Genomic DNA, 114,288 nt, shown 5'->3' on the forward strand with positions numbered 1-114,288 from the left:
CCCGCAGGCGAGCACCGACGAACCTCGCGAGGTGGCCGCGGCGTCGAGTTGAGCGGACCGGGAAAAGAGTAGATAGGGAGAGCACTGCGATGACCGAGGCGACGAGTACGGCAGCGATGGCTTCCGCGCCCGCCTCGGTCTCGCATGCGCCCGCCGCCCCGGTGCCGCCGATCGGGTTGCGCGAGAAACACAAACGTCGTACCAGGGCGGCGATTCGGGCGGCGGCGATGGAACTCTTCGACGCCAACGGCTACGCCCAGACGACGGTCGCGCAGATCGCCGAGGCGGCCGACGTCTCGCACACCACCTTCTTCCGTTACTTCCAATCCAAGGAGCAGGTGGTCATCAGCGATGACCTCGACGACGAGTGGTAGGCGGTCCTCGAGGCAATCCCGCCGGGACTCGGCCGATTCGATCTGCTCCGCGCGATGGTGCGGGGACTGGTCGAGTTGGTGTTGGCCGACGACTGGGCGTCGGACCCGGCTCGCATGAAGCTCATCCAGTCCGAGCCCGCGCTGCTGCTGGTCAATCAGATCGAATCCGACCGCGCGATCTCGGAGGCAGCAGATTTCATCGCCGACTATCTCGGCGTGGAGCGCGACAATCCACGGTTACGCGTCTTCATCGCGGCGGTCGGCGGCATGATGTTCCACATCGCCAACGGCACCGAGGACGTGCGCGACGGCAGATTCCTCGAGACGCTTCTCGAGGCGATCGACCTGCTGGAGCAGGGCCTACCGCTGTGAGCTCGCGCGCTACGCAGACGTGCCGAGTGCGCTGGTCGCTGCGTCGAGCGTGCGTGCCGCTTCGTCGGGATTGATGCGTGCCAGGCACTGCGCAGCGATGATCGCGGCGACGGTGAGTCGTGTGTGATGGTCGACGATGCTCGACGACGCGTCGGGCATGTGTGCCGCGATGCCGCGTCGGACCGCGTCGGACAACATCGCCCGATAGTTCTCGATGACGCTGTGTACCGCATCGTCGGCGCCGATCGGTGTCGCCGACGCGGTGAGTATGAGGCATCCCGACGGCGTCGCAGCGTCGGCCGCCGACGCTGCCGTGATGGCGTCGCGCAGGTCCGAGAGGTACGAGCCGATGGCGTCGGGGTGCACGTCGTCGCGGTTCAGCTCGGTCAGCAGCGGTGTGACGATGGTGGTCAGGTAGTCGTCGACCGCGGCGTCGAACAGTCCGCGCATGCTGCCGAACGCGTGATAGATGCTGGAGCGGCCGACACCTGACGCGCACTCGACGTCGGCAACCGAGACGTCGCTGAAACCCTTCTGCCAGAACAGATCTCGGGCAGAAGCGATGAGTTCGGTCGAATCGAACGTTGCGGTGCGTCCCACGGCTGCCTCCTCACACTGATTTTGCAACGGTCATTCTACTATGCCTATAGTGCAATGAACAGTCCAGAATATGCGCTGAACCAGAATGTGCCTTGACTGCGCACCCACACCGAGGAGAGTGGAGACATGACCGCAACCAGTACCCAGATCCAGTTGGTGTCCCGTCCGGTCGGATGGCCGAAGCAGTCCGATTTCCGCACCGTGACAGTCGTTCTCGACGATCTCGAGCCGGGAGAGGTGCGCGTGGCCAACGAGTTCATGTCCGTGGACCCGTACATGCGCGGGCGGATGATCGACACTCGCAGCTACGTTCCGCCTTTCAGGCTCGACGAGACGATGACCGGGGGCGCTGTGGGGCGCGTCGTCGAATCTCGCTCCGATGACGTGCCGGTCGGCGCGTTGGTGCTGCATCAGTACGGTTGGCGCGACGTGGCACAAGGTCCGGCGAAGGCGTTCACCGTGCTACCGGAGCCGCCGTCAGATGCCAACGGCGACAAGGCGTTCGACTCGTCGCTCTATCTCGGCGTGCTCGGCATGACGGGTCTGACCGCATACGTCGGCTTGACCGAGATCGCGAAGATGAAGCCAGGCGACATCGTGTTCATCTCCGGCGCCGCGGGTGCCGTGGGGACCGCCGCGGGTCAGATCGCACGATTGCTCGGCGCAAAGGCGGTGATCGGCTCGGCGGGTAGCGACGAGAAGGTCGAGTTGCTCACCGGCCGTTACGGATTCGACGCCGCGGTCAACTACAAGGACGGCCCGATCCGCAAGCAGTTGCGCGCAGCCGCTCCCGACGGCATCGACGTCTACTTCGACAACGTCGGCGGCGACCACCTCGAGGCAGCCCTCGACGCATTTAACGACGGCGGGCGCGCGGCGCTCTGCGGCGCGATCGTCAGCTACAACTCGACCGAGCGGGTTCCCGGCCCGGACAACATGTCCAACATCATCACCCGCGCACTGACGCTGACCGGTTTCACCGTCGGACATCACTTCGACAAGGCGCCGGAGTTCACCGCCAAGATGTCGGAGTGGCTCGCGGCCGGCGATGTGGTCTTCGACGAGACCGTCGTCGACGGCATCGACCACGCGATCGACGCCTTCCTCGACATGATGCGCGGCGCGAACGTCGGAAAGATGGTCGTGCGCCTGTAGGTGACGGTCAGTGGGGTGGCGGTCAGAGTGTCCGCAGCCGCCGCGCGGCCTCGGCGATGACGTCGTCGCGTTTGGAGAATGCGAAGCGCACCATGTGTTTCCACGGCTCCTTGTCGTCGGCGAAGACGCTGACCGGCACCGCGGCGACACCGATCCGCTCGGGTAGTGTGCGGCAGAATTCGACGCCGTCGTCGTATCCGAGTGGGCGCGGGTCGGCGCAGACGAAATAGGTTGCCTCGCTGCGATGTACGTCGAACCCGGAGTCGACGAGCGCCGAGGTGAGCAGATCGCGCTTGGCCTCGAGTTCTGCCGCGGACTTGCGCACCCATTCCATCTCGTTGTCGAGGGCGACAGCAACCGCCGGCTGAAACGGCCCCGACCCGACGTAGGTCATGAACTGCTTGGCCGCGCGTGCCGCCGCGACCAGTTCGGACGGGCCGCTGATCCAGCCGACCTTCCAGCCGGTGCAGTTGAATGTCTTTGCGGCGCTGGAGATTCGCAGGGTTCGTTCGCGCATTCCGGGTAGCGTCGCCAGCGGGGTGTGCGTGCGACCGTTGAACAGAAGGTGCTCGTACACCTCGTCGGTGACGGCCACGACGTCGTGCTCGATGCACAGGCGCGCGATCTCGGCGAGGTCATCGTCGGAAAGCACCGTCCCGGTGGGGTTGTGCGGTGAATTGACCAGCACGACAGAGGTTTTCGGTCCGAATGCGTCGGCAAGTCGTTCGCGGTCGAGCCGGAATCCGTCGCCGTCGGCGATGAGCGGGACGACGCGTCGAACCCCGCCTGCCATCGCAACCGTTGCGGCATAGGAGTCGTAGTACGGCTCGATCATCACCACTTCGCGCCCCGGTTCGACCAGCCCGACGATCGCGCCCGCGATGGCCTCGGTGGCGCCGACGGTGATGAGCACCTCGGAGTCGGCGTCGTAGTCGAGACCGTAGTGCTCACGCTGGTGCCGCGCGACGGCGTGGCGCAGCGCCGGGACACCGATGCCCGGCGGGTACTGGTTGTGTCCGGTCGAGATCGCGTCCTTCGCGGCGGCCAACATCGATGCGGGCCCGTCGGTGTCGGGGAAACCCTGGCCGAGGTTCACTGCATCGTGAGCCACGGCCAGCGCCGACATCTCGGCGAAGATCGTGCTGGAGAACGGACGAAGGCGCTCGACGGTCATGGGGTCAGGGCTAACCGTGGATCAGTCCACGGACTCCTCGCCGATGGCCGGGCCGAGCAGGTCGTCGGCGTCGGTGATGCGGTACGCGTAGCCCTGCTCGGCGAGGAAACGCTGCCGGTGGGCGGCGTAATCGGCGTCGAGGGTGTCGCGCGACACCACCGAATAGAAGTGCGCCTGGCCGCCATCCTTCTTGGGGCGCAACAGACGACCGAGTCGCTGTGCCTCCTCCTGACGAGACCCGAACGTGCCCGACACCTGCACCGCGACCGACGCCTCCGGCAGGTCGATCGAGAAGTTCGCGACCTTCGAGACGACGAGCGTCTGCAGCTCTCCCGAGCGGAAGCGGTCGAACAGCGCCTCGCGCTCCTTGTTCTTCGTCGAACCCTGGATCACCGGGGCGTCGAGTTCACGCCCGAGTTCTTCGAGCTGGTCGATGTACGCGCCGATGACCAGCGTCGGCGACCCCGCGTGCTTGGCCAGGATCGACTTCACGACGTTGACCTTGGTGTGCGCCGTCGAGCAGAGCTTGTACTTCTCCTCGTTCTCGGCGACCGCGTACTGCAGGCGCTCCTCGTCGGTGAGCGTCACGCGCACCTCGACGCAGTCGGCAGGCGCGATCCAGCCCTGCGCCTCGATGTCCTTCCACGGAGCGTCGTAGCGCTTGGGTCCGATGAGGCTGAATACGTCGCCCTCGCGGCCGTCCTCTCGCACGAGCGTCGCGGTCAGACCGAGTCGACGCCGCGACTGCAGGTCGGCGGTCATGCGGAACACGGGCGCGGGCAGCAGATGCACCTCGTCGTAGACGATGAGGCCCCAGTCGCGGGAGTCGAACAGATCGAGATTCTTGTACTCGCCCTTCAACTTTCGCGTCATCACCTGATACGTCGCGATGGTGACGGGACGAATCTCCTTGCGCTCACCCGAATACTCGCCGATCTCCTCCTCGGTGAGCGACGTACGCGCGATGAGCTCACGCTTCCACTGCCGTCCCGCAACGGTATTCGTCACCAGGATGAGCGTCGTCGCCTGCGCTTTGGCCATCGCCGCGGCACCGACCATCGTCTTGCCCGCACCACAGGGCAGCACGACGACACCCGAGCCGCCCGCCCAGAACGAGTCGGCAGCCATCTCCTGATAGTCGCGCAGATGCCACTCGTCCTGCTCCAACTCGATCGGATGCGCCTCGCCGTCGACATAGCCCGCGAGATCCTCTGCGGGCCAGCCCACCTTCAGCAGCACCTGCTTGAGCCGACCACGCTCCGACGGATGCACCACGACGGTGTCGTCGTCGATCCGCGCACCGAGCATGGGCGCGACCTTCTTGTTGCGCAGGATCTCCTCGAGGACCGCACGGTCGAAGCTGACGAGCGTCAAACCGTGAACGGGACTCTTCACGAGTTGTAGTCGCCCGAACCGGCCCATCGTGTCGACGATGTCCATGAGCAGCGGCTGCGGGACGGCATACCGCGAAAACGAGACGAGAGCGTCGACGACCTGCTCGGCGTCATGCCCGGCCGCACGCGCGTTCCACAGCGCCAACGGCGTCACCCGGTAGGTGTGCACATGCTCAGGCGCGCGCTCGAGCTCGGCGAACGGGGCGATCGCTCCACGCGCCGCCGCCGCATCGGGGTGATCCACCTCGAGCAGCAGCGTCTTGTCGGATTGCACGATCAGGGGTCCATCAGTCACCCGCGCCATTGTATAAGGGTTCATCTGTGCGGCTCGTGGCTGCGTCGTGTGCCACCGGCCGACGCGTGTCCCTTATGCCCGTTAAGTGACACTGTTCTGCGTGACTGTCGCGGCGTAGAGTAAGCGGAGCAAACCTCCGGATATCTTCGGGGTACTACGACGCAAGTGGGGATCTCACTCTTCATGTCAACTTCCGAGAAGCCATCGTCTGGGTCGCCAGCTTCCGAAAAGCCGACTCTGGCCGCCGAGCCCGACCCGCGCCGGTGGAAGGCCCTGGTCTTCATCTGCATCGCGCAGTTGATGGTCGTGCTCGACGGCACGGTGGTCCAGATCGCCCTGCCCGACGCCAAGGTCGACCTCGGCATCAGCACGGCCAATCAGCAGTGGGTCATCACCGCGTATGCGCTGGCATTCGGCGGACTGCTGCTCTTCGGTGGTCGCATCGCCGACCTGTGGGGGCGTCGTCGAGCACTGATGGTCGGGTTGGTCGGATTCGCACTCGCCTCCGCGCTCGGCGGCGCCGCACTGAACCAGGGCATGCTCTTCGGTGCCCGCGCGCTGCAGGGCGCGTTCGGTGCGCTCCTGGCGCCCGCGGCGTTGTCACTGTTGACCGTGATGTTCACAGCGCCCAAAGAACGGGCAAAGGCGTTCGGCATCTTCGGCGCGATCGCCGGCGGTGGAGCAGCGGTGGGACTGCTGCTCGGCGGCCTGTTGACCCAGGTCCTCGACTGGCGCTGGACCATGTACATCAACGTGGTGTTCGCGGCGATCGCACTGTTCGGGGCGATCGTCGAGATCAAGGAGCCACCCCGCGCCACCGACCACACGCCGGGCCTCGACATCCTCGGCGTGATTCTCGGCGGCAGCGGACTCGCGCTCGTCGTGTACGGCTTCAGCCGCGCCGCCGAAGAGGGCTGGGGCGACACCGGCACCGTCATCTGCCTGATCGCGGCGGTGGTGTTGCTGGTGGCGTTCGTCGCGTGGCAGGCGCGCAGCCCGCACCCGCTGCTGCCGTTGCGCGTCGTCGCCAACCGTGCACGCGGTGGGGCATACCTCAGCGTCGCGCTCGCGGTGGTCGCGATGTTCGGTTCGTTCCTCTTCTTGACGCTGTATATGCAAGTGGTGCACCACTATTCGCCGCTGAGCGCGGGCGTGGCGTTCCTCCCGATGGTGGGCGGCATGCTCGTCGGGTCGACGCAGATCGCAGCCCGGCTCATCACGCGGGTACCGCCGAGATACCTGCTCGTGCCGGGTGCATTGCTTGCCGCGTGCGGGATGTTGCTGCTGAGTCAGATCTCGGCAGAGTCGACGCGGTACTGGACCGTGATCTTCCCGGCGCTGTTCCTGCTGGGCATGGGTATGGGCACGGTGTTCATGACGTCGATCAACCTGGCCACCTACGGCGTCGAACCGCGGGATGCCGGCGTGGCGTCGGCCATGGTCAACACCTCGCAGCAGGTCGGCGGCGCCATCGGTACCGCGCTGCTGAACACGATCGCCGCGACGGCGGCGGCGTCGTACGTGACCAGCCACATGGCGTCGGTTCGCGGACCCGCCGACGCGCAATCGCTGCAGGCGGAGGCGATGGTGCACGGGCAGAGCATCGGCTTCTACGTCGCGGCCGCGATCCTGGTTGGCGTGGCGCTGGTCGCCGGTCTGCTCATCGACGTCAAACGGCCGATAGGTGAGGCACACGGCGCCGAGACAGAGACGGCGCTGGCCTAGCTGTCCAGCAATTCGACGCTGGTGACGCGGTGCAGGGTGAAGTGCTGCTCGTCGTCTGAGCCCTCTTCGGTGCCGACGAGTTGCCCGGCACCGAGCAGCCGGGGTGTGACGACGTGTCTGCTGGCGGAGCCGTGGGCGTCGACGTAGCCGACGAGTAGACGTCGGTTCGCACGAAGCGCCAATTGGATGAGCGCAGTAGTCGATTCGCCACCGCCGACGGCGCGTACCGGTGCGGCGTCGGATTTTCCGGGAGTCGCCGGGGTTGCCCGCGTCGCCCTGTCGTGTGAGCGCATGCGGCTCACCACCGATTGCAGCTGTTCCGGGGTCGGCGTCGAGCGTCGGGGTGTCGGGCGTCGACGCCCCCGACCAGACGACACGCGACTACCGCGCTCGCGCAAGTCGACGAGCGAGCCGGATGAATCCTCGCCCGCGGGAGCAAATCCCGCGTCCCGGAGTCGGTCGATGACCGTGCGAACCTCCGACGGCGAGATGGCAACCGTCGGTGCGAGTGCGCGCAGTGCGAGGTGTTCGGCTGCGTCGCTTCGCAATACGGCGGCGAGCATCGTCGGGTCCTCGCATCGGATGAACGACGACGCGATGCCGACGCGGAGCTGCCCGTGCTTACGTGCCACGTCCTCGATCAGATAGGTCAGCGACTGCGGAACCGGCGTCGACGAATGGGCGGTGAACATCGTGAGCAGTTCGCTGCTGGTCTTGCCGGCGTCGAGAGCTCGCCGGACGCTCGCCTCCGAGACGCGATACACCGATGCGGCGCCGCCGGATTCGAGATCGGCGACCAACTCGACCTGGTCGCTGAGCTCCGGGGTCATCGGGCCGGGAACGGTGAGCGTGAGGTCGGCCTGGGTCAGGAAGTGGTCGACGGGTTCTGGCAGCGCCTTACGCATCGCGGCGAGCACCTGCGAGTCGACGGCCTCGGGGTCGGTGTCCGACAACGCGACTCGACCGATCGAGGTCAGTGACTGATGCGCGATCATTCCGAGACTCTGTGCCTCGGCAAGCGTTTCGCCGACGACGCGCGGGGAGAGTCGACGTATCCGATGCGGATGTCGCCAGGCGAGTGATGCGGTGACCGTATCGACGGAAAACGGTGTGGCACCGTCGAGTTCGGTGAGTAGGTCGAGGATGAGATGACGCTGCACGGGCGCGGTCGCGTCGTAGAGCTCCGACGAGAGCGCTGGATACGCGTTGCCCTCGCGGTCGGGCTCGCCGACCTGCCACGCGCGTCGCGGCATCGACAGCCACGCGTCGAGCAGTGTGGCCCACTGCCTTTCGGGTGCCGAGTGCAGCCAGGTATCGGCCGACGACGTCGGTGCGAACGCCTGCTCACCCCGATCTCCCGCCGGTGGCGGATCGGGAAACCCGACGTCGATGAGGCGTGCGTGGCCCAGGAGTTCGACGAGGAACGAGACGCGTTTCTGGTCCAGGCCGGTTACCTTTGCGAGCCTGCGCAATTCGCGGACACCGAGTGCACCCGAGCGCAGCACCGCGGCGGGTGCCCGTCCCAGCACGTCGAGCAGCGCCGTGGTGTGGCGGATGAGTTCGAGCGCCTCACCACCTGCGGCGGCGTCGACGGCTTTGGCGCCGAACCGCAGTGACGCGTGTTCGTCGGCGAGGCCTGGGGGCGCGAGAGTGTCTGTGTGCAGCGGAGGTTCGCCGCGGATGAGCGCTGCGACCATCGGCGGTAGTTCGACGGTCTGGTCGTCGATACGTGCGAGGAGGCCGAGCGCGATGAGCCGAGCGACCGGACTGTCCGGATCTGCACCGGGCGCCGCGTCCCGACTTCGTCCGAGCGCGGGGCCTCGCGACAGTGTCGTCAGCAGATCACGCTGGCGCTCGTCGATGCCGTCGATCAGTTTCTGCACGTCGTCGGGCGTCAGGTGGGCGAGAGGGCCGGTGAGGTGCAGCGCTTTCCACGGCAGGGCCGAGGCGAGGTGTGCGCCCGCGGTGAGTGAATCGGCGACGCCCCAGAACACCGCGCGACGTCGCAGATCCTCGATGCGTCGGGTGATCTCGGCGGACTCGGCACGGTCCGACAGCGCCTTCACGAGTGTCTCGGCGTCGACGTCGGCGGGTACCCGCGCGACGCCCGGACCGGTGGAGAGCGCGATGAACTGCTCGATCACCGCCAGCGTCAGCAGATCGAGTTCCTCACCCACGAGCGCGATCGACGCCGCGGCGAGCGCACGCTGAGCGAGCACCGAGGTGCCCTGCGGCGGCGGGGAGGCGAGGTCGGGGCGAAGCGACAGCAGATCGCGCAGGTCGTCGTCGGTGCGCGCGGCCAGATCGTCGGCCAGGCCGATCCGCTGGTCGTCCGTGCTCATTCGATCAAGTCTAGTGGTCGAACCAAAACAGCAGGCGAGTCGTCGGACAGCGGGTGGCATGGCACAATATGCCCGTGGCTGAGAAGGAAAAGAAGAACCATTACGTCGACAACGGCTGGCCTCGTCATGACGACGGCAGCGTCCCCGACCACGCGGTCTCGGAGTTCGCGGCGGAGATCCCCGGCGCACTCTCGCCGTTTGGCGACGTCGAGTTCCCGCTGCCTGCCGACAAGGTCAACTACGTCCAACCGAAGACCGTCGTCAATCGCTGACGACGTGACGTCGACCTGATGCCTCCCCGGCACGCGAGCGGCCAAGACGAGACGTCGAACACCTCTCGTCTTTCGCACCTCGACTCGACGGGTGCTGCGCGGATGGTCGACGTCGGCGACAAGACCACGACGCGACGACGCGCTGTCGCCGCAGGTACCTTTCACACGACCACAGAGGTCATCGACCTACTGCGCGATTCCGCGCTACCCAAGGGCGACGTTTTGGCCACCGCCCGCATCGCAGGGATCATGGCGGCCAAACGCACAGACGCACTCATTCCGCTGTGCCACCAGTTGGCGCTGTCGGCGGTCGACGTCGACTTCACCGTCGCCGACGATCACATCGACATCGTGGCCACCGTCGAGACAGCCGGGAAGACCGGCGTCGAGATGGAAGCGCTCACGGCGGTCGCAATCGCAGGACTGACGCTGCACGACATGACCAAGGCCGTCGATCGACGCGCCAGCACGGGGGAGATCCGACTTCTCGAGAAATCGGGCGGCCGGTCGGGAAACCTGGACTCGCGCACGAGCGACAGACGAGAAAAATGACTGACGGAAAGCCCGTGGCCCGCGTCGTCGTGGCGTCGACACGCGCTAGCCGCGGCCTCTACGTCGACCGCAGCGGCCCGATCATCGCGGAGTGGCTCACCGCCCGCGGATTCGTCGTCGACGAGGTCGACGTCGTCGCAGATGGCGCGCCGGTCGGCGACGCGATCCGCGCCGGGATCTACGCCTCCGACGCGCTCGTGATCACCACGGGCGGAACGGGTCTCACCCCCACCGACCGCACCCCGGAGGAGACGCGAGCACTGCTCGACGTCGAGATCCCCGGACTTGCCGACGCGATTCGCAGCTCGGGACTTCCGACGGTGCCCACGGCAATCCTCTCGCGCGGTGTCGCAGGCGTGGCGGGCCGCACGCTCGTCATCAACCTGCCGGGGTCGACCGGCGGAGTCCGCGACGGTCTCGAGGTACTCGACGGCGTCCTCGACCACGCGCTCGACCAGCTGCGCGGTGGCGATCACCCGCGGAGCGACGGATGACCGTGCGAGTCGTTAAGGCCGCTCTCGCCGCCGACCCCATCGACCTTCCATCTCACGAACAACTCGTCACCGACGCCGCTGCAGGCTCGGCCGGCGCGGTCGTCGGGTTCGCGGGCGCGGTGCGCAATCACGACGGAGATCACGCGTCGGCGGTGACGAAGCTGTCGTACTCGTCGCATCCGAGCGCACCCGAGGTGCTCGCCGATGTGGTCGCCGAGGTGTCGGCGTCGGTCACGGGAGTTCGCGCGGTGGCCGTGTCGCATCGCGTGGGTGACCTCGACGTCGGCGACGTGGCTTTCGTCGTCGCCGTGGCGGCCGACCATCGGGCACCCGCATTCGAGCTGTGCGCGCGCCTCGTCGACGAGGTCAAGGCCCGCCTGCCCGTGTGGAAGCACCAGGTGTTCGCCGACGGCTCCGACGAATGGGTCGGCTCGGCCTAGAGATTGGAAGTCGGCTCCGCCTAGAGATTGGAAAAGGACCCCGCACGGCCGTTATGGCGTCGTGCGGGGCCCTTCGTCTCGGGGTCCGGCGGTCAGTGCCGCCGGGACTCGGGCGAGATCGCTCAGGGGAGCGGGATCAGGCCCTTGTTCTGGTTGTAGATCTTCAGCTGGTCCGGGGTGAGCTGGTAGCCGCTGTCCTTGGCTGCCTTCCAGAGGTTCTTGACCTCGGGGCTGACGTTGGCGGCGTCGAGCGCGCCGTCGACCTGGCCCTTCACGTCATCGGTGCTCTTGGCCTCGGGAGTCTTCTCCAGCGGGGTCTGCGGCTGCGCCTCGGGCTTCACCTCAGGCTTGGGGGCCTGCAGCGGCTTGGGCGAGTCGGTGGGAGCGGTGCGCGGGGTCGAGCCCGACAGTCCGGTGCCACACACCGGCCATGCGCCCTTGCCCTGCGATGCCAGCACGCGCTCTGCAACGGCGATCTGCTGCTCCTTGGAGGCCTGATCGGCGCTCGGCGCGTATGCGGTGCCACCGTGGCCCGCCCAGGTGCTCGGGCTGAACTGCAGTCCGCCCTGGTAGCCGTTTCCGGTGTTGATGGCCCAGTTGCCGCCGGACTCGCACTGTGCGACCTGGTCCCACTCGGAGTCGGAGGCTGCGTGCGCTGAACCGGTGCCGAGCAGAGCGGCTCCGCCGCCGAGCACTGCGCCGGTGAGGGCGACCTTCGCGAAGGTCTTGGTGGTCGTGTTGGTCGTCGACTTGCGATGACGTCCGGCCATGAGTTTTCTTTCCTCTCTCCACGCGCCTACGAAGTCAGCTGTCGGGTTCGAACGAGAGGTTGCTCGGTCCGTGGTCGCCGTGGCGGCCGGTGGACTTAACCCCAAGGGCATCCGGGTCTGGATGTCCGTATCTCCGTCGGAGATGTTGGGTCCCCCGTCCTCGTTCCTGAGTTTGTTGTTCGTCATTCGATCGGGGGAACGAGGCTTGGCGCGCCCGGTCGAATGTTGTGTTCTTTTGGCTGTCCTGTGATCTCCCTGGAGGAGACTGTTCGTACAGTACGACGGATGCGCCGCTGAATCACCCTCGTCCGCAAGTTGTTTTTTGGGCTGCGCGTGGGACTTTGGACCCAATTTCGTCGTCATCGCTGCTCAACCCGACGATGGTCGGTTCGTGTCCATCCCGTTATCGGCTCGTTATGTGACTAAGGTCACAAGGCGTCGAACTCCTCAGCCGCCGGCAAATGGCGGTAGAACGTCGATCGTCTCGCAGTCGCCGAGAGGTGTCGTGCGGTCGCAGACGGCGATCGCGTCCCGCAGATATGAGCACCGGGCGAGCACGCGCGTGAGGTCGGGGTGGTCGACAACCAGGGCGCGTTCGAGGTCGCCGAGCGTAGCGTCGGCCGGCACGTCGATCTCGGTCAGATCGGTGCCCGCGGCGGCACGTGCGGCCGCGAAGAACCGAACGGTCAGCGTCATCGAGTCGCTCACCCTCCGATGGCCGACATCGGGCGGTCGGGTTGACGAAAGTCCGTGGTGTTCACCGCATGTCCCGCAGCCTTGTGCCACATGTCACCCCGCCAGCGTCGCGCGATCTCGGCGTCGAGGGCGGTTGAGCTGAGCCCACCGCGCAGCGCGGGCATCAACGACGTCTCGGCGTCGGCGAACAAGCAGTTGCGCAGGGCGCCGTCGGCGGTCAGTCGGGTGCGGTCGCAGTCGCCGCAGAATGGCCGCGTCACCGACGCGATCACCCCGACGCGGGCAGTCTGTCCCGTCGTATCGGTGTGACCCCGCACGAGCCACGTGGCCGCCGGTGCCCCGCCGCGCGGGCGGGGATCGGGGTCGAGATCGAAGGTCCGACGCAGCGTCGTGAGGATCTCGTCCGCCGTGACCATCGCGCCGCGGTCCCACCGGTGATCGGCGTCGAGCGGCATCTGTTCGATGATGCGCAGCTGGTAGCCCTCGTCGAGGCAGAACCGCAGCAGTGCCGGTAGACCCGCGAGGTCGTCACGGTTCGGCACGACCGCGTTGACCTTGACCGGCTGGAGTCCCGCGTCGCGGGCTGCGGCGAGCCCGTCGAGTACGTCCGAGAGCCGGTCACGGCGAGTGATCTGCGCGAAGCGGGCGGGGTCGATCGTGTCGAGCGAGACGTTGATGCGGTGCAGGCCGGCGTCGGCGAGTGCCTGTGCGCGGTGTCGCAGCCCCAGACCGTTGGTGGTCAGAGCGAGTTCAGGCGCTGCGGGCATGTTCGACGCCGCGGCGATCAATTCCTCGAGGTCGCGGCGCAGCAGCGGTTCGCCGCCGGTGAAGCGGATGCGTCGGATACCGAGGTCGCGCACGGCGACGGTGAGCACCCGCACGAACTCGTCGGTGGTCAACAGATCCTCGGACGGCAGCCAGTCCAGACCTTCGGCAGGCATGCAGTAGGTACAGCGCAGATTGCAGCGGTCGGTCACCGATACCCGCAGATCAGAGGCAACGCGACCGAACGTGTCGATCAATGGCCCCGACGACGGCGCGTCGTCGTCGCGTACGGAGCGCGGGGTGATCGGAAGTCCGAGGTCGATGATGCTCATGTCGGCCCGGTCGTCGTCGGTTGCAGTCGCGGGCGTGCTTCGAGCGCACGGAACGTGCTGGCGTGAAAGACGAGCGGTTCGACGTCCGGATCGCAGTCGAGCGCGTCTATCTGCAGCAACACGACGGTGTGATCGCCCGCGGGTACTTCGCTGTGAATGTGGCAGGACAGTTGCGCCGCGGAGTCGGGCAAAAACAGCGCGCCGTCGTCTGTGGCCTGCGGGGTGGTGCCGTCGAATCGATGTTCAGCTGGGCCCGCGAGTTGTCGACACAGCGCCGACTGCGTGTGCGAGAAGACGCTCACGCCGAGCGCGGGCGCCTCGCGCAGCCGCGGCCACGTCGTCGAGGTGTTCTGTACGCAGACCGAGACCAGTGGTGGGTCGAGTGAGACTGTCGTGAACGCCGACGCCGCCATGCCGAGCGGGGCGTCGGCGGTGCCGAGGCAACATACCGCGACAACTCCGGTGGGAAAGCAACTGTATGCGCGCTTGAGTGCGCCGGGCTCGGACACCGGCGACAGAGCACCGAACGCACTGCGGCTCGCGTCGCCCTGACTCGTCATTTCACGCGCCGCCCGGAGCGGAGCGCGTAGACGATGCCGAGGAGGAAACCGATCGGGGTGCACATCGCCAGCAGGTAGACCCACGTGGGAGCGGTACCGCCATCATCGACGGCAGGCATCACGAACAGCGCGATCAGCGCGACAATTCCGACGCCGAACACGATCCCCGCGAGGACGAGAAGAGCCGTGGACGATTTCTTCTGCATACCTCAACGGTAGAACACATTCGAGAGTCGCTGCTCCGGACCGAATGTGAGGTGACTGTGCAGCAGGCCATTGGCTAGAATGATAGGTAACCAGGCGCCCTGCTCATCTGATTGTCGTGGGTTGGGCGTCTTTTGCTGTGACAGGGCAACTGTTGTGAACGAGAAGCCAGGTGTTACGGCAAGACCCGCTGCGGTAGATGACCGCGGTGGTGAGACCGAGCGAAGATGAGGGTGAGCACAGTGCCGACCGGCAAGGTGAAGTGGTACGACGCGGAGAAGGGCTTCGGCTTTCTTGCTCAGGAGAGCGGGGAGGACGTCTATGTCCGCTCGTCCGCGCTGCCCGAAGGCGTCGAGGCTCTCAAGCCCGGCCAGCGCGTCGAATTCGGCATGGCTGCCGGTCGTCGTGGGCCGCAGGCACTGACCGTGACCGTGCTCGAACCCGCCCCGAGCGTCGCGAAGAACACCCGCGAGGCCGCGCGCAAGGAGCAGCAGGCCAAGCGGCACAGCCCCGACGAGTTGCACGGCATGGTCGCCGACCTCATCACCCTGCTCGAGGGCAAGGTGCAGCCCGACCTGCGCAAGGGGCGCTACCCCGATCGCAAGACGGCGCAGCGCATTTCTGAGGTCGTGCGGGCCGTCGCCCGCGAACTCGACGCCTGACCCGACCCGCTATCCGGTTGCCGACGGTTCCTCGACACGCTCGCTTGGCGCGCTCGGGTTCTGCTGCGACGGCTGCTTGACGCGAAATCCGTCCGGTGTGGTGTTCAGTGCGAGCACCCCGCGCGCAACCTGGAACTGGCCGTCGACGACGACCGCCGACAGCGGCTGCACCTCGATGTTGACGAGCACCCGATCTGGCCGTGACGGCAATTCGAGGGTGAAGGCCGATCCGCTCGTCTTGTACTCGGGCGTCGGGTCGGGGTTGATGATCACTCCGTTGCGGTCGGCGTAGAGCAGGTAGAGCAGCCACGGGTGGTCGGAAATGTTCTCCGACACCGACAGCATGGCGCTCTGCCCGATGGGCAACGGAGCGTGTTGGCCGCGCAGCGCCTGGTCCTGGTCGGCGGTGCAGTTCTGCATCAGTACGTCGCACCATTCAGTCGGCTTAACGGTGATGAGTTGGTCGTCGATTGCGACGTGCAGATATCCGCGTTCGTCGTGATGCTTGCCGACGACCAGAGCGCTCACGATGCCGCCGACCACGCCCGTGAACACCACCGCCACGATCGCGATGATCGCGACTGCCTTCTTCTCACCGCTGTTGAATTGCACGGTTCAATGATGGCCTGTGCTGTGACCGCTCGGGTGGACAGGTCCGTGTGGCGGTCTGCTCGGCTGCGGGCGGGTGGGCGCTTCCGAGGGTCTCGGGTGGGCTGTTTCGGGTCGCTCACCAGCGCGGAAAGCCCGCTCGGTCGGGTGGGTGAACCGTGTGGTGTCGGCGGCGGCGAACGAGACGGTTGGTGCCGCCTGGTCGGGACGATGGCCTCCGAAGCCGGGAACCAGCGTCGACCCGCGAGTGGTCATCACGGTCTGCGCCAATCCGAGGCCGAGGAGTACGGCGACGACGGTGAACCCGATCCACAGCTTCGGCGGAAGCAACACGCCCAGCGCGGCGCCGAATACCCAGCACAGCTGCAAGACGGTCTCCGAACGACCGAAGGCGGACGCCCGCGACCGTTCGGGAAGGTCGTCCTGGATCGAAGAATCGAGACACACCTTGCCGATCGCGCTGGTCCCGGATGCGACGAAGCCCGCGACCACCGCGAGCAGCACGTTGCCGAAGATCGCGGCGAGCACTGCGACGACGAAGCAGGCGGCGGTCGCCCACACGATCACCTTCGGTGGATTCTTCAGCTCCAGCCGAGTCCCGACCCCGTTGCCGATCGCGTTGCCGACCCCGGCTGCCGCGCCGACCGCGCCGAGCAGGGCGAGTTGCATCCACCCGCTGTGCGAGCCCTGCGACTTGGCGTAGAACGCGATGTAGAGCGTCATGAAGCCGGTGAGGATGCGGATCGTCCCGTTGCCCCAGAGGCCGGCGACGACGGTCCGGCCAAGCGGCTGGCGCATGGTCTTGGCGATCTCGCGTGCTCCGCGTCTGGCGCGAGAGGTGCGCCCCGAACCCGACCCGGCCTCGGGTTGATGCGGCTCGTGGTAGGTCAGGGTGGTCGGCACCTCGCCCTCGGTGACCTCGACCCACGACGGAATGCGCAGGCACAGGTAGGCGCCGACCACCGAGATGATCGCCAGCCACACCATCGCACCCGGGATGTGGATCGGAAGCGCTCTGGCCAGCACCACCTCGAACAGCGCGGCGACCGCACCACCGATGATCGTCCCGCCGATCAGCCCGAACGTCGTGAGTCGGGAGTTGACGCGCGGAAGGTCGATGCTCGGTGGCACCACACGTGGCGTCACCGCCGACTTCAGCACCCCGAACGATTTGGAGAGCACCAGCAAACCCAGTGCGCACGGGTAGAGCACCCATGGGTCGTACTGCAGTTGCTGCGTGGCGGGGTTCCAGGCGACGTTGCTGATGATGAGCAGCGCGAGCACGGTACGCAGGCCGAACGTCGTGGCCATCGCGATGCGTCGACCGTGTTGGAGCCGGTCGAGCATGGGCCCGATCACCGGGGCGATCAGCGCGAAGGGGGCGATCGTCAGTGCCAGATACAGCGCGACGTTCGTCTTCGACTCGCCGGTCGCGGCCGCGAAGAACAGCGTGTTGGCCAGTGCGACGGCCATCGCGGCGTCGACCGCGAAGTTGGCGATGACCGGCAGGGTCAGCGCCGTCAGCCCCGACTTGTCGGCGCCGTCGGCCGTCGCGGCCTGATAGATCTTGTCGACGCCGCGCCCGGTCAGTTCGCGTCCGCGCATCGCGGCCACGCGCATGACCGTGATCTTCTTCGGACCTTTGGCCGACGCGTCGGCCGCGGAGTCGTCGGGCATCGCGCGCGTGGCGCCGACGGTCGGCGATTCGTCGAGGGGAGGCAGGTGCGGATTGTGCGTACGGGGCGGCAGGTAGGCGTCGCCGACGGATGCGTGGGCACGACCGCGTTGCCGGCCGTCGCCCGCGGGATAGTTCGCGCTGCCCGGGTGGGCGGCTGGGCGTCGTCGGCTGTACTCGTCGATGCGCGAGGTCTCGCTCTCGGGTACTGGCGTCGTCGGGGGGTCGTCGTTCGATCGGCCCCCGGCGGCCCGCCTCCATCGGATCACCTGATCAATTGTTCCTCATCGGTGTGACTGTGTGGCGCAACCGTCGATCGTGTGGGGCGCCACAGCGCGTCGAGGTGGGCGGTTGGCCTGGCGCGGCGTCGATATTGCACACTGGAACAGTGATCGCAGTGACCGGAAACCAGCTCCTGCTCGACGCCGTCGAGTCGGCTCGCTCAGCGCTCGAAGCCGACGGGGAGCATCCGGGCGACCACCGCGCCGCCATCGCGGAGGGGGAGTGGGCCGTCGCCCACTACTTCGACTCCGACATCCCCGGCTACCAGGGGTGGCAGTGGTGTGTCGTCGTCGCGGGCTCCCCGAACAGCGACGAGGTGACGATCAGCGAGACCGCGCTCCTACCCGCCGACGGTGCGCTGCTCGCGCCCGACTGGCTGCCGTGGTCGCAGCGCGTCGAGTCGGGCGATCTGCATCCCGGCGATGTGCTCGCCGCCGAGGACGACGACCCGCGGCTGGTGCCCAACCAGATCGACACCGGCGACGAGTTCCTAGCCGATGACGACGACGTCGCGCAGGTGGCGGGCGAACTCGGACTCGGTCGACGACGCGTACTCAGCCGCGAGGGACGTGACGACGCCGCGCAACGCTGGTACGACGGCGACTTCGGTCCCGAGTCGGAAATGGCTCAGGCCGCGCCGTTCTCGTGCGGGACCTGCGGCTTCTACATTCCACTCTCCGGCGCGCTGCGGGCTGCGTTCGGCGCGTGCGCCAACGAACTCGCCGCAGACGGCCGCGTGGTGTCGGCCGAGTACGGCTGCGGCGCGCACTCCGACGTCGAGCCGCATCGGGGCGAGGGATCGCCCGCGTACGAGGCATTCGACGACGGCGTGCTCGAGATCGTCTGAGAACGGCGCGGCCCTGACGACCGACCGGCGCGACTACGACGACCCGTTCGGGACGGAGCGCCTGCGCGCAGCCACTCTTGACGCCTGGCGCTCGTCGCCGACCCGGCTGATCGAGGACAGCAACGCCGAGGACGACCTGGTCACCGTCGGCTACCGCGACCGACTGTTCACCGAGCTCGCGGTCAACGCCGCAGACGCGGCAGCCGTCTCGAATTCGCCTGCGCGCATAGCCGTCTGGCTCGACGACCGCGAACTGCACGTCGCCAACACGGGTGCTCCGCTGAGTGCAGATGGCGTGCGTTCGCTTGTGGCGCTGCGGGCGTCGGCGAAATCCGACGACACCGCCGCAGGTGTGATCGGCCGCTACGGTGTCGGTTTCACGGCCACCGCCACCGTCGCCGACCATGTCGAGATCCGCTCGACGACAGGCTCCATCCGCTACGACCGTGCCGATACCGTTGCCGCGGTGCGGGATTCGGGTATTTCGCTGCGCGACGACGCGTCGGTTCCGTTGCTGCGCCTGGCGTGGGCCGTCGACACTGCGCCCGCTGCCGGCTTCGACACCGACGTCGTGCTGGGGTTGACACCGGACGTCGACGCCGAAGCGTTGCTTTCCGACATTGCGGCGCAGGCGCCCGATCTGCTGCTCTCCCTCGAAGCTGTCGAGTCGATCACGCTGCCGGACAGAAGTTTTCGGATAGAGCGGACGGAGTTCGACGCTGCAGAGGAAGACGGCGCGCAGCTTGGCCCAGACAGTAGTGCTCGACGGCTGAGTGTGTTCGTCGACGCCGACGGTGCCGAGCGGTTGTACTCCTCCTGGCTGGAGGTGACACATACGCGCGACGGCGTTGTGAACCGTTGGCTCGCACCGCAGTCCGACGCAGCTGTGGCCGCTCGTCCGGTGCGGGGAGTGCTGTACGCGCCGACGGCCACCGACATCGAGCTCGGGCTACCCGCCAGGATCATCACATCGCTGCCACCGACCCCGGACCGACGTCGACTGCTTCCCGGCGTCGACATCGCCTCTGCCGCAGCTGGTTACGCGGAGCTGTTGCGCGTCGTCGAACCCTCCGATCGGCTCGCTCTACTACCCGCGTCGCATCGGATCGCGGGACTCGACGACGCGCGGCTCACCGAGGCCGTCGTCGACGAGGTGCGCGACGCGCCTTGGCTGCCCGCGGCCGAAGGTCCCGACCTCGTGCCGTCTCGTGCGACGCTTCTCGGCGGATTGACCGACGAATTAGCCGACGTACTCGGTGATCTGTTCGCCGACCTCGTGCACCCCGACCTCTCGACGTCCACCTCGCTTGTCGCGCTCGAACGCCTGGGGGTCACGCCGATCGGGCTTGCGGCCCTTGCCGACCGGCTCGTCGGGGTCGACCGGCCAGCCTCCTGGTGGCAGCGGCTCTACGCCGCGCTCGCGCCGCTCGTTCCGACGGCGCGCGAGGTCGAGGAGCTGGCTGCGCTGCCGGTCCCGCGTGCGGACGGTCGCATGAACATCGGCGCGCGTGGGCTCTCCGTTGTCGCGACGTCGCGGCCACTGCGGTGGATTCGCACCGTCGATCCGGACGCCGACCATCCGCTCCTCGAACGTCTTGGCGTGCAACGGCTCTCGGTGGCGGAGGCGCTTGCCGACGACGGGCTGCGCGCACTCGTCGAGGATGAGGAGGCGGTCGACGACGAGGACGCAATCGACGACGAGGACTCGACACTTCTCGATGAGATCGTCGAACTGCTCGTCGCGGACCCCGCCGCGGACGCACCGGAGTGGTTGTCGCGCATGACGTTACCCGCCGACGGCGAGTGGCGCAGCGCCGACGAACTTCTGCTGCCGAACGCCCCGCTGCTCTCCGTGCTCGTCGACGACCATCCGTTCGGCATCGTCGACGACGAGCTGGTGGCGCGTGTCGGCGTCGACGTGCTGCGCAGGATCGGCGTCGGGTGGGGTTTCACGACCGTCTCCGACGAGTTCCCGACCGCGCCGGATCACGACCTCCCCGACGAGGAGTTCTGGTGGGACGGCCTCGCCGATCTTCCCGAAACCCTCACCGCGGTGCGCGATCTCGATCTCGTCGACGACGAGCGCTGGCCCGAGGCCCTGACGCTCCTCGCTCGCGACGAGTCGCTCGAATCGGTGCTGGCCGACCGCCAGGGCTACACGGCGTGGTGGTTGCGTCATCACGCGGAGATCGACGGGCACGCGCTCGGCTGGTACCGCGCACCGTCGGAGTCGGCGCTGGCAGGAGTCCGCGACGTCCTCGACCATCCGTACGCCGACTCGCTCGCCGCGGCGCTCGGCGGCAGCGACGTCGAATCGGTCGCCGATGCCGACACCCTGCTGCACAATCTCGCCGATCCGGCGCGCGAAGTATCGGCCGGCGCGGCGTCGACGACCTACGCCGCGATCGTGCGTGCGTGCCGACACGGGATCGTCGAACCGATGGATCTCGCTGTGCCCGAACGTGTTCGCGCGGTGTCGGGCAGAGCGGTCACCGACGCGATGGTGATCGATCGCCCGTGGCACGTGCAGGTCGTCGACGCCGACGCGATGGTGGTGTTCGCGAGCGCTAACGCAGACGACGCCGCTCTGCTCGCCGACATTCTCGACGTTCCGACCTCGTCGGAGGTCCTCAGCGCCGTCGTCGCTTCGGAGGGAGAGCCGTCGACCGCTGCAGACACCGACGCGGTGCTCTTCACCGCGCTCAGCGGGCGCGCAGTGGACGGCGAAGTCAGAGTCCACGACGACCTGGTTGTCACCGTGGCCCGCGACGGTGAGAGCGTCGACGTGTCCCTCGACTGGTGGGTCGACGACCGGGGCATCACTCACCTTCGACGCCGCACGCGGCGCTAACCTCGGTCGACGTCGATCCCGCGCATGAGTATGGACGCGAGCTGCCGGTAGGCCTGCGCGTCGTCGAGGCCGGTGTGTGCTTCGACGTCTCGTCGTTGGATGCGACTCATCATCGTCGCCGCGAGGTCGCCCGCGAAAGCGGCGTCGACGTCACGGAATTCGCCCGCGGCCACGCCTGCGGCGATCAGTTCGCGCACGCGTGCGGCGGCTGCTGCGGTGTTCTGCTCGTAGAGCTCGCGCGTCGGTGCGAAGGCGTGCAGGTCTGCCATGAACTGCGCGGACGCCGGCGAGAGCGCGTCGCCCACCGCGATCAGATACTCGACGACGGCGTCGCGCGACGTCGCGGCGTCGGCAACTCGCGACTCGACCTGTTCGGTCGCCGTGCGGAAGAAATGGGTGACCGTCTTGGTGACGAGCTGTTCCTTGCTGCCGGCCAGGGTGTAGAGCGTCGAGCGTGAACAGTGCAGGCGCGCTGCGAGGTCGGCGATCTGGAGGTGTGCGAAGCCGTCGGCGAGCATCAGCGCGAGCAGGCCGTCGAACAACTCGGTTCGACGCCGCGTCGCGAGCTCGGCTCGGGTCATCGGTCACCTCCTGGGCTGTGGCGGGAGCATTGCATTCTCGCTCGAATAGTACTAGGAAGAGTACCTGAGTACTATTAGCTGTAGGCACTGTTCGCAGTCCAGATCACGCACCATCGGAGGATTCATGCCCGTCGACCGTCTCCTGCCCACCGACGAGGCCCGTGATCTGATCGCGCTGACCAGGGACTTCGCCGACAAGAAGTTCCTACCCATCGTCGACGAGTACGAGAAGGCCGAGCGGTATCCAGACGGCCTGTTCGCCGAGATGGGCGAGGCAGGACTCCTCGGTCTGCCCTATCCCGAGGAGTGGGGAGGCGGCGGCCAACCCTACGAGGTGTACCTGCAGGTGCTCGAAGAACTCGGCGCGCGCTGGGCGTCGGTTGCCGTCGCGACCAGCGTGCACGGCCTCGCCTGCCACCCGTTGTTCACCTTCGGCACCGACGAGCAGAAGCAGCAGTGGCTCCCGGATCTGTTGGAGGGCAAGCTGATCGGCGCGTACAGCCTGTCGGAGCCGCAAGCCGGATCCGACGCCGCTGCACTCACCTGCAAAGCCGCGTCCGCCGAGGGCGGATACTCCGTCACCGGCGCCAAGGCGTGGATCACCCACGGCGGCATCGCTGATGTCTACAACCTGTTCGCGCGGACGGGCGAAGGCTCCAAGGGCATATCGTGCTTCCTCGTTCCCCGCGACACCGCAGGCCTCTCGTTCGGAAAACCCGAAGAGAAGATGGGCCTTGCCGCGGTGCCCACCACCTCGGCGCACTACGACGACGCCTTCATCGAGGAGGGACGTCGACTCGGCGCCGAGGGCCAGGGACTCCAGATCGCTTTCTCTGCACTGGATTCCGGCCGACTCGGCATCGCGGCCGTCGCCACCGGCCTCGCACAGGCTGCACTCGACGCCGCCGTCGACTACGCACACGAACGAACCACGTTCGGCCGCAAGATCATCGACCATCAGGGCATCGGCTTCCTACTCGCCGACATGGCCGCCGCCGTCGACTCCGCCCGCGCAACCTACCTCGACGCCGCGCGTCGTCGCGATGCGGGACAACAGTATTCGCGCGCCGCTGCCACCGCCAAGCTGATCGCCACCGACGCCGCCATGAAGGTCACCACCGACGCCGTCCAGGTGCTCGGCGGCTACGGCTACACCCGCGACTTCCGCGTCGAGCGGTTCATGCGCGAAGCCAAGATCACCCAGATCTTCGAGGGCACCAACCAGATCCAGCGCCTCGTCATCAGCCGCGCCCTCGCCGCCACGCAGCCCACTGCGTGAGGCGTCCGGCCCACCTCTAAATGTGTGTCCTACGTAAAGATGTGTGCGCTGCAGCACCCACTTCCTTCAACACGACACACATTCACCGCTGATCGACGGGCATCGTCGGTAGTGTGGCGAGAATGATCGTGCAGATCACCGACGTCGACCAGCACATCACCACGTGGGTGGTCGACCACCGAACCGCGCCACTGACGGGCCTCGCGCACGTCGTCACGGTGTTCGGCAACACGATCACCCTCTGGATCGTCGCGACACTCGTCGTGATCGCACTCGCCGCCCGCAAGCACGTGACCGAGGCCGTCTACGTCGGGTTGGGTTCACTCCTCGGAGCGTCGTTGATGGTGATCCTCAAACATCTCGTCAGGCGTGAGAGGCCCCCGCGCGACGACCGGCTCCTCCACATCGAGAGCTACTCGTTTCCCTCGGGCCACTCGATGATGACGATGGTCGTCTACGGACTCATCGCCATCGCGGCGTACCGGGTGATTCCGTGGGTGCGCGCGCATCCCTGGACGCTGGTGCTCGCGCCGGTGATATCGATCCTCGTCGGCCTGACCCGCATCTACCTCGGCGTCCACTGGACCACCGATGTCCTCGCCGGCTGGCTGTTCGGCGCAGTGTGGGTAGGGCTGTGCACCTGGGTGCTCTCGCTCTGGCTGTCCTCGCGCGGCCGATCCGACCGCCCCGTGGCCAAGCCATCGGACTCCGCCTAGTCGGTCTCGACAAGCTCGACCAGCGAGGAGGGGCGGCCGGCCCCACCGCTGGTCGAGCCCTCTCCGCTGGTCGAGCTTGTCGAGACCACCCCACCGCCGGTCGAGACCACCCAACCGCCGCTCGAGCCCTCCCCGCCGGTCGAGCCCCAACCGCTGGTCGAGCTTGTCGAGACCACCCCCTACAGCGCGGCCAGGTACCCGCCGAGCCGATCTCCGACGACCAGCGCCGGCAGCGCGAACCGCAGCTGTGCCGTCGCGTACTCGTCGATCGTCAGCGCGGGCGCGAAATGCCAGTGCTTGAGCGCCCACCCGTGCGCGAGCATCATCAGATCGAACACCGCGAGGTCGACGTCGACGTCCGCCTTCATCGACCCGTTCTCGATTGCTGCGGTGATCGCGTCGCGCATCGGCGCCGACGTCTCCACCTCGAGCTGCTTGATCTGGTCCCGACCCTCGGCGTCGAGCGTCCGGCTCTCCCGATACGTCAGCACGACGGCGTCCCGATTCTCGTCGACGATCCGCGCATACTGCCGGAAACCGGCGATGAGTTGTTCGACGGGGTCGTCGCCCGCGAGGTCCATCGCTGGTTGCAACTGATCGCGGAACTTCTCCAGGATGTCGACGATCGCGGCGAGGAGGATGTCCTCTTTCGACCCGAAGTACTTGTAGAACAATCCGACGCTGACCTGCGCCTCGTCGGCGAGCGCCTGCATCGACATCTGGTGAAACCCGGTGCGCTCCATGACGGCGACGGCGGCGTCGAGCAACTGTCGTCGACGTGACGAGACCCGGACCGCGCGCACCGCATCTTCGACGGCCAGATCCGACGTCGAGCGTGCGGTTGCGGATTTCGCCACGAGTACCTCCTGCATCGAACGGTGAATCACCGTTCATCACTGTAGCTGCTCAGATCCCCAGATCTTTGGCGACGATGGTCTTCATGATCTCCGACGTCCCGCCGTAGATGGTCTGGATGCGCGCGTCGACGAATGCTCGTGCCACCGGATACTCCCGCATGTAGCCGTAGCCGCCATGCAGTTGCAGGCACCGGTCGGCGGTCCGGACCTGTAGTTCGGTTGCCCACCACTTCAGCCGCGCCGCCCGTGCAGCGCTCAGTTCTCCCCGGACGTGTTCTGCGATGCAGTCGTCGAGGAACGTCCGTGCGATGTCGAGTTCGGTTGCGAGCTCGGCCAAGACGAACTGGGTGTTCTGGAACGACGCGATCGGCGAACCGAACGCCGTGCGCTCCTTCACGTACTCCAGGGTGCGGGCGAAAACACCCTCGGCGGCAGCGATGGCGCCCACGGACAGCGAGAGCCGTTCCTGCGGAAGGTTTCTCACCAGTTGGTAGAAGCCCTCGCCCTCCTCTCCCAGTCGATTCGCGACCGGCACCCGCATATCGTGAAAGGAGAGCTCGCTGGTGTCCTGTGCGTGCAGCCCGATCTTGTCGAGATTGCGGCCACGCTCGAAACCCGTTATGGCAGCGTCGACGACGAGCAGGGTGAGTCCCTTGTGCTTGTCCGCACTCGTCCTCGTCGCGACGACGAACAGGTCGCCGTTGCGGCCGTTGGAGATGAACGTCTTCGATCCGTTGACCACGTAGTGATCGCCGTCGCGCACCGCCGACGTGGTGATGCCGGAGAGGTCGCTGCCCGCCCCCGGCTCCGTCATCGCGATGCCGAGCACTGTCTCCCCGCTGACGACGCCTGGTAGCCAGCGCGCCTTCTGCTCGTCGGTGGTCAGCTCGGTGAGGTAGGGGAGTACGACGTCATTCTGCAGTGAGAACGCGATCGCTTCGGCGGCCGCGCCGGTACGCGCGATCTCGTCGATCAGGATTGCGTTGTACCGGAAGTCGTCGACGCCTGGCCCGCCGAATTGCTCGTCGACCTCGAATCCGATCAGCCCGTTCTTGCCCGCCTCGGTGAACAGGCTGCGGTCCCATTGGCCTGCGACTTCCCAGCTCTCGTGCGAGGGAGTGATCTGCTCGGCGACGAATCGTGCTGCGGTGTCGCGGAATTGCTTGTGCTCGATGTCGTAGGTGAGTGCGCTCATGAGGAGTCTCCGTTCAGCGGAAGGCGTTCTGGCCGGTGAAGGCCTGGCCGAGGACGAGTTGGTGCATCTCGGGGGTGCCCTCATACGTGAGCACCGATTCGAGGTTCACCATGTGACGGATCACCGGATACTCCAGAGAGATGCCGTTGCCGCCCAATATGGTTCGCGCGGTGCGGCAGATCTCGATGGCCTCGCGGGTGTTGTTGAGTTTGCCGAAGCTGACCTGGTCGGGACGCAGCCCGACCGAATCCTTCAGACGTCCGAGGTGATACGCCAGCAACTGGCCCTTCTGTAGTTCGACGGCCATGTCGGCGAGCTTCGCCTGTGTCAGTTGGAATCCGGCGATCGGCTTGCCGAATTGTGTTCGCTGCGTGGCATACTCGAGCGCTGCCGCCCACGCCGTGCGGGCCGCACCGATTGATCCCCAGATGATTCCGTACCTGGCCTCGGTGAGGCTCGAGAGCGGGCCCTTGATTCCCTTTCCCTTGTGCAGGTCGTCGTTTCCGGGCATCAACGCATCCGCCGGTAGCCGCACGTTGTCCATGACGATCTCACCGGTGGTCGACGCCCGCAGCGACGCCTTGTGCTTGATCTCCGGCGTCGAAACACCCGGTGTGTCGGTGGGCACGATGAAGCCACGCACACCCACGCCGCCGTCGGGGAGGTCGGTCTGCGCCCAGACGACGGCCACGTCGGCGATGGGGGCGTTGGTGATCCACATCTTGCGGCCGTCGAGTATCCAGTCGTCACCGTCACGCCTGGCGCGTGTCTTCATCGACGCGGGGTCTGATCCGGCGTCGGGCTCGGTGAGGCCGAAACACCCTACGGTGGTGCCCTCGGCCATCGACGGCAGCCATTGCGTCTTCTGTTCTTCGTTGCCATTGTTGTAGATCGAGAACATCGCGAGCGAACCCTGCACCGAGACCATCGACCGGATACCCGAGTCGCAGGCCTCGAGTTCGAGGCTTGCCAGCCCGTAATGTACCGACGACGCTCCGCCGCAGCCGTATCCGTCGAGATGCATGCCGAGAACGCCGAGCTGACCGAACTGCTTGAACAGCTCGCGCGCGATCGGGATTCCGCCCTCCTCGAACCAGTCGGCGATGTACGGGGTCACGGCCTCGGCGAGAAATCCGCGGACCGAATCGCGTACGGCCAGTTCGTCGTCGGAGTATCCGAGATCGAGGTTGAGGGGGTCGAGTGCGGAAAACTTCGTGCTGGCGGTGGTGCTCATCGGGCGGCTCCGTTGGTGGTCGACGTTGTGAGGGTTGCGGGGGCATCGAATTCGCCTGCCGTCATCTCGGCGGCAGCGGATGTTGTTGCCCGGTAATGGAGTTTCTTGCCGGTCGCGGAAACAGGTAGCGACTCGACGATGCGATAGGCGCGTGGACGTTTGAACTGCGAGAGCATCGGATGCTCACGGCAGAAGTCGTCGAGTTCTTCCGGGGACGGGTGGGCACCCTCGACAGGCACGATGTAGGCGACGACGACTTGACCCCACCGATCGTCGGGAACCCCGACGACGAGCGAATCCGCGACTGCGGGATGGCCGTTGAGTGCCTCCTCAACCTGTACCGGGTGCACGTTCTCGCCGCCGGAGATGAGCATGTCGTCCTTACGTCCGACGATCGTGACGAACTCGTCGACGTCCCAGGTGGCGAGATCGCCGATGTGCAGCCAGCTACCGTTGTACTTCGCCTTCTCCTGCTGAGGCGAATCAAAGTACGCTGCAGCACATTTCGGTGAGCGGATGATCACTTCACCGACCTCGTCGCCGTCTCGTGCGACGACGTCGTCCGGGTCGGCCAGCCGTCCGTCGTCGCGGACGTGGACCACACGCACGTCGTCGTCGAGGCAGGCACGCCCCGCGGTTCCGGCGTGCGCCGGCAGGTCCGTGGGCCGCAGGAAGGTGTTCCAGAAGCCTTCGGTGCTGCCGTATCCGTTGAAGATCCTGGGGGTGAGTACCCGCTGATAGAGCAGTGCTGCGTCGCGTTCGAGGGGAGCGCCCATGGTGACGATGCCGTTCAGGCTGGATAGGTCGCGCGGACGACGTTGCTGCTCGGCAGCGAGCATCGCGAGGTTGGTCGGCGCACCGATGAGGAATGTCAGTCCGTAGCGCTCGACCCAGTCGAGTGTCGTCGCCGCGTCGAACACACGCATCGGTACCAGTGACGATCCGAGGTAGAACGTGGGATTGGGTCCGGCGCAATAGAGTCCGCCGCGGTGGAACCACGGAGTCATGTTCAGCGTGCGATCCTCCGGCGAGAGCGGGAAGTGCATGATCACGTCGTGCGCCGAGAAGATCTCGATCGCGCTGTTCATCGGCACCGCTTTGGGCATGCCGGTGGTGCCGGAGGTGTAGAGCCGGGTGGTCTCGTCGAACACGCCGCGGGTTGTCCGCGGTGCAGGAGCGTCGGCCGGCAGGTCGGTGAATCGGATCGACCGCGGGCCGTCGACGAGAGTGCCTGTGCCCACGCCGATCAGGACCTCTGGGGTGTGCTCCGCGCGCTCGATTGCCGTCGACACCATGTCGGTGAGCTCGGTGTCGTAGATGTAGACCGACGGCCTGCTCACGTCGAGGATGACCGCCGTCTCGCCTGCGGCCAACCGGAAGTTCATCGGTGATCCGACGGCGCCTACTGCCTGGGTGGCGAGGTAGAGCTGCGCGAACTCGGGACCGTTGAACAACTGATATCCGACGACGTCGCCGTCGCCGACACCGTGGGCCGCGAGGCCTGCGGCCAACGAGTCCACGGCGGCGCCGAGCTCTGCGTACGTCCACTCGGTATCGGTGGTCGGGTCGATCATCGCGGTGGTGTGTGCGTATCGGGAAACGTTGCGGCGGAAGCCGTTCAGATACGTGAACTCGTGCTCGAAGAACGAGCGATACTGTGCTGCGTCGTAGACGTACGGTGTTGCGGCGTCGTGACTGTCGAGGGTGCTCATGATGATCTCCAGTGACCTCGGGGTTGGCCCTAGCCGGCCATCGTGAGTCCGCCGCTGACGCTGATCACCTGGCCGGTGATGAACGACGCCGCGGGGGAGGCGAAGAACAGGACGGGCGCTGCGACCTCGTCGGGACGGGCGAGTCGTCGGAACGGAATCGCTTTGACGAGGGCCTCTTTGAGCTTGTCGGGCTGAGCCTGGAACAGCGGGGTGTCGGTGGGGCCGGGGCACACGGCGTTCACGGTGATCTGGTGACGCGCCATTTCGCGTGCGAGCGACTTGCTCAAGGCGATCACGCCGCCCTTGGCGCCCGCGTAGATGGATTCGCCTGCGCTGCCGACTCGTCCGGCGTCGGAGGCAAGGTTGATCACCCGGCCGCCCTGCCAGCCTTCGGTTTTCGACGCCTCGACCATTCCCGGCAGGAAGGCGCTCGCCATGTGGACCGGTCCGAGGTAGTTGATAGCGACGACCTTTTCCGCGAATTCGGTGCTCGCATTGAGGAATTGGTCGGTGCGGTCCCATCCTGCGGCGTTGACGAGGATGTCGGCGACCCCGACTTCGGCATTGACGGCGTCGCGCAGCGAGTCAACGGTGGCCCGATCGGCGACGTCGACGGACATCGGCACGATGGCTGCATTCTGCTCAGCGGTGCGCTTGGCGGCGTCGAGGTCGAGATCGGCCGCGACGACCGTGGTGCCCTGCTCGGCGAATGCGAGCGTGATGGCCTTACCGATACCCGATCCTGCGCCGGTGACGACGGCGATGCTGTTGGTGCTCATGGGTTTTGCTCCTATGGTCTGTGGTTGCTGCGGTCAGGCGCCGACGTACTTGTTGAAGTCGGGTGCGCGCTTCTCGGCGAAAGCCGTTGCGCCCTCGAGTCCCTCGGGGGAGTGGGTGAAGAGGTCCAGTGCACTCATCGCGAGATTGGAGAGTCCGGCCTGATGGTCGGAGTCCGCGTTGAAGCTCTGCTTGAGGAAGCGCAGCGTCGTCGGCGACTTCTCGGCGATCTCGGCAGCGACCTTCTTGGCCTCGTCGAGCAGATCTGCCGCCGGGACAACCCAGTTCACCAGGCCCCATCGCTCAGCGGTGGCGGCGTCGTATTGGCGGCACAGGTACCAGATCTCGCGCGCCCGCTTCTCGCCGACGACCCGTGCCAGGTAGGCCGAGCCGAATCCGGCGTCGAATGAGCCGACCTTGGGGCCCGACTGGCCGAAGCGTGCGGTGTCTGCGGCGATGGTCAGGTCGCACAGCACATGCAGCACGTGTCCGCCGCCGATCGCGAGTCCGTTGACCGCCGCGATGACGGGCTTGGGGATGTCGCGGATCACTTTGTGCAGGTTCCCGATCTCGAACATGCCCGACTCCGACGGCCCGTAGTCGCCGGTCTCGGCGCGCTGCTTGACATCGCCACCGGTGCAGAAGGCCTTCTCTCCGGCGCCGGTCAGGATCACGGCCTGCACGTTGCGGTCGGCCCAGGCGCGTCGGAAGGCGTTGATCATCTCCTCGACGGTCTTGGCGCGAAATGCGTTGTAGCGCTGCGGGCGGTTCATCGTGATGACCGCCGTCGGGCCCTCCACGACGTACTCGATGTCTTCGTAGTCGGTGGTGCCGTAGCTCATGTCGCTGCTCCTTCGCGAAGGTGGTCGCCGAGACGGAGTGACTCGGACTTCATAGTGAATGAACGTACATTCACTCTCTTGGACGTGTCAAGGGTCACAGAGGAGTGGATTGTCGTTCGCGCAGGTCTGCGCCCGTCGACTGGGCGCTTCCTTCCGTCGACTGGGCGCTTCCTCCCGTCGACTGGGCGCTACGTCACGTCGACTGGGTGCTACCTAGTACGCGCCGCCGCTGAGCGGTGCGGCTCGATCGCACGGCACCGGGCGGGGGTGTGCGGGGTCGAGTGCGTTCAGGACGAAGTATGCGGTACGGCGCGAGCCCGCGATGCCCGCGTGTTCGGTGTAATCGACCGGGCAGCCGTCCTGGACGACGATGTTGCGCACGTTGGAGCCACCCGGCGGCAGGCCGAGCGTGTACGGGACGACGGCCTCGTCGTAGCGGGTTGCGATGTTGGTGTAGCTGATCTCGGGGTAGTAGTAGCCGCCCGCCGCGATCTTGCGCATCACGTCCGAGCTGGGGTCGAGCTCGGCGCATCCCTGGCAGAGCGGGGTCTGTGCCGCGGAGATGCCGAGCTTGCGGACCGTCGGCAGGATCTGGTCGGCTCCGGCCACCGTTGAACCACGCCACGCCGGGGCGATTGATACGTGCTTGTCGATCTTGCCCCGTCCGCCAAGGTATTTCGCGTAGTACGCGGGCACGACGGTGCCCTGCGAATGTCCGACGACGTCGACCTTCGATGCGCCCGTTGCCGCGAGGACCTTGTCGACGAAACGTCCGAATTGTGCTGCGCTGTCTTCGATCAGTCCCATTCCGCCGACGGTGGGACCGGGCCACGGCAGCTCATCGAGCGCCCCGTAGGTGAGCGCGAAGACGCAGTAGCCCTCGTTCTTCAGCAGCGGAACGTATGTGCCCCAATTGGTTTGCTGCGATCCGCCCGTTCCGTGTGCGAGCACCACGGGGTAGGGATGTTTCGACGTCGGGCGGCAGGAGAAGTCGTTGGAGCCCGGGAGCGATCCGCCATGCTTGGCCAACTCCGGCGCGATTCCCGAGAAGAAGTTGAACGTCACCGGCAGAGGAGCCGCCGACGCGGTGCCCGCAGTCGTCGTCCCGGCGAGCAAGGCGAGTGCTGCCGCGACCGTAACCAGTAGTGAGAATCCCCGAATCCGCATGAACACTGAACCTAGCAAGTGCTTGGTGAGCGTGGGTGCGTTGCGTCGAAACCGTGTTCTCGATGCCCCGCCGTCGGCTCGGCGGTCGGGCTCAGTCGAGACCGCGTTGCGCGGTCCGGTCGCCGCGTCGAGACGCGGCGCGCTGGAGGAGGAAGACTCCCGTGCCCGCTACGCCGACGGCGAGACCGACAAGACACACAGCCAGCGTGCGGCCGCCGCCCCATCCGGTGGCCCACACGACGATGGTCGCCACCAGCCACGCGATCATGCCGACGACGATCACCGGCTCGGGCGTCCGCAGCGCTTGCGGCAATTGGGGGATCTCGGGTTCATCGGCCACGGAGGACAGGGTAACTTCCCCCTTGTGACAAGCGATCCCTCGAGTGATCCGACACAGCCATCGAACTCCGACGCCCAGTCGGCGGAACCGAGCGCCCAGTCGGCGGAACCGAGCGCACAGTCGGCGGAACCGAGCGCCCAGTCGGCGGAACCGAGCGCCCAGTCGGCGGAACCGAGCGCCCAGTCGGCGCAACCGGCGGTACCGACGCGGCGGTTCGGGGCCGTCGACCGCTTCTTCAAGGTCAGTGAACGCGGTTCGACGCTGAGCCGAGAGATGCGCGGCGGGTTGGTGACGTTCTTCACGATGGCTTACATCGTGGTGCTCAACCCGATCATCATCGGCGGCATACCGGGCGAGTCCAAGAACGCAGACGTCCTCGGCAACGTGCTGCCCATCGCGCAGGTCGCGGCTGTCACGGCGCTCGTCGCGGGTGTCATGTCGATCATCTTCGGCTTGGTCGCCAACTATCCGTTCGCCATCGCCACCGGTCTGGGCATCAACAGCCTGCTGGCGGTGACCATCGTTCCCGAGGTCACCTGGCCCGAGGCGATGGGGCTGGTTGTAGTCGACGGCATCATCATCGTCATCCTGGCGATCACCGGATTCCGCACCGCGGTGTTCAATGCTGTTCCCGCAGAGCTGAAAGCAGCGATCGCAGCGGGTATCGGCTGCTTCGTGGCGTTCATCGGATTTGTCGACGCCGGGTTCGTCCGACGTATCCCCGACGCCGCGGGCACCACCACGCCCGTCCAGCTCGGCTTCGGCAACTCGATCACCACGGTCCCGACGCTCATCTTCGTGATCGGCGTCCTGCTCATGGGTGCGTTGATGGTGATGAAGGTGCCGGGTGGTCTGCTCCTGGGCATCATCATCACGACGATCATCTCGATCATCCTGGAGTCGACGCTGCATCTCGGCTCGGGCGCCGAGAAACAGGGCGGCTGGTCGCTGTCGGTGCCCAAGATCCCCGACTCGGCAGGCGGACTGCCCGATCTGAGTCTCGTCGGCAACGTCGACCTCTTCGGCGCCTTCACACGTATCGGTGTGCTCGCGGCCTGTGTGTTCGTCTTTGCGCTGGTGCTGTCGAACTTCTTCGACGCGATGGGCACGATGACCGGCCTCGGCCGCGAAGCCGGACTCGCCGACGACAAGGGCAATCTGCCCGGCGTCGGTAAGGCGCTGGTCGTCGAGGGCACGGGTGCGATCGTGGGCGGTGTGGCGTCGTCGTCGTCGAACACGGTTTTCGTCGAGTCGGCGTCGGGCATCGCCGAAGGTGCCCGAACGGGTCTGGCCAACATCGTGACCGGTGGACTGTTCATCGTGGCGATGTTCCTGACGCCGCTGTACGAGGTCATCCCGTCCGAGGCTGTCGCGCCGGCACTGGTCATCGTCGGTGCGCTGATGATGGGTCAGGTGACCCGTATCGACTTCACGAAGTTCGAGTACGCACTCCCGGTGTTCCTGACGATCGTCACCATGCCGTTCACCTACTCGATCGCCAACGGCATCGGCGTCGGATTCATCAGTTGGGTGGTGATGGCCGCAGCGGCGGGCAAGGCGCGTAAGGTGCACCCGTTGATGTGGGCGATCGCGATCGTCTTCGCCCTCTACTTCGCGCGCGAACCCATCTCCAACCTGATCAGTTGACCAGAAAAACGGGCAATTCGGGCCGATGTCGTCCGTTCGAGTTGTGAAAACGGTCGGTCAGTACTGCAAATGCTGTGCGGCAAACTAATGTAAAGCCCGTGAGTACACCGACCGACGACGGTTTATCGGGTGCCCTGGCGCTAGCGATTGTGCGCTTGGCGCGGCGACTGCGCCTACGTAGGCAGAACCAACTCGTATCTTTGACCCAGTTGTCGGCCTTGTCGACGCTACACATCGAGGGCGCGATGACGCCGGGCGCGCTGGCGGCCGCCGAGCGGGTCAAGCCGCCGTCGATGACGCGCGTCCTGGCATCGCTGTCCGATCTCGGCATGATCGAGCGCGCGCCGCACCCCACCGACGGGCGTCAGGCGATCGTGACGCTCGCACCCGCAGGCGAGGAGGTGATCGTCGCCGAGCACGCCGCCCGACGCGCCTGGCTGTCAGACCAGATCGACGCCTTGACCGACGACGAGCGCGCCACCCTGCGCAGCGCCCTGCCGGTCCTCGCCAAACTCATCAGCGAAACCGACGAGCCAAACTGAGCGTGCCGCCCCGACCCTCCCGGGTCGAGCGGCCCCCTCGCTGATCGAGCCGGCCCTTCGCTGATCGAGCGCCCCGCCCGCTGATCGAGCTTGTCGAGATCACCCGCTGATCGAGCCGAACCCTCGCTGATCGAGCGCCCCACCCGCTGATCGAGCCGACCCTTCGCTGATCGAGCGCCCCGGCCGCTGATCGAGCTTGTCGAGATCACCCGCCCGTCGAGATTAGAAGAACGTCCCCGAGAACGGTGCGCGGTCGGCGGCGAACGCCTGGGTGAGCGCGAGCAGCGTGTCGTCGGAGTCTGTCCACAGGCGTCCCGCGCTCGCGAACAGCGACGGCTGCACCCCGCCGAGGAACAAGCTCGACAGCACGGAAATATCCATGCGCACAGTCGGTTTCGACGTCGACGGCGCCACGATCGCGCCACCGTTGCGCACCGATACGTCGAAGACCCCCGCCCGCTCCCGGTAGCCGTCGGTGACCTCGAGCACAATGTCGAGGTCGGCGGAGTAGGTGCGCGTGCTGAGCGCGGCGGGAACGTCGAGAATCGACACCCACATCTCGTCGGAGCGTCCGGTGGTCGGCGCGGACCGTAGGTCGGTGAGTTTCGCGCGCAGCGGGTCGTCGACCGGGATCGACGCCGTCAGCGACGGCACCAGGTCGAGTCCGAGTAGTACCCGCCAGAGCTCGGTGTGCGCGTCGTCGGTGATCGCGAAGAGTTCTTCCACCTCGCCGCGGACCTGGCCTGCAGAGCTCTTGTGGATGCGATAGCTCGCGTAGCCGTCGGGGTGCAGCAGGTAGTGCAGGCCGCTGGCGGCCGGGGGACGTTCCGACGGACGGTCGGCGAGTATCGGAGCCCACCACTGCGGGGTCCGCGCGAGCGCGCCCGGGCGTGTGCGCGCCCAGCGCTCGTGGATGTCGGGGATCGTCGCGGCGACCTGCTGCGGGTTCGCGAAGTAGACCTCGGGGTGGTCGGGGGCCTCTGCCCGCAACGTCGGACGGCCTGGGGTCACCTCGACGGTCTCGGAGAAGCATGCGGGGCCGAACCCGAACCGCTCGTAAATGGTCCCCTCCGACGCCGTGAGGATCGCGAACGCGAAACCCTCGCGCTCCCACTGGGTGAACAACTCGGTGATCATCCGACGCAGAATGCCTCGTCGACGATGCGTCGACGCGACCGACACCCAGGAAAGACCGGCCGCAGGAACCTGTGTCCCGCCGGGAACCGTCATCTGCATCCGATAGAACATCGACACCCCGACAAGCGGGCGGTCGTCGTGCCAGGAGTCCCGAACGAGTACGACGTCGTCGTCGGAGACCTTCCCGCGGAGATCCGCGCGCTCGTCGTCGGAAATAGGGTTTCGCATCGCGAACGCGCGCGCATCCGTGGTGATGATCTCGTCCCAGTCGGCGTCCGTGGCCCGTCCCAGGTCGAGTGTGCTGCTGCGATTGTCCGGTGATCTCACTCCTCAACCGTGTCACATGGGTGGGCAGGAGAAGCAATTCGGACTGCTTACGGCAGACTGGACCGCGTGTCCGAGCCTGTTTCAGCCCAACCTCTGGCAGTCGACGTCATCGACATCGACGACCCCGACGACCTGCGCGTCGACGACTTCCGCGACCTCAACTCCGTCGACCGCCGCCCCGACCTGCCGACGCTGCCGGGCGGTCGACCGGGCAAGGGGCTCGTGATCGCTGAGGGCGTTCTGGTGGCTCAACGCATGATCGCGTCGCGGTTCACCCCGCACGCCTTCCTGGGCGTCGACAAGCGACTCACCGAGCTGTCCGACGACCTGCGGAACCCCAGCCTGTCCGGGGTGCCGTTCTACCGCGCGAGCGCCGAGGTGATGGCCGAGATCGTCGGATTCCATCTCAACAGGGGAGTCCTGGGCGTCGCGCGCAGACCAGCCGCGTTGGAGGTCGACGACGTGCTCGCGACCGCCACGACCATCGCCGTGCTCGAGGGTGTCAACGACCACGAGAACATCGGCAGCATCTTCCGCAACGCAGCGGGCCTCGGCGTCGACGCGGTCCTGTTCGGTGCGGGCTGCGCCGATCCGCTGTATCGACGCTGCGTACGCGTGTCGATGGGCCACGCGCTTCTCGTGCCGCATGCGCGGTTCGACGACTGGCGCGGCGCCCTCGACCTCCTCGCCGATCACGGCTTCACGACGGTCGCGCTCACCCCACGCGAGTCAGCGGTCCCGCTCGCCGACGCGGTCTCGGCCGACAAGGTGGCCGTACTCGTCGGAGCAGAAGGTCCCGGCCTCAGCGAGACCGCCATCCGCGGCTCCCACGTCGCGGCACGCATTCCGATGAGCAGGGGCACGGATTCGCTCAACGTCGCGACCGCTGCGGCAATCGCCTTTTACGAGCGCGTCCGATCAGGGACGATAGACCGGTGAGCCTCGCCGAGTTCGACACCGCCCACGCGTCGACGGCCGGCCCCTATCGCCGCGAACCGACGCCATGGGCGAGCGGACTCTTCGTCGCGACGACGTGCGCGATCTACTGCTCGCTGCTGCTCGTCGGCCTCTACACGCTCGTCGCCGACATCACGCCGTGGTCGGTGGCGGCTCGCTGGATCGGGGTTGCTGTTGCGATGCTCGTCGCGGGAGGACTCGGCTGGACCCTGTGGCCACTGCGCGACCGACCCGTCTGGCGGTGGATCGTGTGGGGCTCGCTGATCGGATTTCTCGCAGGCGTCGGCTCATCGATCGCCCTGGCGCTACTGAATCCCTGATCCACCCGGCGAAGACCTAGCCGACGAACCAGCTCGAGCTGCCTACTTGTCGGCGCCGAAGCCGAAGTACCGCGCGACGCGGCGCGTCCAGCCCGCCGACTCGTCGACGTATTCGCCGTTGGTGGGGAGTTCTGCTTCGACGCTCCCCGGCTCGCCGTAACTCCCCGGCTCGTCGAAATTCGCTGCCTCGCCGGCGTTCACCGACGGAACCGGCGCCGTGACCGCGTCCTCGACGGCCGCGGCTGCTGGTGCATCACGCAGCTCGGACTCGACCACCGGCCGACTCTCCTCTGACCGACCCGCCCCGGACTCGACCACTTCGGCTTCCACCACCTCGGTGTCGACGATCCGGGCGTCCGCGGCGTCAGCGTCGACCACGGGCTCGCCCGGCCCATCGGCCACCGGCGGCGCTGCGATCGGGATGCCGACGGCTGGTGTGTTCCCGGGAACCGGGGCAGGCGGAGCGTCGACGGGATGCTGCGCTGCGGCCTCGGCCTGCAGGGCCTGCTCGCGCGCGCTCGCCGCGGCCGCGGTTGCAGCAGCAGTTGCGGCGGCGGCCGTGGCGCTGGCCTCTCGGTAGCGCTCGTCGTCGGCCTCGGTCGGCTCGTAGTCTGCGGGCCTGATGGCGAAGCCGGTGACGGGAATCGTCAGCGGTTCAAGATCGCTCGGCGCGAGGGGCCGGGTGAACCGGAAACCCAACCACTCCCGATTGCCCTGCTCGGCGAGTTGCTGCGGATGGAACGGCAACGCCAGCGGATCGGGTGCCACGCCGGGGGCGTACCGCAGCGGATGCTCGCCTCCCCAGAAAGGCTTCTCGAAGGGGTACGGCAGGCCGTCGTCCTCAATGATGCTGACGGGGTCGGCGGCAAACGAACGTCGAAGTGTTCCGTCTTCCCACCGGGCGAAAACGCCTGTCGCAGAGTCGGGTTCGGTGTAGAGCAGGACTGCGGCGGCGCTCTCGGGGATCGACGCCGCGGTGCGGATGGTCTCGACGGTGCGCGTCAGCGTCGACGGCTTAGACGTCGCGAAGAGCGAACACGACACCACGGTCAGCGGGCCGTAGAAACCCGCGTACACCTGCGAACTGTCCGAGTCCATCGCCGCGGCGAGGTTGGTGTCGACGGACGGGACGAGAACGCTGTCGCCATAGATGGCCGATGCCAACTTCTTGGCCGCGTCGACGTCGTTGGTGACGCCGGATCGGAGTACGTCGACGGGAGTGTCGGTGTCGATGAACCACAGTGTGACTGCGCGCGCGGACATGGAGGCCGGTGCTCAGCTGTTCCCGTTGCTGCGCACACCGAGCAGCACGTCTTCCCAGGCGGGCACGGCAGGCTTGCGCGACTTACGACGACGATGCTCCGTCGGCTTGTCGTCGGTGCTCGACGTCGAGGTGTCGGAGCTCGTCGACGCGTCCTGAGTGCCGCGCTCGGAGTCCGTAAGCGGAGCTTCGTCGACGACGGTCGGCTCCTGTGCGGCGTCGTCATCGATGCCGAAGTCGAGGGTGTACGTGTCGTGTTCGACCCGCACCTCGACGTGCCGCGAACGCTGGGCCCCGATCAACGCGTTGGCGTCGAAGGTGACTTCCTCGTGGTCGTCGTCGGCGGGGGTGATCGTCGGCGTACTCACCGGGATGAGGCGACGTCGCGGTTCGATCGTCTCGGGGTGGATGAGCTCCTCGGCGAGATCGTCGAGCGGAACCGCGGTCCCGCCGTGCGAGCCGGGAGAAAAGCGCCAGTGCGCATGATGCTCGGTATGTCCGACCTGCCAGTTGACCTGAACGACCCACTGTCCGTCGTCGCCCTTCCAGGCGTCCCAGGTCGCTTCGTTGGGGTTCTGGCCATACGCGGCGAGTCCCTCGGTGACCGTGTCGCCGAGCGTTTCGGTCGACGGTCCGTCGTGGCGAACGGGGTGGGCGAGTGCGCCGAGTTCGGTCGCGCGCTGACGTTCGAGCAGCACCGGGTGGGCGAAGCGCTCGATCTTGTCCTTCGGCACTCCGGCGACGGCCGCGACCTCCTCGACACTCGCGCCCGCACGGATGCGGGACTGGATTTCTCGGGGGCGCAGCGACGATTCCATTTCAATCTCGATCTGTCCGAGGCGGGAGAGGTCACCGCGGGCGGCCGCGCGGAGCCGCTCGTCGGCGTCGAGCTTGAAACGCTCACCGGAGTCGGTGTCCTGGCAGATGACATGCGAGCCGTCGACGTCGACGCCGACGACCCGAAGTTCACGCATCATCTGCTCCTCCTCTGGTGGCCATGAGTGCGGGCATTGTCGTCAGGTTAGACCACAGATCCGCGTGAGACGGTCGGGACACGCGGCAAATCCGCAGGTCGAACCCAAACATGCGGCCCTGCAAGCGCCAGACGCGGCCCGAACTGGTAGACGCGGTCGGTGTACCAACCGCGTCTGCCGACTCGAGCCGCGTCTGTGCGGAAAACGTCAGAGCTTGCCGACGACGTAGTCGATCGCGGCGGTCAGGGTGCTGACATCGTCGGGCTCGATCGCCGGGAACATGCCGATGCGGAGCTGGTTACGGCCGAGCTTGCGGTACGGCTCGGTGTCGACGATCCCATTGGCGCGCAGCACCTTTGCGACCTGCGCGGCGTCGACGTCGTCGGTGAAGTCGATCGTTCCGACGACCTGACTGCGCAGCGCGGGGTCGGCGACGAACGGCGTCGCGAACTCGCTGGCCTCGGCCCATGAGTACAGGCGCGAACTCGAGTCGGCCGTACGCGCGACGCACCAGTCGAGTCCGCCGTTGCCCAGCATCCACTGGATCTGGTTGTCGAAGAGCAACAGCGTCGCGAGTGCGGGCGTGTTGTACGTCTGGTTCTTCGCGCTGTTGTCGACGGCCGTCGGCAGCGACAGGAACTCCGGGCACCAGCGATCGGTGTGGGCGATCTGGTCGACGCGCTCGAGGGCAGCGGGACTCATCACCGCGATCCACAGGCCGCCGTCGGAGGCGAAGCACTTCTGTGGTGCGAAGTAGTAGACGTCGGTGTCGGCGATGTCGACCGGCAGGCCGCCTGCGCCCGACGTTGCGTCGATGGCGATCAACGCGTCGTCGGAACCCGCGGGACGGACGACGGGCACAGCAACACCGGTCGACGTCTCGTTGTGGGCCCACCCGATGAGGTCGACGCCGCCGAAGTCGTCGACGGTCAGTGCCGCCGGATCAGGTGCGGTTCCCGGATCGGTGGAGATCACGGCGGGGGAGTCGAGGAACGGCGCCTTCTTGGCGACCGTCGCGAACTTGGAGCTGAACTCGCCGTAGGTCAGGTGCAGCGAACGCTGCTTGATCAGGCCGAACGCGGCCGCATCCCAGAATGCAGTGGTGCCGCCGTTGGAGAGCACCACCTCGTAGCCCTCGGGCAGCGAGAACAGGTCGGCGAGACCCGCGCGGATCGAGCCGACGACGTTCTTCACCGGCGCCTGGCGGTGGGAGGTACCCATCACCGATGCTCCGATGTCGACCAGGGACTGTAGTTGCTCGGGGCGCACCTTCGACGGTCCGCAGCCGAACCGGCCGTCGGAGGGCAGCAGCTCTGCGGGGATGGTGATGGATTCGATGGCGACGTCGCTCATGCCCGCAATTCTAGGGATGTGGCGCCGACCACTGCGTTCCGCCCCTCCCTGCGTGCTTACAACCCCGGTGCTTACAACCCCGGTTTGACGACGTCGCCCCACCCCTCGACGTCCTCGGGTCGACGCGGCGCGGGTCCGGTGTAGAGCGCCGCGGGGCGGACCAGCTTGCCGAGCTGCTTCTGCTCGAGAATGTGCGCGCACCAGCCGGCGGTGCGCCCGCAGGTGAACATCGCCGGCATCATGTGGGGTGGTACCTCGGCGAAGTCGAGGATGACTGCCGCCCAGAATTCGACGTTGGTCTCGATGGCCCGATCCGGACGTCGCTCGCGCAGTTCTGTCAGCGCGGCCTGCTCGAGTGCGGCGGCCACCTCGTAGCGCGGGACGTCGAGTTCCGATGCGGTGCGGCGCAATACGCGTGCTCGCGGGTCCTCGGCACGGTACACGCGGTGCCCGAAGCCCATCAGCTTCTCTTTGCGGTCGAGGATTCCCCTGACCAAACCTCTTGCGTCACCGGTCTTTTCGACCTCTTCGATCATCGGCAACACCCGCGCCGGTGCGCCGCCGTGTAGCGGTCCCGACATCGCTCCGATGGCTCCCGAGAGCGACGCCGCGACGTCGGCTCCGGTGGACGCGATCACCCGCGCAGTGAAGGTCGACGCGTTGAGTCCATGCTCGGCTGCACTCACCCAGTAGGCGTCGATCGCCGCGATGTGTTTCGGGTCGGGTTCGCCCTTCCACCGCGTCATGAATCGGGCGGTGACTGTCGGGCATTCGTCGATAATCCGTTGCGGCACTGCGGGTTGGTGGATGCCGCGTGCCGATTGCGCGACGTACGAGAGCGCCATCACCGACGCGCGCGCGAGGTTGGCGCGTGCGGTGGCGTCGTCGATGTCGAGCAGTGGCTGGTAGCCCCAGATGGGGGCCAGCATGGCCAGCGCGGCCTGTACGTCGACGCGGACATCGCCGGTGTGGATGGGCAGCGGGAATGGTTCGGCGGGCGGTAGTCCGTCGCCGAACCGGCCGTCGACGAGTAGGGCCCACACATCGGCGAAGGTGACGGCGTTCTCGACCAGATCCTCGATGTCGACACCGCGATAGCGCAGGTTACCGCCGTTCTTGTCCGGTTCGGCGATCTCGGTCGTGAAGGCGACGACGCCCTCGAGTCCCGGTACGAAGTCGTCGGGAATGCTGTTCGCCACAGGGGCCACCTCTCTCCACGCAACACCGTGGGAAGTGCGCGGCGCGGGGCTGCGGCGCCACCCCAGCACTCTAGGTCACTCCAGCAGGTGCGGCACAGCGGGACGCCCCTCCCAATGGGCGGTGACGGGTCGGGTCGGGGAGTACCGTCGGCGTCGTGGACAACGACCCCATCGACCTGCCCGGTATGCGCGTCGGTTACGGCGGCGGCATCCCACCCAACGTCGGCGACGGCGATCGAGCGGCTGGGGCGGACGGGGTGCGGGACAATCTCGATCCGAGCTGGCTCGACGGTGAGCCGCCGTGGCTCGAACTGTTCACGGTGTGGTTGCGCGAAGCCGTTGCCGCGCGCATCCCCGAACCCAATGCGATGGTGCTCGGAACAGTCGACGTGAACGGACTTCCGGCCACACGGACCGTGCTGTGCAAGGGAGTCGACGCCGGGGGCGTCGTGTTCTTCACCGGGTACGAGTCGGACAAGGGACACGACCTCGCCGCCAACCCTTTTGCCGCCGTGACCTTTCCATGGATCGCATTGGAACGACAGGTTCACTTTCGCGGGCCTGTGACCAAGGTCAGCGACGCCGAGACGCAGGCGTATTGGAACAACCGCCCGCGCGGCTCTCAATTGTCGGGTTACGCGTCGGAACAGTCACGCGAGATCGGTAGCCGTGCCGAGCTCGAAGCCAAGGCCGCGTCGGTCGCCGAGCAGTTCGGCGGATTCGACGACGGCGATCCCGTACCTACGCCGTCGAATTGGGGTGGGTACCGAATCGAACCGGTCTTCGTCGAGTTCTGGCAGGGCCGAGCCAACCGACTGCACAACCGGGTGCGGTTGACCATGATCGACGGCTGCTGGCGGGCGGCTCGGTTGCAGCCGTAGAGCTTTCGCCGACGTCACAGGGGCGGGAGCCAAGCGGGCGGTACGACGAGACCCATCTGCCGGTCCACAGGGGACCGTGTTTTCGTGACCAAGTTCTTCGCATGCGTTAAGCTTCGCGGCAGCATGTTCGGGGAGTGATTGCGACAGTTGGGGAGGGCTGGTTGAGCGAGAGCGATCTCGAGCAGTGGTTTGCCGACCTCCCGCCGTGGCCTACCTCGGGTACGACTCCGATGCACGAACTCGCGCGCGAGTCGTCGAGTGTGTTGGTGGCCTCGAAAGTCGCCGGTTCGGATACCGCTTCGTCGGGCGAGGAATCCGGGTCAGCCTCTCCCTCGCAGGAGCTCGACGCCTTCCTCACTTCCCAGGCCGAACGCTTGCGCGAGGACACTCGCCAGAAGCGAGAGAACGCGGCAGGTCCGCGCACCTGGCACAAGAGGCGAGGAACACTCGTCGGCGCGGGAGCGGGGATCCTCGTAATCGCGGCGATCGCAACTGTTCTCGGTGTCGCTCTATCGGGGTCCGACGAACGCGAGTCGACCACTGCGCGGCCGTCGGCAGTCGGTCCGACAGAGAGCACCGCCGCGTCTATCACATGCCCTGCGAGCGTGAATGGTGCCGTGACCACGGGAGCTGGTGCGGGAGACCAGAGTTCGGGCCCCAACGTGATCAAGGCGTTCAACTATGCGTATTACGTCGACAAAAACGCTCAGAAAGCCAAAGCTGTGACGACGCCGAACGCGGTCGCTGCTGTCGATGTCATGCAGAAGTTCATCGACCAACGCGGCGTCGGCACCAGTCACTGCCTCTCGATCACTGATCGCGGGAACAACTCCTATGGTGTGACGCTCACCGAGACTCCGCCGAATGGCGGGGCGCCGATCGTCTACCAGCAGACCATCAGTACTGTGCAGGCCGGTGGCAAGTACTGGATCACTTCGATCAAGTCTGAAAACTGATTTTCAACGCCACTATCGGGGTTCTCGGCCTCAGGTCGAGAAGTAATGAGGGGGACAACGCGACGATGACACGATCAGCCAAGAACCGGACTCGCGAAGCAGCATTGGACGTACGCCGACCTTCGATGAAGACGGCGGTCACCTCTGCGGTTCTCGTCGCCTCCATCGCGACTGCGTTGGGTGCCGGTTCGGCGGCAGCTGTGGAACAGGGCGGAACGAACCCCAACGATTCCGCGCCGCAGCAGGGTGGCACCGCGCCGACCGATACCGCTCCCCAACAGGGCGGTACGGCTCCGACGCCGGCGCCCGAACCATCCGCGCCGATCAACGTCCCCGGTGCTGGTTCGATCCCGGCCCCGCCCCAAGAAGCTCCTTACCAGCCGTACACCGCTGCCCCGCAGTATGAGGAGTCGGGCTACACCGACCCCGGCTACAGCACGTACTACAGCCCCGTACCCGACGCGCCGCTCCAGGCGCCGAAGCCCGTTGCGCCGGTGCGTCCGATTGCGCCGCCGCCCAACAAGATTCGCGTCGGAAACTTCGTGACCGACATCCCCGACGGCATGTCGGACAAGGATGTCAACTCCATCAACGCGTGGTCGGCCTACGGTGAGGCCAAGATCGCCCAGAACCTGATCTCCCTCGGCGTGCCGAAGGACAAAGCGTCGCGTCAGGCCGCGGCCACGATCATCGGCGTGGCCATCGGTGGTACCGCAGGTGCTGCCGCCGGTGTCATTCCCGGAGCGCTTGTCGGCGTGCTCCCGGGCGCAGCGGTCGGTGCGGGCGTCGGTGCCGGTGTCGGCGCCGTTGCCCTGACCCCGGTTTCGGTGCCCGGCGTGGGAACACTCTCGGGGGGCGCCGTCGGCGCTCTCATCGGCCTCCCGATCGGCATGGCAGGCGGAGCGGCAGCAGGCGCTGTCGGCGGAGCCGCCCTCGGCGCGACGATCGGCGGCACCATCGGTGGCATCGCCGCGTACACGCTCGGCGCAGGCGATCCGGGCGCGCACCCGCAGGAGCCCTGGAAGCTCGACGAGAACGGAAATCCCAAGCAGCCCAAGCACGCCAAGCCTGAGCCGGTCGATCCCAGCATCAACCAGTTCGAGCTCTCGGTTCCCGCGGAGTCTGCCGCCAAGCAGGGCCTGCCCGGCGTCGACTACGTGGTCAACTACCGCGGCGATGTCAACGTGAAGGTTGGCAACCAGACCACGAAGTGGTCGGCTGAGCAAGCACAGGCGCCGTACAAGGCTCTCGGGCCGCTCGGCGCTGCGCTCGAGAAGCACTTCCGCGAGCTGACCAAGCAGATGACGGGCAGTCTCGACGCCCAGGTTCCCGGCTCCGAGGTCAACTGGCCCCAGGAGGCTGTGGGTCGCCACGCACTGCCCGACGATGCAGCGGCAACGGAAGGCGTTGCGGCACAGTCGACTCCGGTGGCAGCGACCGTCGACGCCCCGGCGGACGCGACCAAGACAGACGCATCTCAGTCCGAAGAAGCAGCACCCGCCGTCGCCAAGGTGGGTCGGCACGCAGCAGGCCGCTGATCGACATGTCCGACACCAGCGTGCAGGGAGCAACTCAACAGGCGGCCGCGATGCCAGACGCGGTCGTCGTGGTGGGCTCTGCCGGTGGGGTCGGAACGTCGGTGATCTCAGCACTTCTCGCTGAATATCGAGCGGCGACGACGCTCGGCGCCGCGTCGTGGTGGGTTGACGCATCGGGCAACGACTGCGATATCGAGTTGCGGCTACAGGGACGTGGCGACCCGTCGTTGCTGCGAAGCGAACTCGGTACCGGCCTCCACCTCGCCGCCGAAGGAGCATCGGTGGTCGACACGGTCGAGGAAGTCTGGGGCAACGGCGCCGTGCCGGTCGTCGACGCCGGTGCGCGTCTACTCACATCACTTGCCGATCTCACCGGCGACGTATTGGTCGACAAGGTCACGCCGGTGATCGTGCTCGGTGTACGGCCTGATCTCCTCAACCGGGCGCGCCCGTTCTTGTCCGAGTGGCACAAGGCGGGCGTACTCGAACGGTCCGTCGTCGTGATCAACAACCCCGTTCCGCTGCCGAATCAGGCGTCGCTCCGGACACTGCTGATCGACACCGTCGGCGCGAACGTGGCTGCCGTCGTCGGATTCGACTACGAGCCGGTGCTCGGCAGCGGGCTGGCAATGGGCCGTGTTGCGCAGGAGAAGTTCCTCCCGGCGACATGGGTGTCGTTGCAGGCCCTCGCGCGGGCGACGCAGGGCCCGGTCGCCCAGTAGGTAATACGCCAACGGGATTCACTCGCTGGTAGTACGTGTCGCTAAACTGCTTCGGTGCCCCGTCTGCTCGCCGATACGACGCCTCTGCGCAATATTTACTTCCGGCGTCTCTGGGTGGCGAACATCGTCACCGTCATCGGTGCTCAACTGACGATCGTCGCGGTACCGGCCCAGATCTACACCATCACAGGCAGTTCCGCGTATGTGGGACTCACCGGACTCTTCGGTTTGGTGCCGCTCGTCATCTTCGGTCTGTGGGGCGGGGCGCTCGCAGACGTGCTGGATCGTCGAATCTTGTTGATCTGCACCACGATCGGGCTGATCGCGTGCAGTGCGGCATTCTGGGCACAGTCGGCCTTCGGTGTCGGAAATGTCTGGATTATCCTGTCGCTGTTCGCAATTCAGCAGGCATTCTTCGCGGTCAACCAGCCCACGCGTACGGCGGTTCTGCCGAGGCTGCTTCCCGACGAGGAACTCCCTGCCGCGCTGTCGTTGAATATGACGGTCATGCAGGCCGGCGCGATAGCGGGTCCACTCGTCGGTGGCGCGTTGATCCCGATACTCGGGTATCCGCTCCTCTATCTCCTCGACACCATCTTCCTCGTACCGACGCTCGCAGCGGTCGTGATGTTGCCCGCGCTCCGACCGCTCAGTGGCGACGCGCCCAAGGTTCCAGGGCTGCGCTCGGTCATCGACGGTCTGCGCTATCTCGGGGCGCACAAGATCCTGATGGTGTCGTTCGTGGTCGACCTCATTGCCATGATCTTCGGCATGCCGCGGGCGCTGTTTCCGCAGATGGCCCACGAGAATTTCGGTGGGCCGATCGACGGCGGCTGGGCGTTTGCGCTGTTGTTCGCATCAATCCCTGCCGGTGCCGTCATCGGTGGTGTCTTCTCCGGATGGGTGAGCCGCGTCCAACGGCAAGGTCTGGCTGTCATTGTGTGCGTCATCATTTGGGGCGTCGCGATCGCCGGTGCGGGTATCGCGGTGGGATTTGCACATGGTCGCGCAATGCCGTGGCTCCCGGTTGCCCTGGTGCTGCTGATGGTCGGTGGTGCCGCCGACATGGCGTCGGCGGCATTCCGTCAGTCGATCCTGTTGGCCGCGGCCAACGACGACGTGCGCGGTCGACTGCAGGGCGTGTTCATCGTCGTCGTCGCCGGTGGTCCGCGAATCGCCGACGTCGTACATGGGGCGGTGGCGGTGTCGATCGGCGTCGCACTCACCACGACCGGTGGTGGTGTGCTCGTCGTGATCGGCACCGTCCTTGCCGCGCTTGTGGTTCCGGCATTCGTGCGATACCGCATCGGGCGCACCATCACCGAGCGGGCCGAAGGGCAGGGCTGAGCGTCGAGATCGTCGACGATGCCCTGACCAGCGGATCAGAGATTTCGATGCCAAGATGGAGCGCATGACTGTCACCGTCGGGGAATCGCGCAGCGGCTTTCGTGTCCCGCTCATCGACATCACGCCGTATATCGCGGGCGGTAGCGCCGCCGACAAAGCCGTCGTCGCCGCGCAGATCGACGACGCCGCCAGTTCGGTGGGCTTCATGCAGATTGTGGGGCACGAGATTCCATCGGCCGTGATCGACGAGTTCACCGCGGTGCTCGACGATTTCTTCGCACTACCCCTCGACCAGAAGAAGGCGTATCGCACCCCGCCGGAGATCAATCGCGGGTACGCGCCGCCGAAGTCCGAATCACTCTCGTTGTCGCTCGGCGTCGAATCAGCGAATCGCATGAACGACTTCTTCGAGGCATACAACGTCGGCGTCGAAGCCAAGGAGTACCCGGATCTCGAGCTCCCCGACGACCAGTACGCCGACAACACCTGGCCGCAGGTCGACCACTTCGAGGCCGCGGTGTCGACATACTTTGCCGAGGCTCGACGGGTCGCGCACACCCTGACCAAGATCTTCGCCGACGCCCTGGACCTCCCGCCCGACTTCTTCGACGGCTACACCGACCACTCACTCGACGTGCTGCGCATGAACAACTACGCGCTGCCGCCCGGCGAGGTTGAGCTCGACGGCGAGCTGACGGGCATGGGGGAGCACACCGACTACGGCATCGTCACCGTGCTCTGGGCCGACCAGGTGCGCGGTCTGCAGGTGCTCGACGGCAACGGACAGTGGCACGACGTCGCTCCCGAGGACGGGGCATTACTGATCAACCTCGGTGATCTGATGGCCCGCTGGACCAATGAGCGCTGGATGTCGACGCTGCATCGGGTCAAGCCGCCGATCGTCGACGGGAGTATCGAACGCCGACGCTCCGCCGCCTACTTTCACGACGGCAACATCGACGCGACGATCTCCACACTTCCGTCGTGCGTCGGCGCCGGAAGCCGGTACTCGCCGATCACGGTGGGCGAGCACATCGGTGCGAAACTCGCCGGATCACGTGCAGGACAAGCAAATCCGTACGCCAAACGTGAAGCTGCCCGAGTCCAGCGTGCGATGCAGCGGGGACTCGGGCAGCAGTAGATCGCTCACGGCCGGTGTCCGGTGGTCAAGGGCCGCGGTCGGACTCGTCAGGGAACGATCACCCAGCCGCCGAACCCGTAGCCCTGAAGAACTCGTACCGGAGTGTTCAGTGCGTACGCACCGATCATCACCTGGACGGCGCCCGAGCCCGTACGCAGTTCGAGCGACTGGGTCTCGCCCGGTTTGCGCCCGAACGTAGCGCGCAAAAACTTCTCCTGCGGAATCAATGAAGCACCGTTGCTGAGCATGATGAGCGAGCTGCACCGCGGATTCCGTGCCCACCCGGCACCGTTGCCGGTGAAGCCGAACGAGGTCAGTGTCGCCTTGAGCACGCCGCGCTTGGGAGAGGTCAACGTGACATGGACAGAGCCACGACAGTAGTCATGGTCGCCGAAGAAGCCGAAATTGTCGCCGGTGCTCGTGTAGTGGGGCAACGGTCGGGGCGCCGGCGCCGCTTCCGCCACACCTCCGCCGATCCCGATGCCCAGAGCTGCCGACGCTGCGACAGCGACCCCGGCGACGAGCCGACGACTCTTACTGCGGAACTTTGACCCGAAAACGGGCATGTACGCACCTGATCCTTGGGTTTGGGCGTCGTGGACGCATGGGTGATCGTTCATTTGCGCAAACAAATTAGCACGACGTTCCGTGGCTTGGGTCACAGGTTTCGGGGCGGCAGAACTGTAACGAACCGCGCGGCGTCGAGCGCATCGCTGATATAACGGCAGTGAGGGCACGTGTGTCGGGGAGGGTCGGTGGAACGTCGCCGGAGCCGAGGACCTGGGCGTCATGCGGAACCTTTGGGGCGGAAAAGGACGATACGGCAGATGCCACCGCGTCCGAACGTCGAGACGTGCAAAGACCGTGCAGGAGAGCACAATGACCACATCCTCGCAAACCCCTTCGACGATGCGCGCAGCCGTCGTCCATGACTTCACCAAGCCCCTGACAGTCGATTCGATCGACGTTCCGACCCCCACTGGAAACGAGGCGCTGGTGCGCGTCGACTACACCGGTGTCTGTCACACCGATCTCCATGCGGCACATGGTGATTGGCCCGTGAAGCCAGAGCCGCCCTTTGTGCCGGGCCACGAGGGAGTCGGGACAGTCGTTGCCGTGGGCGACGACGTCACCCGTATCAAGGTGGGCGACGTCGTCGGAAATGCGTGGCTGTGGAGTGCCTGCGGTGAATGCGAATGGTGCGAAACCGGTTGGGAGACACTGTGTCCCAACCAGAAGAACGGTGGGTACTCGGTCGACGGTTCGTTCGGCCGCTACATGCTCGTCGACTCACGCTACTGTCCCATCATTCCGTCAGGTGCCGATCTCGCCGCCGTCGGCCCGATCCTGTGCGCGGGCGTCACCGTCTACAAGGGTCTGAAGTGCACCGACACCAAACCCGGTGAGTGGGTGCTGATTTCCGGTATCGGCGGACTCGGGCACATCGCGGTGCAGTACGCGATCGCGATGGGTCGTCGGGTGGCGGCGTTCGATGTCGACGACGAGAAGCTCGAACTCGCCCGCCATCACGGCGCCGAGATCACGGTCAATGCCGCGACGTCCGCCGACCCGGGCGCCGAACTGCAGGAAGCCACGGGTGGTGGCGTTCACGGCGCACTCGTCACCGCGGTCAACAAGCACGCGTTTCCACAGGCGATCAGCGCGCTGCGTCGCGGTGGGACCGTCGTCCTGGTCGGTCTTCCGCCCGATCAGTTCCCGCTCGACATCTTCAGCACGGTGCTGCTCGGGTTGACTGTGCGCGGCTCGATCGTCGGAACCCGCAAGGACATGAGCGAGGCTCTCGATTTCTACGCGCGGGGCAAGATCACGCCCACCTACTCGGTACGCAGCCTGACCGATATCAACGCAGTGTTCGACGAGATGGAGCACGGCAAGATCGAAGGCCGCGTCGTGATGGATATGGCCAAGGACGCCGGCTGAGCGGCGTTGCTTGGAACGGCTCCGGCCACCGCGCAACGTGTTCGACGCGTTGCGGGCGCACCCGTATCGAGAGTGTGTGTCGTATCGGAAGATGTGGGTGCTGCAGCACACAGATCCTTCGATTCGACACACATCTAGCCCGGCCGGGATGCTGGGCGATGTATACGGGTGGCAGGGTCTGGCTCGAGCCGGGGTGCGTACACAATCGTGACGTGAGCGGGGCGCCGAGGAGATTATTGTCTTGGCGTCGCGCTGACGACCGAGTTGTGTACGCGCGCTAGGGGTGTGGCGACTCAGTGGGCGTCGGGCAAGGTGCCGCACGGGCCCGACGAGCGGTCCCGGGTACGACAGCGAAACCGCGGCCCCGCTGGTCGAGCGGGCGCGAGCGCAGCGAGCACCCGAGTCGAGACCACTGCGCCCGGGGAGTGATCTCGACAGGCTCGATCAGCGGGACGGGGCTCGATCAGCGGGACGGGGCTCGATTTGCGGGACGGGGCGCGATCAGCGGGACAGCGCGGCCCCGAGGGCGTATCGCCAAATGTGTGCCGTATTGAAAGATGTGGGTGCTGCAGCACACAGATCCTTCGATTCGACACACATCTAGCCCGGCCGGGATGCTGCCGTGCATACGGGTCGCAAGGTCTGGCTCGAGCCGGGGTGCGTACACAATCGTGACGTCAGCGGGGCGCCGAGGAGATTATTGTCTTGGCGTCGCGCTGACGACCGAGTTGTGTACGCGCGCTGCGGGTGATCTCGACAGGCTCGATCAGCGGGACGGGGCTCGATCAGCGGGATGAGGCTCGATCAGCGGGATGGGGCTCGATCAGCGGGGCGCCCCGCTGGTCGAGCGGGCGCGAGCGCAGCGAGCACCCGAGTCGAGACCACTGCGCGTCGCAACGGTTAGTCGGCGGGGGTGACCCTGCCCGGATAGGTTGAGGTGCGCGCCGCGTGGACGGGGCAGTAGTGCATCGACTTGCCGCGTTCGGATTCTGGCGGCAGGTTGCGCGACGGCGTCTCGACGAGCGGTGCGTCGGCGGGAACCCGCCCGTTCACGCGGTCCCACGCATCGCGTGCACGGGGATGCCGCCACGGTCGCCGGGGCAGCAACCGATGGAACACGAGGTTGTAGGTCTTGCCGAGGAGACGGAACAGCTTCTCGTCCCGGTCGGTCCAGGGCAGTGCCATCATTTCGCGGATCGGTTCGTCGTAGAACCCCGTGGTGAGCCAGATGAAGTTGCGGGCGACCACCGGAGCGATGACGCGACGCCAGAGCGCGGTCGGGATGAACGAGAGATAGGGAGGCGGGGGAAGCGTCGAGATGTCGAGAACTGTGCGCACCGACTCGTGGTCGCGAAGTACATTGCGGCACATGTGGTCCCAGTATTCGAGGAAGTCCTCGTAGGTCTCGGGTACCGGCCGCATACTCACGCCGTACATGGCGTACCAGTTCTTCGATTCTTCGAAGAGCTGTCGCTTCTGGTCTTCGGTCAACCACGGGCCGAACCTCTCGCAGAGGCGCACGTTGCCGTACCAAAACGTGGCGTGCGCCCAGTAGAAGACGTCGGGGTCGAGGGCGTGGTACCGCGAACCGTCGGGCATGGTGCCCTTGATCTCGCGGTGGTAATCGCGCACTTCTTTGCCGGTCTCGAAGCCCCAGTACTCGTCGAAGACGACTCCGCCGATCGGATACAGCGACCGCATGAGGCGTTGCCAGCGTTCGCCGAAGAAGTCGGAGTGATCCCAGACGGCCTGCCCGAGCTTGGGGTGCATGTTCTGAATCGACCCGGCCCAGAGGCTCTGGATCATTCCGGTCCAGGTTCCCCACACCTGCCACGTCAGGGAGTCGGGGCCAAGCGGCGGGTACTCGACATGCGGGTACTCGGCACGACGCGGGGTGTCGGTCGTCGCAGCCTCACGTTCGACGGCGTCGGGTGTTTCGGGTGACGAGCTCGACGAGTTGACTGTGACTTGCGTCATGAGACGAAACCCTAGGTGCGTCTCACGGTGCTGTCAACGCTGCCCGACCTGATCAGCCGGGCTGAAAGCGGACGAGCGTGCCGGCGACGAGTTGCGCCGCGGCCGAGACCGACGTCGCCGACAGGACACCCACGACCGGGTATCCGCCGGTCACGGGGTGATCGGCGAGGAAGATGACGGGCTCGCCGGCAGGCGGAACCTGAACCGCTCCGTGGGCAACGCCCTCGGAGGGCATCTCGGGAAGGTCGGTGCGGTGTGTCAGGGTCGGCGCGGTGTCGCCATCGCGACGTCGTAGGCGTACCCCGACCCGATTACTCGCGGTCGTGACCTCCCACGTGCCTGCGAAGAGGTCGCCCGGCTCGGAGAGGCGATTCGCGCGTGGGCCGGGAAAAGCGGTGAGTTCGACGACGCCGACCCGCCGGGTGTCTGCCGGGGCATGCAGAGTTGCCGGCCACGTCTCGTCTGCATCCCCGACCCTCAGTTCGTCGCCCTGCGCCAGGGGAGGGGGTCCGGTTCCGGAGAGAGTGTCGGTCGACCGCGATCCGAGTGACGGCTCGACGTCGAATCCACCTCGTGCGGCAACGTAGTTGCGGCAACCCCAGTGCGGCGTGCCGACCTCGACATTCGTCCCGGCGCGGGCAACGACAGCCGAATTGACCCCGACGGCAACACCGTTGACCGAGACCGAAGCGTCGGCGCCCGTCACGGCCACGAGTGTGTCCGTGTCGCAACGGAGCACGAGGCCACCGAGTGTGGTTTCGATCGTCGCGGCGTCCTCGGAGTTGCCGACGAGGCGATTGGCAAGGGTCATGGCGACTCGATCCGCGGCACCCGACCTCGGCACGCCGAGGTGTTGATAGCCGGGACGTCCGAGATCCTGGATCGTCGCCAACGGCCCGGTGGCGATCACCGTTGCGCGAGTCACCGGTTCTCCGTGTCGTCGTCGGGTCGAGCGGCAGAGTCTTCGGGGGCGCTGGCGTCGACGAATCGGACACGGGTGCCGGGTGTGAGGAAGGCCGGCGGGTCGTCGTGTTCGCTCCAGAGGCTGATTCTGGTGCGTCCCAGCAGGTTCCATCCTCCGGGGCTGTCGCGTGGATACACCGCGCTGTATCCGGCGGCGATCGCCACCGACCCGGCCGGCACGCGAGTACGGGCGTGTGGCCGTCGGGGGAGGTTCAGCAGTCCGGTGAGAGCGGCATCGGCGGCGTCAGAAGCGGGCACCAGATAGCCGAAACCCGGTGCGAAACCCATGAACTGGACGACCCATTCAGTACTCCGATGCGCCGCGATCACCGCGTCGACACTCATGTCGAGTGCACCGGCGACGTCGTCGAGGTCGTCGCCGTCGTAGTGAACCGGTATCTCGACGGGTGAGGGCGTCGAATCCGCAACGTCGGCGCCTGCGATCCCGAACCGCAGTGCGCGATGAATGCCGAGGACATCCACACCGCCACCTGTCTTGCCCTGCACCAGAATTGACGACGCGCTCGGCACAACGTCCTCGGTGGCCACGAGGCGACCCTCGGCTATCGCGGCCCGCAACGCGGTCGCCGACTCGAGTACCGCAAATGCCGGGTCGTCGGCATCGGCGAAGTCGAGAAGCACCGCATCGGGGCCGGCGGGTAACTCCTGCATACCGATCGAATCTACCGTCGACGGCCACGTCCGGATGGCACACTGGGCGCGTGACACGCATGGGAGCAGATCGTTGAGAGAGATCGTCGTATGCGGTGAGGCGCTCGTCGACGTGGTGTCGACAACCGCTCCGGGCCCCGATCCGTCGCACCTGCCACCGTTGCAGCCGGCACTCGGCGGCGGACCGTTCAACGTCGCGATCACCCTCGGCAGACTCGGCAGTGCCGTCTCGTTCTGCTCTGCGGTCTCCACCGACACCTACGGCGACGCCATCATGGCTGCTCTGAGTGCCGGGGGCGTCGGCACCACACTGGTCCAACGTCGCTCCGAACCCACGTCGCTCGCCCTGGCCACGATCGGTACCGACGGCGCAGCGCACTACTCCTTCTATGTGGAGGGCACCGCCGACCGCCTGGTCACCGAGCCCGGCGACTTCGCCGCGACCGTCTCCGCGGTGTGCTTCGGAACGTTGTCGATGGTCCTCGAACCGGGTGCGAGCGTCTACGAACTGGTGATGCGTCGAGCTCACGACGCCGGGCGTCTCGTTGCACTCGACCCGAATATCCGGCCCTCCGTGATCGACGAACCCGACGTCTACCGTCGACGATTCCTGGACTGGGTACCGATGATCGACGTCCTCAAACTCTCCGACGAAGACGTGGACTGGCTCGGCGACGGAGCGGACGGCTCGTCGGTCGACGACTGGCTCCGGGAGGGCGCGGGGGCCGTCGTGATCACCCACGGCGCCGACGGAATCTCCGTTCGCACACGCGAATTCACCGTATTGGCACAGGCTCCCGAGACAACCGTCGTCGACACGATCGGGGCGGGCGACAGTGTGCTCGGAGGGTTGCTCCATTTCTTCGACGAGTCGGGCGATTTGTCCGCATCAGCAGTGCGGTCGCGCGACGCCGATTACTGGCTACGGGCCGCGGACTACGCGGCACGAGTCGCCGCGGTGACCGTTTCGCGTCCCGGAGCCGACCCTCCGTGGGCGAGCGAGCTCGATGCCCCGTGATCGAGGCGCAGGTCAGACGGTATTCGGCTACGGTTGACCAACGTCAATGCACCCTCCGTGGGCGCGCATGTCGATAACCGACTACGTTTAGTAACGGAGAGTCCGACTCACAGTGCGTCACATGTACCTGTGGGTCTCATACCTGAGTAAAGGGGTTTTGGAGTGTCCGCTGAAACAGCTCCCGCCGACTCGGCATCGGATACCGCCTCGTCGACGTTCATCTACCCCGGTGGGCAGCTCGAGCTTCCCATTCTCAAGGCCACCGCGGGCAGTGATTCGGTTGCGCTGGGCAAGTTCCTCGCAGAAACGAATCTCACGACGTTCGACGGCGGCTTTGTCAACACCGCAGCCTGCAAATCCGCGATCACCTACATCGACGGAGAAGCAGGCATTCTGCGCTACCGGGGTATCCCGATCGACCAATTGGCAGAGAAGTCGACCTTCATCGAGGTCAGCTACCTGCTGATCTACGGCGAATTGCCGACTCCGAGCCAGCTCGAAGAGTTCAACAACAAGATCCAGCGGCACACCCTGCTGCATGAGGATCTCAAGCGATTCTTCGACGGCTTCCCGCGCAACGCACACCCGATGCCGGTGCTGTCGAGCGCAGTGAACGCACTGAGTGCTTACTACCAGGACTCGCTCGATCCCAAGGACCCCGAGCAGGTCGAACTGTCGACGATCCGTCTGCTTGCCAAGCTGCCGACGATCGCCGCCTACGCCTACAAGAAGTCGGCGGGCCAGCCGTTCCTCTACCCCGACAACTCGCTGTCGTTGGTCGAGAACTTCCTGCGCATGACCTTCGGCTTCCCGGCCGAGCCCTACGTGGTCAATCCCGAGGTCGCCAAGGCCCTCGACATGCTGTTCATCCTGCACGCCGACCACGAGCAGAACTGCTCGACGTCGACCGTGCGTTTGGTCGGATCGTCGCAGGCCAACCTCTTCACGTCCATCTCGGGCGGCATCAATGCACTGTGGGGTCCACTGCACGGTGGCGCCAACCAGGCCGTGCTCGAGATGCTCGAAGACATCAAGGCTTCCGGTGGCGACACCAAGGCGTTCATGACCAAGGTCAAGAACAAGGAAGACGGTGTGAAGCTCATGGGCTTCGGACACCGCGTCTACAAGAACTACGATCCGCGCGCAGCGATCGTGAAGAAGACCGCCGACACGATCCTCCAATCGCTCGGCGTCCAGGACGATCTGCTCGACATCGCCAAAGGACTCGAAGAAGTCGCCCTCAACGACGACTACTTCATCTCGCGCAAGCTCTACCCGAACGTCGACTTCTACACCGGCGTCATCTACCGGGCCATGGGCTTCCCGACCCGCATGTTCACGGTGCTCTTCGCACTCGGACGTCTGCCGGGCTGGATCGCGCACTGGCGTGAGATGAACACAGATCCCGCGACCAAGATCGGCCGACCGCGTCAGCTCTACACCGGTTACCCCGAGCGTGACTACGTCACGATGGGCGACCGCTGAGTTCGACGCTTCGACCTGTACACCCCACGACTCAAAGGAGAGTCCCGTGACCAGTACCGAGAAGCCAGAAGTCGAGTTCCAAGAAGGTCCCGCTCCCAGTGAGTTGGTGATCGCAGACATCATCGTCGGCGACGGCGACGAGGCAAAGCCGAGCGACGTCGTGGACGTGCATTACGTCGGCGTCGATTTCGAGTCGGGCGAAGAGTTCGATTCGTCGTGGGACCGTGGTCAGTCGGCCAACTTCCCGCTCGACCGGCTGATCCCCGGCTGGCAGCAGGGAATCCCGGGCATGAAGGTCGGCGGCCGCCGACGCCTCACCGTGCCACCTGCGCTGGCGTACGGCCCCGAGGGTGCGGGCCACCGGTTGTCCGGACGGACACTGGTCTTCATCATCGACCTGCTGGGTGTGGGCTAGATCGCCTCGCAACGTAACAACGCCGGTGCATCGGATGTCGATGCACCGGCGTTGTGCTGGCTACGGCGTGATCTGCGACTAGGCGATCTCCCCGCGCTGGGCGAAGCGATCGGCGACGGCAATCGCGAGGTTCTGGTCTGCTTCGTGCTCGACCCGCGTCTCGAATCCTCTTCAGGCGAGCGACGACTCGCCTTTCTCTACGACTCGCTCCGCGAACTCGACGCCAAGCTCGACGGCAAACTCCTCGTCGTACGTGGACGTCCCGACGAGGAGATCCCACGACTGGTCGACGCCGTCGGAGCGGGTTCTGTGCATGTGAGCGAGGATTTCTCGCCGTTCGGGCGGCGTCGAGACGACGCTGTCGCCGCAGCACTCGAAGAATCCGGCACGACATGGCAACCCGTCGGTTCGCCCTACCTTGTCTCGCCGGGCAGGGTGACGAAGTCCGACGGCACACCGTACAAGGTCTTCACGCCGTTCTTCCGAGCATGGCGCGACCACGGTTGGCGTGCGCCGGCAAAGACCGAAGCGCCGTCGAAGATCGTGAATCCCAGCGACATTCACCCCTCTGGTCGTATCAGGATTCCGGCGGCGCCCACGACGCTGGACCTGCCAGCCGGTGAAGACGCGGCACTCGAGCGGTGGCGCAGCTTTGTCGACGACGACCTGTCGGGCTACGAGTCCGACAGGGACAGGCCAGATCTCGACGTGTCGAGCAGGATGTCGGCGTATCTGAAGTTCGGCAATATCCACCCGCGCACGATGGCCGCCGACCTCGGCAGGTCGCAGTCGGCGCAGGCGTATCTGCGTGAGCTGGCGTTCCGTGATTTCTACGCCGACGTGCTCTACAACTGGCCAAAGAGCCTCTGGCACAACTGGAATGACCAGTTCGACGACATCGCACTCGACACCGGAAAGTCCGCCGAGAAGCACTTCGACGCGTGGCGTGAGGGGCGAACCGGCTTCCCACTCGTCGACGCGGGGATGCGTCAACTGAGCGAAACAGGGTTCATGCACAACCGAGTGCGCATGATCGCCGCGTCGTTCCTGGTGAAAGACCTGCACCTGCCGTGGTGGTGGGGTGCGAAGTGGTTCCTCGACCAGCTCACCGACGGCGACATGGCGTCGAATCAGCACGGTTGGCAGTGGGCCGCGGGCACGGGAACCGATGCGGCACCGTACTTTCGGGTGTTCAACCCGGAGACGCAAGCCAAGAAGTTCGATCCCGACGGCGACTACATTCGACGCTGGATTCCCGAATTCGACACCGACGACTACCCGGAACCGATCGTCGATCACAAAGCCGAACGCGAAGAGGCACTTCGACGTTTCGGTGAGCTCTGAGACGGCGAGATCTGAGACGCCGAAACCCTCGGTGGCGCAAGGCGGTCCCCGCTCACGAGCGAACCCGCGTTCTTGACGCGCGAGAGTAGCGGGAGCAATTCGTACGAGGTGATCCCGTCGAGGGGTCCGAGGACATCGGTGACAAAGGAGTACAGCTCGTCGGTGTCGTGCACCATGACACTGGCCGTCAAGTTGGCCGCCCCGGTGACGGCAACCGCGAACGGCACTGCTGGGTGGGCCGCGAGTGCTTCGCCGGTCGCTGCCAGATGCCGGGGATGCACCGTCAGCCAGACCGCGATCGCGTCGCGCCCCAGCGCGGCAGTGGCGAGATCGACGTCGAAGTAGGCGATGCCCGACCACACGAGGTGCTCGACGCGTCGGGTCACCTTGCCCGGCGTCGAACCCACTGCGCGAGCGAGGTCGGTATACGACGTCCGACCGTCGCGGGTGAGAACGTCGATGATCGCTCTGTCGGTGCGATCGATCGACGTCGATGAGGGCCGACCGCCGTCGGGTCCGCTCGGAATGCGTGTTTTCGCAAGCGCATCCGCCTCCGTCTGGGTGAGCGCGTCATGCCAGCCCTCCCAATCCGTCGGTGCCCCGCCGACGAACGTGTGCAGCACCGCGGCCGGTCGTACGTCGAGAACGGGTGCGGCCTTGGGGAGTGTCCGGGTGAGGAGCTCCATTCCGCCGTGCGGATCGGCTGCGCGCAGATTGAAGACGATCTCCCAGCCGGCCTCGTAGATGGATACCCATGAGACGTCGTCTCGCGCTGCCAAGGCACCGGCGATACCGTCGGCTCCCTCCGGTCGACACCGCACACGCACGACCCACGTCGAGTTACCGAGGGCACGAGGATCGGTGGCCATGGTGACGCGCAGGAGGCCATCGCGTCGGAGTCGGCGATAGCGTCGGGCAATCGTCTGTTCGGCCACACCGAGGACGTCGGCGATCTCGCGGAACGACGCCCGTGGCGACAGTTGGATGGCGCGAGCGATTCTCGTATCCAGATCGTCGAGAATGGAGGATTCTGGCGAGGTTGTGGCTCCCATGTCATGAATCTAACGGGATCGGGGCCTCCTGGCGACGCCGACCGATCGTGGGATCACACTTGGTTCATACCGCCTGAGGTGCGTTGACGCACCGGATTCGGGCGAAATCCTCGAAAGGTACACACTCATGGAACGTAAATGGTGGACGCTTGTCGTCGTCTGCGCAGCGACTTTCATGTTGCTGCTCGACGTCACGATCGTCGTCGTCGCACTTCCCGATATTCAACATGCACTCGGCGCCAGTTTCAGTCAGTTGCAGTGGGTCACCGACGCGTATGCGCTCGCGCTGGCGTCGTTGCTGCTGACATCCGGATCGATCGCCGACAAGTTCGGCAGACGTCGAATCTTCTCGATCGGCCTGGTGATCTTCACGCTTGGCTCGCTGCTCTGCGGCGTCGCACAGGACCCGGTCATGCTGATCGTGTCCCGCGCACTGCAAGGTGTCGGCGGTGCGATGCTGTTCTCGACGTCGCTCGCGCTTCTCGCGTCGACCTTCCACGGCCGTGAACGCGGCGTCGCCTTCGGCGCGTGGGGTGCCGTCACCGGCATTTCGACGGCACTCGGCCCGATCCTCGGCGGCGTGCTGACGACCGGTGTGAGCTGGCGTGCGATCTTCCTGGTCAATCTGCCCATCGGCATCGCCGCCCTGTTCGTCACGTGGAAGATGGTCGACGAGTCGCGCTCGCCTCATGCCCGTCGAATCGACTGGCCGGGCGTCGTCACATTCACCGCTGGTCTCGTCGCTCTGGTCTACGGACTCACCGAGGCCGGGCAGCGCTCGTGGGGTGACAGCCTCGTCGTCGGCTCGTTCATCGTCGCCGCGGTGTTGCTCGTGGCGTTCGTGATCATCGAACTGCGTGTCGACGAGCCGATGTTCGACCTCTCACTGCTGCGGATTCCCACCTTCACCGGCGGTCTGATCGCCGCCTTCGCGATGAACGGCTCGCTGTTCGCGATGCTGCTGTACGTGGTGCTCTACCTGCAGGAAGGGCTCGGCTACTCAGCGCTGCAAACCGGCGTCCGGCTGCTGGTGATGTCGGGCTGCACGATGGTGAGCGCCACGATCGCGGGCCGACTGTCGGAGAAGGTGCCGCTGCGCTGGCTCATCGGACCGGGCCTGCTCATCGTCGGCGTCGGACTGTTCTTGATGGCCGGTCTCGACGAGAACTCGTCGTGGACGCACCTCATCCCCGGCCTGATCATCGCGGGCATCGGCAGCGGCCTGGTCAACCCGCCCCTCGCCGCGACCGCCGTCGGCGTCGTCGACGTGCACCGCTCCGGCATGGCGTCGGGCATCAACACCACGTTCCGGCAGATCGGCATCGCCGTCGGCATCGCGGTCTACGGCACCGCCTTCAGCTCGAAGCTGAGTTCGTCGATGCGCGAGAACCCCGCCGGTGGCAAACACGCCGCCTACGCCGAGGCCCTCAACGCGCTGTTCTGGATCAGCGGCGCCGTGGCGGTTGTCGGCGGCCTCGCCGCGCTGCTGCTGATCCGCAGCCGCGACTTCGTGCCGCACGGCCCGGCTCCGACCACCGAGGGCGGCAACACGTCGAGCGAGGGCGCCGGGGTGACGGCCGCGGCCTGAGACTGCTCTCGGCTGGCCGGGCCGGCAGAAACCCGCGGAAGGATTCTTTCCGCGGGTTTCGTGCCTTTGCTCGTGTTGTTTCTCGAGGAGAGGTCAGTCTCTGGGGGAAAGATCCCTTCCCCTACTTTCTGCGCGCCCCTAGCGCGCCATCGAGAGCACTTCGGACCACTTGACGCGGCTGCCGGTGCGCAGGATCGAGCGCTGGTAGATGCGCGCGGCGAACCAGGTCGCGGCGGCGCAGGCCAGGATCATCAGGATCAGCGAGATGACGATCTGCATGGCGTTGGTGTCGCCGGTGGCGATGCGAATCGGCATCAGCACGGCCGAGAACGGCGGAATCCACGTCAGCACTTCGATGAACGTCGACTGCAGCGACTGCACTCCGAAGATCCCGGCGTACATCACGGCCATCGACAGCACGGTGAGCGGCATGATCGTCGAGCCGAGCTCTTCCTGACGCGAAACCAGTGCTCCCGCAGCGGCATACAGCGTCGCGAAGAACAGGTATCCGAGCAGGAACCACACCAGAACCGCGAAGAACATCCAGATGGCAGTACCGGCGATCGTCAACATCCCGGTGGCGATCCCGGCGATCAGGGCAGTCAGGCCGAGTACCACCACCTGCCCTAGTGCAACCGCTCCGATTCCCAGGATCTTGCCCCACATCAGGTGTAGCGGCTTGACGGTCGCCAACAGCAGTTCGACGATCCGCGACGTCTTCTCCTCGACAACTCCCACGGCAATCATGTTGCCGCCCAGCATGATTGCGGTGATCAGCAGAATCGCACCGACGAGCGCGATCACGATCCGCTGCGCCTTGTCGGGCTTGTCCGGGGTGGTCTGAACAGTGGTGATCGTCGGTGTCGGCAGCGACGCCGCGTCGACACCGCGGGCAGTGAGACCCTGGGCCAACTCGTGCTGCTGGATCGAGCCGCGCAGCACACCCGACAGCGAGTCGGACAGCCCTGTCTTGCTGACGATCGCATACGACTCACCGGAACCCCGCACCACCGCGGCATCGAGATCACCGGATTCGACGCTGCTGCGCGCCTGCGACAACGCATCCGGACCAGAAGCGATTGATACGACGGTGATCGGCGTGCCGCTGGCCTCGCCCACCTGGCCGATCGTCGTCGACAGGGAACTGTCGCCCGCGACGCCGACACGCTCCGGGTCGGTTCCGCCACCGGAGATCGCCTTCCAGACGATCAGGCCGACGACGATCACGAGCATCAACACCACGGTGCTGACGACGAAGGATCGGGTCTTGGCACGTGTGGCGATTTCACGTTGTGCCACAAGGCGAATCGTCTGCAGCGCACTCGCGCCCTGTGAGGCTGTGTTGTCAGTGGAATTGTGGGAGGTCATGCCGTCACCACCTCTCGGAAGAGTTCGGTCAGGTCGGGTGTTGTCCGCGCGAAGCGGTGTACCGGTCCGTGTGTCAATGCGCGATTGAGTACTGCTTGGTCGTCGAGCGTCGTCGGGTCGACGCGCAGCCGAGCACCGCCCGGTTGGTATTCGGCCTCCAGCACTCCGGGGAAGCCATCGGCCCAGCGGGTCGTCGAGTCAGGACCGTCGACCTCGAGGATCACGCCTGCACGTGTGCGGAGATCGTCGACGGTGCCGAGCGCACGCATTCTGCCCTTGACGACGATGCCGACGCGATCACACAGTCGCTGCACCAGGTCGAGCTGATGCGACGAGAAGATGACCGGAATGCCCTCGGCTGCTTTCTCTTTCAGAACGTCACTCATCACGTCGACGGCCACCGGGTCGAGGCCCGAGAACGGCTCGTCGAGCACCAGTACGTCTGGATCGTGGACCAGCGCAGCGGCGAGCTGTACGCGCTGCTGGTTGCCGAGCGAGAGGTCGGCGACGTTGTCGTCGTATCGTTCGTCGACGCCGAGTCGCTGCGTCCAGCGTCGTGCACTCTCGGTGGCCTGGTCGGCACTCATTCCGTGGAGGCGCGCGAGGAACACCAGTTGCTCGCCGACCTTCATCTTGGGATAGAGCCCACGCTCCTCGGGCATGTATCCGATTCGACGCCGCGTGTTGAGATCGATCGGCGCGTCACCGAGTGTCACCCGACCCGAATCCGGTTCGAGCACACCGAGAATGATGCGCATCGTCGTCGACTTGCCTGCGCCGTTGCTACCGACGAAGCCGAAGATTTCTCCGGGTGCGACGGTGAATGTCATGTCATCAAGGGCGACGACGTCGCCATACCGTTTGGATAGTCCGTCGACGGTGAGGGATTCAGGCATGATCGTTCTCCTCGTAGGTTGCGAAGTCTTCGGGGTCGGCGTCGTCGCTCCACCACGCGGTCAGCATGGTTGGCACGAGGGCGCCGGTCAGCACGAGGCTGATGAGCAAAATGCCGGTGCCGTACACCAGTTGGCCGTGTACCTGCTCTCGGGTGCCCAGGACGATCAGGATGATGTACGGGATGAACATCAGCGAGAAGAGGGCGATGAATCCCACTGATCGGGCCGAGTTACGTTGCGCGAGTTGGATTTCATCGAGCGCGGTGACCGGGGTTTCGGCAATGGAGCCGGTCACGATCCGCAGCAGGTACTGCACGACGAAGGCGCCGACGATGGCAATGATGAACGGGATGAAGAACGCGTAGGTGAAGAACGCCACCACCGCGCTGGCCAAGAGCACGACCAGCACCACGATCTCGGCAAGGACGATTCGTCGCGCGGCTCGACGATTGCGCCAGCTCATCAGCTTGCCTGCATGACGTTGGTTGAAGCGAACATGGCGTTGACCACGCCACTCGTCGTAGCGACGCCACAGCTCGGGCGTCGCTTCGGCCGGGATGGCCGAGTTGGGATCCCTCATTGTGCTTCCTCCGTGGTGGACGACGGTTGCGGTGAGTGTGTTTCGTCGACGCGGATGGCGCGTCGGGGGTAGAGCTCGGCCGACATCGCCGAGAACTCGGTGCGACTGAACACCGCTTCTACGGGGAGGTCGAAGACTTCGCAGATGCGAAATGCGAGGTCAAGGCTCGGGTAGTTGTCGCCGCGCTCGAGCGCACCGACGGACTGGACGTTGATGCCGACGAGTGCTGCCAGATCGGCACGCGACATCCTCCGCTCGGCGCGTAGAACTCCGATGCGGTTGTAGATGGGGAGCTTTTCTCCCCGCCGTACTGGACTCACACTACATAGTGTTGGGAAAACACAACAACTTGTCAAGGCTGGGCATCAAGAATCTCCGCGACGTTGCGTGCTGCCTCGCGACCCGCGCGGTTGGCGCCGATCGTCGACGCCGACGGTCCGTAGCCGAGTAATTGGACCCGCGGGTCGTCGGCGACGGTGGTTGCAAGGCGTCCGGTCATGACGATTCCGCCGCCGGGTCCGCGCAGGTGGAGAGGCGATAGATGATCGAGCGCGCTTCGGAATCCGGTGTTCCAGAAGATGACGTCGACGTCGAGTTGCTCGCCCGCAGCGACCGCGCTGCTACTCCCGCCAGCCGACCCGTTCCCGCCTGGCCCGCCCGTGCAGTCCCAACACACGCCGGTCTCGGTGATGCGGGTGAACATCGGTCGCCAGTTGTCGAGGATTCCGTCGCGCTGCGCGGCTTCGATGGTCGGTGTCACCGCGAGGCCGGTCACCGACACCACCGACGTCGGCGGTAGGCCGGCGCGAACCCGGCGTTCGACGCGGGCCACTGCTTCGCGACCGAGGTCGGGTGAGAAGGGATTCGAATCGAAGCGCGGTTCGGTGCGCGAGCACCAGAATGTCTGCACGCCGGGAGCGCGGCGAGCGATCTCGATCAGTAGCTGAACTGCGGAGATGCCTGCGCCGACGACCAACACGCGCTTGCCGGCGAACTCCTCGGGTCCGGTGTAGTCGTGTGTGTGCAGTTGCCTGCCGCGGAAGTCCGCGGCTCCTGGAATGTGAGGGATGAACGGCCTTTCCCACGTTCCGGTGGCGTTGATGAGTGTGCGTGCGGAGATCTCACGCCCGCGGAGTCGGCCACCGAGCGTGACCCGAAATCCGTCGCCGTCTCGTTCGACGGAACGTACGTCGACCGGTCGACGTACCCGCAGCCCAAACCTGTTCTCGTACTTCGCGAAATACTCGGGAACGACGGCCGACGCCGGGAACTCGCCGCGGTCGATTCCCACCGCTTCAGCAAGCCCGTACCCCGGAAGATCGTGCACACGGTTGGTGCCCGACAACGTCAGCGTCGGCCATCGGAACTGCCATGCGCCGCCGGGACGCGGGGAGTGGTCGAGCAACTGGTAGCGGTCACCGAGGCCGAAGCGTTGCAGAAAGTACGCCGCCGACAGTCCTGCCTGCCCGCCACCGATGACGAGGACATCGCTGGAAGCGTCGGGCTCCTGCGCGACGGATTCGTGCACATCGGGGCTTGTGGACTCGGGCGACAGCGACGGACTCGACACCTCTCCAGTGTGCCCGCCGGAAAATGGCGGGGCTGGGTAGTCTCTCCTGCATGATCCACTCGCATGCAGAAGGTTCGGTGACGACGATCGAGCTCGATCGCCAGGACAAGCGCAACGCACTCAATGAGGACATGGTCGACGGACTCGGGAAGGCTTTCGCCGACGCCGTCGACGCGGGCGCCAGGGCCATCGTGGTCACCGGCCGCGGCAGCGTATTCAGTGCAGGCGCCGACCTGTCCGGTCCCGTCTACGACCCCGCGTTCCTCGAAAAGCTCATCGCCACACTGCGCGAGATCGAGTCGGTGCCCGTCCCGGTGATCGCGGCACTCAACGGTTCGGCACTCGGCGCAGGCCTGCAACTGGCGATGGCGGCCGACCTTCGGGTGATGGCCCCCGATGCACTTGCCGGTATTCCCGCAGCGAAAATCGGTGTTGCCGTTGACGAGTGGACAATTCGACGCCTCGTCTCACTGGTGGGCGCAGGTCAGGCGCGCGGGATGCTGATCGGCTGCGATCCGTTGTCGGCCGACCGCGCTCACGCTCTCGGATTCGCCAATCGCATCGGCGATCTCACCGACGCCCAGCATTGGGCGTCGACCATCGCCGATCTCGCCCCCCTGACGCTGCAGCACTACAAGTTGGTACTCAACGGCGACGGTGCGCGCGACGACGCACCCGCCGATCGCCAGGCCGCGATGCGTCGCGCGTGGGAAAGCGAAGATGTGGTCGAGGGGCGTGCAGCTCGCTCCGAGAAGAGAAAGCCTGAATTCACGGGAAAGTAGATCGGACAACGTGTTTCGTCGTCGACGGTGCGTCTACGGGCGCATCGTCGAACAACCGTGGCCGTGATGCCTAGTTTTCCTGCGTGAAACATTCCGAGTAACTCGCCGAAACATGGCGTTCGTACGTTTGGCCGATCTGTAACTCGGATCACGCAGGAGGGCCGATGGCCACCGATAAGCATCACGAACACGTCGGCGAGGTGGCCGACGAGGTCGGCGAGATAGAAAACGCCGAACACAGCATCATCGCGACGGGTGCGCAGGCTGCTGCCATGCGCGAGACCCTCGAGGACTACACACTTCGTTTTGCGCCCCGCAGCTACCGCAAGTGGGGACCGGGCGTCGTCGCCGTCTCCGCCCTCGGTGGCATCGCCTACCTTGCCGACTTCGCGATCGGCGCGAACATCGGTATTGCCAACGGCACCGGAAATGCCTTGTGGGGCATCCTGTTCTTCTCGATCGTCATCGTGATCACGGGCTATCCGCTCGCGTTCTACGCTGCTCGATACAACATCGACCTCGACCTCATCACGCGCGGAAGTGGTTTCGGTTACTACGGCTCGGTGCTGACCAACGTCATCTTCGCGTCGTTCACCTTCATCTTCTTCGCCCTCGAGGGCTCGATCATGGCGCAGGGCCTCGAACTCGGCCTACACATACCGCTATGGATCGGCTACCTGGTCTCGTCGTTGTTGGTCATCCCGTTGGTTATCTACGGCATGAACACACTCGCCAAACTGCAGGTGTGGACCACTCCGCTGTGGCTGGTCATGATGGTCCTTCCATTCATCTACCTGGTGATCAAGCACCCGTCGGCCATCGGTGACTTCTTCGCGTTCAGCGGTGTCGACGGCGACGGCAATCCAGCGGGCAAAGGTGTCAGCTTCGCAGGCACGATGCTCGCGGCCGGTGTCTGCCTGTCCCTGATCGCCCAGATCGCAGAGCAGGTCGACTACCTACGCTTCATGCCGCCCCGTACGCCCGAGAACAAGCGGAAGTGGTGGTCGGCAACCCTTATCGCCGGACCGGGGTGGGTGTTCTTCGGCGCCATCAAGCAGATCGTCGGTCTCTTCCTCGCCGTGTACCTGATCGGGATCAGCGTCGACAACGCGGGCATTGCGAACCAGCCCGTCCACCAGTTCGTCGAGATCTACCAGGACTTCCTGCCGCACTGGCTCGCTCTGACCCTCGCCGTGATCCTCGTGGTCATCAGCCAGGTGAAGATCAACGTCACCAACGCCTACTCGGGCTCGCTGGCGTGGACCAACGCTTTCACGCGTGTCACCAAGACCTACCCCGGACGCCTGGTGTTCCTGTTCTTCAACGTGATCATCGCGATCGTGCTGATGGAAGCCAACATGTTCAGCTTCCTGAACAACCTGCTGAACTTCTACGCGAACTGCGGTATCGCGTGGATCGCCGTCGTCGCGTCGGACATCGTGATCAACAAGTACATCTTGGGCATCTCGCCGAAGCAGCCGGAGTTCCGTCGCGGCATGATCTACAGCGTCAACCCGGTCGGATTCTGCTCGCTCCTGATCTCGGCGGGCGCGTCGATCCTGGTGTACTTCCACGTCTTTGGCGATGCCATCCAGCCGTACTCGCCGCTGGTGGCGCTCGTACTCGCCATCGTCCTGCCGCCCATTTTCGCGATCGCAACGAAGGGCAAGTACTATCTGCGTCGCGTCGACGACGGTATCGACATCCCGATGTATGACGAGCACGGCAACCCCACCGACGTGAAGTTGCTGTGCTGCGTCACCAAGATCGAGTTCGAGCGACCCGACATGATCGCCTCGGCGGTGCCCGGTCCGAATGGCGAGAAGCAATACATCAGCTCGCTTGCACTCTCCTGTGACAAGACCGGTGAGCATGTCCTGCCGGCGCAGGACGTGATGTCGATGACCTCAGACATCCCTGCTGCGACAACCGAAGCGGCGACGACGGCTACACCGAGCTCGTCCTCGGAGTCGCCGAAGGAGGACGCATAGCCTCACGGGCAAGAATTGCACGACGTCGGGTTCGCTTCAGGTCGGGTTCGCTTCAGCGATGGAGCGGACCCGACGTCGTGTGTAGTGGGGCAGCCGAAGCGGCATGACGATCCGCGATCAACTGCGCGGCGATCGAGACGGCGACCTCGGCAGGCGTGTGTCCCCCGAGGTCGAGTCCGAGCGGCGATCGTAGACGACTCAATTGTGCTGCGGTGACGCCGGATTCGATGAGGCGCTCGTTGCGATCGGCAACCGTTCGACGGGAGCCGAGTGCACCGACGAACCCCGCGGCGGAGTCGGCGAGCGCAACGCGAAGCGTCGGGACGTCGAACTTCGGGTCATGGGTCATCACGCAAATCGCGCTGGTGGCATCGACTGTGCCGGAACGTATCTCGGACTCGAGGTAGCGGTGCGGCCAGTCGACGACGACCTCGTCGGCGTCGGGAAAGCGTGCGCGGGTGGTGAATACGGGCCGCGCGTCGACCACGGTCACCCGATAGCCGAGCGAGCGTCCGATGCTGCTCGTGGCACGCACGAAGTCGTTGGCACCCACCAGGATCAACCGCGGGGGAGGGGCGAAGGTGTGTACGAACGTGCGCGGACGGTCGGCACCCGACTCCGCGGGCTCGTCGCAGTCGTCGACGCCGATGATGCCGCTGCGCCCCGACGCGAGGAGATCGGCGACGTCGCCGCCGAGCCGACGCCATGGTTCGCTCGTCGACGTCGTGATGTGCCACTCGGGGGAGTCGCTCAGCGTGGTTGCCCAGGCGACTCGACGGTCCGCCACGAGATGTCCGGCGAGGTCGTCCAACGCGCGTCGATGACCGGCATCGACGCGCTCGACGAAGACCTCCAGAGATCCACCGCAGGTCAGGCCGACTTCGATGCCGTCGGGATCAGCGATACCGAAATGCTCGACGACGGCACAACCGTCGTCGAGCACGGTCATGCAGGTGTGGACGAGCGCTGATTCGACGCAGCCACCCGAGACCGACCCGATGACCTCGCCGTCGGCCGTGACAGCCATCGCAGCGCCGACGCCGCGCGGGGTCGGGCCGCTCGTGCCGATGATGCGCGCGATGGCGACCGGCCCACGACTGAGGCGATCGATCACCACTGGCAGAACGTCACGCATTGATCCAGTGTCGGCTCCGTGGCGTGGTTGCGCCACTCGGCGTAACCGTGTCAGCGCGGCGCGACGTGCGTCATGACATCACGCACCATCGACTCCGTGATGGCGCCGAGAGCGCTGTCGTCGGCAGTCGACAGGTAGACCAGGGTGATCGCGATGATGTTGGCGATGAACACGGGAGCAATGCGAGCGACCGGTGTGAGCCAATCGATCTGCGCCTGCTCGCCCGCCGCGGCCAGTCCTTGTGCCGCAAGCGCATAGAGATGCTCGTACATCTGCTTGCCCGCCGGCTGCAATTCGGGATGGTTGTGTGCGTAGATGCCGAGCGAGATGGTCGCCTGGAGCCGCCCGGGGTCGGCTTTGAGCATCATGTAGAACGCGTCGAGTTGCTCGAACATCTTGGTGCGCATCGCCTCGACGCCGACGGCAGACGATTCGCCCACCGGTAGCAGCGACTCGAGCATGAGCGAAACATCCTCGGGCACAGCCTTTTCCATCACTGCCCAGAGCAGTGCGGTGCGGCTTTCGAATGCGTAGTGGAAGCTCGCGAGTGGCATTCCGGCATGCGCACAGATGCGCCGCGTGGTCGCGCCTTCGACGCCGTGATCGGCAATCACGCGATACGCGGATTCGACGAGCGCTGTGCGCCTGTCATCGACGGACATCCGAGCCAACGGACCGCTCACTCCCCAGTTGAAACGGATAGGTGTCGGAAGCGTATCAGGGTCGATGTCGCCACGAGAACGATTGTCCACCGATGCGAGTGGACGCGCGTCCGATTGATCGTGGTGCAGAAGCGATAGTGTGGCGGAATGGTCGCCAGGAGTTCTCGCAGGACATCGAATTCCCCACAAGACAGGGAACCCCGCTCATGATCAGTCGTCTCGCCGACGTCGGGGTACGAGTGGCCGATTCGGCAACCGGCGCATTGTCGGCAGCAGGACTGCCCGCGGCCCGCGCGCTCGGTGCCGACCGCGACGCGATCCGGCCGTACGTCGAATCGTCGGAGTATCTCGTCGACGGCGCGTTCGTCAATCCCGAACCGTCGGCATCCGGAGCGACTCCCGACTTCCAGGTTGCCCTCGACATGGCTCGCGGCCCCGGCAGGCCGAGCCGACCGGTCCTCGTCACCGTGCCGCAATTCGACGCAGAGCCCGGCAAGCTCACCGTCACCTGGCTCGGGCACGCGTCGGCACTCGTAGAGCTCGACGGCACCCGCATCCTTACCGATCCGGTGTTCAGCCAGCGGTGCTCCCCGTGGCAGCAGGTGGGGCCGGCCCGACTGCATCCGGTGCCCGTCACCGTTGCCGACCTCCCGCAGATCGACGTCGTGTTGCTCAGTCACGATCACTATGACCACCTCGACATGGACACGGTCGTCGCCTTGGCAGACGCATCGCCCGAGGCGGTGTTCATCGCGCCCGTCGGTGTCGCTGCGCACCTCGTGAGCTGGGGAATCGCCGCTGACCGCATCCGGCAGGCCGACGTCTGGCAGAGCGTCTCGGTCACGTGCGGAGCGACCTCACTCGAGTTCTTTTGCGGACCGGCCCGCCACTTCTCCGGGCGCGGACTCACCCGCAACCTCACACAGTGGGCGAGCTGGGCCGTGGTGGGACCCGAGCACCGATTCTTCTTCTCCGGCGACACCGGCTACAGCGAGCGCTTCGAAGAACTCGGTGCACGGCACGGGCCGTTCGACCTGACGCTCATCGCCGTCGGCGCATACGACCCGTCGTGGCCGGAGGTGCACGTCGACCCGGAGGAAGCCGTCGCGATACATCGGATGCTGTCGGGCGAAGCGGGCTCCGACTCGGTGTTCCTGCCCATTCACTGGGGAACGTTCAGTCTCGCGAGGCACGCGTGGGCCGATCCCATCACACGTCTGTTGCCCGCAGCCGAGCGAAACAACACGTCCGTCGTCGTGCCGCAGCCCGGCGGCACCATCGACATCACCGCGCGTATCGGGACCGGGCTGCGCACACCCACGTGGTGGGAGACCTCGGCGTGAGCGAACAGAGCACTGCGGCCCCCGAGCGGGGCCTCACGGCCGACGAGGTCGCACAGCGCGTCGCCGACGGCAAGGTCAACGACATGCCCGACCGCTCGGGGCGCTCGGTCGGCGACATCATCAAGGCCAACGTCTTCACCCGGATCAACGCGATCCTCGGGGTGCTGTTCGCGATCGTGGTCTTCACCGGTTCGCTCATCAACGGGCTGTTCGGTCTGCTGATCATCGCCAACAGCGGTATCGGCATCATCCAGGAGATCCGCGCCAAGAAGACCCTCGACAAACTCGCCATCGTCGGACAGGCCAAACCGCGTGTGCGACGCGACGGCGAGGTCACCGAGATCCCACCGAACGAGGTGGTGCTCGACGACATCATCGAGATCGGTGCCGGCGACCAGATCGTCGTCGACGGCGAGGTCGTCGAGTCTTATGTCCTCGATGTCGACGAGTCGCTGCTGACCGGCGAGGCCGATCCCATCGACAAATCCGCCGGAGACAAGGTGCTGTCCGGCAGCTTCGCGGTGTCCGGAGCGGGCGCCTACCGCGCGACAAAGGTGGGCGCCGACGCGTATGCCGCGCAGTTGGCCTCCGAGGCGTCGAAGTTCACGCTCGTGTCGTCGGAGTTGCGGTCCGGCATCAATCAGATCCTGCGGGTCATCACCTGGCTGTTGATTCCCGCGGGGCTGCTGACCATCGTCAACCAGCTTTTCATCAGCAACAACGGTCTTCGTGCATCGCTGCTCGGCATGGTCGCGGCGCTCGTGCCGATGGTTCCGGAAGGCCTCGTGCTGATGATGTCGATCGCATTCGCGGTCGGCGTCATTCGTCTCGGGCAGCGGCAGTGTCTGGTCAACGAACTACCAGCGATCGAAGGCCTCGCGCGCGTCAACATCGTGTGCGCCGACAAGACCGGCACACTCACCGAGAACGGCATGCGCGTCTCGGAGCTGCGGATCATCGGTGATGACGGAAAAGTTGACGACGGAAAAGTCGACGACGGAACGGCAGAGGACGGCAGCGGGGCAGGCGCGTCGTCGGATCGTCGTACGGAGGCCGAGCAGGCACTCGCCGCGCTGGCGAAGAACGATCGCAGTCCCAACGCGAGCATGCAGGCCGTCGGCGAGGTGTACGACGACGCGCCCGACTGGACGACGTCGGCCGTCGAACCGTTCACCTCCGCCAAGAAGTGGAGCGGCATGTCGTTCGTCGATGCCGACGGCAACGACGCGGGCAACTGGGTCCTCGGAGCCCCCGATGTGCTGCTCGACGACGACTCCGAACCGGCGCGCGTCGCCAGCGATCTCGGGGCACAGGGCCTACGCATACTGCTCCTGGCACGGCTCGACGTCGCTGTCGACACCGAGCCGGACGCGGGATCGGCGACGCCCGGGCACCTGACCCCCGTCGCACTCGTGGTGCTCGAGCAGCGGGTCCGTTCGGATGCTCGTCCCACCCTCGACTACTTCGAGGAGCAGGACGTTGCCGTCAAGATCATCTCCGGCGACAACGCCCGCTCGGTGGGCGCGGTCGCGGAGTCGCTTGGCCTCGGCTCACCCGACACCTCCGTCGATGCGCGCGACTTGCCGACCGAGCCCAACCAACTCGCGCACGCCGTCGAAGACGGCGTCACGTTCGGGCGTGTGCGGCCCGACCAGAAGCGTGCGATGGTGCGCGCATTGCAGTCCGATGGCAACAACGTCGCCATGACCGGCGACGGCGTCAACGACGTGCTCGCGCTCAAGGACGCAGACATCGGCGTCGCGATGGGGTCGGGGAGCTCTGCCGCTCGATCGGTGGCCCAGATCGTGTTGTTGGACAACAAGTTCGCGACGCTGCCCTATGTGGTCGGCGAGGGTCGTCGGGTTATCGGCAACATCGAGCGTGTCTCCAACCTGTTCCTCACCAAGACCGTCTACGCGGTGCTGCTGGCGCTGTTCGTGGGTATCGCAGGGCTCGGAGCGAAGCTGTTCGGCACACCGTCGATCAGCTATCCGTTCCAGCCGATCCACGTGACGATCGCCGCGTGGTTCACCATCGGTATTCCGGCTTTCATCCTGTCGCTCGCACCCAACAACGAGCGGGCTCGTCCCGGATTCGTGCGGCGTGTGCTGACGCAGGCGGTGCCCAACGGGATCATCGTCGGGCTCTGCGCATTCGTCACCTATCTGATCGTCAATCCGGGCGGGTCGGGCAACTCGCTGGGCGGCGACTCGGTGGAGCTGTCGCCACATCAGACACAGGCCGCGACAGCAACTCTGATCACGCTGATCGCCATCGCGGTGTACGTCCTGGCTGTCGTCGCGCGCCCGTACACGTGGTGGAAGGTGCTGCTGATCGCGGTGTCCGCGGGCGCATACGTGCTGATCTTCTCGTGGCCGTTCACCCAGCACATGTTCAAACTCGACTCGTCGAACTGGCAGATGAACTCGGTTGCATTTATTTCAGCGGCCGTCGGCATCGTGGCCGTCGAGATCATGTCGCGGATCGGGCCGCGCATCATCGCTCGTCACGAGCGTGATCGTGACGACGCCGAGCAGACGAGCCTTCGGGCCGAGAAGGCGCGGTCGGCTCAGTCCTGATTTCTGGTCCATTGGTCCGTGGTTCCGACCCGCCGATGGACATAGACTCGACTGCACGCGACGCTGCTCCCGCGGCGTCGACGTCGACCCAATCACCGAGTGTGACCAGGAGCAGACCATGGATCTCAAAGGACTCGTCGACAAGGCGAAGGAAGCACTCCGGGGCAACCCGAGTCTGATCGACAAGGGTGGCGACGCCATCGACAAGGCCACCGGCGGCAAGTACGCCGACCAGGTCGACAAGGCACAGGACGCGGCTCGCAAGGCGGTCGGTGCGGAAGACGCGCCCGCTGAGCAGAAGCCTGCCGAACAGCAGCCGGCGCAGCAGCCCGCAGCCGAGCAGAAGCCTGCCGGGGATCAGCAGCCACCGGCCTGAGCGAGTTCGAACCGAGTTGCGGTTGCTGTGGGGTGCGGAATCCGCGCCTCTCGGCAACCGCAACTGTTGTCTAGTCGGCCCGCGGGTGGCGACGGTACGCCGACACCGTCGGATCGTCGGTGATCCAATATCGCCACGCGACGTCGGCGTTGCGTCGAACTCCGACACGGGGCCCAGAGCTGATCGGCACGGAATTGATAGGTCCAGCGCCGGCGGGTTGGGAGTCGATCTCGTCGGGTGCGATGAATCGGACCCCGCGCGAGCGTGGAGCGTTGAGGTCGACGCCGAGATCGTCCATCGTGATCCCGAGCGACTTGGCCAGATTTCCCGGCCCGCGGGCCAGGCGCGCCGGTGCGAGGTGTTCCCCGCGCCTCCGGAGCGCAACGTCGAGGCCGTCGACGACCTCGCCCGCACGCAGCAGTACCGCCGACGCTTCGCCGTCGGGTCCGGTGACGACGTTGGCGCAGAAGTGACCATGGATGCGGTACACATACAGCCTCGACGGCGGTCCGTACATGATCTCCGAACGGGGCGTCCGCGTGTACGCGTGCGAGGCCGGATCGAGCGGCCCGGCATACGCCTCGACCTCGGTGATCCGGATGGTCACATCGTGCCCGCGCAGAAATCGGCCCAGCATCGAACGTGCGGCAGTGGTGACGCTAGGCTGACGAACCATGGCTAAGACGAGCAGCTCCATCGAGGTCGATCTTTCTCCGGAAGATACCTGGTCAGCAGCGTCGGATCTCAGTCGGTACTCGGAGTGGCTGCTTCTGCACGACGGTTGGCGTTCACCGATACCCGGCCCCGGCGAACTCGAAAAGGGCACGAAGGTCTCGTCTGTCGTCAAGGTCAAAGGCACACGTATCCGGTTCGACTGGGTCGTTGAGACGTACGACCCGACGAGCCAGGTCCGTCTCAAGGGCAACGGCAAGGGTGGGATCAAGGCGAAACTCGATCTCGCCATATCGCCCACGGAGACCGGCTCGTCAGTAGTCTTCACTCTTGATCTGGGTGGGCTACCGCTGATCGGCCCCGCGGGGAAGGCCGCGGCAATGGCCGTCTCGGGCGACCTGAACAAGTCGCTGGACACCTTCGCCGAGGTCTTTGCGTAGAACTCTCCGGAGTCGACCGCAGACATACTTCTCGGCGCGCGCAGCGCCGATGACACCAGGGGGACGCACGACAATGGGGCGGCACTTTTCCGACTCCGATTCCGACGGCCAGGAGGTCGAGGGTCAGGGGTTCGATAGGCAGGGCTTCAGGGATCAGGGGTTACCCAACGACCCGACCCGTGCCGGCGCGCGTCCGACGCCGCCGCGACGGACCCCACCTCCCCCCGGTCCCCGGCAGCAGACTCCTCCTCGGCAGCAGACTCCTCCCCGGCAACAGACTCCCGGCCACCAAGCTCCTCGGCCCCAGACCTCGCGCCCCCAAGCCGCGCAGCCCCAGGCCCCGCAGAGCCAGCCCCCGCAGCGCCGGGCGCCGCAAGGTCAGACGCCCACGCCCGCGCAGCAGCGTCGATCGGACGGGTCGTCGAATACCGGGGCGTCAACAACTGCGGCGCCGAAGACGCCGTCTTCGACGCCCCGACCTGCCTCGGGTCGCCAGGCTGCGCAGCCCGCCTCGGGTCGCCAGGCTGCGGCGGCCGGGGTGGCGGCGTCGAGCGGCCAGACGGCACCGCGTGGAAGCAGATCGACGCGCAAGGGTGGCTCGGGCGACGGTTTCGGATTCGAGCATCGTGAGGCGCGCAGCGGTCGTCGAGGGATGTGGTTGTGGAGCGCGGCCGCTCTGCTGCTGGTCGTCGCGGTCGTCGGTGGCATAGCGATCTGGAAGTCCGGAATCGTCGGAGGCTGTGGCGACCGCACGTCGGTCAGCGTCGCGGCCGACCCGGCGATCCGAGATGCGGTCGCCGACGCCACGTCGAAGGTGTCGTCGGATTCCTGCTACGACTACACCGTCACAGCGGTGGCAGGCGCCGACGTCCCGGGCCTGCTGACCAGCGGTGACAAGGCTCCAGATCTGTGGGTGCCCGATTCGTCGCAACAGGCGAGGCGGGTGACGACGCAGGTGCGTCGCCAATTCGACACCGTCTCACCGTCAATCGCCGCCACACCCGTCGTGGTGGCGGGTACGCAGGTCGGAAAGCTGTCGAACTGGGTCGACGTGATGAAGCTCGACGGTCTGCGCGCGGGCAACCCGATCGACACCAGCACCGGGGATGCGCCGATCGTCGGAGCGCTCGCCGAGGTCGACGCGGGCAAGCTCACCAACGACGACCTGACCGAAGCGATGACCGTGCTCGCGGTCCAGCAAAACAACGCTCGTCTGGTCAACGACAACGAGGGCACGCGGCTCAATCTGGCCAACACGTCGACGACGCCGGTGGTCACCACCGAGCAGCAGCTCACCTTGTTCACGCGAACGCATCCCGGTTCGAAGCTCAAGTCGTCGATCCCCGAGGACGGCACAGTGATGCTCGACTATCCGCTCGTCAATACCGCGCCGGAGTCGCGCGCGGAGACGGCGACGGCAGCGGGCAAAGACCTCTCCACCGCGCTGACTTCTGGCGACGGCGCGTCGTCGATCACCGACGCGGGATTCCGAAAGCCCGGTGATACAGAGGGTTTGACGGTATTGAAGCTCAGCGATCCGTCGCAGGTCGACAGGGCTCTACGGCAATGGCAGGTTCTCGGCGTGCCGATTCGCTCACTTGTCGTCGAGGACACGTCGGGGTCTATGGCCGAAAGCGACGGTGGCGAGACGCGTGCGCAGTTGACCATCGACGCGTCGCTGACCGGTTTGAAGCTGTTCCCGAACAACACCGAGATCGGTATGTGGTCGTTCGGTGTCAACAAGGGCGGACAGGGGCAGGACTGGAAGGAACTGTCACCGATTCGTCGACTCGACGCTCCGGCGTCGGGTGGTGGCACGCACCTGGACGAGCTCACGGCAGCGGTGAAGGCGGGACTCGCGCCGTCGGAGCTGGGTGGTGGAACCGGACTCTACGACACCACGTTGGCAGCGTTCAAGAACGTCCAGGACAGCTACGACCCGAACTATTCCAACAGCGTCATCATCCTCACCGATGGCCGGAACGAGGACGCGAACAGCATCAGTCTCAGGCAACTGCTTTCGCAGCTCAAGCAGCTCGAAGATCCGGCGCGGCCCGTGCTCGTGCTCACCATCGGGATCTCCGACGACGCCGACACCGACGCTCTGAAGCAGATCGCCGAGGCGACCGGCGGGTCGTCGTACGTGGCGAAAAACGCAAGCGACATCCAGACGGTGTTCGTCGACGCGATCCGGGCTCGGGTGCAGGCTGCCGGACGCTGACGTTGGTCAGCTCGGCAATGCTGACAGGTCACGGGCGACGTCGCGGAGCACGTGTAGCGCTCGCTCGACGATCGGAGCGTCGGCGGTGACCAGGCGTGCCGCGGCGAGATCGACGGGGTCGGCGTCAGGGGTCATCGGTAGGTAGCGAACCCCCGCGATTCCGAGCGCGGCGGTCGGCTCGGGCACGACGGCGACCCCGAGACCCGCCGCGACAAGCGTGACGAGCGTCGAGGTCTCCTGTACCTCGTGTCGGATCTGCGGGACGAATCCGGCAGCCGCGCACAGGGTGGCCAGTTGGGTGTGCATCACCGAACGTCCTTGTCCCGCATGGGAGATGAAGTCGTCGTCGTGCAGATCGGCGAGGGCAACGTGGTGCTGACGCGCCCTGTTGTGACTGTCGGGAAGCGCCACCAGCAATCGGTCGCGCCGCACGGGCGTGACGATGACCTCGGGTGCCGTGATCGGTGGACGTAGCAGGGCGAGATCGATGTCGCCCGCCAACAGCGCCGCGATCTGTGCGGGTGCGAGCATCTCGCCGCGCACACTGACGTCGACGTCGGGGAGCTCTTCACGGAGCGCCCGGACGAAGCGGGGGAGCAGCGAGTAGGTCGCCGATCCGACGCACCCGATGGCGAGGCGGCCCTGTGTGCCCTCTGCGATCCGTTTGGCGTGCGTTCCGGCATGGTCGACGGCGTCGAGGATTGCGACGGTGCGTTCGAGATAAGCCTGACCCGCGGGCGTGAGTTCCACGGTGCGGGTGGTGCGGATGAGGAGTGGGAACCCGAGTTCGTTCTCGAGCTGACGGATCTGTTGCGACAGCGGTGGTTGCGCGATGTGCAGTCGTTCGGCAGCACGTCCGAAGTGCAGTTCCTCCGCGACAGCGCGGAAGTAGCGAAGGTGGCGCAGCTCCATCAGACGTCTCCTCGGTATTGATACTTCTGGCATCTTAGTCGATCACAAATGAATACTTCTCAATATCGCTCGCAGTTCCTAGTGTTGAAACCATGAACGCCCCCACAGATGTCGTGATCTGCTCGCCGCTGCGCACCCCGGTCGGACGAATGGGAGGTGTCTTCGCGTCGCTGTCGGTTGCCGACCTCGCGACCGGCTTGCTGCGCGAACTGACGACGAGGACAAGTCTGGGTGAGGGTGACATCGACGACGTGATCCTCGGGCAGGGGTACTCCAATGGCGAGGCGCCGGCGCTGGGCAGGATCGCTGCGCTCGACGCAGGGCTCGGGGTCGGGGTACCGGGTATGCAGGTCGACCGCCGCTGCGGCTCGGGACTGCAGGCGATACTCAACGGCGCGGCGCAGGTCGCGACCGGAGGAGCAAACCTGGTGATCGCCGGTGGTGCGGAATCGATGTCGAACGTCGAGCACTACGCACTCGGACTGCGCACCGGCGTACGCGCGGGCGGCGTCGAACTGATGGACCGGCTCGAACGCGGGCGTCTGACAGCGGGAGGCGAGTCGCATCCGGTGCCCGGCGGGATGATCGAGACCGCGGAGAACCTGCGTCGTGAGTACCGGATCGGACGCGACGAGCAGGACGAATTGGCGGTCCGGTCGCATCACCGTGCGGTCGCCGCGCAGCGGGAGGGACGATTCGACGACGAGCTCGTTGCCGTCACCGTGCCCGGTCGACGCGGTAAGCCGGATACGGTCATCGATACCGACGAGCATCCCCGCGCCGACGCGAGTGTGGAATCGCTTGCGGGACTGCGCCCTGTACGCCGGCGCATCGACTCTGAGTCCACGGTTACCGCAGGCAACGCATCGGGTCAGAACGACGGCGCCGCGATGTGCATCGTCACGACACGGGCCGAAGCGGAACGTCGAGGTCTCGATCCGATGCTCACCCTGCGGTCGTGGGCGGTCAGCGGATGTGCCCCGGAGACAATGGGTCTCGGGCCCGTCGGTGCCACCGCGGCAGCGCTCGGCCGCGCCGACCTCACCCTCGACGACATCGACCTCATCGAACTGAACGAGGCGTTCGCCGCCCAGGTACTCGCGGTGCTCGCTGAGTGGAAGGTCGACGCCGAGGATGATCGCCTGAACCCCAACGGATCCGGCATCTCGCTCGGCCATCCCATCGGGGCCACGGGAGGTCGGATTCTTGCGACCGCTGCGTACGAGGCGCGGCGTCGTGATGCCCGGTACGTTCTCGAGACCATGTGCATCGGTGGCGGACAGGGGATCGCGGCGATCTTCGAGGCAACCCGATGAGCGCCGTCGAGGTCAGTGCGCACGTCACGGGCCGAACCGATGCGCCGGTCGTCATACTGTCGAATTCGCTTGGCTCCACTCATCGAATGTGGGACGCACAGCTCTCGGCGCTCGAACAACGTTTCCAGGTGGTGCGCTATGACACTCGCGGACATGGTGATTCGCCAGTGCCTGCGGGTCCGTACACAATCGACGACCTCGCCGACGACCTCGTCGGTGTGCTAGATCGATTCGACATCGCGTCGGCCCACGTCGTCGGACTATCCCTCGGCGGATTGACCGCGATGCGGGTGGCGATCCGCAACCCCGAGCGGGTCGATGCCCTTGCGCTCCTGTGCACCGCAGCGTGTTTCGCGCCTGCGCAACCGTGGCTTGATCGTGCGGCGACCGTGCGTGCCGACGGTACAGGGGCGATCGCCGATACGATTCTCACGCGCTGGTTCACCGCGGAATACCTTGCCGACGAACGTAACACGGACACGGTCGCGTGGTATCGCGCGATGATCGCAGGCACCCCGGCGGAGGGTTACGCGGGCTGCTGTGAGGCACTAGCTACTGCGGATGTGCGCGGCGAACTCGGAGCAATCAAGGCGTCGACGCTCGCGATCGCAGGCGCCGATGATCCCGCGACGCCGCCCGATCGTCTCGCCGAGATCGTCGATGCGGTGCCCGACGGTCGGCTGGAAGTCATCGGACACGCGGCCCACCTGGCCAATGCCCAACGGCCACAAGAGATCACACCTCTCCTTCTCGACCATCTGGAGCACTCATGACCAACGTCAATTCGTCTGCCCGGCACAGTAAAGTGGCCGACTCGGCCGCCAGCGCAGTCGCCGACATCCCCGACGGCGCAAGCCTCGCCGTCGGAGGTTTCGGACTCTCCGGCATTCCCAAGTTCCTCATCGACGCCCTGCTCGCGCAGGGAGCGAGCGGGCTGACCATCGTCTCCAACAACTGCGGCGTCGACGGCGCGGGATTGGGCCTGCTGCTCGAAGCGCGGCGCATCGACAAGGTGATCGCGTCGTATATCGGCGAGAACAAGGAGTTCGGCCGCCAGTTCCTCGCGGGCGAGGTGACCGTCGAACTCACGCCGCAGGGTACGCTCGCCGAGCGAATGCGGGCCGGCGGCAGCGGAATTGGTGCCTTCTACACGCCGACCGGGGTGGGCACTCCCGTCGAGGAGGGTGGTCTGCCGTGGCGATACAACTCCGACGGCTCGGTCGCACTCGCGTCGGCGCCGAAGGAGGTGCGGACCTTCCACGGGCGGCAGATGGTGCTCGAGGAATCGATCGTCACCGACTACGCGTTGATCCGTGCCGCCGTCGTCGACACCGCGGGTAACTGCTGTTTCCACGCAGCCGCACGGAATTTCAATCCGCCCGCCGCGATGGCCGGACGCATCACGATCGTCGAGGCAGAGCGCGTCGTCGAAGTCGGTGAACTCGACCCCGACGAGGTGCACTTGCCCGGAATCTTCGTGCAGCGGGTCGTCGAATTGACGCCGCAGCAGGCCGAAGACAAGGGAATCGAACATCGGACAACCCGGCCGCATCCCGTGGCAGTCGGCGCAGCAGAGGTGGCATCATGACCTGGACCCGTAACGAAATGGCCGCGCGCGCAGCACAAGAGCTGCGACCCGGCGACTACGTCAACCTCGGCATCGGACTTCCGACGCTGATTCCCGACCAGATGCCCGACGACTCGGGGATCACCCTGCACGCGGAGAACGGCATCCTCGGCGTCGGCCCGTTTCCGTACGACGAGGACGTCGATCCGGATCTGATCAACGCGGGCAAGCAGACTGTGTCGACGCTGCCCGGCGCGTCGTTCTTCGATTCGGCCACCAGCTTCGCAATGATCCGCGGCGGCCACGTCGACGTCGCCGTACTCGGCGGCATGCAGGTCGCGATGAACGGCGACCTTGCCAACTGGATGGTTCCCGGAGCGATGGTCAAAGGCATCGGCGGCGCGATGGACCTCGTCAACGGCGCGGGTCAGGTCATCGTGCTCATGGAGCACGTCACCAAGAAGGGCGACCCGAAGCTCGTCGCCGCATGCTCGCTACCGCTGACCGGGCGCTCCGTGGTGAGCCGGGTCATCACCGATCTCGGCGTATTCGACGTCGCGGCAGGGGGATTCGACGTCGTCGAGCTCGCGCCCGGCGTCGAATTCTCCGACGTCGAAGCGAAGACCGGCGCGCCGCTGCGGGCGTTGGCGTCGGCTTAGGTCGGCGGGTTCGGGGTTCGGGGCGCGCTCTTCCGTGGGTTTTGCGCTGTCCCGCCTCTATGAACGGTCACGCATAGGGCTGTCGCATCCCTGACCCACGCTCTGATTGATCGATGGCATCGATCAATCACACGAATATGAGTCCTTGTCTTGTATGGATCGGGCTTCTACCGTGGATCTCGAAAGTGGTGGCAGTCACATGGCGCCAGGGGAGTGACTCAGAATTCGCTCCTTCCGAGTAGTCGGCGCGAGAGGAGTGGTGACATGGAGCTACGACACCTGCGGTACTTCGTGGCCGTCGCCGACACATGTCACTTCGGGCAGGCCGCTGCCACGCTGCACGTCGCGCAGCCCGCGCTGTCGTACGCGATCAGGCAACTCGAAGCAGAGCTCGACGTCACGTTGATGACCAGAACGACTCGCCAGGTCTCACTCACTCCGGCAGGCCTCTACCTGCAGGCGGAGGCCAGGCGCATCCTCGGTGACGTCGACGGATGCGTCGACGAGGTACGACGTATCGCCGCCGGACGCAGTGGATTGGTGCGACTCGGACTGACCGGCATCGGGGCCTTCTCGCATCTGCCCAGGATCGCCCGCGCCGTCAAACAACAGCTCCCGGGCGTCGAGCTCGCGATCTCCGCGGACATGCTGACTCCGACACAGCGCGACGCGCTGGTCGCCGGCGAGATCGACCTCGGACTACTGCGACCGCCGGTGGCCGGTGACGGCATCGAGGTACGCACCATCGACGTCGAGCCGTTGGTCCTCGCCGTGTCCAGTGATCATCGGTTGGCATCCGAACCTGTTGTGGCGCTGCAAGATCTGCGCACCGAACCTTTCGTGATGTACGACAGTCGTGACTCTGCGGTCAACGACGCCGTGTTGCGGGCTTGCAGGAGTGCGGATTTCGTACCGCAGCGGTCGCACGAGGCGTCGGGAACGCCCGTCCTGCTCGCGCTGGTTGCCGCGGGACTCGGCGTCGCGGTACTTCCCGGCTCGGTGCGTGCACTGCAGTCGGCAGGCGTCGTCATCCGCGAACTGGCCGACGCCGGCTCCATCGAAGTAGCGCTCGCATGGCGCACGGATGACACCAATCCACTCGTCGCGACCGTGTCCGAGGTGATCGCGGACGCATTCGGCTTGGCCGAGGCGTTGCCGAGTCCCGAACCCTTTACACAAGGACCACACTTATGAAAATCACTGAGATCGAAGCGATTCCGTTCGCGATCCCGTACACCAAACCACTGCGCTTCGCCTCCGGTGAGGTCCACGCGGCCGAGCACGTACTCGTGCGGGTCCACACCGACGAGGGCATCGTCGGCGTCGCAGAGGCGCCGCCACGGCCGTTCACCTACGGCGAGACGCAGGACGGCATCGTCGCAGTCATCGACAAGGTGTTCGCGCCACAGCTGGTTGGTCTGACCGTGCTCGAACGCGAGGTCATCGGTGAACGGCTCGCACGCACCGTCGGTAATCCGACCGCGAAGTCGGCGATCGACATGGCCGTCTGGGACGCACTCGGCAAGATCCTCGGCTACCCGGTCGCCGACCTGCTCGGCGGTTACACCGACCGCATGCGCGTCAGTCACATGCTCGGATTCGACGAACCGTCGGTCATGGTCGCCGAGGCCGCGCGCATGCGAGACACGTACGGCATCAACACGTTCAAGGTGAAGGTCGGGCGGCGGCCGGCTTCGCTCGACACCGCGGTGGTCCGCGCACTACGGGAGAGCTTCGGCGAGTCCATCGATCTCTACGTCGACGGCAATCGGGGGTGGTCGGCGTCGGAGTCGATGCGCGCCATGACCGAGATGGCCGACCTCGGCCTGCTCTTTGCCGAAGAGCTCTGTCCCGCAGACGATGTGCAGGGTCGACGCTGGCTCGTCGAACGTCTCGACGTCCCCTTCATCGCCGACGAATCGGTCCCCGAACCCGCGGACATCACGCGCGAGGTGCTGGGTGGTTCGGCCACGGCGATCAGCATCAAAACGGCCCGAACGGGTTTCACCAGATCGCGGCGGGCGCACCACCTCGCAGAAGGCCTCGGCCTCGAGGTGGTGATGGGCAATCAGATCGACGGACAGCTCGGCACCGCATGCACTCTCGCGTTCGGAACGGCCTTCGAACTGACGTCACGGCAGGCCGGTGAGCTCTCGAACTTCCTCGACATGAGCGACGACCTACTCGCCGAGCCGCTGCAGATCTCCGACGGCCTGCTGCATCGCTCCGAAGCGCCGGGTATCGGTGTCGAGATCGATCCCGAAAAACTCACCCACTACCGACTCGACCACTGAGAGAAGACCACCGATGCTCTTCCACGTACGTATGGACGTCAACATTCCCCACGACCTCGCTCCCGATGTCCGGGCCGAGACCGTCGCTCGCGAGAAGGCGTATTCGCAAGAGCTGCAACGCAAAGGCGCATGGCCACATATCTGGCGGATCGTCGGCGAGTACTCCAACTTCTCGATATTCGACGTCGCCGACAACGACGAACTGCACTCCATCCTGTCCGGACTTCCGCTGTTTCCGTACATGACGATCCACGTGACGCCCCTCGCCACCCACCCATCAGATATCGCCGCGGACTGACCGACCCGCCCGCGGCCCACTTCTCGCTCAACTCGCAGCCCCTGGTCACGCAGCACGCAGCCCAAAGTAACAAGGAGTATCCATCATGACGAACACCATCGACGCCAGCTTCAACGAAGAGGTCACCGCGAAGGCCGCCGAATCGGGCGCCAATGCCTCGGCGCGCTTCCGTGAACGCATGGCCACCAGCGGATCTCGTGCAGGTGTCGTCGACACCGAACGAGTCAACTATCTGGCGAGCAAGGCGGTGAAGGCGCTCAACGACATCGTCCTCGACGACCGCGTCACCTACGAGGAGTACAACGCCTTGAAGGCGTGGCTGATCAGGGTGGGTGAGGACGGCGAATGGCCGCTGTTCCTCGACGTCTGGCTCGAGCACTCGGTCGAAGAGGTTGCCAACGAGCATCGCGAGGGCAGCAAGGGCACCATCGAGGGACCGTACTACATCGAGGGCTCGCCCGAATTGTCATGGAACGGAACCATTCCCATGCGCGACGACGAGCCGGGAACACCGATGGTGTTCTCCGGACAGGTGCGCGCTGTCGATGGCACACCGCTCTCGGGCGCCAAGCTCGAGCTCTGGCACGCAGACGATCTCGGCTTCTACTCGCAGTTCGCGCCGGGACTGCCGGAGTGGAATCTCCGCGGCACCTGGATCGCCGACGACGAGGGGCACTTCGAGATTCACAGCCTGCAGCCCGCGCCGTATCAGATCCCCACAGACGGTGCATGCGGTCAGCTCATCGAGGCGGCGGGATGGCACGCCTGGCGACCCGCGCATCTGCACTTCAAGGTGAGCGCGCCGGGCTACGAGCTGATCACCACGCAGCTCTACTTCCCGGGTGATCCGCACAACGACGACGACATCGCCTCGGCCGTCAAGCCTGAACTGATGCTCGACCCGCAGCCGGTCGACGGCGGCGTCGCCGTGACGTACGACTTCGTCCTCGATCCCGAGGCCTGAGTCCAGCTTTCAGATCGGGCGTCCGCATCGTCGGACGCCCGATCGACGACCAGGGAAGGTCGATCATGTTGGTAGCACCGACAACACTCGTCGCAAGCACAACGTCGGACGACCTGGCTCGGGTTCGCGGTCAGGCGTCGTCGTGGCGTTCGCCCGAGATCGCCATCGCAGACCGGGATCTCACCGATTCGGCGCTGAGCGACCTCATCGCGACGGCTGATTCCCTTGGCGAGGACTCGTTCTCGCGTGCCGTCGGCGCGATCGTGTCATCGCGGGCAGGCGACTTCGCGCCGATCCCACATCTCGACGCCGCCGTCGAGATCTTCCGGACGTTCCTGCGGCACGACATGATCGACGGCTGGCTCTACGTCCGCGAGTCCGACGGTTACCTTCATCCGTATCTCGTCATGGACATCACGCTCGAGCACGGTGACCGAACACATGGTCCGCGAATCAAATTCACGATGGAAGCAGACAACGCCACCGTGAAGCGGCCCTCACGCAAGCCGCGCGTTCTCTACTTCGAAGACACCGAAGTCGTCGGAAAGACACCCGCGGATGTGCTGTTGGCTGGGGGTGCTTACAAGGAGAGCGACGACCTCAAGGTCGAGTACCAGGCGCGCCGTGACCGCTACCAGCACATCATCGACACCGGTTTCGGACAGCAATACACGTTCAGCGGCAAAGTGATTCGTACCGACGACTATCGCTCACCCAACTCGCGGAACAATCGCAAGGTGGTGCACGACGTCGCACCCGACGAGATCGCACCGCTACGCATGGTCGCCGCGTCGGCACTCTACGACAGCAACCGTTACGGCGGAGACGATTTCGGTCCTGTGCCGGTCACCACGGCCGTGCGGGTATTCGATCTCGGCGCGCAGGACTTCCTCGACGTCAACACCGCCGACCTCGCCGAGTACGTCTACGAGACGCACCTGCAGGACAAACTCGTTCTGCCCGACGATCAACGCGAGCTGCTGAACATCCTCACGACCGACATTTCTGTGTTCACCGGCGACATCATCGGCGGGAAATCGGCCGGTAACGTCATCCTCGCAAAGGGAAGGCCAGGCGTCGGCAAGACACTCACCGCCGAGGTCTATGCCGAGGTCACCGGACGTCCGCTGTACTCGATCCACTCCGGATCACTGGGCATCACAGCCGAATTGGTACGCAAGAACCTCGAAGTGATCTTCGATCGGGCCAAGCGGTGGGACGCGGTCCTCCTGCTGGACGAAGCCGATGTGTTCGTGATGGAGCGCGGACTCGACCTCGCGCAGAATGCCATCGTCGCCGAATTTCTGCGCACCCTGGAGTATTTCGACGGCTTGCTGTTCCTCACCACCAACCGTATCGACGGTGTCGACGAAGCGATTCTCGCCCGCTGTGCGGCGATCATCTCCTACGCGCCGCCCGGACCCAAGGACGCCCGACAGGTCTGGCAGATCCTGGCCGCGGGTAACGACGTCATCCTGGGAGAGGACCTGCTCGACGACCTCGTGGGCGGGTTCCCCGACATCACGCCGCGCGACATCAAGATGCTCCTCCGGCTCGCGCTGCGTATGGCGCGGCATCGTGACGTCGAACTCGACGCGTCGGTGTTCGCGAGCAGTGCGGTGTTCCGTGGGCTGACGTACGTGCCGCGTTCGGAGAGATGACCGGTCGATGGGGGCTGCGTAGCCTGGGAGCATGGAGTTCAGGTACGACGTCGAGATCGTGACGTTCGTCGTCTCACCTGCGCACGCCTACTTCGGACGACCGAAGGACGGTCCGGCCGCAGACGTGCCGACCGAGACCCCGTCGAGCGTTGAGATCATCGCCGACAAGGGGATCCGTGGCGACAGGTTCTTCGGCGTGCGCGCTCACACCGAAGCTGCCGTGACGTTCTTGGCGCTCGAGGCGTGGGAGGCGGCCGCCGGTGACGTCGACCCGGTAGTCGCTCGACGCAATGTGGTGGTGCGTGGCCTCGAGCTCGACCCGCTGCGTGGGCGGGAGTTCAGTGTCGACACCGGCGACGGTCCCGTGCGGTTCCGCGGCGGACGTCCGGCCCACCCGTGCGCGTGGATGGACACGATGGCCGACGAGGGTGTCCGTAAGGCGCTGATCGGTCGCGGCGGCCTGCGCGCGCAGCCGCTGACCTCGGGGACGCTGCGCGTGGGCCGGGCGTCGATCGTCACTGACGTCGAACTCGACGCCGCCCGCGCCGCCGCGCAGGTCAAGCGCGCGCAGCCGCTGGGGTGAGCCCCCGCTGGTCGAGCGGGCCCCACCGCTGGTCGAGCGGGCGCGAGCGGAGCGAGCACCCGAGTCGAGACCACTCTTTCGATCGGCTGGTGATCTCGACAAGCTCGATCAGCGGTAAACGGCTCGCTCGGCGGGTGGCCCTCCGCTGGTCGAGCGGGCGCGAGCGGAGCGAGCACCCGAGTCGAGACCACTGCCCCCCGCTGGTGATCTCGACAAGCTCGATCAGCGGGAAAGGCTCTATCGGCGGGCCCCACCGCTGGTCGAGCGGGCGCGAACGTAGTGAGCACCCGAGTCGAGACCACTTTGGCCGGCGGTGATCTCGACAAGCTCGATCCGCGGGTAGAGCTCGATCAGCGGTAAAACAGCTCGATCAGCGGAGGGCCCCCCTCAGCCCGACACCAGCGCGCGCAGGAAGAATCCCAGGTTGGCGGGCTTCTCGGCGAGGCGTCGGACGAAGTAGCCGTACCACTCCTGGCCGTAGGGGATGTAGACGCGGACGGCGTGGCCGGCGGCGGCCAGGCGCTGTTGCTCGTCGGAGCGGATGCCGTAGAGCATCTGGTGTTCCCAGCTGTGCGGCTCCCGGCCGAACTCGATCGCCATCAGCTCGGCCGCCTCGATCATCGTCGGATCATGGCTGGCGACCATCGGATATCCGTTGCCCTTCATCAGGATTCGTAGACATTTGAGATACGCCTCGTCGATCAGTGAGCGCTCGGGATAGGCGACCGACGCGGGCTCGGAGTAGGCGCCCTTGCACAGCCGGATGCGAGCGCCGGATGCCGCGAACTCTCGACAGTCGTCTTCGGTGCGACGCAGGTATGCCTGCAAAACCGTTCCCAGTTCGGGGTATTCGCCGCGCAGAGTCCTGACGATGTCGAGTCGTTCGTCGACAGTGCCGTGGTCCTCGGCGTCGACCGTGACCAATACGCCCGCCGCGGCAGCGGCACCACAGATGGTGTGCGCGTTCTCCTCTGCGATCTTTCGACCATGCCGTGGCAGGCACTGGCCGAGGGCGGTGAGCTTCAACGACACTTCCAGAGCCCCAGGCGGCGCCTCGAACTGCGACATCCCCTGCAGGAGGCTCAGATACGCCGCGACCGTCGCCGACGCCTGAGTTTCGTCGGTGGTGTCCTCGCCGAGGTGGTCGATGGTCACCGACAGTCCGCTGCCGAGTGCGTCGGCGATTGCCACGAGCACCTCGGCTTCCGACTCGCCCGCCACGAAGCGGTCGACGACGCGCTCGGTGACCGGAAGTCGTTGCGACGTCTGCTTGATGCGTTGGCTCCCCGCCGCGCGTGTGATCACCGGGCGCAGAACCGAATCGAAGAGTGCGCTCATGTCATGTCACCTCAGTCCTTCTCGGTGGCATCAGTTGCCATGTGCGGGTAGGCCGAATTCTTCGGCGGTACAAAGGTTTCCTTGATGGTCCGCGTCGACGTCCAGCGCATCAGGTTCGCTTTCGAGCCAGCCTTGTCGTTGGTGCCCGACGCGCGTGCCCCACCGAACGGCTGCTGGCCGACGACGGCGCCGGTCGGTTTGTCGTTGATGTAGAAGTTGCCCGCCGCGTTGCGCAGCAGATTCGACGCCGTCGACACGGCGGCGAGGTCGGTGGCGATGATCGAGCCGGTCAGCGCGTACCGCGCGGTGGAATCGACCATGCGCAGCGTCGATTCGAAGTCGGCGTCGTCGTAGACGTGAACAGACAAGATGGGTCCGAAATACTCGGTGAAGAAGGCTTCGTCGGTCGGGTCGTCGCCGAGCAGCACCGTCGGCCGGACGAAGTAGCCCTCGGTGTCGTCGCACTGCCCGCCGACCGCGACGGTCATCGAGGCGACGGTCTTCGCACGGTCGATCGCGGCGACCTGCTTGTCGAAGGCGCGACGGTCGATCACCGCGCCGCCGAAGTTGGACAGGTCCCGTACATCGCCGTAGGTCAATTCGGCTGCCTCGCTGAGGAAGTCGTCGCCCATGCGATCCCACACCGAGCGCGCGATGTACGCGCGCGATGCGGCCGAGCACTTCTGCCCCTGATACTCGAAGGCGCCGCGAATCAGGGCGGTGCGCAACACATCCGGGTCCGCTGACGAATGCGCGACGATGAAGTCCTTGCCGCCCGTCTCGCCGACGATGCGCGGGTAGTTGCGATAGTGGTCGATGCGGTTGCCGACTTCGCGCCACAGATGCTGGAAGGTTGCGGTCGAGCCGGTGAAGTGGATGCCCGCGAAATTCTCGTCGGCGAGCGCGACGTCGGACATCGCCCGTCCGTCGCCGTTCACCAGATTGATGACGCCGGCCGGGAGTCCGGCCTCTTCGAGGAGCCTCATGGTGATGTGCGCGGCGTACGCCTGTGTCGGAGAGGGCTTCCACACCACGGTGTTGCCCATCAGCATGGGTGCGGTCGGGAGATTGCCGGCGATGGCGGTGAAGTTGAATGGTGTGATGGCGTAGACGAATCCGTCGAGCGGTCGGTGATCGAGGCGATTCCAGACGCCCGGCGACGACATCGGCTGCTCGGCGAGGATCTCCCGCGCGAACTCGACGTTGAACCGCCAGAAATCGACGAGCTCGCACGGAGCGTCGATCTCGGCCTGCTGCACAGTCTTCGACTGCCCGAGCATCGTTGCGGCAGCTAGCTTCTCGCGCCACGGTCCGCTGAGTAGGTCTGCCGCGCGCAGAAGGACGGCGGCGCGATCGTCGAAAGTGGTGTGCGCCCAGGACTCCTGCGCTGTCATCGCCGCGTCGACGGCGGCACGGGCATCGTCGTGGGTGGCGTTGGTCATCGTGCCGAGCACCTCGTGATGAGAGTGTGGCTGCACGACGTCGAGTCGCTCACCGCCTCCGATATGAGCCGCGCCACCGATGATGTGCGGCAACTCGGCAGGGTCGGCCGACGACTGTCGCGAGAGTTCCTCGACGATCCGTCGACGTTCCGGGGTGCCGGGCGCGTAGGTGTGCACCGGCTCGTTGATCGGGCGTGGGGGAGTGGTGATCGCATCCATGGTCTCAGTCCATCGAGACGGAGACGATTCGGCTATGTCCAATCGGCCAACGTCAATGCGAATTGTTCGGTGGATTGCACAACGAGGATCGCGCAACGGCGTCCGATTGCACGGCAACCGGACGTCCGTCGTGCCAGCCGCCTAGGCCGCTCGCGTGCGGATTCTGCCGAGAACCGTGAGCGCGACCAGCGTCGTCGCCAGCAGCACCGTCGTGCAGGCTGCGGCATCGAAGACCTGACCACGATCGGAGAGTCCGAAGATGGTCACCGGCAACGTCTTCCAGGTCGCTGGGTACACCATGACCGTCGCGCCGAGTTCACCCATCGACAGTGCTACTGCGAGACCTGCGGCAGCCCCGAGTGCGGGCGTCAGCAGGGGCAGGGTGACCCTTGTCAGGACTCGGAACGGACTGGCGCCCAACGATTCCGCTGCCTGCTTGTACGCGGGGTCGAGTCGTTCCAGCGCAGCGGTGACCGAACTGAACGCGAAGGCCAGGACGAGCACGGTGTGCGCCACGATCACGATCCAACGGGTGCCGCCCAAGAGCAACGGCTTCGAGTTGAAACTGATCAGCAAACCCAACCCGATGGCGACCGAAGGCACCGCGATCGGCAGGTGGAACACCGCGTCGGTGAATCGGCGTATCGGCGCGGGTGCCTCCCTGGACGAGAGCGCGGCCCAGGTGCCGAGGACCAGCGCGATGGCGCCTGCGATGAAGGCCGTCTGAATGCTGACCGACAGCGAAGCCAGGTTCTCGCCCGAGAGCGCATCCCCGAAATGGTTGAGACCCAGGTTCGACGGCAGTGGGCCCGTCCACGAGCCTGCGAACCCGGCGATGACGACGGTGGCAATCGGTGCGACGAAGACCACGAGTACGACGACCGCGAAGATCGTCCAGGTGATTACCCGGCTGGCGCGAGTCCAGAGCAACATCAGATCTTCTCCCTGCGAGTCGTGATGCGTGCGAACAGCAATCGGTAGGCGCCGTACAGGGCAAGTGACAGTGCGACCTGGACAGTCGCGATCACCGCCGCCCCCGGCAGGTCGAACGTGACGATTCCACGGGTGTAGATCAGGACGGGCAGCGTCGTGACGTCCTTGGCGCCCGTGAAGGCGACGATGCCGAACTCGTTGAGCGTCAACAGCAGAACCAGGCTTCCGCCCGCTGCCAACGCAGGCCACGCTTCGGGAAGGATCACCGAGCGGAGCACCCGCAACGGTGAAGCGCCCAGCGATGCAGCCACATTCAGTTGATCGGTCGACATCATCGCGAACGCGGCCAACAGCGGTCGGACGACGAAAGGGGTGAAGAAGGTGATCTCGGCGAGGATCACGCCCCACGGCGTCGTGAGAAAGTGCAGTGGACGTTCTCCGGTCACCGCGGCGATCGCCGAGTTCACCGCTCCCGCAGAGCCATACAGAAATGTGAACGCCAGGGTGATGAGAAACGAGGGCAGTGCGAGCACCGTATCGATCATGCGTGCCACGAGGCCCGAACCTGGGAAGGGCACGAACGCCAGCACCACGGACAAAAACGTGCCGAGCACAACGCATCCGATCGTCGACGCGATCGCGATCCACGCGGTTGTGGTCAACGCCCGCACGAACGCCTCGCTGCTCAACACTGCGCCCCAGGTGCTTTGACCTTGACCGTCAGCGGATTCGGCGAGCATCCGGATCAGCGGATACACCGCGATGACGGCGATCACCACAAGAGGCGGCAACGCCCAGACGAGTGCTCCGAGGCGACGCGGTGCCTGATTCGACGGCGGCGGTGCGGACGTCGTCGGCTCCGCGAGGGTTGCCGACGTCATCGCGGACCTCCGGCGGTGTCGACCAATGTGCCTGCCGGGTCGGGCAACCGCACGCCGACGACCTCGTCGACCGGGTGGTCGGCGCGGCCTGCGACGTCGGCGTCGATCAGTTGGTCGGGCAGACCGTCGACGGCGAGCGTCAATCGTGTCGACGCCCCACGCCAGACCGACGTCGTCACGCGAGCACGCAGCGAGCGGTGTGCGCCGACCGCGGTCACTTCGATCTCGTGTGGGCGGATGCACAGGTGCGCAGGCAACCCCGGCGTCCACCGCGACAGCGGTTCTGGAGCGGTCGCCGACAGCATCTTCTCGCCCACCTCGACCAAAGCCGTTGCGCCGGAGACACGTCCGACCTTGCAGGGAAGAAGATTCGCGCCACCGAGGAACGACGCCGTGAAGCCCGACGGGGGTCGGGACCAGAGTTCTTCGGTGGTGCCGATGTCGACCAGTCGAGCATCACGCATGACGCCGATCCGGTCGGCAAGTGCGAGAGCTTCGGTCTGATCGTGCGTCACATACAGCATGGTGGTGTCGGGCAATGCATCTCGCAGCCGTTGCAGCTCCCCGACCATCGTCTGGCGTAGGGCGGCGTCGAGCGCTGCGAGTGGTTCGTCGAGCAGTAGGACGTCGGGCTTGATGGCCAGTGCCCGGGCAATGGCCACGCGCTGCTGCTGTCCGCCGGAGAGTTCTCGAGGCAGGCGTGAACCGTACTCGGACATACTCACCATGCCGAGTGCTTCCTCGACCCGTTCGCCGACCTCGCGCTTGGAGAGTTTGCGTGCTCGCAACCCGAAGGCGACGTTGTCACGCACCCGCATGTGTGGGAACAGTGCGTACGACTGCACGACGACGCCGATCCCGCGACGTGCGGGCGGAAGGTCGGTGATGTCGTTGCCGGACAGTCGAACCCGACCGGCCGTCGGGCGCACGAACCCAGCGAGCGACTTGAGTGCCGTCGACTTTCCGGAACCACTCGGACCAAGCAGCGCGACGGTCTCACCACGGCTGACGCGCAACGTGAAGTCGCGCAACGCATCTGTGGAGTTCTTACCGCGTCCATAGGAGACGGTCACGCGATCGAAGGCGATCGCCGGTTGCTGTGGGGAGGCCCCCGAGGGGGACGACGCCGAGAGCTCGGCGTCGACCTTCCTGCGAGTCAACGGATTCTGTGCCATGTCAGTTACCGGTTGCCTTCTGATATGCGGCGACGTCGGCGTCGAGCGTGGAGAGCACCGACTTCCAGTCCGGATGCCAGATCGTCACGCCTTGGATTGTCTGTGCGGGGCTCGGCGACGTGGTGGGCGCGGCGACGTCGGTGCGAACGGAGACGCCGAGAGCGTCGGTGCCGACCGTGTTCTGTACGTCCTTCGAGAGCAGGAACGTGAGCAGCTTCTTGGCGTCGTCGGCGTGCGGTGCTCCCTTGGTGATTCCCGCGAAGTACGGCAGCGACACCGTGGTTCGCGACCCGTCGGGCATCGCGGGGAAGAACAGGTCGAACTTCGAGCCGTCGTCGCGGATGGATGCGAGGTTCATCTGCACGTCACCGTTGGCGACGAGGAGTTCGCCGTTGCTCACCTTCGGCTGCAGCTTTCCGGTCGAGCTCGACGGCCCGACGTTGTTGGCCTGCAACTTGCCGAGGTAGTCGAGCGCACCCTGCTTGCCCATCAGATGTTGCAGGAGCAGGAGTACCGCGGTGCCGTCGCCTGCCTGGCCGGGCGTCGAATACTGGATCTTGCCCTTGAAACGAGAGTCGAGAAGGTCATTCCACGACGCGGGCGCAGGCTGTGCGGACGGGTTGCGGATGAATGACAGATAGTTGTCGACGATGCCGACGTAGTTGCCGCCGACGGCAGACGGATCGACGCCGGTGGTGTCGACGCCCGGTGCCGTGAGAAGTCCGTCGGCGTCGGCCTTCTGGATGAACGGGGGCAGCGTGACGAGCAGGTCGGCCTGCGGGTTGGACTGCTCCTTCTGCACGCGCGAGACGACCTCGCCCGAGCCGGCCTCGACGATGTTGACCGAAATGCCGGTCTGGTCTTTGAATTTCGCGAACTCGCTCTTGTACCAGGTGCCGAGTCCGTCTGCGGTGTAGACGGTCAAGGTCTTGCCGCCGTTGGAGTCCGACGACCCCGTACCGCCGCAGGCCGCGGTCAGCGTGACCGCTGCGACGGTCGCGGCAAGAGCGACGGCTCGCATCGAGGTGCGGGTAAGACGTGAAATGCGCATGAGAGAACCCCCTGTGGGTGATGACGTGGGCGTGGCGGATGGCGCTGTGCCGCGCCGATGCAGCACAACGGATGTGGATGGATGGTGTAGTTCTGGGTGGTGTCGAACGGGTGATCAGTTGCCGAACAATGCTGCGGCGGCGCCGATGTCGGCGACGACATCGGTCGCGCCTGCAGCGCGGAGGGTGTCTTCGTCATGTGCGCCGGTCAGTACGCCCGCGACGATGCCCGCGCCTGCGCGCACGCCGCTGGTGATGTCGTTGGCGGTGTCACCGACGACCGCGACCTGACGCACATCGTCGATGCGCAGTGTGATGAGGGCGGAGAGGATCATGTCGGGAAAAGGCCTGCCGCGCAGAGTTTCCGACGGCGCGATGACGAGGTCGGCGAGGTCGTGCCAGCCGAGTGAGTCGATGAGTAGTTTCTGAGTGTTCGCGCTGAAGCCAGTGGTCAGCGCGACCTTGATGCCCGAGTCGCGCAGTTGTGAAATGGCCTGTGCCGCGCCGTCGATCGGGGTGGCACCGCCGTCGGCGATCTGTGCGTCGTAGGCCTTCTCGAAGGCTGCATTGGCCGCCTGGGCGCGTGCTTCGTCGCCATCGACGAGGTGCCGGAAGACGGTGATCTTGGATTGTCCCATCGTGTCGACGACGTATTGCCTCACCTCGTCGTGGCCGGGGCCGTCGGTGGGTAGGCCTGCGGCTGCTGCTGCCGCGTCGAACGCGGCGAGTACCGAGCCGCCGTCGGCGACCGTCGTGCCTGCCATGTCGAGGACTGCGAGTGTGATCGGGTTGTCGGACAAGGTATTTCCCTTCGGGTGTGGCGTGTGTTCAGAGGTTCATGAGGTCTGCGGTGTCGTCACCGATGGCGGGGCCGAGCGTCATTCCACGCCCACCCGGGCCGGTGACGACCCAGACGCCGGGCGAGACCTCGTTGCGGTAGACCAGTTCTGAGGAGTCGAGGCACTGCGAGTAGACACCTGCCCAGCGTCGTGCGATGGGCGGAAGGCGTCGGCCGAGCAGGTTCTCGACGACCGAAACGAGGTGCTGGTAGGGGTCTTCGGTGACGTCGAAGCCGAAGACGTCGGCATCGTCGCCGTCGGCGGTCCGGTCGTAGGCGTGGGTGTCGCCGATCGTCAGCCCGCCGTCGAGACGTTGCACGCACAGCAGTTGCATGTGGTGTTCAGCAGCGACCGGCGACTGCGACTGCACGCGGCCGAGGTGGTCGAGCGCCTCGCCTGCGAATGCGGGGTAGTAGCGGAAGCTGTCGCCGTCGGCGATCGCGGTGGTGAGCTGCTCATCGAACGGCGCGGTCTGCATCATCTGCAGCCGGACACGTCGTACCGGTGGTTTCTCGCCGACCAGTTCGCGTAGCAGACCCGAGTGCGCGGCGCCGGTGCACACGACGACGGCGTCGCCGCGATGGGTGGCACCGGTGTCGTCGGTGACCTCGACCGTGCCCGACGTCGACGTCACCGACCGCACCTCACGCCCGCCGAGATACTCGAAACGTCCGGTGGTGGAGAGGAACCCGCGCAACGCGGGGAGTGCGACACGAGATTCGACGGCTCCGTCGCGTGCGCAGTGCAGACCGGCGACGTAGGTGCCCTGCAGTGCGGGATTGATCGCGCGCACGTCGGAGGGGTCGAGGAGTGTGAACTCGCGTTGGGCGGAATCACTTTGTGCGAGAGTCTCTTCCGCGACGGCGAGCTCAGCAGCGGTGCGGACGAGTGTGATCGAGCCGCACGGCCGGAAGCCGATACCGGGAACGTCGGCTCCGATCTTCTCCCAGAGGTCACGTGAGCGCTGCGCCGCCGGGAGTTCGTCCGCCGAACGTCCGGACACCCAGACGAGCCCGAAGTTTCGGACTGTAGCGCCGCGCGCCTCACGCTCTCGTTCGAGCAACATCACCGCGTGTCCGCGCTCGATGGCGGCACGCGCATGCGACGTACCGAGGATTCCGCCTCCGATGATGATCACCTTCATGCGAACCAGTCTGCTGGTTTGGTCTAGACCAATAAAGGTCCTTTCGGAGAACTCTGGGTTAACTCTTGGTCTAGACCAAATTGGGTACAGTGAATCTCATGTGTGTGGATGTGGTTGCTGAGGTCGAGGACGTGCTGCGCTCGTTGCGCGGAGTCTGGGACGAAGAGGCCGTCGACGAGCTCGATCACGCGCTGCAGGCGGGCCGCAATGCCGTGGTGGCAGGCGCGGATGACGAATTGGTGCTCGCCGCTGTGCTCCACGACGTCGGGCACAGTCGCCTCGTCGAGTCCACTGCTCGCCACGACGACGATGCGCGGGCCTGGCTGACTCCTCGATTCGGCGAACGTGTCGGATGGCTTGCGGGTTCGCATGTCGCGGCGAAGAAGTGGCTGGCGGCTCACGATCCGGCCTACGCAGATGGGCTGACCGCGACATCGGTCGCCTCGCTCGCGGAGCAGGGAGGCGCCGGCGATCTCGGTGCGGAGTGGACACGGCACCCGTGGTGGCCAGACGCCCTCGCACTGCGCCGATTCGACGACGCCGCAAAGATTCCCGGGGCTTCGGCACTGTCGATCGACGAGGTCGTGGTGGTGGCTCGGCGTGTGCTCGACGTCGAGCGGGGTGGCCACTGATGGCGCCCGAAACTCAGCCGAAGTACGTGCGGGTGCGGACTGAACTCGAGCACGTCCTAGCCGATCTCGAAGAGGGCGACTCGGTGCCATCCGAACGCGTGCTGTCCGAACGTTTTTCGGTTGCGCGCGAGACGGTGCGGCAGGCGTTGCAGGAACTACTCGTCGAGGGCCGGATCGAACGGCGCGGGCGCGGAACGGTCGTGTCGGCGCCAAAGATGGTGCAGCCGTTGTCGTTGAAGTCCTACACCGAGGGAGCGCGCCAGTTCGGCCGGGTACCCAGCCGTATCATGGTGACATTCGCCGACGCCGTACCCGACGAATCCGTCTGCGCAGGTTTGGGTTTGGCGCCTGGTTCGACCGTGATGCACCTTGAACGCGTGCTGCTCGCCGACGGCCAGAAGCTCGGGCTGGAGAGTACGTTTCTCCCGAAAGAGAGATTCGGGCACTTCTACGAGACCTTCGATCCGGAGACGTCGCTGTACACCGCGATCCGTGCCGAGGGCGTCACGTTCGCCAGCGCCGAGGAGCGGATCGAGACGGCACTGCCGAGCCCGCGGCAGGCCCAGCTACTCGAAACGTCGACCGCCATGCCGATGCTGTTGCTGCGCAGGCGATCTTTCGACGCCGCCGGCCTGCCCGTCGAGGTGGTGTGGTCGCTCTTCCGCGGCGACCGCATCGCCTTCGAGGCCACGCTGCGGGAGTGAGCGATGCGGGGCGAGTGGTTTCGACTCGGCTGCTCGCTGCGCTCGCGGCCGGCTCAACCAGCGGAAGGGTCGAGCGATTTCCCGCTGGTCGAGCTTGTCGAGACCACCCTCGCGTGGGTGTGTGGTTTCGACTCGGCTGCTCGCTGCGCTCGCGGCTGGCTCAACCAGCGGGGCACTCAGCCGGCGGGCCGCGGGACCCGGAGCGTCAGCGCGACGACGAGGCGGGTCGTCGGGTCTTCGAGGTCCATGCCGGTCAGCTCCTGGACGCGACGAATGCGGTAGCGCAACGTGTTCGGATGGATGTGCAGCGCGGCGGAGGCCGCGCGGACGTCGCCGAAATGGTCGAGATAGGCGCGCAGTGACGGTGTGAGTTCACTTCCCGACGTTTCGTCGCGCGCCGCGAGGTCGAGGACGCGGGCGTCGATCAGCTCTGGGTTCTCTTCGATCAGCGCGACGATCTCGCCGAGCAGCACTCCCGTCGTCGATGCCGCGACCGTCGTGACGGGCTCAATCAGATCCGATTCACGTTGTGCCGCATCGAGAACTCGATCGGTCTGGGTCCGCAACGTCGGCGCCGACCCGAGTCCGGCGGCGGGCCCCGCGACCACGGCACGCGCATCCACTCCGAACTGTCGACGCGCCGCCGCAACCGCCGAGCGGGCCCACGCGACCGTTGCGTCCTGATCGGCACCGGGAAGCACGACGTAGGCTCGTGGTCCAAGCGTCGACGTCACCGACAGTGGGCTGAATGCGCTGGCGTGCAACGTCAATGCGGAGATCATCGCGGGTGTAGGTGCGGAAACCGACGCTCTCGACGGATCGGCGAGCAGCCCGCCGAACGCGACCACCAACAGGTCCGTACCAGGCGAGATGCCCAATTGATTACCGAGGAACTCCGAGTCGATCGTCTCGCCGCGCGCTCCGAGAAGCCTGCGTACCAGTTCGTCGTGCCCGCTGCCCGCGCTGCGTCGTCGAGAAATGATGCGCGCTGCGACAGCGGCGGCACCCGCGAGAATGTCGGAGGTGTTGTCGGCGAACCGATCTCGCCCTTCCTGCAACCAGATCGCGCCGAGGTAGTCGCCGATTCCCTGCTCGTGCGGAGATCGGATCGAGATCGCCAGCCGCGGGCGCAACCCGAGTTCGCTGCGTTCCTCGACGGACACGAGTGTCTCGGTGGTGCGCAGCGCATCCAGCACGCCCCACTGGCGTAACCAGGCGAGCATCTCCGGTGGTCCCTCGCGGCCGAGGATCGACAAACGTCGAAGCTCGTCGGCTTCGTCGCCGGCGCTGCTGTAGGCGAGCACATGGGAACGCGCGTCCTCGATGCTGACGAGCCCACCGGTGCGGCGCGCGACCTCTGCGGCGAGTTCGAAGAGGTCGCCGATGCTGCCCGCCTGCATGGATTCGGCTCCGGGCGGTGCCGACGACGCATCCAGCACCCGCAGGACGAGTCGGTAGATGCGTTCCCACCGAGCGTGCGGATCGACGTCGATGACCGCGACGGAATGTTCGGCGATGCGTGAGATGGCCTCGGCAGACGGCGATTTGAGCATCACCGCGACGGGCATCTGCGCTCCGAACCCGTCGAGCCAACCGACAACGTCGTCGGCGTCGACCCCGACCATCAGGAACAGATCCGCGTCGCGGGCCGATGTGTGTAGCGGCAGGCGCAGGTCGTCGGGGTCGATGAGCGCGACCGAGTCGATCACGACGTCGAGGCCTCGCGGTGCGGCAGCCAGTGACGCCAGCGTCGCGTCGAGTGCGAGCAACAGCCGCCCCACACCGACACCGGATTCATCCATATCGACAAAGATACCGACCTAGCCTGGCCGATCAGCCAAGAAGTTCGTGAAATGCGACGTGCCCGCCGGAAGATATCCCGGCGGGCACGCTGCGTGGTGTTCGCGTCAGAGAATGGTCAGCATCTCGTTGTACGTCGGAAGCGGCCACAGATCGTCGGCGACGACTCCCTCGAGCGCGTCGGAGACGTCGCGCACGCCGTTCATCGCGGGGATCAGCGACTTCAGCGCGTACTCCGACTCCTCCTCGACGGTCTCGCCGTGGAAGCCCTCGATAGCGGACTCGAGCGTATCCATGGCGGCGTTGAGCTCGCTGACCTTGCCGGTCATGGTGCCCAGCGCCGGGGTCTCCATCTCGATGCCCGCAGCCTTGAGGCTGGCCGCGGTGCTCGCGAGTTCGCCCATGTAACGCGTTGCCGCGGGCAGGATCATCGTCTTGGCGATCTCGAGTGTCTCCTTGGCCTCAACCAGCAGGGCCAGCGAATACTGTTCGAGCACAACGTCTTTACGTGCCTCGAGCTCGCGCTCGGACAGGATTCCGTACTTGCTGAACACCTCCTTGATCTCCGGGAGGTCGTACTGCTCCATCGCGTCGACGGTGGTGCGGAGGTTCAGCAGACCGCGCGACGCGGCCTCTTCCTGCCACTCGTCGGAGTAGCCGTTGCCGTTGAAGACCACCTTGCCGTGCTCGGTGATGATGCCCTCGAGCAGTTTCTGCACTGCGGCGTGGAACTCGGTTCCCGCAGCGATCTCCTTGTCGAGGAAGTCGGCGACGTACTCGAGCGAATCGGCGAGCATCGCGTTGATGGCGATCATCGGGTCGGCGATCGACTGGTTGGAGCCGGGCGCGCGGAACTCGAAACGGTTGCCGGTGAAGGCGAACGGGCTGGTGCGGTTGCGGTCGCCGGCGTCGGCCTTGAACGGCGGCAGCGTGTCGACGCCGAGTTCGATGACGCCCGACGTCTTGCTCTCCTTGGCACCACCCTTCGCGATCTGGTCGAAGATGTCGGAGAGCTGCTCGCCGAGGAAGATCGAGATGATCGCGGGCGGCGCCTCGTTGGCGCCCAGGCGGTGATCGTTCGACGCCGAGGCGATCGAGGCACGCAGCAGCCCGCCGTACTTGTGTACGCCGCGGATGATCGCCGCGCAGAAGACGAGGAACTGCTCGTTCTCGTGCGGGGTGTCGCCGGGGTTGAGCAGGTTGCCCTGGTTCGAATTGCCCATCGAGAAGTTGACGTGCTTGCCCGAGCCATTGACTCCGGCGAACGGCTTCTCATGCAGCAACGCGATCATGCCGTAGCGCTCTGCGACCTTCTTGATGGTGGTCATCATGAGCTGCTGGTGGTCGTGGGCGATGTTCGAGCGCTCGAAGACCGGGGCGATCTCGAACTGTCCCGGTGCGACCTCGTTGTGGCGGGTCTTGGCCGGGATGGCCTGCTTGAACAGTTCGCGGTCGAGTTCGATCATAAACGCGAGCACACGGTCGGGGATCGCCCCGAAGTAGTGATCGTCGAACTCCTGGCCCTTCGACGGCTTGGCGCCGAACAGCGTGCGGTTCGTCGTCATCAGGTCGGGGCGGGCGAAGTAGAAGTGGCGGTCGATCAGGAAGTACTCCTGCTCGGGGCCCGCGTACGAGACGACGGTGTCGACGTCCTCGTGGCCGAACAGTCGCAGCACGCGCATCGCCTGCTTGCTCATGGCCTGCTGGCTGCGCAGCAGCGGCACCTTCTTGTCGAGGGCCTCGCCGGTCCACGAGATGAAGATCGTCGGGATGCACAGCGTGTTGCCGTTGGGGTTCTCCAGGATGTACGCCGGGCTGGTGACGTCCCATCCCGTGTAACCGCGGGCCTCGAAGGTGCCGCGCAGGCCGCCGTTGGGGAAGCTCGACGCGTCGGGCTCGCCCTGCAGCAGCGTCTTACCTGCGAATTCGGCGAGCGAACCGTCGGCGCCGTCGGGTTCGAGGAAGGAGTCGTGCTTCTCGGCGGTGAATCCGGTCAGCGGGTAGAAGACGTGCGCGTAATGCGACGCACCCTTCTCGATGGCCCAGTCCTTCATCGCGGAAGCTACGTAGTCGGCGAGGGTCGGGTCGAGTGGAACGCCCTTGTCGATGGTTGCAGCGACAGCCTTGAAGACGTGCTTGGGCAGGCGGGTCTTCATCGCCGAGAGGGTGAAGACGTTGCGGCCGAAGGTGTCTGCCAGGGGCTCGGGGAAGCCGTCGCATTCCATCTCATACGTGGTCACGGCCTCAATGGCCTGACGGCGGGACATGCTGCCACTCATACATAAACTCCTGGGTCGGCTCTCCGGTTGCGACGCGTGTGCGCCTGTCGTGGCCGGGTGGCCCCGAAGAGTGAGTGTCGTTGGTTCAAGCAAAACGACGCTATGAGCACCACGTACCCAGGTCATTGCCTCCATGTGACGCTCGTGAAAACACGCTTCACAATGGCGCGGAAGCCGTCAGGTTGCTAGCTGCGCGAACGATTCGGCGCCGAGTTCGGTTGGGACAGCTCGGTGTCGGAGTTCTCCGGCGCAGGTGCGTTCGCGGCGTGCCCACGCAGCGCCGCGATGTCGTGTCCACGGACCGCCAGGGTGGCCACGACGATCCCGACCACGATCCCGATCGCGGTGTCGAGAACGCGATCGACGGCCGCCTCGGGACTCAAACCCGCGCTGAGGCCGGTGAGCAGGAGTGCCATGGGTGTCACCGCGAGTGAGCAGAGTGCGTAGTTGACGGTCGAGAGGATCTCGGCGAGGACCTGGAATATGACGATTCCCGCGACCGCGCCCCAATATCCCAGCGGCACCGCGAGGAGTATTCCCGCGATCACCGCGCCGCCCAGATTGCCCAGTAGTCGCTGGACTCCGCGTCGAACAGTGAGGTGATACTCGACGCCCTGCATCGCCGCGACCGCACCCATCGCGGCCCACATCGGGTGATCGAGATGGACGGCGACGGCGATCGTTGCCGCGATCGCCGCAGCGATGGCGATGTGGATCGCGGTGACGGCGAGGTGCTTACGATGCGCGGGGGCCTGTCCGCCCGCGAGGGTGACCCAGATCGATTCACGTTGCGCTGGAGCGGTTTTCGACGCGTCGTCGTGTGTTCTCGATTTCGGGAGTCGCGACCTGAGTAGCTCGACGAACCACGGCGCCAAAGCGATGAGGATGCCGATCACGGCGCCGATCGCCGAGGCGAGCGTCGCGCGGCCGATGTCGGCTGCACTGTGTGCGTACCCTGCTGCGCCGGTCGCGGCGAAGACGAAGATGACGGCGCCCGGTCCGACAATGCGCAGCGCCGACACGACGTAGCACGCGATCCCGGCCAGCACGGCGGTCACGACGATCTCGGTGACGATGGAGTTCGCGTAAATGCCCATCGTCGCGCCGACCGCGATGACCGCGGTGACCCCGACGCCGAGCGCGATCAGTCGGGGAGCGCGGACGGGGTAGGGGTCGGGTCGGCAGAACGCCGAGACAAGCGCGCCGAGTGCCGCGAGTCCAGCGAGGTCGCGGAGGCCGAGTAGTGCGCCGACGACGAGGACAACGCCCACGGCCACGCCGACCCGCAGTGGGGCGGCAACGCTGGTCCGGCTGAAGTCGAGTCGCAGGGCGTCGCGCCAGGTGGTCGGACTCACGACGTGCTGCAGGGCTGCGCCGCGGACACGGACGTGCGGGGTGATCAGGGAGCTCTGCATTCAACTAATTTATCACTGTTTTACTAGTGAAGTAAATGAAGGGGCTAGTTATGATCGTCACGTGACCGACATTCCCGACGCCCGAGCGAGCCGTGACCTGGTCGACCGGATCGAAGCGGAATGGGCACGGTCGTATCCGCATCTCGACATCGAGCCGATCGGCATTCTCGGTCGGATTCAGCGCATCGCGACGGTCTCGAACCACCGGCTCGACCGCAAGCTGGAGGCACACGGGATCGGACGGTCGGAGTTCGATGTCCTCAGCGCTCTGGCTAGGTCGGATCGCCCACTGCGTGCCAGTGAGGTGGTGTCGACGACCATGCTCAGCGGAGCGTCGATCACCAAGATCAGCGAGGCGCTCTCGCGACGCGGACTGCTTGCGCGACGAAAGTCCGAGCGCGACGGCAGGGTGGTGCTGCTGGAACTGACCGAGGAGGGACGAGCACTGGTCGACGCCGAACTCCCCAACAGACTCGCCGACGACGCCGACGTCCTCTCCCCGCTGAGCGCCAACGAACGCGCACAACTCGTCGATCTTCTGCGACGGATCTCGGCGGACCTGGGCGAGTGAGGCGCGACCCGATTGTCGACGTCGACAACGGGTAATGGAACATTGTCCGTAGTTGCGTCCACCGCCGTCTCGGCGGAACAACACGAGGAGTGCAGATGCCAGGGGTGAGCCACAGCGCGGTGATCGATGTGCCACGTCAAAGGGTGTTCGACTACGTCAACGACTACAACAACGTGCCCGGCTACATGTTCGGGATCACTCGCTTCGATCCGACCACCGACCACACGTCCGGTCTCGGCGCGACGTTCAACGCCGAGATGAGCGTGGGGCCGAAGGTGCTCAAGTCCACGGTCGAGACCAAGGAATGGGTCGACGGTGAGCTGATCGCCCTCGTGTCCGTCGACGGCTTTCCCGCGAACACGACCTGGCGATTCGCCGACGCCGACGGTGGAACGAAGGTCGAGGTGGAGTTCCAGTACAAACTGCCCGGCGGACTCAGCGGGCGTGCGCTCGGTGCCATTCTCGAGCCGTTTGTCGGCCAGGCGATCAAGCAGACCGACAACAACCTGCGGTCGCAGCTCGTCTGACGCCTCGGGCTCCGAGTTGCGTGGGACCCTCGGGGGCATTTTTGTACCCGTATGTCCCACACAACTTTGGCCTGTGGATAGATTTTCGGCGTCGCGTCGGATGTGCGACATCCTGAGCGGGTGCGATCCGACGAGGGGTGGCTGGCGCTCGCGCACCGGCAGGAGAACATCGCGACACGTGCGCAGCTCGCTGAGGCAGGCGTCGACAAGCGAACCGTGCGGCGGCGAGTCGGCCGCGGTGAGTGGAAGGCATTCGGTCCGCGGGTTCTGATGCTCGCTCCGGGTGCTCCGAGCGAGTCGCAGCGCGTCTGGATCGGTGCGCTACACCCCTGTGGCACAACAGCTCTAGCGGGTCGCGCTGCGCTGGCGGTGCACGGGTTGAAGGGCTGGGAGGATGGGCCGGTCGTGTTCCTCGTCGGAGCAGACGATCGCAGCGCGCGGAGGGCACCTGACGGAATCGACTACGTCCGTACCCGCCACGACCTGACCTCGCTCTCCGTGCAACGCGCGGGTATGACGACGCTGCGGATCGAGCCCGCCACCCTCACATTGGCTTCGGCGCTCAATGCTGGTGCGTGGGGTGAGCATGCATCGGCGCGGTCAGCCGGCGGTCTTCTCTCCGCAGTGGTGCAGCAGCGACTGACCACGGCCGAGGCTCTGCTCTCCTGGTGCGACAAGCTGCCGCGGCTGCGCCATAAGCCTCTGCTGCGCGGATTCCTCGACGACATCGCGGGCGGCTCGGAGTCGATGGCCGAAATCGACCTGGTCACGATGTGCCGTGACTTCTCCCTGCAAGCGCCCGTGCGTCAGCGTCCTCGCACCGACAGCGATGGTCGACGCCGCTACACCGATGGCGAATGGGATCTGCCCGACGGGTCGACGGTGGTGCTCGAAGTCGACGGCTCGTTTCACAGGGACCACTCGTCGTGGGAGGACGCTCTACGTCGCCAGCGCCGATTGTCTACTCCCGGCCGCCGTCAGCTGCGTTGTACCGCCGTGGAATTGCGCACGGAGCCCGAAGAAGTGGTCAAAGATCTCCTGGCCGCCGGAGTGCCGCGGATCTGAGGTGAGGCGTCGAGTTGCGTGGGATCCTCGGGGGCATTTTTGTACCCGTGTGTCCCACGCAACCATTTGGTGCGCCCGCGTGAATCTCTCTTTAGCCACACAGTGGGCGCACACCGGCCGGAGGCCGGCAAGGATGTCAGTGTGCCCCCGGCAGGAATCGAACCTGCGACACCCGCTTTAGGAGAGCGGTGCTCTATCCACTGAGCTACGAGGGCGGGTCGTGAAGACCGACGGAGGCAGTCTACGTGACGGGCCGATCCGCGATCGGAGCGGGAGTCGTTGCGTCAGGGCGGGGTCGGCTTAGTGCTTCTGATCTCGCGGGCGCAGCGAGACGATACGGTGAAGCGGTGACACCATCTCAGCTCACCGTCCTCGTGACCGGCGCGACCAGTGGAATCGGCGAAGAGGTGGCGCGGCAGTTCGCCTCCGCGGGCCATCGAGTCTTCGGCACCAGTCGACACCCCGACAAGGTGGCCGATCCGATTCCCGGCGTGACCTATGTACGTCTCGACAACTCCGACTACGAGAGCGCGACGGAGTGTGCCCGTGAGGTCGGCGACGTCGACATCCTCATCAACAATGCGGGAGAATCGCAGGCAGGCGCGCTCGAGGACACGCCGATCGGTGCTGTTGAAGATCTGTTTCGTGTCAACGTGTTCGGACCGGTCGCGCTGACCAAGGCCGTGCTCCCGGGGATGCGTGAGCGGCGTCGGGGAACTGTTGTGATGGTCGGATCGATGCTGTCGAGTTTCCCGGTGGCATTCCGATCCAACTATGCCGCAACGAAATCCGCGCTGAAGGCGTATGCGTTCGCGACCCGACGTGAGGTCGCGCCGTACGGGATTCGGATGATCAGCGTCGAACCGGGAACGATCGCCACCGGCATCGGCGATCGGCGCAGCATCTACATCGGTGAGAACTCGCCCTACCGTGACGAGTATGAAACCCTCGCGGCCGCAACGCGACACAACGAAGAAGAGGGCATTAGTGGGGCGGAGATGGCGGCGGTCATCGTCGACGCCGCACTCGCCGAGCATCCGAAGCCGTTCTACGCCAAGGGAAATTCGGCGGGACTCGTATTCGCGTTGCGACGCCTGCTGCCACGCCAGTTCATCCTCGACATGACCGCCCGCAAACACGGTCTGCGGCGCGTGAAGATCTGATTCGACGATGCGGATAACGTTGCGGATCATCGGGATCGGTCCCGGTGATCCACGGCAGATCACGCTCCAGGCGATCGAAGCGATCTCCGACGTCGAGGTATTCGTCGCGCTGGAGAAGGGGAGTGCGAAGACGGGGCTGCTCGACGCCCGCAAAGAGATCCTTGCGAGCCATGCCAATTCGTCGCACCGGCTCATCGAGATCGCTGACCCACCGCGTGATCGCACGCCGGCCGACTACGACGCCGAGGTGCGGCGCTGGCACGCGGCGCGAGCCGAGCTGATCGCTTCCGCGCTGCGTGATGAACTGCCCGACGGGGGTGTCGCGGCGTTCCTTGTCTGGGGCGACCCGGCGCTCTACGACAGCACTCTGCGCATCGTCGACGATCTGTCGGACCGCCCCGACCTGACCCTCGACGTCGAGGTCATTCCGGGCGTGACGAGCGCGAGTGCGCTGACCGCCGCGCACGGAATCGTTGCCAACCGGATCGGCGAACCCATCCACATCACCACGGGCCGTCGGCTCGCCGACACGCCGTCTGGCGTCGACTCCAACCAGATCGTGATGCTCGACGCCGACCTCGCGTTCCGGCAGACCGCAGACCCCGACGATCACATCTGGTGGGGCGCCTATTTGGGTACCGCGGACGAGATCTTGATCAGCGGCCGGGTGGGCGACGTGGGTGAGCGCATCGCCGCGGAGCGCGCTGCCGCCCGCGAGCGCGTGGGCTGGATCATGGACATCTACCTGCTGCGCAAACAGCGCTGAGCGGGCTGGGGTGGGGTGGTCTCGACACGCCGCTCGTTCCTCGCGGCTGCTCGACCAGCGGGAAGGCTGCGCAAACAGCGCTGAGCGGGCGGGTTGTCACCAGATCCGGGCGAGGACGCCGAGTAGGTCGTCGGCGATCTCGGATCGGCAGATGACGAAGTCGGGCATGTACGGGCGCGGGCGGTTGTAGACGATGGGCGAGCCGTCGAGGCGGCTGCAGTGCAGCCCCGCGGCGAGCGCGACGCCGACCGGGGCGCAGTTGTCCCATTCGTACTGGCCGCCCGAGTGCACGTATGCGTCGACGTCGCCGCGGACCACGGCCATCGCCTTGGCACCCGCCGACCCGATCTCGACCGGCGCCAGACCGAGCGCGCGCGATACCGCGGCCACCTCATACGTTCCGCCCCAACGGGATACGGCCATGCGATGTCGTAGCGGTCCGCTCGTGGGTTCGACGGTGTCGGTGCGAAACAGCTCGCCGGTCGCGGGCAGCGAGACCGCCGCCGCTGTCACCACGCCGGACTCGGTGAGCGCGACGTGAACTGCCCAGTCGGCAGTGCCGGAAGCGAACTCGCGCGTGCCGTCGAGCGGGTCGATGATCCAGACGCGATCGGCTTTCGCGCGGTCGCCGACGTCGTCGGCTTCTTCCGAGAGCACAGCGTCGGAGCCGCGATGTCGGCGCAGCACGTTGCCGATCCACGCCTGGGCCATCGCGTCGCCGAGGTCGCCGAGTTGTCGACCACCCAGCAACTGCCCCGAGCGCACTCCGACGAGGATCTCGCCTGCGCCGTCCGCGATCCGAGCGGCGAGCTCGGCGTCGGAATGTGCGGAGATCATGCACTTACTAGAGCACACTGGAGGCATGCCTGAGCTGCCTGAGGTCGCCGCCATCGCCGATTACGTCGACGAGCACGCTGCCGGCTTCCCGATCCGACGCGTCGACGTCGCGTCGCTGTCGGTACTCAAAACAGCAGATCCGCCGTACACCGCGCTGATCGGGCGCATCGTCGACTCCGCGTCGCGAATCGGTAAATACCTCGTCATCACGACGATTCCCGGCAGCGCCGAACAGGTCGACGAACCGACGATCAGCCTGGTCATCCACCTGTCGCGCGCGGGGTGGCTGCGCTGGAGTGAGGATCTCTCGCCGCGACCGCTACGCCCCGGCGGCAAGAGTCCGATCGCGCTGCGCGTCCACTGCGGGCTACCCGGAGAGGGCTTCGACGTCACCGAGGCCGGCACCCAGAAGCGGCTGGCCGTCTGGGTGGTGCGGGATGTGTCCGACGTCGAGCGCATCGCCTCGCTCGGACCCGACGCGATGGGCGTCACGCGCGACGAACTCGCCGAGATCCTGCACGGCACGTCGGGCCGAATCAAGAACGTCCTGACCGATCAGCGGGTGATCGCCGGGATCGGAAATGCCTACTCCGACGAGATCCTGCACACCGCAAAGCTTTCGCCGTTCGCGTCGTCGAAAACACTGTCCGACGCCCAGATCGACACACTCTACGAGTCGATGCGGGGCGTACTCACCGATGCGACCGGGCGGCTCGAAGGTCTCGGCGTCGCAAAACTGAAGTCGGAGAAGCGAACCGGGCTGCGGGTGCACGCTCGCACCGGGATGCCGTGTCCGGTGTGTGGCGACACGATCCGAGAGGTCAGCTTTACCGACCGATCGTTCCAGTACTGCCCGACGTGCCAGACCGGCGGGAAGGTGCTCGCGGACCGTCGAATGTCACGGCTGCTCAAGTGACGGACGCCCAGTCGGCGCGAGGAGACGCCCAGTCGGCGCGAGGAAGCGCCCAGTCGGCAGCACGAGGCGCCCGGTCGGCAGCGCTGGCCACGCGGCTGCGGGCTGCCGGCTGTGTGTTCGCGGCGGAGGAGGCGGCCATCCTCGTCGACGCCGCGCGCGACGTCGAGCAGCTGGAAGAGATGACCGCTCGGCGTTGTGCGGGTGAGCCGCTAGAGCATGTGGTGGGGAAGGTCCGGTTCGGGTCGATCGACCTGCACGTGGGGCCGGGGGTGTTCATCCCTCGACAGCGCTCGCTGTTGCTCGCGCAGGTCGCTGCGGAGGTACTGCGCCGACGTCACGTCGAGCACCCCGTGGTCGTCGAGGCGTTCTGCGGAGTCGCGCCGATAGCGGCGGCGGTGGCGGAAGCGGCGATCGGCGCGCGCATCCACGTCGTCGACGTCGACGCGAAAGCTCTGGACTACGCGCGCCGCAACCTGCCCGCCGGTGCGCACGCCCACCTCGGTGACGGACTGTCGACGTTGCCGCCGCGGTTGCTCGGCGCGGTCGACGTGATCGCGGCCGTACCGCCCTATATCCCCGACGGCGCCGTCGAGCTCCTACCGCACGAGACCGAATACGAACCACGGACTGCGCTTCTCGGCGGCAGCGACGGACTCGACCACATTCGACCGCTGGTCGGTGTCGCCCCCGAGTGGCTCGCCGACGGTGGCGCGCTGCTGATGGAGATGAACACCGCGCAGGCAGGGCAGATCCTCGCCGAGCGCAGTGACGACTGGGCCGACGCCGACCGGATCGTCGGCGACGACGGTCAGACCGCGGTGGTGCGTCTCGTTCGACGCTCCCGCGCGCAGGGGTAGGTTGTCCTGCGTGACGACCCGACAGAAGATCCTGATCACCGGCGCGAGCTCGGGGCTCGGCGAGGGGATGGCCCGTGAGTTCGCCGCGCGTGGCCGTTCGCTGGCCCTGGCCGCCCGACGCCTCGACCGCCTCGAGACCCTCGCAGACGAACTCCGGCCGAGTGCGTCGCAGGTCGCCGTGAGCGCACTCGACGTCACCGACGTCGACGCCGTGCCCGTCGTCTTCGGCAAGCTGCGCGACGAACTCGGCGGTCTCGACCGCGTGATCGTGAACGCAGGGCTGGGCAAGGGCGCCCCGATCGGGACGGGCAAGGCGCACGCCAACATCGAGACCGTGCAGACCAACCTCGTCGGCGCGCTCGCACAGGCCGAGGCCGCGATGGAGATCTTCCGCGCGCAGAACCACGGCCACCTGGTGCTGGTCAGCTCGATCAGCGGAATCCGCGGACTTCCCAAGGCGCAGACCGCGTACTCGGCGTCGAAGGCCGGTGTCACGGCGATCGGGCAGGGTTTGCAGGCCGAACTCGTCAACTCGCCGATCACGGTGTCGGTCGTCGCGCCCGGCTATATCGAGACCGACATCAACCGCGGGGTGAAGACCGCACTGATGGCCGACACGGAGTCCGGAGTCGCGGCGATGGTCAAGGCCATCGAGGCCGAAAAGGGCTACTCGCCGGTGCCGCCGTGGCCGTGGACTCCGATCGCCGCGGCGCTGAAGTATCTGCCCGCGTTTGTCACGCGTCGGATGATCTGACCGATTCGAATCGTCGCGCAACGGCTTTCGCGATTTCGATGATGAAGAAGATTGCGATGGCCAGTCCGATGGTGACGCCCCATCCGACGCCGGTGAGGGGAGCGGACCCGAACCACGTGTGCATGAACGGCGCGTAGATGAACACCAACTGCAGCACGATGAGTGCTGCCGACGTGTACCAGACCATCGGATTGCCGCGCAGCGCACCGACTTTGAGGCTCGAACCACTGAGGTATCGGCAGTTGAACAGGTAGGCCAGTTGGCCGAGCGCGAGCATGTTGACCGCGGCCGTCTGGGCAACGGCCAGCGAATGTCCGTCCGACTTCGCCACGAAGTACACCGAGATCGCAGCGGCGGCAACGAGGATGGAGACGAAGGTGATCATCGCGAGGTCGCCGCGTGCGATCAGCGGACCGTCGGTCGAACGTCTCGTTCGCGACATGATCCCCGGTTCGGCGGGCTCGAAAACCAATGCGAGCGAAAGGGTCACGGCAGTGATCATGTTGACCCACAGGATCTGGACGGGCGTCAACGGAAGCGAGAATCCGAACAGGATCGCGACGAGGATGACCAGCGACTGCGCGCCATTGGTCGGCAACAGGAACAGGATGGATTTGCGGATGTTGTCGTAGATCCGACGGCCCTCTTCGACCGCACGCTCGATGGTCGCGAAGTTGTCGTCAGCAAGGACGATGCCCGCGGCCTCCTTGGTGGCCTCGGTGCCCTTGATCCCCATCGCGACACCGATGTCGGCTCGGGTCAGTGCCGGCGCATCGTTCACGCCGTCGCCGGTCATCGCCACGATCTCACCCTGTGCCTGCAGTGCGGTGACGATCCGCAGCTTGTGCTCAGGGCTGGTGCGCGCGTAGATGTCGATCTCACCGGCCACCTCGCGCAGCCGAGTCTGACTCATCTTCTGCAGGTCGGCGCCGGTGAGCACGGGAGCGGCCGGATCGTCAGTGATGCCCATTTCCGCCGCGATCGCGCGTGCGGTGCCCGCGTGGTCGCCGGTGATCATCTTGACCCGAATTCCTGCGCTGTGGCAGTTGGCGATCGCCGTGATCGCCTCGGGCCGTGGGGGATCGACGATGCCCGCGACGCCCAGGAATGTCAGTCCATGATCGACGTCGTCGAGTGTCAACGAGTCGGCGTCGGGTGCGGGTCGTCGTGCCGCGGCGAGCACACGCAGTCCCTGCGCGCTGAGTTCGTCGATGACGCGCTCCCAGCGAGGTCGGTCGAGAGGCCGGAGTTCACCGTGCTCGTCCAATTCGAACTCGCTGCGATCGAGCAGGCGGTCCGGAGCGCCCTTGACGAGAATGGTGCGCCCGCCGTCGGGTAGATCCGAGAGCGTGGCCATGAATTTGTTCTGCGACTCGAACGGGACCTCGCCGAGCCGCGCGACGTCGGCGTCGAATCCGGCCTTGAGGGCCAGCGTCCGTAGGGCGCCCTCCGTCGGCTCGCCGATGAGTTGCCAGCGCCCGTCGACCTCGGCGACTCGTGCGTCGTTGCACAGCGCCATGGTCTCGACGAACAGTGCGAGGTCGGGATCCGCGCTCAGCGATGCGACCCGCCCGTCCGCGGTGATCGATCCCCTTGGGTCATAGCCGGTGCCGTCGACCGAATAGCGTTGTGTGCCTGTGACGACGGTGCGCACCGTCATCTCGTTCTGCGTCAGCGTGCCGGTCTTGTCGGAGCAGATCACGCTGACCGAGCCCAGTGCCTCCACCGCGGGGAGCTTGCGTGTGATCGCGTGTCGTCGTGCCATCTGCTGTACCCCGAGCGCCAGCGTGATCGTGACGACGGCGGGAAGTCCCTCGGGGATTGCTGCGACAGCGAAACCGATTGCGGCCGAGATCAACTCGTCGATGGTGAAGTTGTGGATGACCTTGCCGATCACCATGATCGCCGCGGCGAGGCCGAGGATGCCGAGGGAGAGTTGTGTTCCGAACTTCTCGAGGCGCTGGGTCAGCGGGGTGTCGACCTGCTCGATGTCGGAGATCATCGACTGGATTCGGCCGATCTCTGTCGACGGTCCGGTCGCGGTGACCACGCCGACGCCGGTGCCCGCAGAGACGATGGTGGACGAGTACGCCATCGATTGTCGGTCGCCAATGCCTGCGTCGACGTCGACGGCAAGGGTGTCTTTGCTGGCGGGGACGGATTCGCCCGTCAGCGCCGACTCTTCGATACGCAGATTCGTCGCCTCGAGCAGCCGCATGTCGGCGGGCACTCGATCGCCCGACCTGATCGACACGACGTCGCCCGGAACGAGGTTCTCGGCGTCGACGTCGACCCACTCGCCATCGCGGCGGGCCCGCGCGTGCAGCGACAGCATGTTCCGGATGCCCGCGAGTGCGCTCTCCGCCCTGCCCTCCTGGACGAATCCGACGACGGCGTTGATCACCGCGACCGCGACGATGACCGCGAAGTCGATCCAGTCGCCGAGGATCGCCTTCAGCACACCTGCGCCGATGAGGATGTAGATCAGGATGTTGTTGAACTGCGCGGCGAAGCGCAGCACCGCCGGTCGAGTCTTTGCGGCCGCGAGCCGATTGGGGCCGACGTGCTCAAGTCGTTGTGTCGCGTCGGCACTGGTCAGGCCCTGCGCGGACGTATCAAGCGCTGCGAGGACCTCCGAGCGTCCCACGGCGTGCGAATCGGTCAGCACCGCATCTGTTGTCGTCACCGTGGAGACCTCTCAGACCGTCGTCGCACTCGCTGCCCCTTAGGCAGACTCTAATCCGAATAGGCGACGACGGCTGTGCGGCTCAGCCTGCGGGTGGCGCGGGGGAACTGCTGGCGACGTCGGCCGGATTGCGCCACACGACGGGCGCCTGTTTGTAGTCGAGTGAGTCGTCGCCGGTGGTGTCGGCCCAGTAGATGACCTGAGTCAGCTTTTGCCCCTCATCGGCGTAGGCGACGAGGCAGGTGGCGTAGGACTCGCCGCGACGCATCGTCTCGGGGGGCTTCGGGTTGGCGCAGTCCTTCAGTGAGGTCGACGGCGGCAGCGTCAGCGCCGCGGTGCGTCCATCCGCCGAACCGGCGAGGCCGAGGACTTTGGGGGCGGGCGCCGGCCGTTGTGCCAGAGACGTCACTGTGACGTAGACGAAATATGCTGTACCGCCACGGGTTTGCGCGCTGGGTACGTCTTTGCCCTGTGTGATGCCGGTGACCGTGTACAGCGCCGTCGACCCGCCCGCACGATAGGCGTCGG

Annotated in this window: 109 protein-coding genes, 1 tRNA gene, 1 pseudogene and 1 riboswitch (2 of these 112 cut by a window edge); of the genes and pseudogenes, 56 read left to right on the plus strand and 55 right to left on the minus strand. The window is 66.0% G+C overall.

Going from position 1 to position 114,288, the window contains the following annotated elements:
* Nucleotides 1-52, plus strand: the end of a protein-coding gene (locus RND64_RS04740; protein WP_270483365.1) for an MMPL family transporter. Its footprint begins 2,183 nt before the window's first position; only the last 52 of its 2,235 coding nucleotides appear in the window; its start codon lies beyond the left edge, outside the window; its stop codon occupies nt 50-52.
* Between the two features lie 37 nt (nt 53-89).
* Nucleotides 90-746: pseudogene (locus RND64_RS04745) on the plus strand (TetR family transcriptional regulator).
* 9 nt (nt 747-755) lie between these two features.
* On the opposite strand, the gene RND64_RS04750 reads toward RND64_RS04745, so the two are convergent.
* Entirely contained in the window at nt 756-1,346 is a 591-nt protein-coding gene (locus RND64_RS04750) for a TetR/AcrR family transcriptional regulator (RefSeq protein ID WP_270483364.1), read from the minus strand.
* A 126-nt stretch (nt 1,347-1,472) separates the two neighbouring features.
* On the opposite strand from RND64_RS04750, the gene RND64_RS04755 reads away from it, so the two are divergent.
* A complete protein-coding gene (locus RND64_RS04755) occupies nt 1,473-2,501 on the plus strand; it encodes an NADP-dependent oxidoreductase (RefSeq protein WP_270483363.1) in 1,029 nt (342 codons plus the stop codon).
* A 22-nt stretch (nt 2,502-2,523) separates the two neighbouring features.
* Here RND64_RS04755 and RND64_RS04760 read toward each other — a convergent pair whose 3' ends face one another.
* Both RND64_RS04760 and RND64_RS04765 read right to left on the minus strand, forming a co-directional pair.
* The gene (locus RND64_RS04760) at nt 2,524-3,675 is read right to left on the minus strand and encodes a pyridoxal phosphate-dependent aminotransferase (protein ID WP_270483362.1); all 1,152 of its coding nucleotides are present in this window, start codon (nt 3,673-3,675) and stop codon (nt 2,524-2,526) included.
* A 21-nt stretch (nt 3,676-3,696) separates the two neighbouring features.
* On the minus strand, nt 3,697-5,364 hold the full coding sequence (locus RND64_RS04765) for a DNA repair helicase XPB (protein WP_331436459.1): 1,668 nt from the start codon (nt 5,362-5,364) through the stop codon (nt 3,697-3,699).
* Nucleotides 5,365-5,547: 183 nt separating this feature from the next.
* Between RND64_RS04765 and RND64_RS04770 the strand changes: the two genes are divergently transcribed.
* Nucleotides 5,548-7,089, plus strand: coding sequence for an MFS transporter (locus tag RND64_RS04770; RefSeq protein ID WP_270483360.1), 1,542 nt, complete (start codon nt 5,548-5,550; stop codon nt 7,087-7,089).
* Here RND64_RS04770 and RND64_RS04775 read toward each other — a convergent pair.
* Nucleotides 7,086-9,431 carry a helicase-associated domain-containing protein gene (locus tag RND64_RS04775; RefSeq protein WP_270483359.1) on the minus strand — a complete coding sequence of 782 codons (2,346 nt, stop codon included), beginning with the start codon at nt 9,429-9,431 and terminating at the stop codon, nt 7,086-7,088. The genes RND64_RS04770 and RND64_RS04775 overlap by 4 nt on opposite strands.
* Before the next feature lie 68 nt (nt 9,432-9,499).
* On the opposite strand from RND64_RS04775, the gene RND64_RS04780 reads away from it, so the two are divergent.
* Genes RND64_RS04780 through RND64_RS04795 form a run of 4 tightly spaced genes read left to right on the plus strand, consistent with a single transcriptional unit; the run spans nt 9,500 to nt 11,189 of the window.
* Nucleotides 9,500-9,703 (plus strand): hypothetical protein, encoded by a 204-nt coding sequence (locus tag RND64_RS04780; protein ID WP_053117369.1) that lies wholly within the window; start codon nt 9,500-9,502, stop codon nt 9,701-9,703.
* Between the two features lie 18 nt (nt 9,704-9,721).
* The gene (gene moaC / locus RND64_RS04785) at nt 9,722-10,255 is read left to right on the plus strand and encodes a cyclic pyranopterin monophosphate synthase MoaC (protein WP_270483358.1); all 534 of its coding nucleotides are present in this window, start codon (nt 9,722-9,724) and stop codon (nt 10,253-10,255) included.
* Nucleotides 10,252-10,749, plus strand: a complete 498-nt coding sequence (locus tag RND64_RS04790) for a MogA/MoaB family molybdenum cofactor biosynthesis protein (protein ID WP_270483357.1) — start codon at nt 10,252-10,254, stop codon at nt 10,747-10,749. The genes moaC and RND64_RS04790 overlap by 4 nt, the downstream gene beginning before the upstream one ends.
* Nucleotides 10,746-11,189: a molybdenum cofactor biosynthesis protein MoaE gene (locus tag RND64_RS04795; RefSeq protein ID WP_270483356.1), complete on the plus strand. Its 444-nt coding sequence runs from the start codon at nt 10,746-10,748 to the stop codon at nt 11,187-11,189. Before RND64_RS04790 ends, RND64_RS04795 begins: the two co-directional genes overlap by 4 nt.
* A gap of 122 nt (nt 11,190-11,311) precedes the next feature.
* Here the strand turns inward: RND64_RS04795 and RND64_RS04800 are convergent, their stop codons facing one another.
* The 5 genes from RND64_RS04800 to RND64_RS04820 all read right to left on the minus strand — a co-directional run bounded on the left by RND64_RS04800 (nt 11,312) and on the right by RND64_RS04820 (nt 14,518).
* Nucleotides 11,312-11,959 (minus strand): transglycosylase family protein, encoded by a 648-nt coding sequence (locus tag RND64_RS04800; protein WP_049697806.1) that lies wholly within the window; start codon nt 11,957-11,959, stop codon nt 11,312-11,314.
* A gap of 7 nt (nt 11,960-11,966) precedes the next feature.
* A riboswitch (cyclic di-AMP (ydaO/yuaA leader) is annotated at nt 11,967-12,147 on the minus strand.
* Between the two features lie 259 nt (nt 12,148-12,406).
* Nucleotides 12,407-12,655, minus strand: a complete 249-nt coding sequence (locus RND64_RS04805) for a MoaD/ThiS family protein (RefSeq protein WP_049698064.1) — start codon at nt 12,653-12,655, stop codon at nt 12,407-12,409.
* Between the two features lie 8 nt (nt 12,656-12,663).
* A complete protein-coding gene (gene moaA, locus RND64_RS04810) occupies nt 12,664-13,752 on the minus strand; it encodes a GTP 3',8-cyclase MoaA (RefSeq protein WP_270483355.1) in 1,089 nt (362 codons plus the stop codon).
* Nucleotides 13,749-14,312, minus strand: a complete 564-nt coding sequence (locus RND64_RS04815; protein ID WP_270483354.1) for a flavin reductase family protein — start codon at nt 14,310-14,312, stop codon at nt 13,749-13,751. The genes moaA and RND64_RS04815 overlap by 4 nt, the downstream gene beginning before the upstream one ends.
* A complete protein-coding gene (locus RND64_RS04820) occupies nt 14,309-14,518 on the minus strand; it encodes a hypothetical protein (RefSeq protein WP_049697809.1) in 210 nt (69 codons plus the stop codon). The genes RND64_RS04815 and RND64_RS04820 overlap by 4 nt, the downstream gene beginning before the upstream one ends.
* Nucleotides 14,519-14,758: 240 nt before the next feature.
* On the opposite strand from RND64_RS04820, the gene RND64_RS04825 reads away from it, so the two are divergent.
* Nucleotides 14,759-15,178, plus strand: coding sequence for a cold-shock protein (locus RND64_RS04825; protein WP_005203493.1), 420 nt, complete (start codon nt 14,759-14,761; stop codon nt 15,176-15,178).
* A 9-nt stretch (nt 15,179-15,187) separates the two neighbouring features.
* On the opposite strand, the gene RND64_RS04830 is transcribed toward RND64_RS04825, so the two are convergent.
* Together RND64_RS04830 and RND64_RS04835 are read right to left on the minus strand one after the other, a co-directional pair.
* Entirely contained in the window at nt 15,188-15,790 is a 603-nt protein-coding gene (locus RND64_RS04830) for a DUF2771 family protein (RefSeq protein WP_270483351.1), read from the minus strand.
* Nucleotides 15,791-15,793: 3 nt separating this feature from the next.
* The gene (locus RND64_RS04835; RefSeq protein WP_414651952.1) at nt 15,794-17,731 is read right to left on the minus strand and encodes an MFS transporter; all 1,938 of its coding nucleotides are present in this window, start codon (nt 17,729-17,731) and stop codon (nt 15,794-15,796) included.
* 119 nt (nt 17,732-17,850) lie between these two features.
* Here RND64_RS04835 and RND64_RS04840 point away from each other — a divergent pair, with 119 nt between their 5' ends.
* Nucleotides 17,851-18,591, plus strand: coding sequence for a DUF3027 domain-containing protein (locus RND64_RS04840; protein ID WP_049697812.1), 741 nt, complete (start codon nt 17,851-17,853; stop codon nt 18,589-18,591).
* Nucleotides 18,592-18,604: 13 nt separating this feature from the next.
* Complete coding sequence (locus tag RND64_RS04845) at nt 18,605-21,442, plus strand: sacsin N-terminal ATP-binding-like domain-containing protein (protein ID WP_414651954.1); 2,838 nt, start codon at nt 18,605-18,607, stop codon at nt 21,440-21,442.
* On the opposite strand, the gene RND64_RS04850 is transcribed toward RND64_RS04845, so the two are convergent.
* A complete protein-coding gene (locus RND64_RS04850; protein ID WP_049697814.1) occupies nt 21,439-22,023 on the minus strand; it encodes a TetR/AcrR family transcriptional regulator in 585 nt (194 codons plus the stop codon). The genes RND64_RS04845 and RND64_RS04850 overlap by 4 nt on opposite strands.
* A gap of 124 nt (nt 22,024-22,147) precedes the next feature.
* Between RND64_RS04850 and RND64_RS04855 the strand changes: the two genes are divergently transcribed.
* Together RND64_RS04855 and RND64_RS04860 are read left to right on the plus strand one after the other, a co-directional pair.
* Nucleotides 22,148-23,302: an acyl-CoA dehydrogenase family protein gene (locus RND64_RS04855; protein WP_049697815.1), complete on the plus strand. Its 1,155-nt coding sequence runs from the start codon at nt 22,148-22,150 to the stop codon at nt 23,300-23,302.
* Nucleotides 23,303-23,424: 122 nt separating this feature from the next.
* A complete protein-coding gene (locus RND64_RS04860; protein WP_270483344.1) occupies nt 23,425-24,018 on the plus strand; it encodes a phosphatase PAP2 family protein in 594 nt (197 codons plus the stop codon).
* 179 nt (nt 24,019-24,197) lie between these two features.
* On the opposite strand, the gene RND64_RS04865 is transcribed toward RND64_RS04860, so the two are convergent.
* The 8 genes from RND64_RS04865 to RND64_RS04900 form a co-directional block, all read right to left on the minus strand.
* Entirely contained in the window at nt 24,198-24,875 is a 678-nt protein-coding gene (locus RND64_RS04865; protein WP_064861411.1) for a TetR/AcrR family transcriptional regulator, read from the minus strand.
* A 49-nt stretch (nt 24,876-24,924) separates the two neighbouring features.
* Nucleotides 24,925-26,070 (minus strand): acyl-CoA dehydrogenase family protein, encoded by a 1,146-nt coding sequence (locus RND64_RS04870; RefSeq protein WP_270483342.1) that lies wholly within the window; start codon nt 26,068-26,070, stop codon nt 24,925-24,927.
* Nucleotides 26,071-26,083: 13 nt separating this feature from the next.
* Complete coding sequence (locus tag RND64_RS04875) at nt 26,084-27,304, minus strand: acyl-CoA dehydrogenase family protein (protein ID WP_270483340.1); 1,221 nt, start codon at nt 27,302-27,304, stop codon at nt 26,084-26,086.
* Nucleotides 27,301-29,016, minus strand: coding sequence for a class I adenylate-forming enzyme family protein (locus RND64_RS04880; protein ID WP_270483338.1), 1,716 nt, complete (start codon nt 29,014-29,016; stop codon nt 27,301-27,303). Before RND64_RS04880 ends, RND64_RS04875 begins: the two co-directional genes overlap by 4 nt.
* A gap of 29 nt (nt 29,017-29,045) precedes the next feature.
* The gene (locus RND64_RS04885) at nt 29,046-29,795 is read right to left on the minus strand and encodes an SDR family NAD(P)-dependent oxidoreductase (RefSeq protein WP_049697820.1); all 750 of its coding nucleotides are present in this window, start codon (nt 29,793-29,795) and stop codon (nt 29,046-29,048) included.
* 33 nt (nt 29,796-29,828) lie between these two features.
* On the minus strand, nt 29,829-30,635 hold the full coding sequence (locus RND64_RS04890) for an enoyl-CoA hydratase-related protein (RefSeq protein WP_049697821.1): 807 nt from the start codon (nt 30,633-30,635) through the stop codon (nt 29,829-29,831).
* Nucleotides 30,636-30,848: 213 nt separating this feature from the next.
* The gene (locus tag RND64_RS04895; RefSeq protein ID WP_270483335.1) at nt 30,849-31,802 is read right to left on the minus strand and encodes an esterase/lipase family protein; all 954 of its coding nucleotides are present in this window, start codon (nt 31,800-31,802) and stop codon (nt 30,849-30,851) included.
* A gap of 91 nt (nt 31,803-31,893) precedes the next feature.
* Nucleotides 31,894-32,142, minus strand: a complete 249-nt coding sequence (locus RND64_RS04900) for a DUF2530 domain-containing protein (RefSeq protein ID WP_270483333.1) — start codon at nt 32,140-32,142, stop codon at nt 31,894-31,896.
* A 273-nt stretch (nt 32,143-32,415) separates the two neighbouring features.
* Between RND64_RS04900 and RND64_RS04905 the strand changes: the two genes are divergently transcribed.
* Nucleotides 32,416-33,789 (plus strand): NCS2 family permease, encoded by a 1,374-nt coding sequence (locus RND64_RS04905; protein ID WP_231894325.1) that lies wholly within the window; start codon nt 32,416-32,418, stop codon nt 33,787-33,789.
* A gap of 98 nt (nt 33,790-33,887) precedes the next feature.
* Complete coding sequence (locus tag RND64_RS04910) at nt 33,888-34,331, plus strand: MarR family winged helix-turn-helix transcriptional regulator (protein ID WP_049697824.1); 444 nt, start codon at nt 33,888-33,890, stop codon at nt 34,329-34,331.
* A gap of 222 nt (nt 34,332-34,553) precedes the next feature.
* Here RND64_RS04910 and RND64_RS04915 read toward each other — a convergent pair whose 3' ends face one another.
* Complete coding sequence (locus RND64_RS04915; RefSeq protein WP_270483330.1) at nt 34,554-35,795, minus strand: GNAT family N-acetyltransferase; 1,242 nt, start codon at nt 35,793-35,795, stop codon at nt 34,554-34,556.
* Nucleotides 35,796-35,861: 66 nt separating this feature from the next.
* Between RND64_RS04915 and RND64_RS04920 the strand changes: the two genes are divergently transcribed.
* Together RND64_RS04920 and RND64_RS04925 are read left to right on the plus strand one after the other, a co-directional pair.
* Nucleotides 35,862-36,734, plus strand: a complete 873-nt coding sequence (locus RND64_RS04920; protein WP_270483329.1) for a TrmH family RNA methyltransferase — start codon at nt 35,862-35,864, stop codon at nt 36,732-36,734.
* Nucleotides 36,731-37,072, plus strand: a complete 342-nt coding sequence (locus RND64_RS04925; RefSeq protein ID WP_270483328.1) for a DUF2537 domain-containing protein — start codon at nt 36,731-36,733, stop codon at nt 37,070-37,072. Before RND64_RS04920 ends, RND64_RS04925 begins: the two co-directional genes overlap by 4 nt.
* 42 nt (nt 37,073-37,114) lie before the next feature.
* Here RND64_RS04925 and RND64_RS04930 read toward each other — a convergent pair whose 3' ends face one another.
* From RND64_RS04930 to RND64_RS04945, 4 genes are all read right to left on the minus strand, one after another.
* Complete coding sequence (locus RND64_RS04930; RefSeq protein WP_331436460.1) at nt 37,115-38,335, minus strand: DUF6928 family protein; 1,221 nt, start codon at nt 38,333-38,335, stop codon at nt 37,115-37,117.
* 12 nt (nt 38,336-38,347) lie between these two features.
* Nucleotides 38,348-39,307: a septation protein SepH gene (sepH, locus tag RND64_RS04935; protein ID WP_270483564.1), complete on the minus strand. Its 960-nt coding sequence runs from the start codon at nt 39,305-39,307 to the stop codon at nt 38,348-38,350.
* Between the two features lie 207 nt (nt 39,308-39,514).
* Nucleotides 39,515-40,660: a phosphoserine transaminase gene (gene serC, locus RND64_RS04940; RefSeq protein WP_064870487.1), complete on the minus strand. Its 1,146-nt coding sequence runs from the start codon at nt 40,658-40,660 to the stop codon at nt 39,515-39,517.
* A 71-nt stretch (nt 40,661-40,731) separates the two neighbouring features.
* Nucleotides 40,732-41,859, minus strand: coding sequence for a citrate synthase 2 (locus tag RND64_RS04945; RefSeq protein ID WP_005206634.1), 1,128 nt, complete (start codon nt 41,857-41,859; stop codon nt 40,732-40,734).
* 185 nt (nt 41,860-42,044) lie between these two features.
* Between RND64_RS04945 and pdxH the strand changes: the two genes are divergently transcribed.
* The 6 genes from pdxH to RND64_RS04975 all read left to right on the plus strand — a co-directional run bounded on the left by pdxH (nt 42,045) and on the right by RND64_RS04975 (nt 48,444).
* A complete protein-coding gene (gene pdxH, locus RND64_RS04950) occupies nt 42,045-42,740 on the plus strand; it encodes a pyridoxamine 5'-phosphate oxidase (RefSeq protein WP_270483563.1) in 696 nt (231 codons plus the stop codon).
* A 161-nt stretch (nt 42,741-42,901) separates the two neighbouring features.
* Nucleotides 42,902-43,696, plus strand: a complete 795-nt coding sequence (locus RND64_RS04955; protein ID WP_270483325.1) for a hypothetical protein — start codon at nt 42,902-42,904, stop codon at nt 43,694-43,696.
* Nucleotides 43,697-43,761: 65 nt separating this feature from the next.
* Nucleotides 43,762-45,234 carry a hypothetical protein gene (locus tag RND64_RS04960; protein WP_270483324.1) on the plus strand — a complete coding sequence of 491 codons (1,473 nt, stop codon included), beginning with the start codon at nt 43,762-43,764 and terminating at the stop codon, nt 45,232-45,234.
* Between the two features lie 5 nt (nt 45,235-45,239).
* On the plus strand, nt 45,240-45,956 hold the full coding sequence (locus RND64_RS04965; RefSeq protein WP_270483322.1) for a hypothetical protein: 717 nt from the start codon (nt 45,240-45,242) through the stop codon (nt 45,954-45,956).
* Between the two features lie 54 nt (nt 45,957-46,010).
* Nucleotides 46,011-47,303 (plus strand): MFS transporter, encoded by a 1,293-nt coding sequence (locus RND64_RS04970; protein WP_270483320.1) that lies wholly within the window; start codon nt 46,011-46,013, stop codon nt 47,301-47,303.
* Between the two features lie 55 nt (nt 47,304-47,358).
* A complete protein-coding gene (locus RND64_RS04975; protein ID WP_039855923.1) occupies nt 47,359-48,444 on the plus strand; it encodes an isopenicillin N synthase family dioxygenase in 1,086 nt (361 codons plus the stop codon).
* A gap of 47 nt (nt 48,445-48,491) precedes the next feature.
* Here the strand turns inward: RND64_RS04975 and RND64_RS04980 are convergent, their stop codons facing one another.
* The gene (locus RND64_RS04980; protein ID WP_270483317.1) at nt 48,492-49,010 is read right to left on the minus strand and encodes an enoyl-CoA hydratase; all 519 of its coding nucleotides are present in this window, start codon (nt 49,008-49,010) and stop codon (nt 48,492-48,494) included.
* A 313-nt stretch (nt 49,011-49,323) separates the two neighbouring features.
* Here RND64_RS04980 and adhP point away from each other — a divergent pair, with 313 nt between their 5' ends.
* Nucleotides 49,324-50,385 carry an alcohol dehydrogenase AdhP gene (adhP, locus tag RND64_RS04985; RefSeq protein ID WP_005206626.1) on the plus strand — a complete coding sequence of 354 codons (1,062 nt, stop codon included), beginning with the start codon at nt 49,324-49,326 and terminating at the stop codon, nt 50,383-50,385.
* Between the two features lie 900 nt (nt 50,386-51,285).
* On the opposite strand, the gene RND64_RS04990 is transcribed toward adhP, so the two are convergent.
* Genes RND64_RS04990 through RND64_RS05000 form a run of 3 tightly spaced genes read right to left on the minus strand, consistent with a single transcriptional unit; the run spans nt 51,286 to nt 53,997 of the window.
* Nucleotides 51,286-52,362 (minus strand): oxygenase MpaB family protein, encoded by a 1,077-nt coding sequence (locus RND64_RS04990; protein WP_200903209.1) that lies wholly within the window; start codon nt 52,360-52,362, stop codon nt 51,286-51,288.
* Between the two features lie 52 nt (nt 52,363-52,414).
* Nucleotides 52,415-53,287: a biotin-dependent carboxyltransferase family protein gene (locus RND64_RS04995; RefSeq protein WP_049697836.1), complete on the minus strand. Its 873-nt coding sequence runs from the start codon at nt 53,285-53,287 to the stop codon at nt 52,415-52,417.
* Nucleotides 53,284-53,997, minus strand: coding sequence for a 5-oxoprolinase subunit B family protein (locus tag RND64_RS05000; protein ID WP_270483313.1), 714 nt, complete (start codon nt 53,995-53,997; stop codon nt 53,284-53,286). The genes RND64_RS04995 and RND64_RS05000 overlap by 4 nt, the downstream gene beginning before the upstream one ends.
* Nucleotides 53,998-54,070: 73 nt before the next feature.
* On the opposite strand from RND64_RS05000, the gene RND64_RS05005 reads away from it, so the two are divergent.
* From RND64_RS05005 to RND64_RS05020, 4 genes are all read left to right on the plus strand, one after another.
* The gene (locus tag RND64_RS05005) at nt 54,071-55,015 is read left to right on the plus strand and encodes a carbohydrate kinase family protein (RefSeq protein ID WP_270483312.1); all 945 of its coding nucleotides are present in this window, start codon (nt 54,071-54,073) and stop codon (nt 55,013-55,015) included.
* A 162-nt stretch (nt 55,016-55,177) separates the two neighbouring features.
* A complete protein-coding gene (locus RND64_RS05010) occupies nt 55,178-56,500 on the plus strand; it encodes a citrate synthase (protein WP_082938088.1) in 1,323 nt (440 codons plus the stop codon).
* Nucleotides 56,501-56,546: 46 nt separating this feature from the next.
* Entirely contained in the window at nt 56,547-56,915 is a 369-nt protein-coding gene (locus RND64_RS05015; protein ID WP_049697838.1) for an FKBP-type peptidyl-prolyl cis-trans isomerase, read from the plus strand.
* Between the two features lie 51 nt (nt 56,916-56,966).
* On the plus strand, nt 56,967-58,259 hold the full coding sequence (locus tag RND64_RS05020) for a cryptochrome/photolyase family protein (RefSeq protein WP_270483310.1): 1,293 nt from the start codon (nt 56,967-56,969) through the stop codon (nt 58,257-58,259).
* On the opposite strand, the gene RND64_RS05025 is transcribed toward RND64_RS05020, so the two are convergent.
* Complete coding sequence (locus RND64_RS05025; protein WP_270483309.1) at nt 58,211-59,311, minus strand: Lrp/AsnC family transcriptional regulator; 1,101 nt, start codon at nt 59,309-59,311, stop codon at nt 58,211-58,213. The genes RND64_RS05020 and RND64_RS05025 overlap by 49 nt on opposite strands.
* Nucleotides 59,312-59,438: 127 nt before the next feature.
* Between RND64_RS05025 and RND64_RS05030 the strand changes: the two genes are divergently transcribed.
* On the plus strand, nt 59,439-60,899 hold the full coding sequence (locus RND64_RS05030; RefSeq protein ID WP_049697841.1) for an MFS transporter: 1,461 nt from the start codon (nt 59,439-59,441) through the stop codon (nt 60,897-60,899).
* 138 nt (nt 60,900-61,037) lie between these two features.
* Here RND64_RS05030 and RND64_RS05035 read toward each other — a convergent pair whose 3' ends face one another.
* Genes RND64_RS05035 through RND64_RS05055 form a run of 5 tightly spaced genes read right to left on the minus strand, consistent with a single transcriptional unit; the run spans nt 61,038 to nt 65,271 of the window.
* Nucleotides 61,038-62,267 (minus strand): ABC transporter permease, encoded by a 1,230-nt coding sequence (locus tag RND64_RS05035; protein WP_270483308.1) that lies wholly within the window; start codon nt 62,265-62,267, stop codon nt 61,038-61,040.
* Nucleotides 62,264-63,163 (minus strand): ABC transporter ATP-binding protein, encoded by a 900-nt coding sequence (locus RND64_RS05040; RefSeq protein ID WP_270483306.1) that lies wholly within the window; start codon nt 63,161-63,163, stop codon nt 62,264-62,266. The genes RND64_RS05035 and RND64_RS05040 overlap by 4 nt, the downstream gene beginning before the upstream one ends.
* On the minus strand, nt 63,156-63,743 hold the full coding sequence (locus tag RND64_RS05045) for a hypothetical protein (RefSeq protein ID WP_049697844.1): 588 nt from the start codon (nt 63,741-63,743) through the stop codon (nt 63,156-63,158). Before RND64_RS05045 ends, RND64_RS05040 begins: the two co-directional genes overlap by 8 nt.
* Entirely contained in the window at nt 63,740-64,063 is a 324-nt protein-coding gene (locus tag RND64_RS05050) for a helix-turn-helix transcriptional regulator (RefSeq protein WP_049697845.1), read from the minus strand. The genes RND64_RS05045 and RND64_RS05050 overlap by 4 nt, the downstream gene beginning before the upstream one ends.
* 32 nt (nt 64,064-64,095) lie before the next feature.
* The gene (locus RND64_RS05055) at nt 64,096-65,271 is read right to left on the minus strand and encodes an NAD(P)-binding domain-containing protein (protein WP_270483561.1); all 1,176 of its coding nucleotides are present in this window, start codon (nt 65,269-65,271) and stop codon (nt 64,096-64,098) included.
* 92 nt (nt 65,272-65,363) lie between these two features.
* Here RND64_RS05055 and RND64_RS05060 point away from each other — a divergent pair, with 92 nt between their 5' ends.
* Entirely contained in the window at nt 65,364-66,095 is a 732-nt protein-coding gene (locus tag RND64_RS05060; RefSeq protein ID WP_049698073.1) for an enoyl-CoA hydratase, read from the plus strand.
* A 164-nt stretch (nt 66,096-66,259) separates the two neighbouring features.
* Nucleotides 66,260-68,086, plus strand: coding sequence for a purine-cytosine permease family protein (locus tag RND64_RS05065; RefSeq protein ID WP_270483302.1), 1,827 nt, complete (start codon nt 66,260-66,262; stop codon nt 68,084-68,086).
* Nucleotides 68,087-68,138: 52 nt separating this feature from the next.
* On the opposite strand, the gene RND64_RS05070 is transcribed toward RND64_RS05065, so the two are convergent.
* Together RND64_RS05070 and RND64_RS05075 are read right to left on the minus strand one after the other, a co-directional pair.
* Nucleotides 68,139-69,221, minus strand: coding sequence for an XdhC family protein (locus RND64_RS05070; protein ID WP_270483301.1), 1,083 nt, complete (start codon nt 69,219-69,221; stop codon nt 68,139-68,141).
* 50 nt (nt 69,222-69,271) lie between these two features.
* Nucleotides 69,272-69,883, minus strand: coding sequence for a TetR/AcrR family transcriptional regulator (locus RND64_RS05075; protein ID WP_049698074.1), 612 nt, complete (start codon nt 69,881-69,883; stop codon nt 69,272-69,274).
* A gap of 206 nt (nt 69,884-70,089) precedes the next feature.
* On the opposite strand from RND64_RS05075, the gene RND64_RS05080 reads away from it, so the two are divergent.
* The 3 genes from RND64_RS05080 to RND64_RS05090 all read left to right on the plus strand — a co-directional run bounded on the left by RND64_RS05080 (nt 70,090) and on the right by RND64_RS05090 (nt 74,181).
* Nucleotides 70,090-71,226: an MBL fold metallo-hydrolase gene (locus RND64_RS05080; RefSeq protein WP_270483300.1), complete on the plus strand. Its 1,137-nt coding sequence runs from the start codon at nt 70,090-70,092 to the stop codon at nt 71,224-71,226.
* A complete protein-coding gene (locus RND64_RS05085) occupies nt 71,223-73,805 on the plus strand; it encodes an HAD-IC family P-type ATPase (protein WP_270483299.1) in 2,583 nt (860 codons plus the stop codon). The genes RND64_RS05080 and RND64_RS05085 overlap by 4 nt, the downstream gene beginning before the upstream one ends.
* 118 nt (nt 73,806-73,923) lie before the next feature.
* Complete coding sequence (locus RND64_RS05090) at nt 73,924-74,181, plus strand: antitoxin (protein ID WP_049697849.1); 258 nt, start codon at nt 73,924-73,926, stop codon at nt 74,179-74,181.
* Nucleotides 74,182-74,251: 70 nt separating this feature from the next.
* Here the strand turns inward: RND64_RS05090 and RND64_RS05095 are convergent, their stop codons facing one another.
* The gene (locus RND64_RS05095) at nt 74,252-74,878 is read right to left on the minus strand and encodes a DNA-3-methyladenine glycosylase (protein WP_270483297.1); all 627 of its coding nucleotides are present in this window, start codon (nt 74,876-74,878) and stop codon (nt 74,252-74,254) included.
* On the opposite strand from RND64_RS05095, the gene RND64_RS05100 reads away from it, so the two are divergent.
* The gene (locus RND64_RS05100) at nt 74,856-75,293 is read left to right on the plus strand and encodes a type II toxin-antitoxin system Rv0910 family toxin (protein WP_049698077.1); all 438 of its coding nucleotides are present in this window, start codon (nt 74,856-74,858) and stop codon (nt 75,291-75,293) included. The two genes, RND64_RS05095 and RND64_RS05100, sit on opposite strands and share 23 nt — an antisense overlap.
* Before the next feature lie 378 nt (nt 75,294-75,671).
* On the opposite strand, the gene RND64_RS05105 is transcribed toward RND64_RS05100, so the two are convergent.
* Nucleotides 75,672-75,884 carry a hypothetical protein gene (locus tag RND64_RS05105; protein ID WP_331436461.1) on the minus strand — a complete coding sequence of 71 codons (213 nt, stop codon included), beginning with the start codon at nt 75,882-75,884 and terminating at the stop codon, nt 75,672-75,674.
* A 61-nt stretch (nt 75,885-75,945) separates the two neighbouring features.
* Here RND64_RS05105 and RND64_RS05110 point away from each other — a divergent pair, with 61 nt between their 5' ends.
* The gene (locus RND64_RS05110; protein ID WP_270483560.1) at nt 75,946-77,514 is read left to right on the plus strand and encodes a VWA domain-containing protein; all 1,569 of its coding nucleotides are present in this window, start codon (nt 75,946-75,948) and stop codon (nt 77,512-77,514) included.
* A 6-nt stretch (nt 77,515-77,520) separates the two neighbouring features.
* Here RND64_RS05110 and RND64_RS05115 read toward each other — a convergent pair whose 3' ends face one another.
* On the minus strand, nt 77,521-78,426 hold the full coding sequence (locus RND64_RS05115) for a LysR substrate-binding domain-containing protein (protein WP_049697852.1): 906 nt from the start codon (nt 78,424-78,426) through the stop codon (nt 77,521-77,523).
* Nucleotides 78,427-78,518: 92 nt separating this feature from the next.
* Here RND64_RS05115 and RND64_RS05120 point away from each other — a divergent pair, with 92 nt between their 5' ends.
* From RND64_RS05120 to RND64_RS05165, 10 genes are all read left to right on the plus strand, one after another.
* A complete protein-coding gene (locus tag RND64_RS05120) occupies nt 78,519-79,742 on the plus strand; it encodes an acetyl-CoA C-acetyltransferase (RefSeq protein WP_290723949.1) in 1,224 nt (407 codons plus the stop codon).
* Entirely contained in the window at nt 79,739-80,515 is a 777-nt protein-coding gene (pcaD, locus tag RND64_RS05125; protein WP_270483296.1) for a 3-oxoadipate enol-lactonase, read from the plus strand. Before RND64_RS05120 ends, pcaD begins: the two co-directional genes overlap by 4 nt.
* A complete protein-coding gene (locus RND64_RS05130; protein ID WP_270483294.1) occupies nt 80,512-81,330 on the plus strand; it encodes a CoA transferase subunit A in 819 nt (272 codons plus the stop codon). Before pcaD ends, RND64_RS05130 begins: the two co-directional genes overlap by 4 nt.
* Nucleotides 81,327-81,968: a 3-oxoacid CoA-transferase subunit B gene (locus RND64_RS05135; protein WP_270483293.1), complete on the plus strand. Its 642-nt coding sequence runs from the start codon at nt 81,327-81,329 to the stop codon at nt 81,966-81,968. The genes RND64_RS05130 and RND64_RS05135 overlap by 4 nt, the downstream gene beginning before the upstream one ends.
* A 264-nt stretch (nt 81,969-82,232) precedes the next feature.
* A complete protein-coding gene (locus RND64_RS05140; RefSeq protein WP_270483292.1) occupies nt 82,233-83,162 on the plus strand; it encodes a LysR family transcriptional regulator in 930 nt (309 codons plus the stop codon).
* A complete protein-coding gene (locus tag RND64_RS05145; protein ID WP_064870511.1) occupies nt 83,159-84,262 on the plus strand; it encodes a mandelate racemase/muconate lactonizing enzyme family protein in 1,104 nt (367 codons plus the stop codon). The genes RND64_RS05140 and RND64_RS05145 overlap by 4 nt, the downstream gene beginning before the upstream one ends.
* Nucleotides 84,263-84,275: 13 nt before the next feature.
* The gene (gene catC / locus RND64_RS05150) at nt 84,276-84,560 is read left to right on the plus strand and encodes a muconolactone Delta-isomerase (protein ID WP_270483290.1); all 285 of its coding nucleotides are present in this window, start codon (nt 84,276-84,278) and stop codon (nt 84,558-84,560) included.
* 85 nt (nt 84,561-84,645) lie between these two features.
* A complete protein-coding gene (gene catA, locus RND64_RS05155) occupies nt 84,646-85,524 on the plus strand; it encodes a catechol 1,2-dioxygenase (protein WP_064870513.1) in 879 nt (292 codons plus the stop codon).
* A gap of 65 nt (nt 85,525-85,589) precedes the next feature.
* On the plus strand, nt 85,590-87,185 hold the full coding sequence (locus RND64_RS05160) for an AAA family ATPase (RefSeq protein ID WP_270483286.1): 1,596 nt from the start codon (nt 85,590-85,592) through the stop codon (nt 87,183-87,185).
* A gap of 31 nt (nt 87,186-87,216) precedes the next feature.
* Nucleotides 87,217-87,768: a molybdenum cofactor biosysynthesis protein gene (locus RND64_RS05165; protein WP_270483284.1), complete on the plus strand. Its 552-nt coding sequence runs from the start codon at nt 87,217-87,219 to the stop codon at nt 87,766-87,768.
* Between the two features lie 387 nt (nt 87,769-88,155).
* Here the strand turns inward: RND64_RS05165 and RND64_RS05170 are convergent, their stop codons facing one another.
* The 8 genes from RND64_RS05170 to RND64_RS05205 all read right to left on the minus strand — a co-directional run bounded on the left by RND64_RS05170 (nt 88,156) and on the right by RND64_RS05205 (nt 96,788).
* Nucleotides 88,156-89,106, minus strand: a complete 951-nt coding sequence (locus RND64_RS05170) for a proline dehydrogenase family protein (protein WP_290723939.1) — start codon at nt 89,104-89,106, stop codon at nt 88,156-88,158.
* A gap of 11 nt (nt 89,107-89,117) precedes the next feature.
* Nucleotides 89,118-90,767 (minus strand): L-glutamate gamma-semialdehyde dehydrogenase, encoded by a 1,650-nt coding sequence (pruA, locus tag RND64_RS05175; protein WP_270483280.1) that lies wholly within the window; start codon nt 90,765-90,767, stop codon nt 89,118-89,120.
* A gap of 141 nt (nt 90,768-90,908) precedes the next feature.
* On the minus strand, nt 90,909-91,700 hold the full coding sequence (locus RND64_RS05180) for an ABC transporter permease (RefSeq protein ID WP_270483279.1): 792 nt from the start codon (nt 91,698-91,700) through the stop codon (nt 90,909-90,911).
* Nucleotides 91,700-92,581 carry a 2-aminoethylphosphonate ABC transporter permease subunit gene (locus RND64_RS05185; protein WP_270483277.1) on the minus strand — a complete coding sequence of 294 codons (882 nt, stop codon included), beginning with the start codon at nt 92,579-92,581 and terminating at the stop codon, nt 91,700-91,702. Before RND64_RS05185 ends, RND64_RS05180 begins: the two co-directional genes overlap by 1 nt.
* Entirely contained in the window at nt 92,578-93,756 is a 1,179-nt protein-coding gene (locus RND64_RS05190) for an ABC transporter ATP-binding protein (RefSeq protein ID WP_270483275.1), read from the minus strand. Before RND64_RS05190 ends, RND64_RS05185 begins: the two co-directional genes overlap by 4 nt.
* A gap of 1 nt (nt 93,757) precedes the next feature.
* Nucleotides 93,758-94,807 (minus strand): 2-aminoethylphosphonate ABC transporter substrate-binding protein, encoded by a 1,050-nt coding sequence (locus tag RND64_RS05195; protein WP_270483273.1) that lies wholly within the window; start codon nt 94,805-94,807, stop codon nt 93,758-93,760.
* Nucleotides 94,808-94,921: 114 nt separating this feature from the next.
* Nucleotides 94,922-95,605, minus strand: coding sequence for a phosphonatase-like hydrolase (locus tag RND64_RS05200; RefSeq protein WP_270483271.1), 684 nt, complete (start codon nt 95,603-95,605; stop codon nt 94,922-94,924).
* Nucleotides 95,606-95,633: 28 nt separating this feature from the next.
* Nucleotides 95,634-96,788: a TIGR03364 family FAD-dependent oxidoreductase gene (locus RND64_RS05205; RefSeq protein ID WP_270483270.1), complete on the minus strand. Its 1,155-nt coding sequence runs from the start codon at nt 96,786-96,788 to the stop codon at nt 95,634-95,636.
* 98 nt (nt 96,789-96,886) lie between these two features.
* On the opposite strand from RND64_RS05205, the gene RND64_RS05210 reads away from it, so the two are divergent.
* A complete protein-coding gene (locus RND64_RS05210; RefSeq protein ID WP_270483268.1) occupies nt 96,887-97,420 on the plus strand; it encodes an HD family phosphohydrolase in 534 nt (177 codons plus the stop codon).
* Nucleotides 97,417-98,124: a GntR family transcriptional regulator gene (locus RND64_RS05215; protein WP_414651972.1), complete on the plus strand. Its 708-nt coding sequence runs from the start codon at nt 97,417-97,419 to the stop codon at nt 98,122-98,124. Before RND64_RS05210 ends, RND64_RS05215 begins: the two co-directional genes overlap by 4 nt.
* A 176-nt stretch (nt 98,125-98,300) precedes the next feature.
* Here RND64_RS05215 and RND64_RS05220 read toward each other — a convergent pair whose 3' ends face one another.
* The 3 genes from RND64_RS05220 to RND64_RS05230 all read right to left on the minus strand — a co-directional run bounded on the left by RND64_RS05220 (nt 98,301) and on the right by RND64_RS05230 (nt 103,618).
* A complete protein-coding gene (locus RND64_RS05220; RefSeq protein WP_270483264.1) occupies nt 98,301-99,926 on the minus strand; it encodes a PucR family transcriptional regulator in 1,626 nt (541 codons plus the stop codon).
* A gap of 105 nt (nt 99,927-100,031) precedes the next feature.
* The gene (locus RND64_RS05225) at nt 100,032-102,203 is read right to left on the minus strand and encodes a glutamine synthetase III family protein (protein WP_049697873.1); all 2,172 of its coding nucleotides are present in this window, start codon (nt 102,201-102,203) and stop codon (nt 100,032-100,034) included.
* 185 nt (nt 102,204-102,388) lie between these two features.
* A complete protein-coding gene (locus tag RND64_RS05230; RefSeq protein ID WP_270483262.1) occupies nt 102,389-103,618 on the minus strand; it encodes an FUSC family protein in 1,230 nt (409 codons plus the stop codon).
* A 61-nt stretch (nt 103,619-103,679) separates the two neighbouring features.
* Here RND64_RS05230 and RND64_RS05235 point away from each other — a divergent pair, with 61 nt between their 5' ends.
* The 3 genes from RND64_RS05235 (at nt 103,680) to RND64_RS05245 (ending at nt 105,781) form a co-directional block, all read left to right on the plus strand.
* A complete protein-coding gene (locus tag RND64_RS05235; protein WP_064870092.1) occupies nt 103,680-104,189 on the plus strand; it encodes a MarR family winged helix-turn-helix transcriptional regulator in 510 nt (169 codons plus the stop codon).
* A gap of 95 nt (nt 104,190-104,284) precedes the next feature.
* Complete coding sequence (locus RND64_RS05240; protein ID WP_049698080.1) at nt 104,285-104,716, plus strand: SRPBCC family protein; 432 nt, start codon at nt 104,285-104,287, stop codon at nt 104,714-104,716.
* Between the two features lie 120 nt (nt 104,717-104,836).
* Nucleotides 104,837-105,781 (plus strand): hypothetical protein, encoded by a 945-nt coding sequence (locus RND64_RS05245; RefSeq protein WP_270483260.1) that lies wholly within the window; start codon nt 104,837-104,839, stop codon nt 105,779-105,781.
* A 142-nt stretch (nt 105,782-105,923) separates the two neighbouring features.
* On the opposite strand, the gene RND64_RS05250 is transcribed toward RND64_RS05245, so the two are convergent.
* Nucleotides 105,924-105,996 (minus strand) — tRNA-Arg (locus RND64_RS05250).
* Nucleotides 105,997-106,128: 132 nt separating this feature from the next.
* Here RND64_RS05250 and RND64_RS05255 point away from each other — a divergent pair.
* A complete protein-coding gene (locus RND64_RS05255) occupies nt 106,129-106,944 on the plus strand; it encodes an SDR family oxidoreductase (protein ID WP_270483241.1) in 816 nt (271 codons plus the stop codon).
* Nucleotides 106,945-106,951: 7 nt separating this feature from the next.
* A complete protein-coding gene (gene cobF, locus RND64_RS05260; protein WP_270483240.1) occupies nt 106,952-107,710 on the plus strand; it encodes a precorrin-6A synthase (deacetylating) in 759 nt (252 codons plus the stop codon).
* Between the two features lie 96 nt (nt 107,711-107,806).
* Here cobF and RND64_RS05265 read toward each other — a convergent pair whose 3' ends face one another.
* Nucleotides 107,807-108,547: a 3'(2'),5'-bisphosphate nucleotidase CysQ gene (locus tag RND64_RS05265; protein WP_064870046.1), complete on the minus strand. Its 741-nt coding sequence runs from the start codon at nt 108,545-108,547 to the stop codon at nt 107,807-107,809.
* A 25-nt stretch (nt 108,548-108,572) separates the two neighbouring features.
* Between RND64_RS05265 and RND64_RS05270 the strand changes: the two genes are divergently transcribed.
* Genes RND64_RS05270 through RND64_RS05280 form a run of 3 tightly spaced genes read left to right on the plus strand, consistent with a single transcriptional unit; the run spans nt 108,573 to nt 111,074 of the window.
* A complete protein-coding gene (locus RND64_RS05270) occupies nt 108,573-109,463 on the plus strand; it encodes a DNA-formamidopyrimidine glycosylase family protein (RefSeq protein ID WP_049697880.1) in 891 nt (296 codons plus the stop codon).
* Nucleotides 109,460-110,320, plus strand: a complete 861-nt coding sequence (locus RND64_RS05275; protein WP_270483239.1) for an SAM-dependent methyltransferase — start codon at nt 109,460-109,462, stop codon at nt 110,318-110,320. The genes RND64_RS05270 and RND64_RS05275 overlap by 4 nt, the downstream gene beginning before the upstream one ends.
* A 10-nt stretch (nt 110,321-110,330) precedes the next feature.
* On the plus strand, nt 110,331-111,074 hold the full coding sequence (locus RND64_RS05280; RefSeq protein WP_049697881.1) for an SDR family oxidoreductase: 744 nt from the start codon (nt 110,331-110,333) through the stop codon (nt 111,072-111,074).
* Here the strand turns inward: RND64_RS05280 and RND64_RS05285 are convergent.
* Together RND64_RS05285 and RND64_RS05290 are read right to left on the minus strand one after the other, a co-directional pair.
* Nucleotides 111,055-113,760 carry an HAD-IC family P-type ATPase gene (locus RND64_RS05285; protein ID WP_270483236.1) on the minus strand — a complete coding sequence of 902 codons (2,706 nt, stop codon included), beginning with the start codon at nt 113,758-113,760 and terminating at the stop codon, nt 111,055-111,057. The genes RND64_RS05280 and RND64_RS05285 overlap by 20 nt on opposite strands.
* Before the next feature lie 82 nt (nt 113,761-113,842).
* On the minus strand, nt 113,843-114,288 hold the 3' portion of the coding sequence (locus RND64_RS05290; protein WP_270483234.1) for a hypothetical protein. The gene runs 220 nt beyond the window's last position; only the last 446 of its 666 coding nucleotides appear in the window; the start codon falls outside the window, past its right edge — the gene reads right to left on this strand; its stop codon occupies nt 113,843-113,845.

The sequence above is a fragment of the Gordonia sp. w5E2 genome (assembly GCF_036540975.1).
GTDB lineage: Bacteria > Actinomycetota > Actinomycetes > Mycobacteriales > Mycobacteriaceae > Gordonia > Gordonia jacobaea.

Bases quoted from the DNA above. Each gene is read 5' to 3' on its own strand.
- RND64_RS04755 (WP_270483363.1), top strand. From the start codon at position 1,473: ATGACCGCAACCAGTACCCAGATCCAGTTGGTGTCCCGTCCGGTCGGA.
- RND64_RS04760 (WP_270483362.1), bottom strand. From the start codon at position 3,675: ATGACCGTCGAGCGCCTTCGTCCGTTCTCCAGCACGATCTTCGCCGAG.
- RND64_RS04770 (WP_270483360.1), top strand. From the start codon at position 5,548: ATGTCAACTTCCGAGAAGCCATCGTCTGGGTCGCCAGCTTCCGAAAAG.
- RND64_RS04775 (WP_270483359.1), bottom strand. From the start codon at position 9,431: ATGAGCACGGACGACCAGCGGATCGGCCTGGCCGACGATCTGGCCGCG.
- RND64_RS04780 (WP_053117369.1), top strand. From the start codon at position 9,500: ATGCCCGTGGCTGAGAAGGAAAAGAAGAACCATTACGTCGACAACGGC.
- moaC (WP_270483358.1), top strand. From the start codon at position 9,722: ATGCCTCCCCGGCACGCGAGCGGCCAAGACGAGACGTCGAACACCTCT.
- RND64_RS04790 (WP_270483357.1), top strand. From the start codon at position 10,252: ATGACTGACGGAAAGCCCGTGGCCCGCGTCGTCGTGGCGTCGACACGC.
- RND64_RS04795 (WP_270483356.1), top strand. From the start codon at position 10,746: ATGACCGTGCGAGTCGTTAAGGCCGCTCTCGCCGCCGACCCCATCGAC.
- RND64_RS04800 (WP_049697806.1), bottom strand. From the start codon at position 11,959: ATGGCCGGACGTCATCGCAAGTCGACGACCAACACGACCACCAAGACC.
- RND64_RS04805 (WP_049698064.1), bottom strand. From the start codon at position 12,655: ATGACGCTGACCGTTCGGTTCTTCGCGGCCGCACGTGCCGCCGCGGGC.
- moaA (WP_270483355.1), bottom strand. From the start codon at position 13,752: ATGAGCATCATCGACCTCGGACTTCCGATCACCCCGCGCTCCGTACGC.
- RND64_RS04815 (WP_270483354.1), bottom strand. From the start codon at position 14,312: ATGACGAGTCAGGGCGACGCGAGCCGCAGTGCGTTCGGTGCTCTGTCG.
- RND64_RS04820 (WP_049697809.1), bottom strand. From the start codon at position 14,518: ATGCAGAAGAAATCGTCCACGGCTCTTCTCGTCCTCGCGGGGATCGTG.
- RND64_RS04850 (WP_049697814.1), bottom strand. From the start codon at position 22,023: ATGACCCGAGCCGAGCTCGCGACGCGGCGTCGAACCGAGTTGTTCGAC.
- RND64_RS04855 (WP_049697815.1), top strand. From the start codon at position 22,148: ATGCCCGTCGACCGTCTCCTGCCCACCGACGAGGCCCGTGATCTGATC.
- RND64_RS04860 (WP_270483344.1), top strand. From the start codon at position 23,425: ATGATCGTGCAGATCACCGACGTCGACCAGCACATCACCACGTGGGTG.
- RND64_RS04870 (WP_270483342.1), bottom strand. From the start codon at position 26,070: ATGAGCGCACTCACCTACGACATCGAGCACAAGCAATTCCGCGACACC.
- RND64_RS04875 (WP_270483340.1), bottom strand. From the start codon at position 27,304: ATGAGCACCACCGCCAGCACGAAGTTTTCCGCACTCGACCCCCTCAAC.
- RND64_RS04880 (WP_270483338.1), bottom strand. From the start codon at position 29,016: ATGAGCACCCTCGACAGTCACGACGCCGCAACACCGTACGTCTACGAC.
- RND64_RS04885 (WP_049697820.1), bottom strand. From the start codon at position 29,795: ATGAGCACCAACAGCATCGCCGTCGTCACCGGCGCAGGATCGGGTATC.
- RND64_RS04890 (WP_049697821.1), bottom strand. From the start codon at position 30,635: ATGAGCTACGGCACCACCGACTACGAAGACATCGAGTACGTCGTGGAG.
- RND64_RS04895 (WP_270483335.1), bottom strand. From the start codon at position 31,802: ATGCGGATTCGGGGATTCTCACTACTGGTTACGGTCGCGGCAGCACTC.
- RND64_RS04905 (WP_231894325.1), top strand. From the start codon at position 32,416: ATGCGCGGCGGGTTGGTGACGTTCTTCACGATGGCTTACATCGTGGTG.
- RND64_RS04930 (WP_331436460.1), bottom strand. From the start codon at position 38,335: ATGTCCGCGCGCGCAGTCACACTGTGGTTCATCGACACCGACACTCCC.
- sepH (WP_270483564.1), bottom strand. From the start codon at position 39,307: ATGCGTGAACTTCGGGTCGTCGGCGTCGACGTCGACGGCTCGCATGTC.
- serC (WP_064870487.1), bottom strand. From the start codon at position 40,660: ATGAGCGACGTCGCCATCGAATCCATCACCATCCCCGCAGAGCTGCTG.
- pdxH (WP_270483563.1), top strand. From the start codon at position 42,045: ATGCGCGTCGGTTACGGCGGCGGCATCCCACCCAACGTCGGCGACGGC.
- RND64_RS04960 (WP_270483324.1), top strand. From the start codon at position 43,762: ATGACACGATCAGCCAAGAACCGGACTCGCGAAGCAGCATTGGACGTA.
- RND64_RS04965 (WP_270483322.1), top strand. From the start codon at position 45,240: ATGTCCGACACCAGCGTGCAGGGAGCAACTCAACAGGCGGCCGCGATG.
- RND64_RS04975 (WP_039855923.1), top strand. From the start codon at position 47,359: ATGGAGCGCATGACTGTCACCGTCGGGGAATCGCGCAGCGGCTTTCGT.
- RND64_RS04980 (WP_270483317.1), bottom strand. From the start codon at position 49,010: ATGCCCGTTTTCGGGTCAAAGTTCCGCAGTAAGAGTCGTCGGCTCGTC.
- adhP (WP_005206626.1), top strand. From the start codon at position 49,324: ATGACCACATCCTCGCAAACCCCTTCGACGATGCGCGCAGCCGTCGTC.
- RND64_RS04990 (WP_200903209.1), bottom strand. From the start codon at position 52,362: ATGACGCAAGTCACAGTCAACTCGTCGAGCTCGTCACCCGAAACACCC.
- RND64_RS05000 (WP_270483313.1), bottom strand. From the start codon at position 53,997: ATGCAGGAGTTACCCGCCGGCCCCGATGCGGTGCTTCTCGACTTCGCC.
- RND64_RS05025 (WP_270483309.1), bottom strand. From the start codon at position 59,311: ATGGGAGCCACAACCTCGCCAGAATCCTCCATTCTCGACGATCTGGAT.
- RND64_RS05030 (WP_049697841.1), top strand. From the start codon at position 59,439: ATGGAACGTAAATGGTGGACGCTTGTCGTCGTCTGCGCAGCGACTTTC.
- RND64_RS05035 (WP_270483308.1), bottom strand. From the start codon at position 62,267: ATGACCTCCCACAATTCCACTGACAACACAGCCTCACAGGGCGCGAGT.
- RND64_RS05040 (WP_270483306.1), bottom strand. From the start codon at position 63,163: ATGCCTGAATCCCTCACCGTCGACGGACTATCCAAACGGTATGGCGAC.
- RND64_RS05045 (WP_049697844.1), bottom strand. From the start codon at position 63,743: ATGAGGGATCCCAACTCGGCCATCCCGGCCGAAGCGACGCCCGAGCTG.
- RND64_RS05060 (WP_049698073.1), top strand. From the start codon at position 65,364: ATGATCCACTCGCATGCAGAAGGTTCGGTGACGACGATCGAGCTCGAT.
- RND64_RS05065 (WP_270483302.1), top strand. From the start codon at position 66,260: ATGGCCACCGATAAGCATCACGAACACGTCGGCGAGGTGGCCGACGAG.
- RND64_RS05070 (WP_270483301.1), bottom strand. From the start codon at position 69,221: ATGCGTGACGTTCTGCCAGTGGTGATCGATCGCCTCAGTCGTGGGCCG.
- RND64_RS05075 (WP_049698074.1), bottom strand. From the start codon at position 69,883: ATGTCCGTCGATGACAGGCGCACAGCGCTCGTCGAATCCGCGTATCGC.
- RND64_RS05080 (WP_270483300.1), top strand. From the start codon at position 70,090: ATGATCAGTCGTCTCGCCGACGTCGGGGTACGAGTGGCCGATTCGGCA.
- RND64_RS05090 (WP_049697849.1), top strand. From the start codon at position 73,924: ATGGATCTCAAAGGACTCGTCGACAAGGCGAAGGAAGCACTCCGGGGC.
- RND64_RS05100 (WP_049698077.1), top strand. From the start codon at position 74,856: ATGGCTAAGACGAGCAGCTCCATCGAGGTCGATCTTTCTCCGGAAGAT.
- RND64_RS05095 (WP_270483297.1), bottom strand. From the start codon at position 74,878: ATGGAGCTGCTCGTCTTAGCCATGGTTCGTCAGCCTAGCGTCACCACT.
- RND64_RS05110 (WP_270483560.1), top strand. From the start codon at position 75,946: ATGTGGTTGTGGAGCGCGGCCGCTCTGCTGCTGGTCGTCGCGGTCGTC.
- RND64_RS05115 (WP_049697852.1), bottom strand. From the start codon at position 78,426: ATGGAGCTGCGCCACCTTCGCTACTTCCGCGCTGTCGCGGAGGAACTG.
- RND64_RS05120 (WP_290723949.1), top strand. From the start codon at position 78,519: ATGAACGCCCCCACAGATGTCGTGATCTGCTCGCCGCTGCGCACCCCG.
- pcaD (WP_270483296.1), top strand. From the start codon at position 79,739: ATGAGCGCCGTCGAGGTCAGTGCGCACGTCACGGGCCGAACCGATGCG.
- RND64_RS05130 (WP_270483294.1), top strand. From the start codon at position 80,512: ATGACCAACGTCAATTCGTCTGCCCGGCACAGTAAAGTGGCCGACTCG.
- RND64_RS05135 (WP_270483293.1), top strand. From the start codon at position 81,327: ATGACCTGGACCCGTAACGAAATGGCCGCGCGCGCAGCACAAGAGCTG.
- RND64_RS05140 (WP_270483292.1), top strand. From the start codon at position 82,233: ATGGAGCTACGACACCTGCGGTACTTCGTGGCCGTCGCCGACACATGT.
- RND64_RS05145 (WP_064870511.1), top strand. From the start codon at position 83,159: ATGAAAATCACTGAGATCGAAGCGATTCCGTTCGCGATCCCGTACACC.
- catC (WP_270483290.1), top strand. From the start codon at position 84,276: ATGCTCTTCCACGTACGTATGGACGTCAACATTCCCCACGACCTCGCT.
- catA (WP_064870513.1), top strand. From the start codon at position 84,646: ATGACGAACACCATCGACGCCAGCTTCAACGAAGAGGTCACCGCGAAG.
- RND64_RS05160 (WP_270483286.1), top strand. From the start codon at position 85,590: ATGTTGGTAGCACCGACAACACTCGTCGCAAGCACAACGTCGGACGAC.
- RND64_RS05165 (WP_270483284.1), top strand. From the start codon at position 87,217: ATGGAGTTCAGGTACGACGTCGAGATCGTGACGTTCGTCGTCTCACCT.
- RND64_RS05170 (WP_290723939.1), bottom strand. From the start codon at position 89,106: ATGAGCGCACTCTTCGATTCGGTTCTGCGCCCGGTGATCACACGCGCG.
- pruA (WP_270483280.1), bottom strand. From the start codon at position 90,767: ATGGATGCGATCACCACTCCCCCACGCCCGATCAACGAGCCGGTGCAC.
- RND64_RS05180 (WP_270483279.1), bottom strand. From the start codon at position 91,700: ATGTTGCTCTGGACTCGCGCCAGCCGGGTAATCACCTGGACGATCTTC.
- RND64_RS05185 (WP_270483277.1), bottom strand. From the start codon at position 92,581: ATGACGTCGGCAACCCTCGCGGAGCCGACGACGTCCGCACCGCCGCCG.
- RND64_RS05190 (WP_270483275.1), bottom strand. From the start codon at position 93,756: ATGGCACAGAATCCGTTGACTCGCAGGAAGGTCGACGCCGAGCTCTCG.
- RND64_RS05195 (WP_270483273.1), bottom strand. From the start codon at position 94,807: ATGCGCATTTCACGTCTTACCCGCACCTCGATGCGAGCCGTCGCTCTT.
- RND64_RS05205 (WP_270483270.1), bottom strand. From the start codon at position 96,788: ATGAAGGTGATCATCATCGGAGGCGGAATCCTCGGTACGTCGCATGCG.
- RND64_RS05210 (WP_270483268.1), top strand. From the start codon at position 96,887: ATGTGTGTGGATGTGGTTGCTGAGGTCGAGGACGTGCTGCGCTCGTTG.
- RND64_RS05220 (WP_270483264.1), bottom strand. From the start codon at position 99,926: ATGGATGAATCCGGTGTCGGTGTGGGGCGGCTGTTGCTCGCACTCGAC.
- RND64_RS05225 (WP_049697873.1), bottom strand. From the start codon at position 102,203: ATGAGTGGCAGCATGTCCCGCCGTCAGGCCATTGAGGCCGTGACCACG.
- RND64_RS05230 (WP_270483262.1), bottom strand. From the start codon at position 103,618: ATGCAGAGCTCCCTGATCACCCCGCACGTCCGTGTCCGCGGCGCAGCC.
- RND64_RS05240 (WP_049698080.1), top strand. From the start codon at position 104,285: ATGCCAGGGGTGAGCCACAGCGCGGTGATCGATGTGCCACGTCAAAGG.
- cobF (WP_270483240.1), top strand. From the start codon at position 106,952: ATGCGGATAACGTTGCGGATCATCGGGATCGGTCCCGGTGATCCACGG.
- RND64_RS05265 (WP_064870046.1), bottom strand. From the start codon at position 108,547: ATGATCTCCGCACATTCCGACGCCGAGCTCGCCGCTCGGATCGCGGAC.
- RND64_RS05270 (WP_049697880.1), top strand. From the start codon at position 108,573: ATGCCTGAGCTGCCTGAGGTCGCCGCCATCGCCGATTACGTCGACGAG.